This window comes from Vibrio sp. V30_P3S12P165 (genome assembly GCF_009904905.1).
GTDB lineage: Bacteria > Pseudomonadota > Gammaproteobacteria > Enterobacterales > Vibrionaceae > Vibrio > Vibrio fujianensis.
The window spans coordinates 1-115,343 of the sequence record NZ_WXWH01000046.1 but is presented as its reverse complement, the minus strand read 5'-3'; the positions used below and the strand labels follow the sequence as shown (position 1 = coordinate 115,343).

The window sequence follows — 115,343 nt, the reverse complement described above, 5'->3', positions numbered from 1 at the left end:
CTTTGTCTCTAGGTATTGAGACTATGGGTGGCGTGATGACAAAACTGATTGAGAAAAATACCACGATTCCAACCAAAGCGAATCAAGTATTCTCAACTGCTGAAGATAACCAAAGTGCTGTTACCATTCATGTTTTACAAGGTGAGCGTAAGCAAGCTATGTATAACAAGTCTCTGGGTCAGTTTAACCTTGAAGGTATTAACCCAGCGCCTCGTGGTATGCCACAAATTGAGGTGACGTTTGACTTGGACGCTGATGGTATTTTGCATGTGTCAGCGAAAGATAAACAAACGGGTAAAGAGCAAAATATCACCATCCAAGCTTCTGGCGGTTTGAGTGATGAAGAAATCGAAAAAATGGTTCAAGAAGCAGAAGCCAATAAAGAAGCGGACAAGAAGTTCGAAGAGTTAGCGACTGCACGTAACCAAGCGGATCAAATGATTCACGCAACGCGTAAGCAAATTGAAGAAGCCGGTGATGCTCTGCCTACGGATGAAAAAGAGAAAATTGAAGCAGCCATTAGTGAGCTAGAAACTGCGAAGAAAGGTGAAGATAAAGCCGAAATCGACGCAAAAGTTCAAGCCCTAATGACCGCAGCTCAAAAATTGATGGAAATCGCTCAGCAGCAAGCACAGGCACAAGGTGCGAATGCTGAACAGCAAGCAGCACAAGACGACGTCGTTGATGCTGAGTTTGAAGAAGTTAAAGACGATAAGAAATAATTTTTCTTAATCTCCGTTCGCTTTGGTAGCTAACGGGAGTCTTACGGTCTTGCTTGCGGGCGTTTGGGGTAACTCTTACGCCCGTAAGTTTGTCATTATCTTTGTGTCTATAAAGATAAAGGACAAGCCTAAAACCTTTATCTATATCGATACAACCACCAAGCGGTCAGTCCGTTTGCAGTAACAATTGGTGACTTAAAACATGTCAAAACGTGATTTTTACGAAGTATTAGGCGTTAGCCGTGATGCCTCAGAGCGCGATATTAAAAAGGCCTATAAGCGCCTAGCGATGAAATACCACCCAGACCGTAATCCGGGTGATGCCAGTGCTGCGGATAAGTTTAAAGAAGTAAAAGAAGCGTATGAGATTCTGACTGATCCGCAGAAAAAAGCCGCTTATGATCAATACGGGCACCGAGCTTTTGAACAAGGTGCTGGTGGTTTTGGTGGCGGTGGCTTCAGTGGTGGCGGTGCTGATTTTGGCGATATCTTTGGTGATGTGTTTGGTGATATTTTTGGTGGTGGACGCCGCGGTGGTTCGCCTCGGCCTCAACGCGGATCTGACTTGCGCTACAACATGGAATTAACTTTGGAAGAGGCAGTTCGAGGTTGTAGCAAAGAAATTGAAGTTCCAACATTGGTTCATTGTGATAGTTGCGATGGCTCTGGAGCGAAAAAAGGCAGTACGCCGGAAACCTGTCCGACCTGTCATGGTCATGGTCAAGTTCAAATGCGGCAAGGTTTCTTTGCCGTTCAGCAAACCTGCCCAACTTGTCATGGCAAAGGTAAGATCATCAAAGATCCATGCAATGTTTGTCATGGCCAAGGTCGAAAACAGAAAAGTAAAACTTTGAATGTTAAAATCCCCGCAGGAGTGGATACTGGCGATCGCATTCGTTTAGCCAATGAAGGTGAAGCCGGGGAAATGGGTGCACCAGCCGGTGATTTATATGTGCAAGTGCATGTAAAAGAACACCATATCTTTGAACGGGACGGTAATAATTTGTACTGTGAAGTCCCGGTGAGTTTTGCTATGGCCGCTTTGGGTGGTGAAGTTGAAGTCCCCACGTTGGATGGCCGTGTGAATCTTAAAGTTCCTGAAGAAACGCAAACCGGACGTATGTTCCGTATGCGTGGTAAAGGGGTGAAAAGTGTGCGCGGAGGGGCAATTGGTGATTTGATTGTGAAACTAGTGGTTGAAACCCCCGTTAAACTCAGCGCTCGTCAAAAAGAATTGCTCAGGGAATTGGAAGATTCTTGTGGAGGAGAGGCCGCCAATAAGCACAAGCCAAAGTCTGAAGGTTTTTTCAATGGAGTGAAGAAGTTTTTTGATGATCTAACCAGTTAATCTGATCCCTTATTTGCTCAAAAAGCCCTAGTTTGCTTACGTCAACTAGGGCTTTTTATGTTTAAAACCGCTACCAGCAAGAGGTTGGTTGTCGCTCTCCGGTACTTTTTAATTCAAGCTTTGAATAGCGTTTTCCTTGACATTCATCGGTATCTTGTCCTTTGGAAGCGAGAGGGGTGGCTGAAATCGTATAGCTTGCGTGGCTGATCTCAATCGCCAAGGCGTAGCGTTCCGGATCAGAATCGCATACGGTACATTTCCCTCCCGACAAAAGACCATGACTGGAATACCCCAAGTCATAATGCTCTTCTAAATAGAGCTGTATTTTTGCCATATCGGCTATTGCTTGAGTACGGTGAGCCTCTTTGACATATTGGGTATATGCTGGGTAGGCAATACCAGCAAGAATGCCAACGATGGCGACGGCTATCATTAATTCGACCAACGTCATACCTTGAGCGAACCTATCTGATCTGTTGCATTTATTTGTTCGAATCATGTCCATTCGTTCCATTAATCTATCTTTTCCTATTGTTAGTAGCTGTTAGCATCAAAGCAAGTTGATTCAGTTATGTCTCACTGTTTGCAAAGGATTTTGAGAAATGGTTCGCGGCTTCACCTTATTAGAACTACTGATAACGGTCAGTGTACTGGCCGTTATGCTTACGTTTTCCGCACCGAATTTTACCAATATAAATCAGCAGACCAAGATGGTTACGCTAGCTGATGAGTTACACGGTTTTTTTATTCAAGCAAAATCGGAAGCGGTGTTTCGCGGGCAAGATTTATGGGTTCATATTGAAGGGATGCCATCTACCACTGGAGAGTGGCGGTTGATACTCTCTTCTTCTTCGGTTTTACCTCCAGCAAACTCACCGAAGATCATTGCGGTATTATCGGGTGAGCGTTATCGAAACCTGTTTATAGACAACACCGATTCGATTAATTCAGTGAAATTTGACTATGTTATGGGTAATCCGGTTCAGGCTGGCAGTCTCACATTGAAAAAGCATTTTCAAGATAGTGATGGCATTAAAGTCATTATTCATAATCGAGCAGGGCGTATCAAAGTGTGTAGTCTCTCTGGGGAAAACTATGGCTTTACTAAGTGTTAAACCAAAGCAGTCAGGAAGCAGTTTGATTGAATTTATGATTGCAGGGCTGGTGGGGGCGATCGCTTTAGGAATGATAGGAAGTCTGTTTTTATCCAATCAACGAGCCTCGCTACAACGCAGTAAAGAGATTATGCTGCTACAACAAATGAGTGTGGTGCTACACCAGATGAAAAGTGATGTACTGCGCGCAGGGTACGATCATTGGGATACCCATTCACTGAAACTTTCTGGTGCGGTTGGCCTTTTTATTACAGAACCGGAACTCGTGGGGTATGCCTATCAACATCCGGCAGCGGTTAGCGCTAGTGTCAGTAATACGGTGTATCGTTTAGATAAAAATAACCTGAAATATTGTCAAAAAAGTAGTACAGCCCCCTTGCCTGCAACTTCAGCGGCAACCGGGTGCTTTAATTTGTTTGATCCCAAGCAGATTAAAGTGACTCAATTTTCGGTGCAACATGATCTTGTCGCAGGAGAAAGTACTCAAAGTGGCATGCTTTCAATCGTTTTAGCTGCCTCTTTGGTGAAAGCACCATCGGTGTCTCAACAGATGAGTTTACGTTTGATGCAGAGGAATTGGCAATGAACAGTCGCTTTCAGCAGGGGGTTGCCACCTTACTGATTACCTCGGTACTACTTGCGGTGGCTTTAGTACTTACTTTAGGTTCATATAAAACGCTGTTTTATCAAATTAAGCGAGCTCAGAATGAAGTGAAAGCTCGTCAACAATATTGGGTGGCTGAAGGTGGGCTAGAGTGCATTTTTAGCTTAACCAAACTGACGCAATCTTTACCTGATGCTAGTCAATATAGCGAGTGTAATGCATTAGGCCCAATAACATTTAGCTATACACAGCCAACGTTTAAGCAGCAACGCGTGACAGCACAATACGGTTTTAGTCATGTTCATAAAACTCTGACTTATCCGGCTGCCGCTTCTGGTGTATTGAGAGCCACCTCAAACTTGTATTTTTCTGGTGGCTTATCCATGTTGGCGGATCCCGGAGCCCATTTAGAGGGCGATAAGTGGGCTTGTACTATGTTGCGGTATAGTCGGGATTTTGTCGTGCACGGTACGGTACAAAATAAAGGATTAAGTGACGCTCATCCGCCTTATGCTGGTTTTCCCCGAGGTCAATATTGTGATTCAGATTATCTCACCAGTACCAGTGCTAATTACGCGATGCCCAGTAACTTAAAAAAAGATTTTATTAAAGATGTCAATCAGACCCCCTTTGAGGATTTATTTGGTGAAATGCGACAAGATTGGTTCAAAATCATGTCCGATAGCCACTTTAGTAAAATCTCAGCGAGCAATTTAGTTGATAGCAGTGGCAAAATGCTATTTACCCAACAAAGCTTGCCCTCTTCAGCGGTGGTTCCTGACTGTGGGAGTAAAATTAAGAACAAGATTATTGCCGGGCAAGACCTCATTTGGGTTTATGGCAGTTGTCATTTGGGAGAAAGTGATTTAACGGCTATTGGTCAGGCGATCAATTCAGCGAGTGGCTTAGATGGCATTATTTTAGTCGTGCATAATGGACTGCTCTCGACCCATGGCGCTTTAACGTTTAAAGGAATGATCTACCACTTTATTTCGAATGCCACCGACGGAACGCCAGAGTTTATCCCCACCAGTACACTATGGAACAGCTTTAATCCAACGCAAGCCGATCTATTAAAAGCGTCGACCGCATCATTGGCGAATATTTCGTTGAATAATACGGCTTATTTTCAAAATGGCGCTTTTTATCCCACGGGGGGATATGTGATGGATGCGCCTGACACTTATGCCGTATTTAACTCTGCGATGGATTTTTTGTTTAACCGAGACGCAATTGATACGCCACTGCGTAAGATTCGTCAGTTTAAATGGGTACAGGGATCGTGGTATGCGCAATAAACAGTTTGGATTTAGCTTAATTGAAGTGATGATTTCATTTGTTTTGATTGGCGTTGGAGCCTTGGGGCTAGTTAAACTACAAGCCTATATTGAGCAAAGAGCGGATTTTGCAATGCACAGTATTCAGGCGCTTAATCTCGCAGAGCAAAAACTAGAATGGTTTCGTACCCGTGGTGCATTAAGTGTCTCCTCCGCACTTACTGTGGCTAACTATACCGATGATCTAGTCACTGGGGAAGATAGTAGTCACCCTATTTATACGCTTCATTGGGATGTTCCTTCCGTGACATTATCCGGCTCGCTGAAAACCATCGTGATACAAGCTTCTTGGTTTGATCGCCATGGCCAAGTTCAACAAATTGAATTGAAAACCATGCTTTCTCAATACAGTGAATTTGATTAGTTTTTTCGTTTATAAGGCGGTTAAAGTCATCGTTAAATGCAGCCGATGTAAATTTTTGTGGCCCAGTTATCGGTTTGTACCAGATATTGAGATGAGCTGTGTTTTGTTTGTTGCTATATTATGTCGTTAATTTGAAATGTGTCTCTGGATGTTTCTGTTCAATTGAAATTTTATGCTTATCTATAGGTTATTTTATAGAATATATCCATGCGTGATCTGCTATAAATCGTCTCAATGATAGGCAAATAAGAGACAATCATCATTCAAAGCCAACAAAGCATCCATAATAAGGCTCACAATCACAACATCTATTAGGATTTATTCATGAGTAACCAAGCCGTAAATTTATCACCATCAGGTAAATCTAGCCGGATTGATGGTTTTTTAAATATTATCGAGCGGGTCGGGAATAAAATTCCCGACCCTGCTATTTTATTCTTTTGGGCATTGATCATCGTCTGGCTCTCTTCTGCTTTACTCTCCCATATTGATTTTGATCTGATAAACCCTAGAACGGGAGAAGCACTGAAAGTCACCAATCTATTGACAGGAACAGCGCTGGCAAGTTTTTTGGCCAATATGGTTAGTACGTTTACCAGCTTTGCCCCATTAGGTATTGTTCTTGTGGCCATGCTTGGTGTTGGGGTGGCTGATTCATCTGGTTTTATTACCACCGGATTGAAAAAAATGCTCAACGTTACCCCAGCCAGATTATTGACTCCAATGTTGATCTTAGTTGCCATTGTCTCTCATACTGCCGCGGATGCTGGATATGTATTGGTGATTCCATTGGGAGGGATCATATTCCATGCTGCAGGCCGACACCCTTTAGCTGGTATTGCCGCTGCATTTGCCGGAGTATCGGGTGGTTTCTCTGCTAATTTTATTCCCTCAGGGATTGATCCACTTTTAGCTGGTTTTACTCAAACCTCAGCACAAATTCTTGATCAAACCTATCAAGTGAATCCTTTAGCAAATATCTTTTTTACTGGGTTATCTTCTATTCTGATTGTCGCAATTGGTTGGTATGTCACAGAAAAAATTATTGAACCACGACTGAATCAGGTACCTGTCGATGAGGATGCAGAAACGGCTCCTGATTTAGGATCGTTTTCTGCTATTGAATCAAAAGCTTTTCGTTATGCTGGTGGTGCGATGTTACTAGGAATTGCGCTACTGGTGGCCGCATTGTGGCCAGAGACATCGGCATTACGTTCACGAGAAGGCGAGTTGACCGCTTTTTCTGCGCCCATTATGAAATCAATTGTGCCGCTGATTTTTATACTCTTTATTATTCCAGGTGTTGTTTATGGACGAGTCACTGGGAATTTTCGTACCAGTAATGATGTTATTAAAGCCATGTCCTCGACCATGTCGACGATGGGCGCGTACATTGTGATGGCTTTCTTCTGTGCGCAATTTTTATCTGCGTTTAGTCATTCGAATATCGGAACCATGCTCGCTTTATATGGGGCTGAAGGGCTAAAAGCGTTAAACCTTCCTGGGCAAGCAACGATCGTTGGGATGATTTTATTAACAGCGATAGTGAACCTATTAGTTGGGTCTGCATCAGCTAAATGGGCATTGATTGGACCGATTCTCGTTCCGATGTTGATGGCGGTAGGTATTTCACCTGAGCTGTCTCAAGCGGCCTACCGTGTGGGTGATTCAGTTTCGAATATTATCTCACCTCTGATGGTGTTCTTCCCTCTGGTGGTTGTTTATTGCCAGCGTTATGTGAAAGGGACGGGTATTGGTACATTGGCCTCATTGATGATGCCATACTCGATAGCGATGCTAGTTGGTTGGTCTATTTTCCTACTTGTGTACTGGGCATTAGGTATACCACTGGGGATTCAGGCTCCGTATACCTATTCGCTGTAAATAAACATAAAGAGCCCGTAGATACGGGCTTTTTATGGCAAGGATAACGAAGAGATATCCATCCACTTGGATCAACTGCAGTTTTTGGTGGCGTTCGTTCACCACCGATCACAGTATGTCTATGCACACGAACTGACTCTTTTGCCTCTGAGCTGCCATCCCTCGTTATTAGATATATACCCTTCCTACTTGCCGCCTACCTGTAACGCCAAGTTGTTTGGGTATCGCCTCACTTTTATCACCTTAACCAATCAATCTGCTCGCGGTATAATCTCGCTAAACCAATCATGAGGTACGTATGATAGAAATAACAGAGCCTTTTACTCAACAAGATGAAATCTTTATGCGCAGAGCGTTGCAGTTAGCAGCGCAGGCCGAGTCAGAAGGAGAGGTACCTGTTGGTGCTGTATTAGTTAAAAATGGGGAAATTATTGCCGAAGGTTGGAACCGCTCGATTAGCCATCACGATGCGACAGGGCACGCCGAAATTCAAGTCATTCGTCAAGCCGGAAAGGTTTTACAAAATTATCGCTTAGCGGAGACAACCTTATATGTCACGTTAGAACCTTGCCCGATGTGCGCTGGAGCGCTATTACATAGCCGAGTGAAGCGAATTGTCTATGGTGCGCCTGATTTAAAAGCAGGTGCGGCTGGTACGGTGCTCGACCTTTTTGCCAGCCAAGCGGCGTACCATTATGCCACTATTGAAAAAGGGTTATTGGAAGATGAATGCCGTGACCAACTGCAGGCCTTTTTCAAACGGCGAAGAAAAGAGATTAAAGCCAACAAACAGCAACAAACAGATCGGGAAAAAACTAAATCGAGTGGGTAAGCAAACACCTATGTTATAGATGTTTGCTTTTGACGTTAATCGATTAATTGAACAAATGCTCGATGGCGAGCTAATACTTTTTTCTTTGTATTGGCCAGCATGCGTCGACGACGGTTAGCTGATACCGCTTTATTAAAGAGCTTTGATTGACGTTTACGTCGTAGCATAAAACGCCTCCTACTGCAGATATAAGAACAACCTTACTTAGACATCTCTGTCTTTTATCATGTAATACCAAGGTGAATGGTTTGACGTTGTGTCTGTAAGGAACCAAAAATAAAAGTTTATCAACCTTTTGTTACCGTTGATTTTCACTGGTTTTTTATTTTTTACAAGCGACAAGGGTCACACTATGGTTCAACATCTCATTTGAATAGATATGATTTCGAACGATAAAAATCAAGGGAGTAGAGCGTGATTTTTGACCGTTATGGCGCTGAAATTTACTTTCAGAGCGACATCCGCGGTTGATTTCTCGCAGGCTTTAGTCCTGACCAGTTTCAGGGCTTTGGGCCTCGTTATTTGTTTGATCAGCTTGAGCCTCACTATCTATCGACTCTTCTGTAACCGTAATGACCAGTAAATCTTCCGTTCCGGTCTCTAATTCAGTATTAGGATGCGGTTCCAGATGGCCAATAATACTTTGATAGTAGCGACGAATATTTTCTACATAAGTACGAGCTTCATCGCCACGCGCATAGCCGTAGCGCGTTTGAGTGAAATATTTTTTTTGACGTAAGAGGGGTAGGCGATCTTTGACATCGGCCCAAGCATCCGGAGAACCACCTTGTTGTTTGGTTAATCGGCGTGCATCCATCATGTGCCCATAGCCAACATTATAGGAAGCGAGCGCAAACCAAATCTTTTCATGCTGCGGTATACTATCTGGGATTCTCGCAACCATTCGTCGTAAGTATTCAACACCACCGCGAACCGATTGCTCAGGATTGAGTCGATTGGTTACCCCGACACTGCGTGCTGTGGGTAGTGTGAGCATCATCATTCCTCTCACTCCTGTTGGTGATTTGGCGCTTGGGTTCCAATGTGATTCTTGATAGGCCACGGCAGCAATCAATCGCCAGTCAAATTCTTCTGAGTATTTTTGAAATAAGGGTATCCATTTAGGTAGACGAGTGTCTAAAGCTCGAATAAACGCTCGAGTATCAACGTAATCGAAATTACCCACATGACCGATATACTTCTCCTCTAGTGAAGCGAGTGCACCAGATTGCTTTAATGTACCAAAAAACTCAATCACTAATGCATAGAGACTTTCATCATCAGAGCGACGCATAAACCAAGAAATAGGCTGATCTTCCGTCATTTCAAAAGCGGTCGCAATATCTGGATAAATGCGCTGTGATAGCGATATCTCCACTGAGTCAGCCATGGTAAAGAGTAACTCACCTTTAGAGACTTGTTTGAGAAGCTCACTGACATCGGCATTATTGTCGATTTGATATTTAAAATCAGGCTGTGATGCTTTAATCGCCGCTAAGGTACTGGTGAAGTGAGTATCATTGACAATTTTAAAAATGGGTTGCTGACTATTTTGTGCCAGCAGTTCATCTTGTTTGGCTAATAATTGGTTAATGTTGCGAGGACGCCATTGGCCGGGTTTATATACCACTTGCTGAGACACATAGTAGTAAGCAGGCCCGGCGCGGTACTCTTTTAAACGAGATTCCGATTGGCTTAATCCTGCTGCGATAATATCAATCTCACCATTGTTAAGGGCGGGGAAGAGGCTAGAAAGCCGGTAGGCCGGTTTCATTTCTAACCGAACCCCTAATTCACGGGCAAACTCACGCGCCAGTTCATAATCAAGCCCTGATGGGCCTTCAGGGCCAATATAGTAAGATAATTGATTATTGAGCGTGCCAACCCGGAGAACACCGCGAGCGCGAATTTGCTCCAATTCACTTTGAGGATCAGAGTCAATTTGACAACCCGCCATCAAGAGTGTGAGGCAAATAAGCCATAAGTTGCGACCAAAAGACGCGCCAGGGAATACAGTCATTAATTCGAGATCTCTTACATCAATTACTGCCTTTATACCAAACCCCAGCGTCAAGGCAAAGTTTAGACGTTATTCTTTGCGTGATGAACAGATGAGAGTGTTTGAAATGTGCCATCATGCAAATTTAACAAAAAATGACGCAAACGGTTGCTTTTGGTGTTACGTCACAAAAAGAAATCCTTTATAATGCCCACGCAATGACGAGGTGACACTGGCATAGGTTTTATTAAACACCACTAACGTATTGTAATTAATTGAATTTATGCCAATTTCATCTTAATCACTTGTATATAGAGACCTAAGCACATGAGAATTTTGCGTGGCTCCCCGGCGCTTTCTGAGTTTCGAGTTCAAAAATTGCTTGAAACATGTCGTGAACAAACCCTACCAGTGACTGGCATCTATGCTGAGTTTATGCATTTTGCTGATCTAAAAGCAGAGTTAGAGGCTTCTGATCTGAGTAAACTAGAGAAGCTCCTAACTTACGGTCCCACTATTCAAGAGCATCAACCGCAAGGTTTGCTTCTGCTGGTTACTCCTCGTCCTGGGACGATCTCACCTTGGTCTTCTAAAGCAACTGATATTGCCCACAATTGTGGTTTAACTCAAGTCAAACGGCTTGAGCGAGGAACCGCTTATTATATTACCAGTGAAGAGCCTTTGTCGGAGTCGCAACGGACAAAACTCGCTGCGCTTATTCATGACCGAATGATGGAAACGGTATTTACCGAACTGGATGCCGCAGCGGCTCTATTTCGTGTGGCTGAACCCGCCCCCATGTCTCAAGTCGATATTTTGACGGGAGGCCGCACTGCACTTGAAGAAGCAAACGTTTTCCTTGGGCTGGCGTTAGCGGAAGATGAAATAGATTATCTGGTTGAAAGCTTTATTAAGTTAGGGCGTAATCCTAATGATATTGAGCTAATGATGTTTGCTCAGGCTAATTCAGAGCATTGCCGCCATAAAATTTTTAATGCCGATTGGACCATCGACGGGGTTGAGCAGCCCAAATCACTGTTCAAGATGATTAAAAATACCTTCGAAGTGACGCCAGATCATGTGCTGTCTGCTTATAAAGATAACGCAGCAGTGATGACGGGTTCAAAAGTGGGTCGCTTTTTCCCGGATCCCAATTCTCGTCAGTATGGTTATCATCATGAAGATGCACATATCTTAATGAAGGTTGAAACCCATAACCATCCAACCGCTATTTCACCTTGGCCGGGAGCGGCTACTGGATCTGGTGGTGAAATTCGTGACGAAGGCGCAACCGGCATTGGTGGTAAGCCGAAAGCTGGGTTGGTGGGTTTTACCGTTTCTAACTTACGTATTCCTGGGTTTGTTCAACCATGGGAGAGTGATTTTGGTAAGCCAAGCCGAATTGTTTCGGCATTAGACATTATGCTAGAAGGCCCTTTGGGGGGCGCAGCATTTAATAACGAATTTGGTCGTCCGAACTTATTAGGGTACTTCCGTACTTATGAAGAGAAAGTCACCTCGCATGCCGGGGAAGAGGTGCGAGGTTATCATAAGCCGATCATGATCGCAGGGGGGATGGGAAATATTCGAGCGGAGCATGTACAGAAAAAAACGATCCCCGTCGGTGCTAAATTAATTGTATTAGGTGGCCCTGCGATGAATATCGGCCTTGGTGGTGGTGCTGCCTCATCCATGGCTTCCGGTCAATCAGCAGAAGATCTCGATTTTGCTTCAGTTCAACGTGAAAACCCAGAAATGGAGCGTCGTTGCCAAGAGGTGATCGACCGCTGCTGGCAAATGGGCGAGGCTAACCCTATCGCCTTTATCCATGATGTCGGTGCTGGTGGCATTTCAAATGCACTGCCTGAATTAGTTAATGATGGCGATCGTGGTGGAGTCTTCCAATTGCGTGATGTACCGAATGATGAACCCGGCATGAGCCCACTGGAAATCTGGTGTAATGAGTCACAAGAGCGCTATGTGATGGCGGTGTCTCCTGAAAATATGCCGGTGTTTGATGCGATATGCCGACGTGAACGTGCTCCTTATGCCGTGGTCGGTGAGGCCACTGAAACGCGTCATTTGACGCTGGAAGATAGCCATTTTGATAACACGCCGATTGATATGCCCATGGATATTTTATTGGGTAAACCACCGAAAATGTACCGTGATGCGGTAACTCAGAAGGTCATCAGTCCTGCACTTGATCGCCGTGGTATTGAAGTAAATGAAGCACTGGATCGCGTACTGCGTTTACCTGCCGTAGCGGAAAAAACCTTCTTGATTACCATTGGTGACCGTTCGGTAACCGGTTTGGTTGCTCGGGACCAAATGGTCGGGCCATGGCAAATTCCTGTGGCAAACTGCGCGGTAACCGCAGCCAGTTTTGATACTTATCATGGTGAAGCCATGTCGATGGGTGAACGCACTCCCGTTGCTTTGCTCGATTTTGCCGCTTCGGCACGTTTAGCGGTCGGAGAATCACTCACCAATATTGCGGCGACCGATATCGGGGATATTAAACACATTAAACTCTCGGCTAACTGGATGTCGCCAGCGGGTCACCCCGGTGAAGATGCTGGTCTTTATCAAGCGGTTAAAGCGGTAGGCGAAGAGCTGTGTCCTGCGCTGGGGTTAACCATCCCGGTTGGTAAAGATTCCATGTCGATGAAGACCAAGTGGCAAGAACATGGTGAGCCAAAAGAGGTGACCTCACCCCTTTCATTGATCATCACCGCTTTTGCTCGTGTTGACGATGTGCGCAATACCGTGACACCGCAATTGAGAACTGATCAAGGTGACAGTTGCTTGCTGCTGATTGACTTAGGTCATGGTCAAAATCGCCTTGGGGCAACTGCATTAGCGCAAGTTTATAAGCAACTGGGTGATAAACCTGCTGATGTGGATAATGCTGAGCAGCTCAAAGGATTTTTTGATGCGATGCAAACCCTCGTTCGTACCCAGCAATTGCTGGCTTATCATGATAAAGGGGATGGCGGTTTAGTGGTGACGCTAGCCGAAATGGCCTTTGCAGGGCATTGCGGCATCACCGCCAATATTGAAACCTTGGGTGATGATGCGATTGCGGCGTTATTCAATGAGGAGCTAGGCGCGGTTATCCAAGTCAAAAATGATGGACTGGATGATGTGCTTTCTGTTCTGGCTGGGCATGGATTAGCCGACTGCTCACACGTGATTGGTGCCGTTGAATGTTCTGATAAGTTTGTGATTAACCAAGGTACTCAAACCTTGATTGAGCGTTCTCGAACTGAATTACGGACCATCTGGGCAGAAACGACGCATAAGATGCAAGCGCTGCGTGATAACCCTGCTTGTGCTGAGCAAGAATTTGTCGCTAAACAAGAGAATAATGACCCCGGTTTGAATGTCTCGCTCTCTTTTGATGTGAAGCAAGACATTGCAGCACCTTATATTGCGCAAGGGATAAAACCTAAAATGGCCATTTTGCGTGAGCAAGGGGTTAACTCTCATGTTGAAATGGCGGCGGCCTTTGATCGCGCTGGCTTCCATGCCATAGATGTACATATGAGTGATATTTTAACAGGCCAAGCGGTATTGGATGAGTATCAAGGTCTGGTGGCTTGTGGTGGCTTCTCTTATGGCGACGTGCTAGGGGCCGGTGAAGGCTGGGCAAAATCGGTGTTGTTCAATACACAAGCGCGTGATCAGTTTGAAGGGTTCTTTAATCGTCAAGATACTTTCTCACTCGGGGTGTGTAATGGGTGTCAGATGCTCTCTAACTTAAAAGAGTTAATTCCCGGTGCCGATTTATGGCCACGGTTTGTGCGTAATGAATCAGAACGGTTTGAAGCTCGCTTTAGCTTAGTGGAAGTACAAAAATCCAATTCATTATTCTTTGCGGATATGGCGGGCTCTCGCATGCCGATTGCGGTTTCTCATGGTGAAGGTCGAGTGGAAGTTCGTGATGATGCGCATTTAGTCGCTATTGAACAGTCAGGTACGATTGCGATACGTTTTGTCGATAATTTCGGTCAGCCAACCCAGCAGTATCCGAATAATCCGAACGGTTCACCGAATGCGATTACTGGCTTAACCACTCAAGATGGTCGCGTCACGATTATGATGCCACACCCAGAGCGAGTGTTCCGCACTGTTGCCAACTCATGGCACCCCGATAATTGGGGGGAAAATGGTGCTTGGATGCGAATGTTCCAAAATGCCCGTAAATATTTAGGGTAATGAATGAGGGCCTAGGTTTCTAGGCCTTTTCTTTTGTTAGCGAAATTGTCCAGCGTCAGGTAAAAATTCAAAGCCAGCACTGGCTAAACGCGCTTCGAGTTTTGTGCGGTCAATATCAAAATAAGCCACAAGCTTATCCAAATCTCCCTCAAATTCATCACGCAATTTCATGTTGACAATACTCATCAACATAATGGGATCCATACTGGCAAAGTTATTGAGATTCATTTTTAGTCCTCAAAATCAGAAATCAGTAGGTTTGCCGCTGCGAATGCGGCTTTTTCTCGGGTCTCTTTCGGTAAAGAGGTATCGGCTGCAACTTCATTGAGTGCTCGAATAGCGCAGGAAATGGCTTGTGGGATATAGGCTTGATCGCCACTGCCAATCTGTGCGTAGAGTTCGCGCACTAAGTCACAACAAGCATAAACTTGCATGGTTTGTTCCTATTTTTATCAATGATAACTGTTCTCGATAATACACAGAGAGCAACAGAAACACAAAACTCTCACCTTGCGTTGGCGCAACGTAATGACAGGATGGGTGAATTAATCAACCGCTCACGTGGATGACGGCTGAGATCATTGGACGTTGAGGTTTTGATTCAATTAGGATGAGCGGGCTATAAGCCGCCTATGTTCTTTTATCGAGAGGAAAATAGGGTAAATGGTTAAAGATAAATAAAAAGGCTGCGACAAAGCAGCCTTTAGAAGTAACCACAAGGAAATTAAACCAATTGTGCTTGAATAAAGCTGACAATATTGGCCATCGGCACGGCGGATTTTTCACCACTACGACGATGTTTATATTCAAAGTTACCTTCATCCATACTGCGATCACCAATAATGATCGTGTGAGGAATACCAATTAGCTCCATATCTGAGAACATCACACCTGGGCGTTCTTTACGATCGTCAAACAGAACATCAATACCGGCTGCAGTTAGTTCAGCGTATAATTTTTCTGCTGCTGCTTGAACGCGTTCAGATTTGTGCATATTCATTGGTACGATGGCCACTTGGAAAGGAGCAATGGCGTCAGGCCAGATGATGCCGTATTTATCGTTGTTTTGTTCGATAGCCGAAGCCACCACACGTGAGACACCAATACCGTAACATCCCATCTCTAAAATCGTGTGTTTACCATTGGAGTCGAGTACACCACAGTTCATTTTCTCAGAATAGTTGGTACCCAGTTGGAAGATATGACCGACTTCGATACCTCGCTTAAGCTGTAAAGTTCCTTTTCCACATGGGCTCGGATCGCCTTCCACGACATTACGCAAATCTTTCACTTTATCTAGCTCAACATCACGGCCCCAGTTGATACCAAAGTAGTGTTTTCCATCAATGTTTGCGCCAGCAGCAAAATCACTCATCACCGCGACACTACGATCGACGATAAAGGGTAATTCAAGGCCAACAGGACCAAGCGAACCAGGGCCAGCACCAATCAGAGCACGGATTTCTTCTTCATTTGCCATTTCAAGCGGTGAAGCCACTTCAGGAAGATTTTCTGCTTTAATTTCGTTCAGTTCATGATCGCCACGAATGATCAGGGCAATAATAGGTGCTTCAATGTCATCAGACGCTTTCACAAACAGCGTTTTAACGGTTTTTTCGATAGGCAGGCCGTGTTGCTCAACCAATTCTGCTATGGTTTTTGCATTCGGCGTGTCAACCAGTGTCATCGTTTGAGTTGGCGCAGCACGTTCAACTGCTGGGGCAACGGCTTCTGCTTTTTCAATGTTTGCTGCGTAATCTGACTCGGTCGAAAAGGCAATAATATCTTCGCCGCTTTCTGCCAGTACGTGGAATTCATGTGAACCATTACCACCGATAGCGCCGGTATCGGCTAATACTGGACGGTAATCAAGCCCCATGCGATCAAATGCTTTACAGTAAGCTTGGTGCATGGCTTGGTAAGATTTTTCTAATCCGGCTTTGTCGATGTCGAAGCTGTAAGCATCCATCATACAAAATTCACGAGCACGCATGACACCAAAACGAGGGCGGCGTTCATCACGAAATTTAGTCTGGATCTGATATAAGTTGAGAGGTAGCTGTTTATAAGAGCTCACCTCATTACGCACCAAGTTAGTGATTACTTCCTCAGCCGTCGGGCTAAGTACAAACGGACGAACATGGCGGTCAGTAAAGCGAAGTAGCTCGGGGCCCATTTTTTCAGAGCGACCAGTTTCTTCCCATAGTTCAAAGGGTTGAACTACGGGCATCAGGGTTTCAATAGCACCGGCATTGTCGATCTCTTGGCGAACAATATTTTCGACTTTACGCAAGACGCGCAGACCTGTAGGTAGCCAAGTATAAAGACCTGAAGCTAGCTTACGGATCATACCTGCACGTAGCATGAGCTGATGGCTCACAACTTCTGCGTCGTTTGGAGTCTCCTTCAGAGTAGAAAGAAGATATTTACTGGTACGCATTTAGGTATCCGTTCATTAAAAGTTTAAAGGGTTACCACCGTGTGGGTGATAAAAAATACATGAGTCGCTAATAATATCAGTCAAACGCTCATGTCAAAAGCGTTCTATGGCTGTGACTGTCACTAACTGCTCATTAACGGTGAATTTTACGTTAAGGTCGTACAAATTTACCGCATATTCTCGTGGATCAGGACGATTTTTCTTATAAGCCGGGCGGGGATCTTGAGCTAACACTTCGGCAATCACCGATTGTTGAACTTGTCCTTGCGGTAACTTTTGTAGCGTTGTCAGGGCTGATGAGCTAAATCGCACTTCGCTACGGTTTGGTTCATCTTCTGCGTAACCGCCTGTTGCATCTGGGATTGAATCGGAATAGGGCAGATAGGGCTTAATATCGATAATGGGTGTGCCGTTAACCAGATCGACACTACCGAGTTGTAAGTATATTTGCTCGCCCTCTTTTTCTACCCCTTGTAGCGTAACGGCGGACATGCCAATTCCATTAGGACGAAAGGTGGAGCGAGAAGCCAGTACGCCGATGCGTTCATTGCCACCTAAACGAGGGGGGCGCACGGTGGGTTTCCAGCCTGCAGAAAGATTTTTATCAAATAAGAACAGTAACCAGAGGTGGCTAAATTGTTCAATCCCTCTGATGGCTTCAAAGCAATTTAGCTCGCCAAGTAATTTGACTCGAGCTGTCGCACTGGGAACCAGACGAGGCTGGCGCGGAACGGCAAATTTTTCTTGGTAAGGACTTTCTATTATTGCGATGGGGTCAAGGTTGTACATTATCGTGATATTCGGCAAAAAACAGAGCCAACAAAATATCACAGTCTTAAGCATAAATCGCTTGCAAAATATATGATAATGATTCCTAATTGTGTTGTTATAACATAACATCTTTTTGGAGGGGTAACTATGAAACAAGGGATTCATCCCGAATATCGGCCTGTAGTATTCCACGATACAAGCGTTGATCACTATTTTGTGATTGGTTCGACCTTGAAAACGGATAAGACAATCGAATTTGAAGGAGAAATCTATCCTTATTTTACGATTGAAGTGTCATCACAGTCACATCCATTTTACACCGGCAAACAGAGAGTCATTCAAAAAGAAGGACGCGTTGCCAACTTCAATCGTCGATTTTCTCGTTTTAGTGAATAAGGAAAAAAAGTGAAAGTATTAAGTTCGTTAAAGAGTGCAAAATTACGTCATCCGGATTGTCAAATTGTCAAAAGACGGGGGCGCTTGTACGTGATTTGTAAAACTAATCCGCGTTTTAAAGCGGTGCAGCGATAGAGGGGCATGCGGATAAAATCGCCGTATTATTATCCGCTGAGCACTAAAGGGAAGGACATGTCGTGCTTCCCTAGTTCATTTAGCGTCGTTTGGTTAGCCACCGGTCGAGATGGTTGGCAAACTCACGTCGTTCAGTTTGCGAAAGTGCACTGGGCCCGCCTGTTTGAATACCACTTGAGCGCATGGTATCGAGAAAGTCACGTATATTTAAACGTGCTTTGATGGTTTCTGTCGTGAAAAGCTCACCCCTTGGGCTTAACGCGAGCGCCCCTTTACTGATCACTTCATCGGCCAATGGAATATCTGATGTAATGACCAGATCATGGGGCGCAACACGCTTAACTATTTCATTATCGGCAATATCGAATCCTGCTGGTACTTGTAGCACAAAGATATTGGCGCGTTTCGGTAAAGGAATAAGATGGTTTGCCACAAAAGTACATTCCACACCAGTGCGCTCTGCCGCTCGAATTAATGTTTCTCGAATCACTTTCGGGCAAGCATCGGCATCAACCCAAATTCTCATACGGATTCCTTATTCAGTAAGGCGATTTCCAGCTTTTCCACACGGGTAATGAGCGCGAGAACGGTTTGTTCTAGTTCTTGAATTCGTTGTTGAGCGTCATTTTTGGGGGTGGCAATTTCTATTTTGGGGACTCGCTGACTATTTTTCCAGCTTTTGATGGCTGCAATTATCGCTGGCATTGGAACACTCGAAGATAACCGTGCTTTCACTAAGGCGACGGTGGGTTGTTTCCCTTGCTGCTGTAACTGAGTCAGTACCGTGGTTAACTCATGAGTGGCGTCTTGGGTGAGCATAATGGCTCCTTATATTTGATCCTCGCTCATCTTACTGATAAATCGTGGTTAGCAAAAGAGGGATTGTCATGTAAGAGATCGCTCACAAAGCCTGTGAGAGAAGAGCGTTTTTTGACGAGTTTTTATGGGATTTTATCATTAACCTATTGAATTTATTTATTTTTAATTGATGGTTGTGATGTGGGGTGAGTATTAATCTCTTGTTTGGGGGATTGTAAAAGAAGCGAAAAGAGGTAGATTATGTCTTGTCGATAGGAACATGACAGGGAATGGGAAAGATTCACGGAAGAGCACTTCAGGATGAATACGGCAAGCAAGGATCGTTGCTGTCAGGAACGATGGACAAATAAGGATATGACCATTAACAAGAGGTTAATGGGCATGGATAGCTAGGATCCTCGGGATGAGGTAGGGATACCATCAGGATGATGGAAGGACACCGCTCAAGGAACAAGTGATGAAAGCTGATCGGGATAGATTGGCAAAACGGATTGTAAGGACACCGCCAAGGTGGCGAAGCAGAGGATTGGGTTGCTGGATTCAACCACTATTAAGGATGATGCAGGGAGCAACCATTTAGTGGCAGGATCGCTACGAGTAAGACTTAAGCCCCGATACGTTCGTGTCGGGGCTTTTCTTAGTCTTTTCTAAGAGCGTGCTCTGTTTGAAACGCTCATCAAGTAAATAAATAGAATAATAACTTGATGTGGTGAAAACCTTGTTAAGATCAATACAACACCGTCAGCATTGGTTTACCTTCTCGCTCACCTTTTCAGGTTAACCTTGAAGCGGTGAGTGAGTTCTAAAATATCTGCAAACAAAGGATTGTCAGTGACGATAGTGACACGTAGAACATTAATTGTTCCCTATACCGATGCGTTTGAATCTGACTTTTTAATGCTCAACTGCTGTGTGAAAAATCGCGCGCAAATGAATGGCCCGAAGACGGTAGCATCGGCTCGGCAGCTCTTTCAGCGTATTTTACATGATGAGCATTTATATGCCATGGCCGTGTTAGATAACTATAACCGAGAGTATATGGGGCATATGTATATTGAAATCTATGATGAGTATGCCGAACTCGGTTTTTTATTTGATAAGTCTTATTGGGGACAAGGGCTAGCCAGTGAAGCATTGAGCGCTTTTTTCCCCAATATCTGTCAACGATTAAACTTGAGACAGGTGATGTCAATAGTGAATGCTGAACATGCTTCAGCGATTGCCATCTTACATAAGTTGGGCTTTCAGCATCAACATACTCAGGAAGAGATGTTTGGTCATTTCCATCAGTATCAATGGTTAACCCCAGAACAAGAATGATGAGCTAGGCTATATTCTATACGGTGGAAGCTGAATGTTTACCGGACGAAAACCAGCCATTATAAGCTCTCCTTGGTAGTAATCGTCCCCCAGTGCCGAAAATTCAAAATAATAGATCGTATACCAGCGCCAGCCTTTATCTGGCGCTTTCCATTTGTGTTGGCCGAAAGAGACACTCAGCAGTTGTAATTCTAGGTTGGAACAGTGACGAGTAATGTGCCGTTTGGCTATCTCAGCTTGGCGGCGTTGTTGCCAAAATGCAAAGCAGATCAGGCTGAGTAAAAGGATATAAATGAGGTTACTCGTCATGAATGCTTTTTCCTTAGTTTATGAGGATTGTTTTGTTGAACGTTGTAACTGGAGCAGCGCTTTGGCTAATTCAGGTGATGGGCTGGTATGCAGCAAAGGCAATAACACCATGCGTAGTTCCGGTAACATGACTAAATCGGCAAAGAGCCGGTTAAACAGCGTTTGATTCTCCGTTTGTACTAAGCGAAGTAAAAAACGTTGAGCGCGGCCACTCTCTCTCAGTGTTGACCAAGCTCGTCCAGCAAGACCAATTAATACCTCTTGATGGCAATAATCAGGTGTGGCGAGGATAGCATCGGTCAATTTAGCTAAATAATTTGGTGTTGCACCTGAAAGGGCACGTACTAAGGCTGAGAGCAAAAAGAGATCCGTTTGTGAGCTGGACATTTGCTGGTTGGCCATCTCGTACAGTTTACTGGCAATGTTATCGGGAATGTTGACATGTTCAAGCACCCCAAGCAGAGCATACAGTGGTGAGCTGGGGAGGTGGTCAAGGGCTTTGCGAATGAATACACTATTATTTTGTTGTCTTAAACGAGCGCCGATGTCACTGATGCCTTGCAGACCGACGGTTTGCCAATTTTCCCAGCCAAGCCCTCCGGAAAAATAGTGTTGCGCATGTTCATAATATTGGCTAGTGGGCAAATGAAGTTGGGCTCGAATTTGGCTATGTAACACGGCCATTTTTTCTTCGGTTGGTTGAAACGTGTAGGGGTTATTGGCTAATTTTTGCTGCTGTTCTTCAGTGAGCGTTTGTTGTAAGCGAGAGCCCATCGCTTCGATCACATACTGGATAAACTGATTTATCTCAGCTTGAATGAGTAATCCTCGCTCATCGAGTGGAAATTTCGTGAACCAGATCCACGGTTGCTGATGCTCATTCCAATACACAATGGCTAAATGAGCTTGACGTTGTAAAGGGTAAGGATAGGGCTGCTGGCCTTGTTCAATTTTTTGAAATTGTTTTGCTTCGATTGGCTGAATTCTCCGGCCAAGATCAAACACAAGGTATTGGCAGCCACTTTGCTTAAGCAGCGTCGTAAGGGGATGGATAGGTTGCATAGAGATTAATTTGATCCTAACTTTTTGTCATGAATAGATGGTATCATCTGCCGCTAATTCAAGGCTAGCGATGTAAAACTTCATGACTCATCTAATTCCTTTCTCCGCTTTATTAACCGCATTGGAAAAAGAGCTTAAAGCGGCGGCTCTCTGGCAACATCAGAAACCAAAGGTGCACTATTTACAGAGTAAAGAACCCTTTTCATTGGACATTTTACATCCTCATGAGTGGTTACAATGGATTTTTTTACCGCGTATGCAGCAGTTATTGGCAGATAACGCCCCATTACCGCAAGGCTTTTTACTCACTCCCTATTTTGTTGAAGTGTGGCAAGAACAACCACAATATCAAGCCATATTAAATGTATTACATCAGATAGATAAGGCAGTGGCATCATGCTAGAGATCATTTATCAAGATGATTACTTGGTGGCGGTTAATAAACCCGCTGGAATGTTAGTGCATCGCTCTTGGTTGGATAAACATGAAACACAATTTGTCATGCAGATGTTGCGTGATCAAATCGGTCAGCATGTCTATCCTCTGCATCGTCTAGATAGACCAACATCGGGTGTGTTGGTTTTTGCTTTATCGAGTGAAACCGCGGCCATGATGATGCCGATGTTTGCTGAGCATAAAATGGAAAAAACTTACCATGCTCTTGTTCGGGGCTGGATTGAACAAGGTGGAGTATTAGATTACCCGTTGAAACAAGAACTGGATAAAATCGCTGATAAATTTGCTAAGCAGGATAAAGCGCCTCAGTCAGCGATTACTGCCTATCAGCCGATTGCTAAAGTAGAAGTGCCGTATTCAACAGGGGCTTTTCCAACCACGCGCTACTGTCTCATGGAACTAAAACCACAAACTGGGCGTAAACATCAGTTACGTCGCCATATGGCACATTTGCGCCATCCGATTGTCGGGGATACCACGCATGGAGATGGAAAACATAATCGTTTGTATCGACAGCAATATCAAATTCAACGTTTGATGTTGCATGCGAGTGAACTCAGCTTTATTCATCCTTATACTGAGCAACCGTTAATACTCACAGCCTCTTTTGATGAGCATTGGCAACGACTGTTTAGTTTATTTGCTTGGCAAAATCCAATACAAAAAGGCCTTCTCGAATAAGAAGGCCTGAGTATTATTTCGCTAAATAGGCTTCAATGGCCCTTTGAATACCGGGGCCATCCAAGCCTAATTCCGTATGCAGCTCTTCTTGGGTGCCTTGGGCGATAAATTGATCGGGCAAACCGAGGTGAAGTACTGGTTTGACGAGTTTTTGACTCATTAAAAACTCAACCACACCGGTTCCTGCTCCACCTGCGATGACATTTTCTTCTAGGGTAACCAAAACATCGTGAGAGTTTGCTAACTCTATAATCAAGGATTCATCAAGTGGTTTAACAAATCGCATATCGGCTACAGTGGCATTTAGTTCGGCAGCGGCGTCTAATGCATAAGGAAGTAGTGTGCCAAAGCTAAGGATGGCGACTTTTTCACCATGACGCATGATTCGCCCTTTACCTAATTCTAATGCGGAAAAGGTTTGATCAATCGAGACGCCCATACCATGACCTCGAGGATAACGCACTGCGCTAGGGCCTTGGTGTAAATGGCCGGTATAGAGCATTTGCCGACACTCATTTTCGTCAGCAGGCACCATGATCAACATATTTGGAATACAGCGCATAAAGCTGAGATCAAACGCTCCTTGGTGAGTTTGACCATCAGCACCGACTAAACCTGCACGATCAATGGCAAACATGATAGGTAAGTTCATGATGGCGACATCATGAATGAGCTGATCATAAGCGCGTTGTAAGAAGGTGGAGTAAATAGCGACAATCGGATGGTGTCCCCCGATCGCCATACCCGTTGCGAGTGTGACCGCATGTTGCTCAGCAATCGCGACATCAAAATATTTTTGTGGATATTCTTTGGAAAAACGAACCATGCCCGAGCCTTCTCGCATGGCTGGGGTTATCGCCATCAACTTAGGATCTTGTGCCGCCATATCACATAGAAAATCACCAAAAATTTTTGAAAAAGTAGGTTGATTATTTGTGCTTTTTGGCAAGCTAGTGTGGCGTAAATCAAATTTAGGCACTCCATGATAACCAATAGGATCTTTCTCTGCTGGCTCATAACCTTTGCCTTTTTTGGTCATGACGTGTAAAAACTGAGGGCCTTTAAGGTCACGCATATTTTTAATGGTTTTGATCAACTCAAGGACGTCGTGTCCGTCGATAGGGCCAATGTAGTTAAAGCCCAATTCTTCAAATAAAGTACCGGGCACAACCATTCCTTTTAAGTGTTCTTCAGTACGGCGAACAAGTTCTTTAATTGGCGGGATACCCGACAAGACTTTTTTGCCACCTTCACGAATCGAAGTGTAAAGGCTGCCTGATAAAACTTGGGCAAGATGGTTGTTGAGCGCACCAACATTTTCAGAGATAGACATTTCATTATCATTGAGAATAACGAGCATATCGGGATTGACGTCACCGGCATGATTCATGGCTTCAAACGCCATTCCGGCCGTAATCGCACCATCACCAATAACGCTCACCACCTTACGATTATTGCCTTCTTTTTCTGCGCAGATCGCCATTCCAAGAGCGGCACTGATTGAGGTTGAAGAGTGCCCAACCGATAAGGTGTCATACTCACTCTCCTCCCGCCAGGGGAAAGGGTGGAGCCCATCCTTTTGACGAATAGTCGACATTTGCTCGCGTCGCCCGGTGAGGATTTTATGTGGATAAGCTTGGTGTCCAACATCCCAAATTAAGTGATCAAAAGGTGTTTGATAAACATAATGCAATGCGACGGTGAGTTCAACGGTGCCTAAGCCCGAAGCAAGATGACCACTTGAACGACTGACGGAGTTGAGTAAATAGGTGCGTAGTTCCTCACACAGTTTTGGGAGAACTTCTTTTGGCAGACTTCGTAACTCATCAGGAGTATTTGCGAGAGCCAGTGTCGGATATTTTGAGATATCAAGAGTCATAGTTATGCGCGCTTATAGTGTTAGTTTTTGCGCTCGATGACGTATCGGGCGAACGCTTCAAGGTGCTCGGTATTATAAGGAATTGTCCGTAACGCTTCGAGCGCTTCTTCAAACAGAGCCTGAGCTTTATTGATGGCACCTTGTAATCCCAGTAAAGCAGGATAGGTACTTTTATTCAATTGTTGATCGGAGCCTTGCGGTTTCCCTAGTGTTTGTGTATCACTGATGATATCTAAAATATCATCTTGTACTTGAAAGGCGAGGCCAATTGCAGCAGCATAGCGATCTAACTGCGGTAAGACCTCTAATCCGGCTTGACCTGCAGCCAATGCTCCCATTTGGACCGCACAGCGCATTAAGGCTCCAGTTTTATGATGATGAATCGCTTCTAGATTTTGTAAACTGATATGCTGATTTTCTGCCGCTAAATCTAATGCTTGACCCAAACACATGCCTTGTGCTCCGGATGCTTGAGCCAGAATTTGAATCATTTTAATACGATGACTTTCGGCTAAAGTCGCAAGAGGCCCTTCAGATAAAATGGTAAAAGCCAATGTTTGTAATGCGTCACCAGTTAAAATTGCCGTCGATTCATCGAATTTAATATGACAAGTGGCTTGACCTCGACGCAGTTCATCATCATCCATGGCGGGTAAGTCGTCATGAATCAGTGAATAAGCATGGATGCATTCCACGGCGCAAGCGGGGGTATCTAAATCGGATAATTCACGACCTAGCATCTGTCCAGTGATATACACCAGATAAGGTCTGGCCCGCTTACCTCCGAGCAATAGGCCATAACGCATCGCTTCGATCAAAGGAAGATGTTGGTAGGGTAAACGATTTAACCATTTATCCAGTTGCTGGTTGTTTCTCTGCTGAAGAGAAGAAAGCGCCTCAATCATAGAACACTCATCAAATTTTAGTTATTCAGGCAAGTCAGTAAAATCAGTCAGTGGTGCATCGTCACTGTTACGGAGCAAAATACTTACCCGCTGTTCTGCTTCGTCGAGCTTTGTCTGGCCACTACGGGCAAGTGCAATACCGCGCTCAAATTTTTTTAGGGCTTCATCTAATGCAATGTCACCACTTTCTAGCTGTTCAACGAGATTATCTAGCTCTTCAATGGTCGCCTCGAAGGACATATTTTCAGGTTTTTTACTCGCCATAATCATTTTGTCTTAGAAAAGATGCACGAAAGTTACCCTAGGGCGTGGAAATGGTCAAATTTAACCAAGTAAATCGGTAGAAGTGGCGCACTTTTTCTTTTTAAAACCGTTTTTGTCCACAGTAAGCGATTGAGTATATCGATCCCATTTGGGTATTGTCACCACTGTACGATCACACGTAAAAAAGAAAAATAGGTAAAAAATGATGGAATTGTTATGCTCACTTGGGGATAACAGACTTTAAGTATAAACTTACCGATAATTTAGTTAAAGATTTTACTCCTTCGCCGATAAAGAGAGTAATCAGAAAAACGCGAATGACAAGCATGAGGAGCGCTTCGTGGATTTAGCAACGCTGATAGGCCTGATTGGTGGCTTAGCTTTCGTCGTTATGGCAATGTTTGTGGGTGGCAGCCTGATCATGTTCGTTGATGTCACTTCGATCCTGATTGTTATTGGGGGAACAACGTTTGTTGTCTTAATCAAATTTACGGCTGGGCAGTTTTTTGGTGCAGCTAAAATTGCCGCTAAAGCCTTTATGTTTAAAATTGAAGATCCAGAAGAACTGATCGCCAAAATTGTGGAAATGGCAGATGCTGCTCGTAAAGGTGGATTTTTAGCGTTGGAAGAAATGGAAATTTCCAATTCATTTATGCAAAAAGGGATCGATTTATTGGTCGATGGGCATGATGCTGATGTGGTTCGTGCGGCATTACAAAAAGATATTATGCTCACCGATGAACGACATGAAATGGGAACAGGCGTGTTTCGCGCATTTGGTGATGTTGCCCCAGCAATGGGCATGATCGGGACCTTGATTGGCTTGGTTGCCATGCTTTCTAACATGGATGATCCCAAATCAATTGGTCCGTCAATGGCGGTGGCTTTATTAACTACATTATATGGCGCGATCATGGCCAATATGATCTTCTTTCCTATCTCTGATAAGTTGGCCTTACGTCGTGGACAAGAAACATTAAACCGTCGGCTTATTATGGATGGTGTGCTGGCGATTCAAGACGGTCAAAACCCGCGGGTCATTGATGGTTATTTGAAAAATTACTTAAATGAAAGTAAACGCTCGCTTGATGTCGATAACGAATAAGCGGAGTGAATAATGGATGAGCAAAAATGTAAATGTCCACCACCTGGCGCTCCTGCGTGGTTAGGAACCTTTGCTGATTTGATGTCACTGCTACTGTGCTTTTTCGTACTACTGCTTTCTTTTTCTGAAATGGATGTACTGAAATTTAAGCAAATTGCTGGCTCAATGAAGTTTGCATTTGGGGTACAAAACCGATTGGAAGTGAAAGATATCCCGAAAGGTACCAGTGTTATTGCGCAAGAGTTTCGTCCAGGCCGGCCAGAACCCACACCGATCGATATCATTATGCAACAAACGATTGATATTACTCAGCAAACCTTAGAGTTTCACGAGGGGGATTCTGATCGTGCTGGCGGAACACAGCGGGATTACGGTCAATTAACGGGCGGCGAAACACCGGAAACTTCTACCCAAAGTAACCAAGATAGTGATTTGGACCAGCAACAACAGCAAGCGCAGCAGTCTCAAGAAGTAATGGCTGAAGAGTTAGAAATTATTTCTGAAAATATCAAAAAAGCCTTACAAAGAGAAATTGAGCAAGGAGCGGTCGAAGTAGAAAATCTCGGTCAGCAAATTGTCATCCGCATTCGTGAACGTGGGGCATTCCCTGAAGGATCTGCGTTTTTACAGCCTAAATTTCGTCCTTTAGTCCGGCAGATTGCGGAGTTAGTCAAAGATGTACCTGGCATTGTGCAAGTCTCCGGCCATACAGATAATCAACGTTTAGAATCAGAACTCTATCGCTCTAATTGGGACTTGTCTGCCCAGCGGGCTGTTTCTGTTGCGCAAGAAATGGAAAACGTACAAGGGTTTGATCATATGCGATTAAAAGTTCAAGGCTTAGCAGATACAGCTCCGGTTGGCCCTAATGATACTGAAGCTCAGCGTTCTCGTAATCGCCGAGTGGAAATTAGCATTATGCAAGGTAAGCCTTTGTACAGTGAAGAAGTTCCTTCGCTTCCTCAATCGTAAGTGTTGTGCGACCCCTTTTATTGGTTGCGGGCAAGCTGAGTGGCTTGCCTGTTTTCTATTCTTTTCTCTCTAAGCCTAGATCGTGTATAATCCGCCCCCTTTAGTAACGCCAGTGATGGAGTGTGTCCAGACACTGCGCGCTAATGTTGTCCAAATCCTGATTGCGAATCACCCTATGAAATTTATCGTTAAGCCCCATCCTGAAATTTTTGTTAAAAGTGAATCTGTCCGTAAGCGTTTTACTAAGATTCTTGAAACTAATATTCGCAACATTATTAAGCGGCGAACCGAAGGGGTGGTCGTGCTGAATCGTCGCGACCATATTGAAGTCACAGCGAATAACGATGATTTCTACGCACAAACGTTGGAGGTATTAACCACCACGCCGGGCATCCAACAAGTTTTAGAGGTCAAACAGTCACACTTTAAAGATATACATGATATTTATTTACAAGTCTTAGCACAAAGCGGTCATCTGATTGAAAATAAAACCTTTGTTGTGCGAGCAAAGCGTCGAGGAGAGCATGATTTTTCTTCGATCGAGCTTGAGCGTTATGTCGGTGGTGGTTTAAACCAAGCTGTGGAATCGGCCAAGGTTAAGCTAAAAAAACCAGAGGTTACCATTCAGATAGAAGTGGCTGATGATTTACTCAATCAAGTGATTACTCGTTATAAAGGACTGGGGGGATTTCCTCTGGGCACTCAAGAAGATGTATTGAGTCTCATCTCTGGTGGATTTGATTCCGGTGTCTCTAGTTATCTTCACATCAAACGAGGCTCTAAAGTCCATTACTGTTTCTTTAATCTAGGTGGGCCTGCCCATGAAGTTGGAGTAAAACAGGTGGCGCACTATTTATGGAATAAATATGGCTCCTCTGCCAAAGTGCGTTTTATATCGGTTGATTTTGAACCAGTTGTGGCGGAGATTTTAGAAAAGATCGAGGATGGCCAGATGGGAGTCATCCTTAAGCGAATGTTTATGCGTGCCGCCGGGATGATTGCTGAAAAACTGGGAATTCAAGCGCTGGTCACGGGGGAAGCATTAGGACAGGTATCAAGCCAAACGTTGACCAACCTACGTCATATTGATGGGGTGACAGATACTCTGATTTTACGTCCGCTCATTAACTGGGATAAAGGCGATATTATTGATCTGGCGCGTGAGATCGGGACAGAAGATTTCGCGAAAACCATGCCAGAATATTGTGGTGTGATTTCCAAAAGCCCAACCGTTAAGGCAGTAAAAGCTAAATTAGAACAAGAAGAAGCGAAGTTCGACTTTTCTATTCTTGAGCAAGTGGTTTATAACGCTCGTCAAATGGATATCCGTGATATTGAGAAAGAAAGTCAGCAACAAGCGTTGGAAGTAGAGCAAGTTGACGCTGTACAAAACGATGCGGTTGTACTCGATATTCGGAGTCCGGATGAAGAAGAAGACAAACCATTACGTATCGATGGTGTGGTAGTAAAGCACTTGCCTTTTTATAAACTGGCGACACAGTTTGGTGATCTTGATCAAACTAAGACTTATTTATTGTATTGCGAACGAGGTGTGATGAGTCGATTACAAGCGTTGTATTTACAAGAACAAGGTTTTCATAATGTAAAAGTTTATCGTCCGTAACGTCGTTTAACTCTAAGGCCTAGCCAAATGGTTAGGCTGAGTTATTCTCTATCTCTTCTTACACTGACTTTTCTTTCCCACATAAAAAAACACCGCTTTAAAGCGGTGCTAAATATTTGACAGACAGGTCAAAAATAAATACAGGAAGTATATGTTTTGTGGCAGGGGATAACTGCACAAAACAGGATGGTAGAAACTACCTAACTCGAATTCCGAGTTTGCAAACACAACATCGTAACAACAAAGCCTATTGATTCTCGAGAGAATCAAGCCGTTCAGGCTTGCGCTACGGGGTGAAATATAGATTTTCTCTGGCTGGTTAGCAATGGACAATTTATAATGTTTCAGATTAAAAAAACTAATCTACTATAGAGGGTTACCATGTCCAGAAGATTACCCCCGCTAAACTCGTTAAAAGTGTTTGAAGCGGCCGCGCGTCACTTGAGCTTTACTCGTGCAGCCGAAGAACTTTTTGTGACTCAGGCTGCTGTTAGCCATCAAATCAAAGCGTTGGAAGAGTTCCTTGGCTTAAAACTTTTTCGACGCCGTAATCGTTCTTTGTTACTAACTGAAGAAGGGCAAAGCTATTTTCTCGATATTAAAGATATTTTTGGCTCACTTGCGGAAGCAACGGATAAGTTATTAGAACGCAGTGAAAAAGGGGCTTTAACCATAAGTTTACCGCCTAGCTTTGCCATTCAATGGCTGGTGCCTCGTTTAGCTGATTTTAATCAACAAGAGCCAGATATTGATGTTCGAATCAAAGCGGTGGACATGGAAGAAGGGTCGTTAACTGATGACGTTGATGTCGCTATTTACTACGGGCGCGGTAATTGGCCTGGGCTGCGTGCTGATAAACTTTACCAGGAATTTTTAATACCACTTTGTTCCCCCGCTTTATTATTGGGCAGTAAACCATTAGCGACTTTGAGCGATTTAGCACAGCATACTTTACTGCATGACACCTCTCGTAAAGACTGGAAACAGTTTGCTAAAGAAAATGGTTTGGAGTCCGTGAATGTCAATCATGGGCCTATCTTTAGTCATTCAACGATGGTATTACAAGCCGCGGTGCATGGACAAGGTGTCGCCTTGGGTAATAATGTGCTTGCTCAGCCAGAATTAGAATCAGGGCGGTTGGTTGCCCCTTTTGATCAAGTGCTCATGACTAAAAATGCCTTTTATGTCGTTTGTCATGAAAAACAGGCGGATATGGGACGTATCGCAACCTTTCGTGACTGGATGCTTAATAAAGCACGCCGTGAGCAAGAAGTGATCTTAGAAGAAGTGACGACTTCTCGTGAGTGAGATTGTCTTTTCCGAGCGTTTATCATTGAGTGATTCGCTCAGTTTATTAGCGAGGTTTATGATGAGGAGTCAGTCTTTACTTATCATTGGTGGTTTTTTTTCTGGTGTAGCGGTCGCTTTGGGTGCTTTTGCCGCTCATGCACTGAAGGCGCAACTTTCGACCCATTTATTATCGGTGTTTCAAACGGGAGTGAATTATCAATTTATTCATGGTGCTGCTTTATTGATGTGTGGCGTTTTATTGCAATTGCCTTTGCACGATAAAGCTCGAAAACATTTTAGCCGAGCAGCAATTTGCTTTATTATCGGCATCCTTTGCTTTAGCGGTAGCCTTTATGCGTTAGCCTTGACGGGCGCAAAGTGGTTTGGTCCGATTACCCCATTGGGTGGGGTGTTGTTTTTATTTGGCTGGGGAATCTTTATCCTAGCTGCTATGAATATGAAAGAGGTGAAGCGGTGAAACACGTAATGCTCTACTGCCGTGCTGGTTTTGAAAAAGAGTGTGCTGGTGAAATTCAGGATAAAGCGAGCCAACTGGCAGTCTATGGCTTTCCTCGTTTAAAACATAACACTGGGTATGTTCTGTTTGAATGTTATCAAGCGGAAGATGCCGATAAATTGATTAAGCAGATCGACTTTCAGGCGCTTATTTTTGCGCGACAAATGTTTGCAGTGGTTGCTGAGTTTGTCGATTTGCCAAAAGATGACCGAATTTCTCCTATTGTTTCACAGCTGTCAGCCATTGAGTCGCTACCTCGGTGCGGGGATATTCGGATTGAAACGCCAGACACTAATGAAGCGAAAGCGTTATTGAAATTCTGCCGAAAATTTACGGTTCCTTTGCGTCAAGCCTTACGTGGAAAAGGATTTTTATTGGCTAAAGATAACGCTAAGAAACCCGTATTCCATGTCTGTTTTATCGCTCCTGGGCACTGTTACATGGGCTATTCTGACAGCCAGAATAATTCGCCTTTTTTTATGGGGATCCCGCGCTTAAAGTTTCCTGCTGATGCACCAAGTCGTTCAACCTTAAAATTGGAAGAAGCGTTCCACGTTTTTATTCCCAAAGAGGAGTGGGATACCCGTTTAGCATCAGGGATGTGGGCGGTCGATCTCGGCGCGTGTCCGGGAGGATGGACTTATCAATTGGTGAAACGGTCTATGTTTGTTCATGCGGTCGATAACGGTATGATGGCTGATAGCTTGATGGAAACTGGCCAAGTAAAACATCATATGCAAGATGGCTTTAAATTTGAGCCCCCTCGAAAAAATGTCACTTGGTTAGTCTGTGATATGATTGAAAAGCCTTCCCGCGTTGCCCAATTAATGGGGGAGTGGCTTATTAGTGGTTGGGCCAAAGAGGCAATATTTAATCTTAAATTGCCGATGAAAGGCCGCTATGATGAAGTCTTAGAAGATATTGAAAACTTAAAGTTATTTCTTAAAGAGCATCAAGTAAAGTTTAGGTTGCAGGCTAAGCATCTGTATCATGATAGAGAAGAGATCACCGTACACGTGCAAACGTTATCGAATATCACCCCTTACTAATTCTTGTTGTCGAGCTTACGTGTTCAGGGTTGAAAACGAATATCTTGCAAGTTAAATCCTAGCTCAATATCGGTTTTGAGCTGGGCAACTTGCTTGCATATTCTGGCCATTTCTATTTGTTCATCCAGCTTTTTTCGATATTTATCTGCGAGTTGGTCGCTGGCATAAGCCTCTTCAATGGTTGCAAATTGTTGTAGAATAGCCCTAGCGGCTTTAGGGCCAATCCCGGTAACGCCAGGTACTTGGCTCGAACTTATCCCAGTTAATCCCCAGAAATCTGCCAGTTGAGTTGGCCGCACACCAAATTCGTTGTCAATAAATGGAACGTCAAGCCAACGTTGTTGAAAGTAGTCTCGAATTTGTAATGTAGGTGACAGGAGTTGGCAATAGCCTTTATCGGTGGAAATGATAGTCACTTTTTCTTGATGACGAGCGACTTTGCAGGCGAGCGTCGCCACTAAATCATCAGCTTCGTCCCCATCAGAGAGTAATGAGTCAATCCCTAACTCCCACCAGGCTTGTTGAATGGTGTCTAAACCTTCTTGCAGTGGTGTTGGCATCGGCTTGCGCCCTTGTTTATAGGTTGGTAGCAACTGGGCTCGCCATCCCCTGTCTTGTAAGTGGTGATCAAAGACAGCGATGATATGGGTCGGTGTTGATTCATCAATGATACGCTGCAGTGTTCGGCACGTGGTCGTTGCTGTTCGCATGATATCCGTGGGATCGGGTTGCGCTGAGTGCACGCGACGAATGAGGTTTAACGCATCAATTATCACAAGATGGAGAGACATAATCACAAACAATAAGGGCTGATAAGCCCTTATTGTAATGAAATAAAATGAGATGACTATCCCTGTTGTTTTATTTGCCGGTGTCAGCGCTTAAGTGGTAATACGATAACAAGGTTCATAAGCGGTGCCCCCAGGTAATTTCATTCGATGTTGCTGTACAAAATCAGCAAGCAATTTATCCATTTTCTTCATTAGCATCGGATCGCCATGCAGTTCAAATGGCCCTTTACGCTCTATTTCACGAATCCCTTCCGCTTTAACGTTACCCGCTACTATACCGGAGAAAGCTTGGCGTAAATTTGCCGCCAGTACTTCAGGGCGTTGGTTGAGATGTAAGTCTAAGCTTGCCATATTGTCATGGCTTGGTTCAAAAGGTAGTTGAAATTCAGGTTCAATTTTAAGCGACCAGTTAAAACTATAAGCATCATCATGATCTCGACGGTGTTGTCGCACCAAGGGCATTGCTTCTTTCATAATACGCGCAGCTTGAGCGGGATCATCAATCACAATGGTATAGTGTTTTCTTGCCTCTTCTCCGAGCGTGGCCGCAATAAATTGATCAATAGATTGAAAGTAAGCTTCACTCTCTTTGGCACCAGTGAGAACGATAGGCATCGGCTGCTCAGTATTTTCTGGGTGCATCATTATGCCTAAAATATATAGCAGTTCTTCCGCGGTGCCTGGACCACCTGGGAAAATAATAATACCGTGTGCCATGCGTGCGAACGCTTCTAAACGTTTTTCAATATCCGGCATAATGATCAATTCATTTACGATTGGATTCGGTGGTTCAGCAGCGATAATGGAAGGCTCCGTTAAGCCTAAGTAACGTTGTTGACGGTAATGCTGTTTTGCATGACCGATTGCTGCGCCCTTCATCGGTCCTTCCATCGCTCCTGGGCCACAGCCAGTACAGATATTGAGTTCACGTAGCCCAAGTTCATGGCCAACAGCACGTGTATACTGATATTCAGTTTCATTAATGGAATGGCCGCCCCAACAAACAATTAAATTGGGTTCAATACCTGGGATTAATGCACCAGCATTACGCAAAATTCCGAATACAAGATTGGTAATGTGGCTAGCATTGGTGAGATTTAATCGTTGCTGATCCGACAAGTGCATGTTGACATAGACAATATCACGCAGTACAGCAAACAGATGTTCTTGAATGCCTTTAATGATTTGCCCATCTACAAACGCTTGTTCAGGGGGATTGGTTAGCTCAAGCTTAATCCCACGTTCACGACGTAGGACGGTAATATCAAAGTTTTTATACTGATCCAATAACTCTTTTGAGTTATCTGTATGGCTACCGGAGTTTAGTACAGCAAGACTACAATTACGATACAGTTGATAGAGATCACTGGACGCCGTTTTTTTTAGTCGTTCTACTTCAAGCTGAGACAGTAAATCCATACTGCCTGCTGGGCTAACTTGAGTGATCATCGAGACCTCCTTAACTAAGTTACCACAGACATAATCAGGGAATGAAATTGACGTGTTGCATCAAAAAGAAACCTGAATTAGCCGCGCTGTAACCGATGGAAATATTGCTATCAATCTTGTTCGCTTCCTTTGCATTGGGGAATCTTCAACCGCACAAGATGTGAGTTTAGTCACTAACTTTTGTTATCTCATGTCAGCTTTGTATGAAAAGTAGCCGAATTGGTTATTTCCATGCTAATTGATTTGGCCCATATTTTTTGACTTCTTGCAAAGAACGATAAAGACGGTCGAGCACAATTTCAGGGGTATCCGATTCTTTAAATGCAGAGGTTGCACCACTGAGAGTCATGGTAATGTGTTTATCTCTGAACTTAAATGGTAAACGAGCAACGTTGCGCTGTATTTGCTGGATAAGTTGATGGCATTCATTATCGTCGCGCTCTGGTAGCAGAAGAATAAACTCCTCACCTGAAAAACGTGCCAATGTGTCTGTTTTATTTAGTTCTTTATGAATCGTTCTGGCGATGATTTTTAACGCTTTATCACCGGCTAAATAACCAAAACTTTCATTGATCGCTTTAAATTTATCAATATCGAGCACAGCGACACGTAAATGGTGTTGAGAACGAATCCAGCGGCGGTATTCCAGTTCCAGGTGATCATTAAATGCGGTTCGGTTGTACACTTTAGTTAGTGGATCTTGCAGTAAGCGTTGCGCTTGATCTTCTAAGCGACGTCGATAATCTTGAGTTAGTTCAAACAAGGCTTCCGTTTGATTTTTGCTGTAATGCATCCGTTCAATTAATGCTTGCTCTCGTTGTTGAGCTTGATCGAGACGTTCTGATAATGATGTGATTTCTCCGAATAAGCTATTCAATGCTGCTGTTGTCGTGGGCGATTCCAGTTTGTTTAATTCATGCTGTCCACGAGTAACTAACTGGTTTAATTCTTGATTGATTTCTTGCCGGTGAACGTAGTTCTCGGTGCTTTGCTGTAAATTTTGTCCGGCACTTTTTAGGTTTTTGATTAATGCAGTATTCACTTGCTGTAAAAATTTTTCAGAGCTTTTTCGTTCGTATTGAGTACCGTCAATAACCAGCCTTAATACTTGTAAGGCGAGTTCTAACAAAGTGTCGCTATTAACACCAAGCAGTAATTTGGTTCGAATATCAGCCAGTAAATCGCCTGATTCTCCCTCAAAGTCCAGTTCGGTGATTAAATTTTGTAACTCACTGTTTAATTGAGTGAGTAAGGCATGCTCGCTCGTCGAGGGAAATGTTTGACTCAGTGTATGTGAGTTATGAGTCAAAATTTTCACTACCCGTTCATAAAGTCTCAGTAGGTGAATGGCTTGTGTCGTTTGAGCTGCTGGTTGAGCATGGGATTGGTTAAAGAGTTCTCGAAGATCACGTTTTATTTTTACTGGTATCCCGGGAATTTGCAGTAAAATATTACGGCTATGCTTGATCTGTGCATCCAGATTGTCAGTCTGTTGTTCCGTTGCTAACGAGTTCGGTTTCAACATGTGCTCCAGTACGGCTAAAGGAGAGAGAATGAAAACCTGCATTTATTGTTGTATGGCCAAGCGTTATCACGTTACGCAGCTTGATAAGCATAACGTCATGGCCTTTAGAGTAGACAGTGGAGGTAAACTCATCTCTTTTCATTCTACTTTCAAAGCGAAACGCATTTATCTAGCGTGATAACGACTGCCCAAGTTGACTGGATACTGGATATCTCTAGAACACCCATCAACAACACATGAATGAGGTTGTAACCCTGATCCTATTTACTTATTTGTCGATAATAACAAATAATTATCTCGCGTCACCTAGCTTTGCTGATTAACCGTACACTATTTATTCATCTTTTAGGAGTTTTTTGATGTCCTCCTCATTCTTACAAGATGAGTGAACTTTTATTAACCCCTGATTAATCGCTAACTGACAACATTTACGGATATGATTGGAGGCAAAGCTTGCGGCTGGCGCATTATCAATAGCTTTAAAATAGACCCAATGGCTGTTTTTATCTCTTAAGCTCAATCCGCGTGCGACACTCGTCGCCATGAGTAAGATGTCTAATAGTTCTTTATCATTAATGGCGGTATATGATCGTGGCAAGAATGGATAGTCTGCAATGCCAACCCGAATGGTTCGGTTGAGGGGTTGATCGGGCTGGAACTGTTCAATCCAAGTTTGAATTTTATCAAATAACATTTCAGGTGGTTGTGCGCGATCACTATTGGCTTCTATATATAATAAGTTGGCATCAGAAAAATGGTATAGACGAGAAGGATCGGTTAAGTGGGTCTTCAAAAAAGCGCCTAGTGCATGTTCCATTTCGACACCACGACTGTAGCCATATTGCAGGTACATGTTACGTAGCAAGGGAAGATCGATCATGACGAAACGCAGTCGATCATTGAGCGGTTCATGGATCAATTCACCAATATGCCACTGTTCATAATTATGACTGCTGCGTTGTAATGACGAAAGAAGTTGAGTATTGAGCATTCTTAAATTGGGTAATCGTGAACGAGAGTGAGTAAATAAGTTGTTGTTGAGTTCATCAATCTCATCCTGTTGTCGTTGGATGACATAACCTCGGCGCATCAAAAATAAAAACAAAATGATACAGATGATAAACAGTGAAAAGGCAATTTTTTGAAATTTGCTGTATTCCTGCTGAGTTTCCAATAAGGCCTTTTCTTGGCCAACTAGATGCAACGCCTGTTCAGCAAATTCTTTTTGTTGCCGGAAGGCATCTTCGCTAATTTGATTGAGTTTATTTTGACGAATTTGCGCAATAGAATTACTACGCTTGATATTGTCTAATGCTTGGGCGTATTGTCCTTTTTGTTCATAGCCTAATGACAGCAGTCGATAAGCTTGCTCCTGTGTGGTTAAGTCACTTAAAGATTCGGCTACATTGAGTGCCTGTTGAGCATAGTGAATGACGCGTTGGCTATTTTGTTGCGAATAGGCGAGGCCAGCATTGAGCAGAGCAGCTTGACCTTGTAGTTTTGGCATCGGGTGGGTTTGTAATAGATCTTGTGCTAAGAACAAATATTGTTCTGCTAAGGGATAGTTATATAACTGTAAATAAGTAGCGGCTAAGTTTAACCTTACCTCAATCACGTTGGTGATATTGATGTCACTACTTTCATGATCAATCGCATTAAAATAATGCACGAGCGCTAAATTGTATTTACCTTGTTGATAATACACATCACCCATCCGTTTTAGTACCGCAGCTAAAACGGGAGATTTCTCATAATTACCATAAAATTCTGCAGCTTGAGAAAGATGAATCAATGTTTTATCAAAAACTCTTCGTTCATAAAAAAGTTGTGCGAGTAAGGTGTTAGCTTTGGCCAGTTGAGCGCTGGCATCAATTTCAATCGCTTTCCAATAGGCAATCAGCAACTCGGATAGTGCTAGATTATATCGTTCATGCCTAAGATAATGTTCCCCCACGACGATATGATAATCAATCATCGGTTTTTGAGCAGATAACGACTCAATATAAGGTTTTACTTCAAGAAATAAACGGTTCGCTAATTGGACATCGTTGGCTTGTGATGCAATTTCCGCCCTTAGCATGGTGGTTTGATAATCGATCTCTTTAGTTAAGCGGCTACTCTCCTTGAGCGATTCATATCGGGCGATAATGTCTCGCAATTGGGCTCGAGCTGCACTGGCATTGCCATCGAAACGCCACTGTAAACGAACCGTTAATATATCAACACTTAATTCGAGATAAGGTAATTGGTATTGAATCGCGAGCTGTTTGGCATTCTCTAACCATTCAAAAGCGGCTTCTCTATGACCAAGACGAAATTCAGCGTTCGCCAGTATTTTTATTGCCTCAATGCTGCTTCCTGGCGTTCGAATGCGACTGTCGGTTTCATCTCTGCTGATACTGGCGGGATTTTTTTCTGCTTTATCGGCTAATTTTCGCTGTTGAAGATAGTCTTGTGCGAGCGCCTTAGCTTGTATCGGGGAAATGTCAATTAAGCTATAGGCTTCATTTAGCATAGGAGAAGAATAAACGGCTGCGTAAGCCCAGCTAGGTAGACAAAGCAGTAACGTCACCAAACCACGATATATCCAGCGGAAAGATTGCATCCTAAACCGATTCCTTTTATTGGCGAGCCATACGTAAATTATGCGTTGGGGCGGCATGATGGGTAGAGCGGAACGGATTAATGTCCAGACCGCCTCGGCGAGTATATCGAGCTAGAACGGTGAGTTGTTCAGGATGACAGTACCGACAAATATCGGTAAAAATCCGTTCAACGCATTGTTCATGAAACTCATTGTGTTCGCGGAATGAGACGATATAGCGCAGTAAAGCCTCCCGGTGTATCTGTGGCCCTCGATAAGTAATTTCGATACTTCCCCAATCGGGTTGATTGGTAATTAAGCAGTTAGATTTGAGTAAATGACTATGTAGCGTTTCTTCGACAACCTCAGAACTGACCGCATGGCATAATGTATCCGGGTTAAATTGATAATCGGTAATGATTATATCTTGCTCATCAATGCATTCTCCTTGCATGGTTGCAATGGGTTGATGTGTATAGTGAGCGAGAGGGTAAAGTTGTACGCTAACAGTCTCTCCTGCGCATTGAGACAGATCCTGACTTAAACATTCCTGTACCGCTTGCCAAGACGAAAATTGGGTTTGATTTAAGCTATTGAGGTAAAGCTTGAAGGATTTAGACTCAATTAAATTGATACTGGTGGCAGGAATCATCACTTCACCAATAGCGACTTGAGGCAGCCCTTTGTTATTGAGCCATGAAAGCTCATACAGTGTCCAGATATCACACCCAGTGAATGGTAATGACTCACCAAGTTTGAGTTGTTCTCGATTTAAACGACGAGGCACCGGTTGCAGTAAATGGGGATCATACCGATGGGTATAATCGGTTTTTTTGCCTAGCGTCAGTCCTGCTAGCTCTTTTGCTTCAGAATATTTGCTCATCATTTATCGTCAATTCGATTAGAATATGAGGAATTTTACGCAATATGACCGCTGGTGTCACTGGCTGTCTGTGCTTTGCAATGGAGAACCGCATGACTAATTTAGTCACCCGAGCCTTATTATCTTTTACACAGCGTTACTCTAACGCCTACTTTCAGCGCTATCAAACTTTACCTTGTAGCCATGACCTCGTGGGGTTAGCTTCCGTGTGTATTCAAGAGCAAGAGGACGATAAGGTTTATTGGCAAGCACAGCAACGAAATAGTATCGCGTCTCTCGCTTCGGTGGAACAAGGGATGGAGTTAACCCTTCATCCTGACATTGATCCTTTTTATGGCACACAATATTGTGCGGATATGCCAGCTTTGTGGCGAGATCAAGCATTAACACTAGTACAAGTCTGGAATGAAGATGATTATGTCAGGCTACAAGAAAATATACTTGGTCATCTTGTCATGCAACGACGCCTTAAACAAAAACCAACCGTTTTTATCGCGACAACCGATGATGATATGACGGTAATTTCCATTTGTAACTTAACCGGGAACGTCATTCGAGAAACGTTAGGTCGTAAGCATAGAGAGGTGCTTTGTATGGATGTGGTGGACTTTTTAAATCAACTTAAACCCGCGGTGTAACTTTTATGGCTTATGTAGTAGAGCTAGAATTTGAATGCTTTGATAATACGACTATCAGTGCGGTCGATAAAGCGGTTAATGGGTTAATGGAAGCATTGCGTTTCAATGGCCAAGTACTTGGTCGTGAATTTCCATTAGTACTCGGTGAAGGGGAGTTTTTCCTTCGAGCGGTGTGTCCTGAACAAGACAGTTTGCATCCTAAATACCATTCAGATTTTGTTAAAGTCTCTCTAGAACGTTTGTCTGAGGCATGTTTACTTGCTCCGAAAGTCCGCTTATTAGGAAGGGATATTAATTCAGAGCAAGCTGCGGATTCCGTATCACCTAGTTGGCAAGTGCTTTATACCACGTATCTGCATACTTGTTCTCCATTGCGTAGCGGTGAAACATTATTACCTATTCCTTTATATCGCCATCCAGCGACATTTAACGGCGATCATAAAGCGGTCATAAAATGGCAAACCGAGTGGCAGGCATGTGATGAAATTCAAATGGCTGGTGGTTGTAAAGCGGAACACGCTGCATTGGATGAGCTGTGTGAAATACAGAGTGACTTATTTCGTCGTGGCTGGGATTTGCGAGGAAGAATTGAGTATTTAACCAAAATTCCGACCTATTATTACCAATATCGAGTCGGAGGGACGAGTTTAGCGGCTGAAAAAGCCCGTCCTTGCCCTAAATGTGGTGGTATGTGGTTACTTAAAGAACCCTTGCATGACATTTTCCATTTTAAGTGCGATCAATGTCGTATCGTGTCGAATATTTCGTGGGATTATCTGAAAAACTAAAACAGGTTAGTTGCCTCATTCATTAAATGAGGCGAGATAAAAAGGAAATAATCGCTACTTGACGTTGCAGTGATATCGGTTGCGTTCGGTTGGCCAAACTATATTGTGTCGGGCTTGACGACATTGTGTCTGGCTTCACTTAGTTACCGTCGGCCTGCAACGCCAAGTTGTTCGGGTTTATCTTATTACTGTTTTTTGAGGCGTCGTTGAGTTTACCAGCCTTTTACTGAACCACCATGGAAGATGGTTGACGCTGCGTTTGCGACTTCATCGGTTTGGTATGCCTTGAGGAAGTTCTGTACATTTTCAGCGTTGACGTTATCTTGCCGTGCAACTAGCAAGTTGACATAAGGTGACTCTTTGTCTTCGACAAAAATCCCATCTTTTTCGGGAGTCAAGTTGATAGAGCTGGCGTAAGTGGTATTGATAATGGCCAATGTTACATCATCCAGTGCGCGAGGCAGTTGTGCCGCATCAAGTTCCATAATGCGCACACCTTGGGGATTTTCGATGATGTCACGGACCGTGGCCAATAGACCAACGTTCTCACGTAGCGTGATTAACCCCTGCTGTTCAAGTAACAGGAGTGATCGGCCAAGATTGGTTGGGTCATTCGGTACCGCAATACGGGCTCCTTGTTCTATTTCATCGATGCTTTTGATCTGTTTTGAATAGCCAGCGATAGGATAGACAAAAGTATTACCAACAATGGCCAATTTATAGCCACGGTCAGCGATTTGTTTGTCGAGGTAAGGTTTGTGCTGGAATGCATTGATATCAATTGAACCATCATCTAATGCCGCATTAGGGGTAACGTAGTCTGTGAAGGTAACCAGTTCGACATTCAGGTTATATTTTTCTTTGGCAATGTTGGCGGCAACCTCTGCAACTTGAGCTTCGGCACCGGCAATGACCCCAACTTTGACGCTATTGACATCGACATTTTTTTCACCACAGCCAGACAAAACCAGCGCTGATGCAGCTACTGTAGCAGCCAATAGCCCTTTTAAGTTCAACTTCATATCTATTCTCCTTGTTATAAAACGATATTTTACTTATTTGTGATCAACGCGGCGCACGAGAAAATCACCGATGGATTGAATGATTTGTACTAAAACGATCAGCATAACCACCGTCACGGCCATAATCGTGACATCATAACGGTGGAACCCGTAACGGATTGCCACATCGCCTAAACCGCCACCGCCAACCGTACCAGCCATAGCGGAATAGCTGACCAGGGTAACTAAGGTAATGGTCACTGAATTTAAGATCGTTGGCATCGCTTCAGGTAGAAGTACTTTACGGATAATCTGCATTGGTGTTGCCCCCATCGCTTGGGCTGCTTCAACCAAACCGCTGGGCACTTCGATAAGAGCGCCTTCAATCAAACGCGCAACAAAAGGGATTGCGCCGATGGTTAAAGGGACGATCGCCGCAGTCGTGCCAATAAAGGTTCCGACTAATAGTTTCGTCACCGGGATAATCGCAACCATTAAGACTAAAAATGGTACCGAGCGGCCAATGTTGACGATAGCACCTAATATTTTGTTGAGTCGTATATTTTCTAATAACCCTCCTTTTTTAGTGAGGTGCAAAACGACGCCAAGTGGAATGCCGATAGCAAAGCCAATTAAGCCAGCAACGGCGACCATATATATGGTTTGCCAGGTTGCCGTTAACAGTAAGTCGCTGTTTAAGCTCAGCCACGCACTAATGGCATTCAGCCAGTCTACAATAATATTAAAGGACATAACCGAGCACCTCGACTTTTACGTTGTTGTCTCTGAGATATTGAATTGCGGCGCTATCATTTTGTTCGTCACCAAAGATTTCTGCCACCATCATGCCAAATTTTACCCCGCCAGCGTAGTCAAGATCGGAGCTGAGGATGCTTACATCGATATTAAACTTGCGAGAAATCTGTGACATCAGGGGAGCATCGACGGTTGAGCCAGTAAATTCGAGACGAACCAAAGGGTAACTGCCCGTGACTCGTTGTGGTTGTAAACGCGCTTGGTAATCGTCTGGAATAGACAGATCCAATGTCGAACGAATAAACTGATGCGCTAAGGTGGTTTTGGGGTAAGCAAAAATATCACCGACACTACCTTTTTCTACTAATTGTCCATCGCCGATGATGGCGACCTCGTGACAAATGTTTTTAACTACATCCATTTCATGGGTAATCAGCAAAATCGTAATATTTAATTGTCGGTTGATCTCTTTTAGAAGCTCAAGAATGGATTGCGTTGTTGCCGGATCAAGCGCACTGGTTGCTTCATCACAAAGTAAAACTTTAGGATCAGACGCTAAAGCGCGCGCAATTGCAACGCGTTGCTTTTGCCCACCACTTAAATTGGCTGGATAAGTATCTCGCTTTTCTGCTAAGTCTACTAAGGTCAATAATTCTGTCACTTTACGAGCAATATGTGTCGAGGGATGACCGGCTAACTCAAGGGGTAGCGCGATATTTTCAAACACCGTTCGGGAAGAAAGCAGGTTAAAGTGCTGAAAAATCATCCCAATATTGCGCCTTGCTTGGCTGAGCTGTTTGTTGTTCAGTGTCGTTAAATCGACACCATCGACAATGACACTACCACTGGTTGGTTTTTCCAACATATTGACGCAACGTATCAAGGTGCTTTTGCCTGCGCCTGATGAGCCGATAACACCAAAGATAGTGCCTTGTGCAATATGGAGATTAATGTCTACCAAGGCGTGAATTTCTTGATTACCTTGATAGAACACTTTATTTACTTGATTAATTTGAATCATAAAACCATGCCGCGTTCTTTCACTCTTGTCGATTGATGCTATGAGTTCTGTGATTTTAAGTCAATAGATATTTTTACGTCTAGACGGCTAAAACTTTTTTATGCTGTTAAGTATCGAACAAGAGGGGCTTGATTTTACTGGTAGACTTTCAACCTAGCATATTGGTGCTAGTTGAGTATAATTCTTGGAAAATCGTCACTAGAGAGTAATGTTTTGGCTAAACCCGCTGTGTTTTTAGACCGTGATGGGGTGATTAACCTCGATACGGGGTATGTGCATGATGAGCACGATTTCCATTTTATTGATGGTGTTTTTGATGCGACTCAACAATTGAAAGAGATGGGCTATCTATTAGTGCTGGTGACTAATCAGTCTGGGATCGCTCGAGGTCTCTTCAGTGAAGATCGCTTCTTATCCCTCACTCAGTGGATGGATTGGAACTTTGTTGATAATGGGGTTGAATTTGATGGTGTCTACTACTGTCCACATCATGCTGAACAGGGGATTGGAGACTATAAGCAAGATTGCGACTGCCGTAAACCAAAGCCGGGCATGTTTTTTTCAGCGCGTGATTTTTTGAAAATTGATATGGCGAGGTCGGTGATGGTGGGTGATAAAGTCGAAGACATGATGGCCGCAGAGGCTGCTGGGGTAGGACAGAAAATTTTAGTGCGCACCGGTAAACCGATTACTTCACAAGGTGAAACTTTAGCCAATGCGGTTCTCGATAGCATTGCGAATGTACCCGCCTATCTTCGCTCTTTATCTTCGGCTATCTGAACGCTATGAGTAAAAAACTGACGATCCTTGATATAGCAAAACTCTCCGGTGTCGGAAAATCGACCGTATCGCGAGTTCTCACCAATGATCCGAAAGTGAGGCCAGAGACGCGCGCGCGGGTTGAGCAAGTGATCGCTGAATCTGGCTATGTGCCGTCAAAATCGGCCCAATCTATGCGTGGTGGAAGCCAAAAAGTGGTTGGCGTTATTATTTCTCGTCTTGATTCGCCGTCTGAGAACCGTGCGGTCAGTCGTATGTTGCAAGTGCTTTATCAGCATGGCTATGATGTGGTCATTATGGAAAGCCAGTTTGACAGACAAAAAACGTTAGCTCACCTGCAAGTGTTGGCAAAGCGTAATGTTGATGGGGTAATTGTTTTTGGCTTTACTGATATCGATTTATCGACATTAGCGAGTTGGAATAAACGCGCTGTGCTTGTTGCAATGGACTGTGAATTTGTTTCTTCTATCAATTACGATAACCAAGGTATTATTAATCAAGCGTTGAGTTATCTCCAACAAAAAAATCTATCGCAAATCGCCTTTATTGGCGTTAATCCTCGAGATAAAACCACGGGGTTAATGCGTCTACAGGCTTATCTCGACTGGTGTGAGGCGAACGGCAAGTTGCCTAATTATCAAACCGGTGAGCTAGATCATGAAAGTGCCTATCAATTGGTCGACCACGTTTTATATCAAGACACTCAGGCGATTGTCTGTGCCAGTGATACCTTGGCATTAGGTGTTATCAAGCGCTTACAAGAGCGGCAACGTGATGATATTGCTGTGACTGGTGTTGGTGGTAATGAGCTTCTTTCTTTTCTCTTTCCGAATGTATATAGCGTTGATCCTGGCTACCATCAGGCAGGTGAAAAAGCGGCTAACTTACTGATTCATCAGTTATCAAACGATAGCACTGAGTGCGTTCATATCACACAACGACCAGCATCCACCTTGTGAGTAGCGCTCCCATTTCTTCTCTTTGACGTTTCGTTTTCGAATGATGGACTTTTTATGCATTGTAGCCATTTTTTTTCAATATGGCTTTTGTGTTTATTGGTGCTATCTAGGTTGCGTCAGGAAGCGGTTCTTGAGATAAACCCCGAACCATTTGTGATCCATTTCAATTTATGGGACTGTTCCCATTTTATCTTAATATCGAATATGTCAGTATCTGACCATTCGAATGGGATTGTTCCCATTAAAATATCAACTATGATAAATGAAAAACAAATGGGGTGGATGGGATATGGCTAAGATAGCGAAACAAGACGTCACTCGTCTGATTGAGCTGATTGGTGGCAACGAAAATATTGCGAGTGTCAGTCACTGCTTAACACGTTTACGGTTTGTACTGAATGATACCGCGAAGGCTGATAGTAAACAGATTGAAACGCTAAGTATGGTGAAGGGGTGTTTTACCAATGCTGGGCAGTTTCAGGTCGTGATTGGTACTGAAGTCGATCAAGTTTATAAAATTTTATTATCGTTAACGGGGAAATCAGAAACATCGAAAGATGATGCGAAACTCGCCGCTCGGCAGAATATGAATGTGCTTGAGAGAGGAATATCTCATTTAGCTGAAATTTTTGTCCCACTATTGCCAGCGATCATTACCGGGGGGCTTATTCTGGGCTTTCGTAATGTGATTGGTGACATTAAAATGTTTGACGGTCAAACCTTGACCGAGATTAGCCAGTTTTGGGCGAGTGTGCATGCCTTTTTATGGTTGATTGGCGAAGCCATCTTTTTCTTCCTTCCTGTTGGGGTGTGCTGGTCAACGGTAAAAAAACTGGGTGGGACACCGATCCTCGGGATCACGCTTGGGGTGACTTTGGTTTCCCCCCAATTGATGAATGCTTACTTAATCGGCACGCAGGTGCCAGAGGTGTGGGACTTTGGTTGGTTTGCGATTGAGAAAGTTGGCTATCAAGCTCAGGTCATTCCGGCTATTTTAGCTGGTGTTGTGCTCGCGTTTATTGAAACGAATTTAAAACGCATTATTCCTTCTTATCTCTATCTTGTGGTGGTTCCTTTCCTTTCTATTATTCTGGCTGTGATTTTAGCCCATGCCTTTATTGGCCCATTTGGACGTGTGATTGGTGACGGGGTGGCTTACGCGGCTAAAGCAGCGATGACGGGTGATTTTGCGGTACTTGGTTCCATGGTTTTTGGCTTTTTGTATGCGCCATTAGTGATCACCGGTATTCACCACACCACCAATGCCGTAGATTTACAACTGATGCAAGATCTCGGCGGGACACCCATTTGGCCGCTAATTGCGTTGTCAAATATTGCGCAAGCATCTGCTGTGATGGGAATCATCATCATTAGTAAAAAACAGGGTGAGCGAGATATTTCTATCCCCGCGGCTATTTCAGCTTATCTGGGCGTTACAGAGCCAGCAATGTACGGGATTAACCTAAAATATAAGTTTCCTATGCTGAGTGCGATGATCGGCAGTGCATTAGCGGCGGCAATTTGTGGCAGCGCTGGTGTCATGGCAAATGGTATTGGTGTGGGAGGGCTTCCAGGAATTCTTTCTATCCAGCCACAATACTGGGTTACCTATCTGCTGGCGATGTTGGTTGCCATTGTTGTGCCTGTAGTGTTGACCTTACTGATGTATAAACGTGCGCAATTAAAAGATGATTTAGCACCAGCAAGCGAGTAATTCTATTTTAGAGTGGTCGATTACCACTCTTTTTTCTCCATTTTTAGTCAGTGAGTAGAGAGCAGATGAGAGCAGTTAATAGCGATAATGAATGGTGGAAAACGGCCACGATTTATCAAATTTATCCGAAAAGTTTTTGTGATAGTGGTGCAAAAGGAACGGGCGATCTACAAGGGATTATTAGCAAGTTAGATTACTTAAAGCTGTTGGGGATCGATGCGATTTGGCTTACCCCCATTTATCCTTCACCGATGATTGATAATGGATATGATATTGCCGACTATTATGGCATTAATCCAGACTTTGGTTCGATGGCAGATTTTGAACAACTGCTCAATGAAGCCCATCAGCGCGATATTCGTATCATTATGGATATTGTGGTTAACCATACGTCAACCAAACACGCTTGGTTTCAGTCGGCTATTGGTGATAAAGCAAGCCCTTACCGAGATTATTATATTTGGCATCCCCCTGTTAATGGTCAGGTTCCCAATAATTGGCAATCGAAGTTTGGTGGCAGTGCTTGGGCTTTGGATGAAAAAACACATGAGTATTATCTACATCTTTTTGCTCCAGAACAGGCGGATTTAAATTGGGAAAACCCTCAAGTACGTCAAGAAGTTAAAGATATTATTCATTTCTGGGCTCAAAAAGGCGTTGATGGCTTTCGGCTTGATGTCATTAATCTCATTTCTAAACAGCAAGATTTCCCTAATGATGAACAAGGAGATGGTCGACGATTTTATACCGATGGCCCAAAAGTTCATGACTATTTGCAAGAAATCAGCCGTGATGTCTTTCAACGCTATGGTAGTGTAACGGTCGGCGAGATGTCATCGACCACGTTAGAGCATTGTCAGCAATATTCAGCATTAGATGGTAAAGAGCTTTCGATGGTATTTAATTTCCACCATTTAAAAGTGGACTACCCAAATGGTGAAAAATGGGCCAAAGCGCCATTTGATTTTTTGCAATTGAAGCAGATTTTTAACCACTGGCAAACTGGGCTTAATGGCCAAGGCTGGGGAGCTTTATTCTGGTGTAATCACGATCAACCTAGAGTGGTGAGTCGTTTAGGCGATGATCAGCAGTATCGTGTTGAATCGGCAAAAATGTTAGCGGCATCCATTCATATGATGCAGGGAACTCCCTATGTTTATCAAGGGGAGGAATTGGGCATGACGAATCCTGGTTATACTTCCATTGAGCAGTATCGCGATGTGGAAAGCACCAATATGTATGACATTATGGTTAATCAGAAAGGTGTCAATAAAGAGGACATGTTGGCTATTTTAGCCGATAAGTCACGCGATAACTCACGAACACCGATGCAATGGAATAGCGCTGTATATGCTGGGTTTAGTCAGGCGACACCGTGGTTATCCGTGGCTGAAAACTATCAGCAGATCAATGCAGAGCAAGCCTTAGCGGATAACAGTTCTGTCTTTTATTTTTACCAACGTTTAATTCAATTGCGTAAAAAGGTTCCCGTGATCACACAGGGAGATTATCTTGATTTGTTGCCGGATCATCCAGCCATTTTTGCTTATCAAAGACGGGATGATAAACAGACTCTATTTTGCCTCAATAACTTTTATAGTGGAGAGGAGGAGTGTGTTTTACCTGAATGGGTGCAATTAGAGAATGCGCGTTATTTATTGGGAAATTACCGGTTACCAACAGATCAACCAGTGCACGCTCATCAAATACTGCGTCCTTATGAAACACGAATTATTTTGGTTGAGCATTAAATAGGGTCTGTTGACCGATCTACGGCGTTATTGGCTTCAAGGCGGAATCGGCTTGAAGCCTTTTTATTTGTGAGTGAGAAGTCATTCACTGATTGATTGGAGGGTAATAAAAAAGCCCACTCAATGAGTGGGCTTTCTCTAATATGGTGGAGGGGGACGGATTCGAACCATCGAAGGCGGAGCCGGCAGATTTACAGTCTGCTCCCTTTAGCCACTCGGGAACCCCTCCAAGGGGTTTTAACGGGCAGTCATACTACCACGTACTTAACTGAGGTTTTCCCAACACATCAATCAAGGGTTTCTCTAATGAGAGAATATGGTGGAGGGGGACGGATTCGAACCATCGAAGGCGGAGCCGGCAGATTTACAGTCTGCTCCCTTTAGCCACTCGGGAACCCCTCCAGGGGTTTTTAACGGGCAGTCATACTACCGCGTACTTAACTGAGGTTTTCCCAACACATCAATCAAGGGTTTCTCTAATGAGAGAGTATGGTGGAGGGGGACGGATTCGAACCATCGAAGGCGGAGCCGGCAGATTTACAGTCTGCTCCCTTTAGCCACTCGGGAACCCCTCCAGGGGTTTTTAACGGGCAGTCATACTACCACGTACTTAACTGAGGTTTTCCCAACACATCAATCAAGGGTTTCTCTAATGAGAGAATATGGTGGAGGGGGACGGATTCGAACCATCGAAGGCGGAGCCGGCAGATTTACAGTCTGCTCCCTTTAGCCACTCGGGAACCCCTCCAGGGGTTTTNGAAGGCGGAGCCGGCAGATTTACAGTCTGCTCCCTTTAGCCACTCGGGAACCCCTCCAGGGGTTTTTAACGGGCAGTCATACTACCACGTACTTAACTGAGGTTTTCCCAACACATCAATCAAGGGTTTCTCTAATGAGAGAATATGGTGGAGGGGGACGGATTCGAACCATCGAAGGCGGAGCCGGCAGATTTACAGTCTGCTCCCTTTAGCCACTCGGGAACCCCTCCAGGGGTTTTAACGGATAGTCATTGACCATCACGTAAGTTAATCGACGTTTTCCCAACGCATCAATTAGCTGCGGAGCGCATATTATCAAACTCGCTCTTACTGTAAACCCTTTTTTTATGATTTTGAACTGAATGCTGGCTTTTTGGGCAGAAGTTATTAACTACGCTACGATTATGCGGGTAAAATGACAGCTATCCATATGATTTTCTCTGAGATCTTTACGTTACTTGACGTTTATTTACAAGATAACCAGTTACAATAAAGCAAGTTTCTTATTGTTTGACCTTAACCATGAAAAAATTATCATTTCTTGTTCGTTACCTATACACGTTCTTGGCTATTTTTATTTTCTTTCCCTTGGCGGCAAAGGAAGTTAAAAGTGTCCCTGTGGTCATTGAAAGCGTACAGATGCACCAAGTGTCACAGCATTTATCTCTGGTGGGCAAACTCCAAGCCGAACAATCGGTTGATATTGCTTCTGAAGTTTCAGGAAGAGTGGATTTTATCGCTGTAGCAACCAATCAAATCGTTAAAAAAGATCAACTTTTGGTCAAGTTAAATGACCATAAAGCTCAAGCAGCATTAGCGGAAGCACAGGCTTATTTGGTTGATGAACAACGTAAGTTGGCTGAATTTGAACGTTTGGTTAAACGCAGTGCCATTACTCAAACGGAACTAGATGCTCAAAAGGCCAGTGTCGATATTGCTCAAGCAAGGCTAGATGCAGCCAAGGCAAAATTGGCAGATTTACATATTACCGCGCCTTTTGATGGTACGATTGGATTTGTTGATTTTAGCCGTGGTCAGTTGGTCAATGTCGGTAGTGAATTACTGACATTAGATAATTTATCGCTGATGCGCTTGGATCTTTCGATTCCAGAGCGTTATTTGTCTAGTTTGTCACTTGGTATGTCGGTATCAGGTCAAACGTCGGCTTGGCCTGATCAAACCTTTCACGGTACTTTGATTGCGATCAATTCACGCATTAATCAAGACACCCTCAATTTACCGGTTAGAGTTCACTTTGATAATAAAGAGGGAAAGCTAAAACCGGGAATGTTGCTTTCGGCTCGGATCGATTTTCCCGCCATCAGCGCTCCGATTATTCCAGTACAGGCTTTGGAGTATTCCGGCACGAAACGTTATGTATACGTCCTTGGTGACGATCAACGAGTCATCCGAACCGAGGTATTCTTAGGGGCGCGGATCGAAAATCAAGTCGTGATAGAAAAAGGGTTATCGATTGGGCAGCGTATTGTTGTGCAAGGTATTGTCAATATGCGCGATGGATTATCTGTTACCGAGGTGACCCAAGAGGGGTATCCTGTGGTAAGGGGTGAGCAATAATGTTGTTATCAGATTTTTCGGTTAAGCGACCTGTTGCTGCGTTAGTCCTGAGCTTGTTGCTGTGCGTATTCGGTTTTGTTTCTTTTTCTAAATTGGCGGTTCGAGAAATGCCAGATATTGAAAATCCTGTGGTTTCAATATCAACGCGGTATAGCGGGGCTTCGGCTACCATTATCGAAAGTCAGATCACTTCAATTCTGGAAGACCAATTAGCCGGAATTAGTGGTATTGATGAAATCAGTTCTATAACCCGTAATGGTATGTCACGGATTACCGTCACTTTTGATTTAGGCTACGATTTAAATACAGGCGTCAGTGATATTCGTGATGCGGTCGCCAGAGCGCAACGTTCTTTACCAGAAGAAGCGGATGACCCACTGGTATTTAAAAATAATGGTTCTGGTCAGGCTTCGGTCTACATCAATTTAAGTTCTTCTACGATGGATCGAACTCAGCTTACCGATTATATCGAGCGTGTATTGGTTGATCGCTTTAGTTTGATCAGCGGTGTCAGCTCAGTGGATGTTTCTGGTGGGCTCTATAAAGTGATGTATGTACGTCTTAAGCCTGAACAAATGGCTGGGCGAGGTATCACGACCACTGATATTTCTAATGCTTTACGGCGAGAAAATATAGAAAGCCCCGGTGGGCAAGTTCGAAATGATTCGACGGTGATGTCGGTACGTACCGCGAGAAGTTATCAAACACCGGAAGACTTTCAATATTTAGTCATCAAACAAGCCAGCGATCGTTCCCCGATTTATTTACAAGACGTTGCGGATGTTTTTATTGGTGCAGAAAACGAAAATTCGACCTTTAAAAGTGATGGCGTGGTAAATGTGAGCATGGGAGTAGTGCCACAATCGGATGCTAACCCACTTGATGTTGCACAGCGTGTTCACAAAGAAGTGGATCGTATTCAACAATTTTTACCCGATGGAACGCGGCTCGCCATTGACTATGACTCGACCGTTTTTATTGAACGTTCAATTGATGAAGTGTACAGCACTTTATTCATTACTGGTGGATTAGTAGTGTTGGTACTGTATATCTTTATTGGACAAGCCAGAGCAACTTTGATCCCCGCCGTTACTGTACCGGTATCTCTGATTTCATCCTTTATTGCTGCGTATTATTTTGGCTTTTCCATTAATCTCATTACCTTAATGGCTTTGATTTTATCAATTGGGTTAGTGGTCGATGATGCGATTGTGGTGATGGAAAATATTTACCACCATATTGAACAAGGCGAAAAACCGCTACTGGCAGCCTATAAAGGGACTCGAGAAGTTGGATTCGCGGTGGTGGCCACGACCTTAGTATTAGTTATGGTTTTTTTACCCATCTCATTTATGGATGGTATGGTGGGGTTATTGTTTACTGAGTTTTCTGTTTTGCTCTCAATGGCGGTTATTTTTTCATCATTAATCGCATTGACATTAACGCCAGTCTTAAGCAGTAAGATCTTAAAAAGTGGTACAAAACCAGCGCGTTTCACTTTGTTGGTCGATCGTTTGTTTAGTCGGTTAGAGTCGGGGTATCGCTTTGCTCTGAAAGGTGCACTTCGTTGGAAATGGGTGGCACCTATCGTTATTCTCGCGTGTGTCAGTGGGAGCTATGCCTTAAATAATATGGTTCCGGCACAGTTGACCCCTTCAGAAGATAGAGGGGTTATTTTTGCTTTTGTCCGTGGTGCAGACGCAACCAGTTATAATCGAATGGCAGCCAATATGGATCTGGTCGAGTCGCGTTTATTGCCTTTACTAGGGCAAGGTTTCTTGAAGTCATTTAGTATCCAATCGCCCGCTTTTGGTGGCAATGCTGGGGATCAAACCGGCTTAGTGATCATGATCTTAGATGATTGGAATGAAAGAGAGATAACCGCACAACAAGCGCTTGGGCAAATTCGGCAAGCGTTAGACGGTATCCCGGATGTGCGTGTATTTCCATTTATGCCCGGTTTTCGTGGAGGGTCGAGTGAACCCGTTCAATTTGTGTTAGGCGGCGCAGATTATACTGAGTTACAAAAATGGGCAGAGCAGTTGCAGCAAGAAGCAACCAACTCCGGCATGATGACTGGAGTCGACAGTAATTATTCGGAAAAAACGCCTGAATTAGTGGTGTCGGTTGATCGACAACGAGCTGCACAGTTGGGCATTAGCGTGCAAGAATTATCCGAAACATTGGAAGTGATGTTAGGAGGGAAAAAAGTCACCACATTTGTTGAGCGGGGTGAAGAGTATGATGTCTACTTACGTGGCGATGAAAATAGCTTTAATAATGTCGCCGATCTTAGCCAAATTTATATGAGAACCTCATCTGGAGATTTAGTCACGCTTGACACGATCACTCAGATTGAAGAGGTTGCATCACCCATTCGGCTTTCCCATTATAATAAGCAAAAAGCAATCACCATTACGGCTAACTTAGTCGAAGGGTATACGTTAGGCCAAGCTTTGGACTTTCTAGATCAAAAAGCGATAAAGCTATTGCCCAGTGATATTACCGTTAGTTATTCAGGCGAATCGAAAGATTTTAAAGAGAATCAATCGAGTGTTGTGGTGGTTTTTGCATTAGCACTGCTTGTTGCCTATCTGGTATTGGCTGCCCAGTTTGAAAGTTTTATCAATCCTCTGGTGGTGATGTTTACCGTACCAATGGGCGTGTTTGGTGGTTTCATCGGATTGTTTGTCATGGAGCAGGGGCTGAATATCTATAGTCAGATTGGCATGATTATGCTGATTGGTATGGTGACCAAAAACGGCATTCTCATCGTTGAGTTTGCCAACCAACTGCGAGATCGTGGTTATGAATTCGAACAGGCTATTATTGATGCGTCTGCACGCCGTTTAAGGCCAATTTTGATGACCGCATTCACCACCTTAGCTGGTTCTGTTCCACTGATTCTTTCCACGGGGGCTGGGTATGAAAGTCGAGTATCGGTGGGGACGGTGATTTTCTTCGGTATGGGGTTTGCTTCGTTTGTGACCCTGTTTGTGGTGCCCGCCATGTATCGGCTACTGTCTCAAGCGACTCGTTCTCCTGGTTATGTAGAATCTGAACTTAACAAAGCGTTAAGCCATGATGTGAAAGGTAGAGCGAGCCATTAATGGCTGATAATGATAAATCTTGAGCCGACCATGTTCGTCGGCTTAAGATCTGCTAGAGGGCTTCGAATTAAGGTTGGTAAGTCACTTTATAGCGAGTGGGTTTATGATTCATTGCCAATACAATATTAAGAATCAATGCCCCAAAAATCGAAAGCAGGATCGTAATCGGTGAGACAAGCAATAATGAGCTGGCCAAAATGATCCCATCAATGGCCATTTGTGTTTTACCGACAGAAATAGCATATCGATCTTGAATATATAGGCAAAGCACATTAAACCCGCCCAGGCTTGCACGGTGGCGGAAAAGAATCAGCATACCCAAGCCCATCAGCAAACCTCCTGCCAAAGCACAATAAAAGGGATTTACAGTGTTGAGTGAAATAAATAGCGATAAGTGATCGGCGAAGAGAGAGACCAAAGCACCACATATCACACTATTTAAAGCAAATCGACGGCCAAAACGACGCCAAGCCAACAGATAAAATGGGCTATTGGCGATAAAGTAAAGAACGCCGAATGACCAAGGTAGCAAATGGGTCAAGAGCAATGCGAGCCCGGCGGTTCCTCCAGTAAGCAGCTCTCCAGCTTGAAGAAAAAAAACGCCTTGAGCGACTAAAAAGGTGCCAGTTAACATCGCGATAATATCTTCTTTATGGGTATGTTTTTCCATATTGACCAATATGTTCCCTATTTTTTCAGTTTGAGTATAGTGGCTGGTGGTCTTTCCTTGTCCGACTTGAACGAGGACGATGATCAGCCAAAATGTATAAATAAGTCGTAGTCGGTTGGTGAGAAGGGAAATCGACTTATTCGGTCTATTTAGACCAGTAATCCGGTATACTAATGAAAACTCATTATTTTCGGTAGCAAGCGGAACAAAATTAAGGTACACCTATGTCACTGGCGCTTTACAGCGTGTAAAGCGTAAAATTGACACTTCGACAAGTGGTGCGCTTTTCCCAAGCGATAAGATGAAAAAACTTGTCCGTCATTATGAAAAAACTGCATGATATTTTGTGTGATTTGGGCTTTATGCTAAAGAACAAATTAGGTAGAATACGCCCCATTAGGGTGACGAAAACGTTTGCGTTTGGGTCATTGTGTGGTTTTTAGCTAATTTCAGATAAATCTGAGTCAGGAGATACAGATGCTTAAGCGTGATATGAATATCGCTGATTACGATGCGGAGCTATTCGCAGCAATTCAAGAAGAAACCCTTCGCCAAGAAGAACACATCGAGCTTATTGCTTCAGAAAACTACACTAGCCCACGGGTTATGGAAGCGCAAGGTTCTCAATTAACCAACAAATACGCAGAAGGTTACCCCGGTAAACGCTATTATGGTGGCTGTGAATACGTTGATAAAGCAGAAGCATTAGCGATTGATCGCGCTTGTCAGCTATTTGGCTGTGAATATGCGAACGTTCAGCCGCACTCAGGTTCACAGGCAAACAGTGCCGTGTATATGGCACTGCTTAACCCAGGCGACACGGTTCTGGGGATGAGTTTAGCGCACGGTGGTCATTTAACTCACGGCTCCCCGGTAAACTTCTCTGGCAAGCTTTACAACATTATTCCTTATGGCATTGATGAGAGCGGTCAGATTAACTATGACGAAATGGAAGCCCTTGCGATTGAGCATAAACCTAAAATGATCATTGGTGGTTTCTCTGCTTACTCACAAATCGTTGATTGGAAACGGATGCGTGAAATTGCGGATAAAATTGATGCGTATTTATTTGTCGACATGGCTCACATTGCTGGTTTGGTGGCTGCAGGGGTTTATCCAACACCAGTACCCTATGCACATGTTGTCACCACAACAACGCACAAAACGTTAGCGGGGCCGCGCGGTGGTTTGATTTTGTCAAACGCAGGCGAAGAGTTGTATAAAAAACTCAACTCAGCGGTATTCCCTGGTGGTCAAGGTGGCCCTCTAATGCACGTAATCGCGGCTAAAGCGGTGGCATTTAAAGAAGCGATGGAGCCTGAATTTAAAGCTTATCAAACTCGTGTGGTACAAAATGCTAAAGCGATGGTGAGCCAGTTCCAAGCTCGTGGTTATAAAATTGTATCCAATGGTACTGAAAACCATCTATTTTTGGTCGATCTGATTGATAAAGATATTACCGGTAAAGATGCTGACGCTGCGCTAGGTGCCGCGAATATTACCGTCAATAAAAACTCGGTACCTAACGATCCTCGTAGCCCATTTGTTACGTCTGGTATCCGTGTTGGTAGCCCAGCGATTACTCGCCGTGGTTTTACGGAGCAAGATGCGAAAGATTTGGCGAACTGGATGTGTGATGTCTTAGATAACATCAACGATCCTGCCGTCATTGAAGCGACGAAACAGAAAGTCTTAGCGATTTGTAAGCGCTTACCTGTGTACGCATAACGGCTAGTGGTTTTATTGGAAAATAAGGCCCGCATTGGCGGGCCTTATTTATAGACGAATGAGTCAATCATTGGCGATACTATTTTGAAATGCTTAGCAAGGTGCCTGACTTGCATTGAAAAAGATAGTACTTACTACTTTCGCTAAATTTACCTAACCCTTCACCATCACAATAATCAATGTTGATATCTCGCATGGTGTTTAATGTCTTTTCACTTTGTAGAGCAAACTTAGAGCCATCGGCGCAGACAATACGTACTCGACCATCATCACTGACCGAATAGATATTCACTTCGGTATTACACAGCTCAAAAGAGGCTTCACGAAAATTATCTTGTTGGGTATTAGAGCTACACCCAGCAGTCACTGCTACGGCTAGTAAAGCAAGAAAGCCGACTTTATTCATTAGCATGATCCTTATTGTCTAGATAGCGATGTTCTGTTTGCCCAAGCTAATCATTATTATTGATGTATTTGTTTAGTTTAATAAAAAAGTCGACATTTTGTCGACTTTTCTGCTATTCAGATGAATCTATTTAACTTCCATGCCTTTCGCTTGCAAATCAGCATGGTAGGAAGAGCGTACAAATGGCCCGCAAGCAGCATGGGTAAAGCCAAGCTCAAGGGCGATTTCTTTTAGCTCATCAAACTCTTCAGGTGGGACGTAGCGTTCAACCGGTAAGTGGTGGCGACTGGGGGCTAGATATTGGCCTAGCGTTAACATGGTGACACCGTGTGCACGCAAGTCTTTGAGTACTTCAATGATCTCTTCTTTGGTTTCCCCAAGCCCCATCATTAAGCCTGATTTAGTTGGGACATCTGGGTGTCTTTCTTTAAATTTTTTCAACAGTTCAAGTGACCACTTGTAGTTTGCTCCGGGGCGAGCTTTACGATACAAACGAGGGGCGGTTTCAAGGTTATGGTTAAAAACATCGGGTGGATTATCATTGAGTTTATCTAAAGCGATATCCATGCGACCCCGAAAATCGGGTACTAGTGTTTCTATTCGAATGCCTGGGTTGAGTGCTCGGATCTCCCGGTTACAATCGGCAAAATGCTGGGCTCCTCCATCACGTAAATCATCACGATCAACGGAGGTGATCACCACATATTTGAGTTTCATGTCATGGATGGTTTGGGCCAGTTTTTGGGGTTCTTCACTATCGGGCGCGATGGGGCGGCCATGGGCAACATCACAGAAGGGGCAGCGACGAGTACAAATCGCGCCAAGAATCATAAAGGTTGCAGTGCCGTGATTGAAACATTCTGCGAGGTTTGGGCAAGAAGCTTCTTCACACACGGAGTGAAGATTATTCTTACGCATTGCTGCTTTGATATCTTGGATACGTTGGCTATCCGCCGGTAATTTAATTTTCATCCATGCCGGTTTACGTAAAACTTCATGCTGCTCGGTGGGCATTGTCTTAACTGGAATTAAGGCCATTTTATCGGCGTCACGGTACTTAACGCCTCTTTCCATTTGAATTGGTTTGCTCATGCTATTTTACCTGTCAAAGGTGCTTCAGTGCTAAATTCGACTTGTTGATAACCGAATATACGGACAAGCTCTTGGATCATATTTTGTTCAACATCCTCAATACGATGAGGGCCAGCTATGTCAGAAACCTGTGTCATTTCCATTCCTTGATAACCACAGGGGTTAATCCGTAAGAAAGGAGATAGGTCCATATTGACATTGAGGGCTAAGCCATGAAATGAACAGCCTTTACGAATACGTAAACCGAGAGAACAAATTTTTTTCTCTGCGACATACACACCGGGAGCGTCAGCTCGAGCATGCGCGTCAATGTGGTAGGTATTTAGCGTATCAATGACTAAGTGTTCAATATGGTTAACCAGATCTCGTACGCCTAGATGTTTGCGTCTTAGATTAATAAGGACATAAGCGACAAGTTGGCCAGGCCCATGATAGGTGACTTGGCCGCCGCGATCACTTTGTACAATCGGAATATCGCCAGGATTGAGAAGGTGCTCAGGTTTTCCGGCTTGGCCTTGGGTGAACACTGGATTATGTTCAACGAACCAAACTTCATCGCGAGTTGTTGCATCTCGCTGATTGGTGAACTGGTGCATCGCTTGCCAAACGGGAAAGTAATCTTGCCGTCCCAATTGTCTGATAACAAGTTGATTGTCCATTGCGATTGCCCATTCATAATATATAAAGTTTTTTGATTATAAACCTGTTAGGTCATTTGAACTACTCATCTGGCTGGCTTTTTTAACATTATATTCTGTAGGGTTATTTTAACTTTATGATAAATAAGAAAAAGCAGCCTTAGGCTGCTTTAAAAAATAATTGATTTTATTTAAAAATAATTGATAGCAATGTTTTATAGTACCATGCGCACGATGTCGATATTGCCGAGCTCTTGATAGAGTGTCTCAACTTGTTCGATAGAGGTGGCTGTAATGGTAACAGAGACAGAATGATAATTTCCTTTGCCACTGGGTTTGATTCGTGGGCTATAATCACCTGGAGCATGGCGTTGAATCACTTCAAGGACCAACTCTGGTAGCTCAGGTTTCGCATGACCCATTACTTTATAGGTAAAGGAGCAAGGAAACTCTAGTAGATCTTTCAGTTTTGCATCAGAGTTTATTGTCATCATCGTAGAGACTCCAAGTTTGGCATCAAATTAAATGGTGGCGAATAGTACAGTTAATCAATCAAGAACTCAAGTTTAGGCAAGAGAGATGAACGGAGGGGATTTACTGCTAACCGTTCATCTATCATTGACACTTGTTTAGAAAAGCCCTTTAAATAGCAACACAATATAATCCCAAAGACGGCTAAATAAGCCGCCTTCTTTGACGTCTTCTAGGGCTATTAATGAGTATTGAGCGACATCCTTTCCTTGTAATTGATAGTAAAGCGTACCTACGACGTCGCCTTTATTAATTGGGGCTTTTAATTCTTTTTCAAGCACAAAGCTAGCGCTTAAATCTTTTGCTTGCCCACGAGGAAGAGTCACATAAGTATCTTCGTTTACACCGAGTGATACGGTCGATTTATCGCCCATCCAAATGGTTTCATCGACAAAGGTTTCGCCTGCTTTATGTGGTGCAACGGTTTCAAAGAAGCGGAAGCCATAACTGAGCAGTTTTTTACTTTCTGCTTTGCGCGCATTGATATCTTTAGTGCCCATAACGACTGCAATTAAACGCATTTTTCCTTCGGTGGCAGAGCTGACAAGGCTATAGCCTGCATTAGAAGTATGACCGGTTTTGATGCCGTCCACATTCATGCTTTTATCCCATAGCAACCCGTTACGGTTGTATTGAGTAATGCCATTATAAGTGAATTTTTGTTCAGAATAGAGCGCGTATTCATTGGGCACGTCTCGAATTAGAGCTTGGCCTAATAGTGCCATATCATAAGGAGTAGAGTAGAGGTTATCGTGATCTAATCCATGTACGTTAGCAAAATGAGTATTGCTCATTTTCAGTGATTCTGCCCAAGCGTTCATTAAATCAACAAAGGCATCTTCTGATCCAGCAATATGTTCTGCCATCGCAACACACGCATCATTGCCGGACTGAATAATAATCCCTTTATTCAAATCGCTAACTTTAACGGTTGTGCCCACTTCAATGAACATTTTCGATGAGTCTGGGTAATTTTTAGCCCAAGCATTGCGGCTAATCACAACATCATCATTGAGTGAAATATTACCTCGCTTTAGCTCTTGACCAATCACATAACTGGTCATCATTTTGGTTAAGCTGGCTGGCGATAATTTTGTGTTCATCTCTTTTTCAGCCAGAACTTTTCCTGAATGATAATCCATCAAAACGTAGCCTTTCGCTGCAATTTGTGGTGCATCAGGAATAACAACCGGTGATGCGAACACGGCAGTCGCAGAGAGCGCAATAGAAGACGCCAAAATAATGTGTAAAGTATTTTTTTTCATAGTGAATGCAAAACTGATTGGTTAGTTGTCCAGTATCCTAACAGAAACCGCTAGATAAATCAGGCCAGCATGGCGGTGATTCTCGTGTTGAACGGTGACTATTGCGTGAGATTTTTCCGAATAAAGGCGGTTTGATAACCGAGTGATTTTACTCGTTCTAAGGTTTGTTGCGTCAAGTTATAGTCAGTAAATGGACCTAAAAATATTCGATAGTGTTGATTTTCATGATCCACAAAGCTTGGCACGCTTAGCGTTTGACCTATTTTTTCTGCTAAAGTTCGTATATTTTGCTCGTGTTGAGAGGCGGCAACCTGAATGACGTAATCATGTTGTTGAGATTTTAGCGGTGTTAAAGCGGGTTTTTGTTTATTGATGACGCTAATTTCAACCTGAGCGGTCCCCGTTTGTAAAACGCCTAATTTATAGGCAGCGGCATAGCTTAAATCTATAATTCGACCATCATGGAACGGCCCGCGATCATTCACGCGAACAATGGTGCTTTTACCATTCTCAACATTCGTAACTTTGACATAAGACGGTAGCGGCAAGGTTTTATGTGCGGCACTCATGGAGTACATGTCATAAATTTCGCCATTAGAGGTTAAATGGCCATGGAATTTTTTGCCATACCAAGAGGCTTGCCCTGTTTCAACAAATCCTTCTGTGTCTCGGATGATTTGGTAGTTTTTTCCTCGCAATGTGTAATCTCGATTCCCTCCCAAACTATATGGTTCATATTGTGGTGTCGCATCCTCAATATGCTCGAGTGAAAGTGGTACATTTGGGGCGATATCATCATTTATTGAATAGCGTCCATTTGATGAGGAGCTACTGCAGCCCGAAAGGAAGGTCAAGGCGCTTAGCGTTAACAGCAGAGTCAGTAATTTCATCAGTATCAGTTTGCCTTCGAAAATGCTTTTCGGTGGGTATGAATAGACATCAAAATACCGAATCCGGCCATCAGTGTCACCATTGATGTGCCACCATAACTAATCAGAGGGAGTGGAACCCCCACCACAGGCAAGATCCCACTGACCATACCAATATTAACGAATACATATACAAAAAAGCTGAGCACAATACTTCCCGCCATCATCCGGCCAAAGGCTGTTTGTGCGTTGCTGGCAAGATATAAGCCTCGTCCAATAACGAATAGATAGACTGAGAGTAGGGCAAGCGTTCCGATCATTCCCCACTCTTCGGCAATGACGGCGAAAATAAAATCAGTATGGCGTTCAGGTAAAAACTCAAGGTTAGATTGGGTGCCGTGCAACCAGCCTTTTCCGGAAATTCCTCCAGATCCGATTGCTATTTTACTTTGGATAATATGGTAGCCAGCTCCCAATGGATCGGACTCTGGATTAAATAGAGTTCGAACACGAGTTTTTTGGTATTCATGCATCAAGAAAAACCATAATACTGGGACAAATGCACCGACTCCAATGCTGGCGGCTGCAATGATTTTCCAACTGATTCCAGCTAAGAAAATGACAAAAATCCCAGAGGCGGCAATGAGAATCGCGGTGCCCAAATCCGGCTGTTTAGCAATTAAAATAGTGGGAACGAATACCATGAATAGCGAGACCGTTAAGGTCTTTAGATCGGCCGGAATAGGACGGTTACCAATATAGCGTGCCACCATCAGTGGAACCGCCAATTTTAGTAATTCAGACGGTTGAAAGCGTACGAATCCTAAGTTTAGCCAACGTTGAGCGCCTTTTGATATTTCACCAAAAAATAACACTCCCAGCAGTAATAAGGCTCCAACAAAAAAGAGCAGTGGAGCTAGACGTTCATAGTTACGAGGAGAGATTTGAGCTAGCCCAACCATGATTAACAGTGCCATCCCCATCCGCATGGCTTGACGATCCATCATGGCAAGGCTTTGGCCACTGGCGCTGTACATGACAACAAGCCCAAATAACATTAAAACTAATAAGCCAAGTAAGAGTGGAAGATCAATGTGTAGTTTCTCAAAAAAAGCACGATTTCGGCCAGTGGCAGGATCCATCTTCATTGTTTGCCCTCTTTTTCTGCCAAGATTACGTGATCGAAAATTTGTCTAACAGGGGGGCCACCATTACTTGATCCCCCTCCTGCATTTTCTAGTACAAGGGTAACGACCAATTCGGGGTTCTCGATAGGGGCAAACCCTGTAAATAGTGCATGGTCACGTAGGTGTTCTGAGAGTTCTTCGGCGTTGTACTCTTGGCCCTCTGCCAAACCGAACACTTGAGCTGTACCTGATTTACCGGCACTTTTGTATTTTAATCCTTTGAATGCTCGGCGCGCGGTACCGCGTTTCCCGTGGTTGACTAAATACATGCCTTCTATTGCCATGTCCCAGTATTTTTCTGGAACTTCATTAATCGCTGGATAGGTGACATATTCAGTTTCTTTTTGGGTTGAAAAAGGTTCACCATTATTGATGGTTGAGCGTAGCAAGTGAGGCGCAATGACTTTTCCCTTATTGGCAACTACCGAGGTGGCTTTGGCTAACTGCATCGGTGTTGCTGTCCAATAGCCTTGACCAATACCCACTGGAATGGTATCGCCTTGGTACCAAGGTGTTTTATGACGTGCCATTTTCCACTCACGGGTTGGCATATTGGCTTTGCTTTCTTCATAGATATCGATACCAGTATAATCCCCAAAACCAAAGCGCATCATCCAGTTTGATAAGCTATCGATTCCCATATCATAGGCAATTTGGTAGAAGAATGTATCGACCGACTCTTCTAATGCTTTGATAATATCGACTCTACCATGCCCCCAACGTAACCAATCTCGAAATGGGCGAGTGTTGGAGTTGGGAATTCGCCAGTATCCGGGGTCATTCCGTGTGGTATTGGGGGTTATAATTTTATCGTTCAGTGCTGCGACGGCAATAAACGGTTTGACGGTTGAGCCGGGGGGGTAAATACCGATAGTGGCTCGATTGACGAGCGGACGATTAATATTATTGAGCAGTTGATTGTAATCGTGTGACGAGATGCCGTGCACAAAGGCATTGGGATCATAGCTTGGACTAGAGACCATCGCTAACACTCCATTGTCTTTAGGATCAAGTACAATGGCAGAGCCTCGTCGTCCATCTAACAGTTTATGAACAAATAACTGTAACTTGATATCGAGGTTGAGAACAATATCCTTACCCGGAGTTGGTGGAACATATTTTAGGGTTCGGATGATCCGACCGCGGCTGTTTACTTCAACTTCTTGATAACCAGCCGTCCCATGCAGTAAATCTTCGTAATAGCGTTCAATACCCAGTTTACCAATATCTCGAGTGGCTTGATAATTGGCCGCTTTATCTTCTCGTTCTAGTCGCTCTAAATCTCGGTCATTGATACGTGAAACATAACCAATAACGTGAGTGAGTACCTCGCCATATGGATAAAAACGTTTAAGGCTCGCGCTGACCGAGACCCCCGGAAACTTATGTTGTTGAACAGAAAACTTAGCGACTTCTTCTTGAGTTAATTGAGTGAGCAGCGGAATCGCGTTGAATCGGCGTGTTCGTTGGCGATCTTTTTCAAACGCGGTGATTCGATCTTCCGGGATGGTGAGTATTTCTTGTAAGCGAGCAAGCGTATCTTCCATATCTGTCACTTGCTCGGGAATAATTTCCAAGTTAAAAACAGGTCGGTTTTCTGCCAGTAAGTGACCGTGGCGGTCATAAATTAAACCGCGATTTGGTGCTATAGGTACCACTTTTATACGATTATCGTTAGAGCGTGTTTTATAGTCTTGATACTGTTTGACCTGAATCGTGTATAGGTTAGTAATCAAGATGCCTATGGCGACGATAATCCCAATAAAAGCGACGATTGCTCGATGGCGGAACAATCGAGCTTCGGCTTGGTAATCTCTAATTGGACTGCGCTTACGTCTCATCGCTCTTTATTCTCTATGATAAGGATGATTCGCGGTGATACTCCATGCCCGATATAGGCTTTCAGCCATCACGACCCGAACAAGAGGATGAGGTAAGGTTAAAGGAGACAGTGACCAGCTTTGATCCGCTGCCGCTTTACAAGCTGGCGCTAAACCTTCAGGCCCCCCAATCAGGATAGAGACATCACGCCCGTCTAATTTCCAGCTTTCTAATTGCTCTGCTAGTTGTTCGGTGTCCCAACGTTTACCGGGAATATCTAAGGTGATAATCCGATTACCTTTAGGAACGGCGGCCAACATAGCTTGTCCTTCCTTTTGTAAAATACGAGCGATGTCAGCATTTTTTCCTCGTTTCCCTGCAGATATTTCGATTAATTCTAGTGGCATATCATGAGGAAAGCGACGGCGATACTCTTGAAACCCCTCTTCGATCCATGTAGGCATCTTAGTCCCAACCGCGATCAATTGAAGTTTCACTCTTAACCCCAAAGCTTTTCTAGCTGGTATAAGGCACGAGGCTCCTCTTGCATGACATGTAACATAGTGCTTCCCATGTCTAACACGACCCATTCACCTTCATTTTCTCCATCCACCCCAAGTGGTTGCATGCCAATTTTTTTTACTTCATTGGCTACATGTTCTGCAATTGAGGCAACATGGCGTTTTGATGTTCCGGTACAGATGATCATGTAGTCGGTGATACTTGATTTGCCTTGTACATCAAGGGTAACAATATCAACAGCTTTCATGTCATCAGCTTTATTAGCCAGAAAATGGGTCAAATCGTTGCGTAGCAAGGGGGTATCCTCTGAATCTTGATATTTGGTTATTAAAAAGCGCAACAGTATACCACGGTTTTAGTTTGGTAAAGATAAGTTTGCTTCGGGTAAACAGAATTCTAAACTCAGTTGTTGTAATAATGGCCAAATGGATTGGCTATATTGGGTTTTCGCTTGTTGTTCGATACAGGTCAGCAATTGTAATAAATGGCGTAAGTGATGACCGGATAAGCGCTGTAAAGCGGCAGAATACAGTGGACGTTTATTTTGCCAAATACGGTATTGTTCAAAGACTCTAGCGATCGGTTGAGTCTTTATCGCTTGGCGCATGTGTAGCAGTTGAAATATTTCTTTTTGAATGGTGCGAATTAAAATGATCGCTTCAATATCTTCCGATGCCAGTTGACGTAGAATCCGCTGTGCTCGGTTTGCTTTACCTTCTAATAAGGCGTCCACCCAATGAAAGGCCGTAAAATGATTATGGCGACTGAGTGATTCTTCTAAGCGAACTAAGGTCAAGCGACCATCAGGGTAGAGTAAGGTTAGCTTTTCTAAACTTTGTGCCAAGGCAAGCAGATTACCTTCGTGCCATTGAGCGAGCATTTGGACGGCTTCAACGTCTGGCTGTAACCCTAACATTTTACAACGGGTCATCACAAACTGAGGCAAGCGAGATAAGTCAGGCGTCAAGCAGTTCACCCAACAACCTAGGTTGCTGAGGGTTTTAAACCAGTGACTTGTTTCTTGTGCTTTGGTGAGCTTATTGCCGACCACAACCAGCAGAATATCTTGATTCAAGTGTTGCGCTAATGTGCTGAGTGTTTTCCCAGTTGCGGCATTCATGCCACTGTCAGGAATATCAATTTCAATTAATTGCCGACTGGAAAAAAGGCTCATTGACTGGCAGCGATCATAGACTTCATTCCAATCAAGGTTACTATCGGCGGTAAATTGGTATTTTTCTTCGAAACCTAGTTCTCTGGCTTTATGTTCTATCGCTACTCGTGCTTCTTGAATCAGTAATGGCTCATTGCCTAGCACGAGATAGAGAGGGGCTAGGCTCCGACTTAAGGTCTCAGGAAGTTTATCGGCGTACACTTTCATACTGACACTCGATTATTTGGATCTGATAGCATTTGAATGATCCATTTTTGGCTCGCTATTTATGGAGTCTTCAGAGGTGGAAAGTGTCTCGGCTTTGTCAATATCTCCAGTTTGAATGGCAATTTTAAGCCGTGCCATCTGACGAATAATTTGGCTGGCAGCCAGCTTACGCATTTCATCAACGATCAATTCCCTTTCTACCGATTTCGCTAATGCGGTTAACGGGTTATCTAAGTAACTACGAGTGACGCTAGTGGAAAAGGTTTTTATTCCCAGTTCGGGAATTGTAACCCGGTATGAGGCGATAAATGTCAGCTCTTTTTCTGCTGCTCGAGTGTTTTGATAAAGAGACAGCGTTCGTTCACTGGTACTTTCATTGACTAAGTGCAAATTAGGGACGTCTGCGGAAGGTGCGACTAATTCGATTTCATTCATGCGTAGCTGATCTTTCACAATCCGTGTGAAAGTACTGAATTGATCGTAACTAGTCAAAGACATGGTATTGAGTTTTTCTGGGATATCATAATCCCCACGTAATTGAAACCCACAACCCGACAGGAGCAGCGTCGTTAGAAGTAATAGTAATGTTGGTATTGACGAAAATTTAAAACACATGGGGCGATGATTCTCATGAGTGAATTTACTTATCTTAACTTACCCGTTGGGATAGGCTGAGATAAGTAAACAGGGTATGCATACCCTGTTTACAGACCATCATTAGCCTAATTAGTTCGCGACAAGGTTGAGTAACTTACCGGGGACATAGATGACTTTGCGGATGGTTAAACCGTCGGTAAACTTCTTAACATTTTCATCCTGTAAACCTAATGCTTCAACTTGTTCCTTGCTGGCATCGGCGGCAACCGTCAATTTTCCACGTAATTTACCATTTACTTGCAGAACAATCAGTTTTTGATCTTCAACTAATGCGGCTTCGTCGTAAGTTGGCCAGGTTGCTTGGTCAATGTCCACTTCGCCGAGCGCTTGCCACATTTCAAAACAGATGTGTGGCGCGATAGGGTAAAGCATTACGGTGATTGCTTTAGCAGCTTCATCGATAATGGCTCGATCTTGTTCAGACTCTTGTGGGGCTTTAGTGAGTTTATTCATCAGCTCCATAATCGCAGCAATCGCTGTATTAAATGTTTGACGACGAGCAATATCATCAGTCACTTTAGCAATGGTTTTATGCACATCACGACGCAGTGCTTTTTGGTCGGCATTTAATGCATCGCTTTGTACCGCAACCGCAGCACCTTTCGCAGTATGTTCAGCGACGAGCTTCCATACTCGTCTTAGGAAGCGGTTCGCCCCTTCAACACCAGACTCTTGCCACTCCAATGTCATATCGGCAGGCGAAGCAAACATCATAAATAGGCGTACCGTATCAGCGCCATATTTATCGACCATCTCTTGCGGGTCAATGCCGTTATTTTTTGACTTAGACATTTTGATCATGCCTGAGTGTTCAACGGGGCGACCTTGATTATCCACCGCTGAAATAATGCGACCTTTTCCGTCACGCTCCACTTTGACCTCAGTCGGGGAAATCCACTCTTTGGTGCCTTTCTCATTGCTATAATAGAAAGCGTCAGCCAGCACCATGCCTTGGCAAAGAAGCTGTTTGAACGGTTCGTCTGAGGTGACATAACCAGCATCACGCAATAGTTTATGGAAAAAGCGTGAGTAGAGTAGATGCATACAAGCGTGTTCAATACCACCGATGTATTGATCAACCGGTAGCCAGTAGTTGGCTTTGGCTGGGTCTAAAATATCATCCGCTTGTGGTGAGCAGTAACGTGCATAATACCAAGACGATTCCATAAAGGTATCAAAGGTATCGGTTTCACGTAGGGCGGGTTGACCATTAAATGTCGTTTCAGCCCAAGTTGTATCCGCTTTTATCGGACTGGTTACACCATCCATGGTGACATCTTCAGGTAAGATAACGGGTAACTGATCGGCAGGAACAGGATGAACTTGACCATCTTCAGTGGTGACCATTGGGATAGGGGCTCCCCAATAACGCTGACGAGAAACGCCCCAGTCACGTAGACGGAAGTTAACGGTCTTTTTACCTTTACCTAGCGTTTCGAGTTTTGCTGAAATGGCATCAAAAGCCGCTTGGAAAGTTAGCCCGTCGAATTCACCAGAATCAAATAGTACGCCTTTTTCTGTATAAGCTTGCTGGCTAATATCTAACTCGCTGCCATCTTCAGGTTTAATGACGGGAATGATATCTAAGCCGTATTTGGTGGCAAATTCGTAATCGCGTTGGTCGTGTGCCGGAACCGCCATTACCGCCCCAGTCCCATAGTGCATTAGTACGAAGTTGGCGACATAGATAGGCACTTCACGGCCATTTAAAGGATGGATAGCCGTCAGGCCGGTCGCCATGCCTTTTTTCTCCATTGTCGCGAGTTCGGCTTCGGCAACTTTGGTGTTTTTACACTCATCAATAAATGCTGCCAGTTTAGGGTTATTCGCCGCCGCCTGTATTGCCAAAGGATGACCCGCAGCAATACCGACATAGGTAACGCCCATTAAGGTATCTGGACGGGTGGTATAGACTTCCAAATCCTGATCTTGGCCTTTAACTTGGAAGCTCAGTTCTACCCCTTCAGAGCGTCCGATCCAGTTGCGCTGCATGGTTTTAACCATTTCAGGCCAGCCGTCAAGGTTATCTAAATCATCGAGCAATTCTTGCGCGTAGGCGGTGATCTTAATAAACCATTGCGGGATCTCTTTTTGCTCAACAGGCGTATCACAACGCCAGCAGCAGCCGTCTTCTACTTGTTCGTTAGCGAGTACGGTTTGGTCATTAGGACACCAGTTTACTGATGAGGTTTTTTTATAAACCAGACCTTTTTCGTACAGTTTGGTGAAAAACTCTTGTTCCCAGCGATAGTATTCAGGACGGCAAGTCGCGAATTCACGGCTCCAGTCATAACCTAAACCCAGTAATTTGAGTTGGTTTTTCATGTATTCAATATTTTCATACGTCCAAGGTGCTGGTGCCGTTTTATTTTTAACGGCCGCATTTTCGGCGGGCAAGCCAAACGCATCCCAACCAATCGGTTGCATGACGTTTTTACCTTGTAAACGTTGGAAGCGAGAGATCACATCACCGATCGTGTAGTTACGCACATGCCCCATGTGCAGTCGACCACTTGGATAAGGAAACATAGAAAGACAGTAGAATTTTTCTTTATTTGGGTCTTCACTTACCACAAAGGTTTGGTTGTTATCCCAGTGCTGTTGAACTTTCTGTTCAATATCTTGCGGGTTATATTGTTCTTGCATCGATGACATCCGGTTATCTTGGAATTTGTGAGTTCGGTTCGAACAGGTACTTATAGATCAACATAGAATACCTAAAGCAGCCCAGCACAACAATAGCCAATCGGTTTTGATGGAGGTGACTTATGCGAAAAGAGACAGCAGGCTATGAGGCGTTATTGGAAGACGTGGTTGAAACCCTCAAACAAAGCCCACAAGAAGTAGACCGTATTATCGAAACATCCGGCAAAGTGGTTGCCGCCGCTAATGATTTAACCAAAGACGAATTAGCGTTAATTTCAGCGTATGTAAAAGCCGATTTAAAAGCTTTTGCTGCAGAGTATGAGCAAAGTAAAAACGGGCCATTTTATTTAATGATAGCGAATACCCTATGGCAAGGGTTGTTGGACATCACGGATAAAACTAAAGTGGAATGGGTGGAACTATTTCAAGATTTGCAACATCAAGGCCTTTATCATTCTGGTGAGATGATTGGTTTGGGGGTGTTAGTTTGCGAAAATTGTGCTCATAAAGTGGAGTATAATCATCCAACGGAAATTATGCCCTGCAGGCATTGTGGTAACACTCAATTTAGTCGTCAGCCTTTACAGCCATGAGTAAGGTCACCCCTTGAATTTATCATTCTAGGGGCGATGGATTGAGCGGCGACGATTCATCCCAAGGCTGATTGCCAAACTTAATCCACACCACATATAGAGCGGCCAGCTTCCCCATTGATGATAAGGAGTTTGTCCTCGAGTGGGGGTGATTTTTGCTTTGAGGACGCCAGTTTCAAATTGCGCCAGTTGGTGGGTGATTTTACCGTATTGATCGGTGATGGCCGTGACCCCATTATTGGTCGAACGTATTAAGGGCCTACCCAACTCTAAAGCTCGCATTCGAGCAATTTCCATGTGTTGCAGTGGCCCATTCGAGCGCCCAAACCAAGCGTCATTAGAGAGTGTGAGTAAAAAATCGGTTTGCTCGGTGACGTTGGCTCTTAGCTGTTCGTTGAAAATAATTTCGTAACAGAGGGCTGGGGCAAAGGCGAATCCCTTAGCGATGATATTGGGTTGAATATAATCCCCTCGGCTAAACGAAGACATCGGGAGATTAAACAGCGGCGCAAGAGGTCTTAGCCATGCTTCGAAGGGCACAAACTCACCAAATGGCAGCAAGTGATGTTTGTGATAGCGTTGAGTGACATCGTAGCGATATTCTGCATGTTCTGTCTCACCTAACGCTAAAATACTATTAAAATAATGCCCCTGCTGATCATGGTTTAAGATGCCGGTGATGACTGCGCTCTGGTTCATTTGTGCAGCGGAATCTAAGTTGCTAAGAAATGAACCAATTTCTCCTTCAAAAGCCGGGATGGCGGCTTCTGGCCAAATAATAATATCAGCATCCCAATTTTCACGACTCAGATCGGTATATTTCATAATGGTTGGCCAACGTTGGTTGGGATGCCACTTGAGTGATTGTGGAACATTACCTTGAACGATAGCCACTGTGATGGTTCTTTCCGGTTCAGGCGTGACCCAGGAGTGCTTCTGAAGGGCTAAAGCGCTCACAAAGAATATCAAAGGGAGCAACAAAGCTAGCCATGAGCGATTCAGAAATGAATAACTCAGAGAACTTGCACTTATAATGACAACCCAAGTAATCAGCTCCACCCCTCCGATCGGGGCAAAATAAGCCAATGGACTATCTATTTGACTATAGCCGAGCCATAACCAAGGAAAGCCGGTCATTATCCAGCCTCGAAGCCAATCGCAGAGTAACCAAAGGACAGGAGCGGTGAGTAAAAACTTAACCCAATGAGTGCGAGGGAAAAAGCGATTCAGTGTCCAACTAAAGAGCGCACTATAGATGGATAAATACCCGACCAGCAGTAACATCAGAGAGAAGCTGGCGATTTTGGGTAATCCGCCAAATGTATCGATACTAATGTGTACCCAACTGATCCCAAAGCCAAATTGCCCTAAGCCCCAACAATAACCAATCAGCGCTGCTTGTTTTGCTGAACGATGATGAAGCAGTATTAGTAAGAGGCATGGGCTAAGAATAGCGAGTGGCCAGACTTGATAAGGTGCAAAAGCTAAGGTGGTGAGTGCGCCGATAGATAAGGCCATCAGAGGCCGTATTAGGCGATGAATACAATTTTTCATCAACGGTAACTTTCTTAAGTAATCAGCTCAGCCAGAAGTTTGGCTGAGCAAGGTGGGCACTTTTTTACTCTTCCTGAGTTTCCGGTAGCGTTTCAAAATCAGGAATTGTCACTTGCAACTGAACCACTCGACGGCTATCTGCAGCGGTCACTTTAAAGCTGTAATGGCCAATTTCAATGACTTCACCACGAGAAGGTAAGTGACCGAATGCGGTCATGACTAAACCACCGACAGTATCGACTTCTTCATCACTGAATTGTGTACCAAAGGTATCATTAAACGACTCAATGGTAGTCAGGGCTTTGACCGCATAAGTATGCTTACTTAATTTGCGAATATCGAGTTGTTCTTCATCATCAAATTCGTCTTCAATATCACCAACGATTTCTTCTAGAATATCCTCAATAGTCACAAGGCCAGAGACGCCGCCAAATTCATCGACGACAATCGCCATATGGTAACGTTCCTCGCGGAACTCTTTCAGTAGACGATCAACGCGTTTACTTTCTGGAACCACCACTGCGGGTCGAATGACTTGTTCGATGTCAAACGGTGCGCTATTTGAGCCTAAGTATTTGAGTAAGTCCTTCGCTAATAGAATGCCTTCGACATGATCTTTATCTTCACTAATCACTGGGTAGCGAGAGTGCTGGGCATCTGTGATTAAAGCGACCAGAGAGTCCAAGTTGTCGTTACGTTCAACGGTCACCATTTGTGAGCGAGGAATCATAATATCTCGAACTCGCATCTCTGCAATTTCCATCACTCCCTCAAGCATATCTCGAGTGTCATGGTCGATGAGGTCATTCACTTCAGAGTCTCGGATCACATCCACTAACTCTTGGCGATCTTTGGGCTCACCCTGAAAGAGTTGACCTAGGCGTTCAAAAAAGGACTTTCTACTCGGACCTTCAGATTTTTCTTTTTTTCCTTCAGTAGAATGGGGCGAATTATCGTCGTTCATTGTGTCTCTTATTGATAACGCTATCAGATGTGTGATAGCTCACATTAAGCCGATGGGGACGTCAGTGATCCAATCCACCGCTTAGTTTTTCTCCGCTAAATAAGGGTCGTTAAACCCCATTTTTTGCATGATTTCGGTTTCAAGCGCTTCCATTTCATCAGCATCTTGATCATCGATATGGTCATAACCTAGCAGATGAAGGCTACCATGTACAACCATATGCGCCCAGTGGGCCATTAATGGTTTTTCTTGTTCAATGGCTTCTTGTTCGACAACGGGTTGACAAATTACCAAATCCCCTAAGAGATCGAGCTCGACCTCTGGTGGTGCCTCAAAAGGGAAAGAGAGCACATTGGTTGGTTTATCTTTGCCGCGATAGTCTAAATTTAGCTGATGACTCTCTGCTTGGTCAACGATTCGAATCGTCACCTCTGCTTGGTGCTGGAAAGGCGTGATTGCCGCGGTAAGCCAGTTTGAAAAATCCTCAAAACTCGGTAAGTTTTGTTCATTTTCAACTGCAATTTGTAAATCCAATTCAATACTCATGATTGATTTGATTCCTCAGGCGTTGATTGGGGCGAGGTGGGACTGGTTTTTTCCAATTTAGCGTCTCGCTCTTCACGTCGGCGTTGTTCATAAGCTTTACGTTCTTTTTGATCTTGTGCTTCCCATTTTTCATAGGCGTTAACAATACGTGCCACAACGGGATGGCGAACCACATCGTCTGATTGAAAAAAGTTAAAGCTAATTTCATCAACTTCGCTGAGCACTTCAATCGCATGACGTAGTCCTGAACGCGCCCCTCTGGGTAAGTCAATTTGGGTGACATCGCCAGTAATAACTGCACGAGAATTAAAGCCAATTCGGGTGAGGAACATTTTCATTTGTTCCACGGTTGTATTTTGGCTTTCATCAAGGATGATAAAGGCATCATTGAGTGTACGACCACGCATATAAGCCAGCGGAGCAACTTCAATGACATTGCGTTCAATGAGTTTTTCTACGCGCTCAAATCCCAACATTTCAAATAGCGCGTCATACAACGGACGTAAATAAGGATCGACTTTTTGGCTGAGATCTCCAGGTAAAAAACCTAATTTCTCTCCAGCCTCAACGGCAGGGCGAGTGAGTAGAATGCGGCGGATTTCTTGCCTTTCTAGCGCATCAACGGCTGCAGCGACGGCTAAATAGGTTTTTCCTGTTCCGGCTGGGCCAATACCAAAACTGATATCGTGGGTGACCATGTTGACTAAATATTGAGCTTGATTTGGTGTGCGAGGTTTGATTACCCCTTTTTTAGTCTTGATCAACACCTCTTTACCATGAGTGATAGCGGATGCCTGATGTTGCTCTAAAACCCCAGCCTCTTTAATCGCAAGGTGCAGCTGCTCAGGGTCAATATCAGGAATTTGGCCACGAACCGGCGCAGTATCAACATAAAGAGTTTTGAGGAGATCTATCGCAGCAGAAGCTGTGTGAGCTTTACCAACAACGGTAAACAGATTACTACGGTGATTGATCTCCACCCCTAATCGACGCTCTAGCTGTTTGATATTATCGTCGAAAGGGCCACATAAACTGGCTAGGCGGTGGTTATCAGAAGGTTCAAGATTAATTTCTAAGGTTACGACTTTATTGCTCAAATTGGCCTCTCAATCAGTCATTGAATGGTGCCCGATGATGACGGGCATACAATGACACTATGTGCTAGTTTGGTGGTAAAATCAGCTGCGCTGATTTTAGTAACTAAGCGTGAGTACTCCTTTCTCCGAGCGAGATCCCTGTGATCTTAAAGTTGCCACTAAGCTCAATCGCCCCAATCACATGGTCAGTGCTATGTTCATGGGGCATGCTTATCACCTATCGGCAACGCCAAGTGATTTTGGCATTAAAGTTCATCAAGGTTTATGGGGTGAAAGTAGCCACACCTAGCTCATCTTCACGACGAGTTTTAGCCATCATTTGTGATGGAGAAATCAGGACGCGAAGGTTCATTTCTTGTTCGGTACGCACCAGTTCCCCACGTAAGGAATTTGGGAACACATCGACAATTTTTACATCAACAAACTGGCCGATAAGTTCAGCTGGCCCTTCAAAGTTAACGACGCGGTTATTTTCAGTACGACCACGCAATTCCATCAGGCTTTTCTTTGATGGACCTTCAACTAAGATGCGCTGTTCAGTGCCCAGCATTAGGCGCGAGTAACGCATCGCTTGACTGTTGATCTGTTGCTGTAATTCGTACAGTCGTGCTTTTTTGGTCTCTTCAGACAGGTCGCATGGGTAGTCTGCGGCCGGAGTTCCTGGTCGAGGAGAAAAAATAAAGCTAAAGCTCATGTCAAAATCAACCTCACGAATGAGCTTCATAGTGTCTTGGAAATCTTTATCCGATTCACCAGGGAAGCCGACGATAAAGTCGGAGCTGATTTGAATATCAGGACGAGCTTTACGTAGTTTACGAATGATCGATTTATACTCAATCGCGGTATGTGGGCGTTTCATCATGGTTAAGATGCGATCACTGCCACTTTGTACTGGAAGATGTAGGAAGCTGACGAGCTCTGGTGTATCTTCATAGACGGCGATGATGTCATCTGTAAACTCTAATGGATGACTGGTCGTAAAGCGAATGCGGTCAATACCATCAATTGAGGCGACTAAACGTAGTAATTCAGCGAATGAACAAATGGTGCCATCGTGCATGGGGCCACGATAGGCATTGACGTTTTGTCCGAGCAGGTTCACTTCACGAACCCCTTGTTCTGCTAGTTGGGCAATTTCATACAACACGTCATCCATTGGACGGCTAACTTCCTCACCACGCGTATAAGGCACAACGCAGTATGTACAGTATTTAGAGCAGCCTTCCATGATCGAAACAAAGGCGGTTGGCCCTTCTGCACGAGGTTCTGGCAAACTGTCAAATTTTTCAATTTCAGGAAAAGAAATATCCATCACTGGGGCTTCGGTCGATTGAGATTGTCTGATCATTTCAGGCAAACGGTGTAGGGTCTGCGGCCCAAAAATAACATCCACAAAAGGTGCACGCTCACGGATATGATCCCCTTCTTGGGTCGCGACGCAGCCACCTACGCCAATCACTACATTTGGCTTTTTATCTTTTAATGTTTTCCAGCGGCCAAGCTGGTGGAAAACTTTTTCTTGCGCTTTTTCACGGATCGAACAGGTATTTAGTAGTAGGACGTCTGCTTCCTCTGGCTCTTCCGTTAACTCATAGCCATTTGCTGCATTAAGCAGATCGGCCATTTTGGATGAATCGTATTCGTTCATCTGGCAGCCCCAGGTTTTTATTAGCAGTTTCTTACTCATCTCACTTTCGCTCGTTCAATAATTCGTTCAAATAGGAATCCGCCATCTCAGCGGTAGCGGCGTATTGTACTGCTTTCGTTTGTGACTGACTAGTGATAGACAAAAATCTCTGCTAACCATTTGTCAGTACTTAGTTTTTTCCTTACTAACAGCAAGGTTTTTAGTGAAATATATTCGCAAAAAAAGCCTTAACACGTACAATGGGTTACAAGTAAAATTAACCTAAAGTGGCGAAGATGAACCCGTTTGATGTGATTGTAATTGGTGGGGGAATGGTAGGTGCAGCAGCAGCATTAGGCCTTGCTAAACAGGGGCGACGAGTTGCTCTGGTTGAAGGGGAGGCTCCAGTGCTGTTCTGTCCAGAGCAGCCGATGGATGTTCGAATTTCAGCTATTTCGCACACCTCCGTTGCGTTACTCGATACGTTGGGAGCATGGGAAGGGGTGAAGCAAAAACGAGTTTGTCCTTACCGCCGCTTAGAAACGTGGGAACATTCAGCGTGTCGAACTCGTTTTACTAGTGAAAGTTTAGGTTTAGCCCAATTAGGGTTTATGGTTGAAAATCGAGTGATCCAATTAGCCATTTGGGAACAGTTTAGCCATTGTCCTGAGTTGACCGTTTTTTGTCCAGATAAACTGAGTAATATCCAGTATCAAGCAACCGGTGCACACCTAGTTACCTTACAGTCGGGCACAACGCTGGCAGGCGAGTGGATTATAGGTGCGGACGGAGCCAACTCTCAGGTTCGTTCATTTGCCCACATCGGAGTGACCGCGTGGGATTATCGTCAACATTGCATGTTGATTAATGTGCAGACAGAAAAACCGCAACAAGATATTACCTGGCAACAGTTTTTTCCTTCAGGCCCTCGCTCATTTTTACCGCTGCAAGGCCAGCAAGCTTCATTAGTTTGGTATGATTCGCCGAGACGAATCAAGCAGCTTATGAACTTGAGTGATCAGCAGTTAGGTGATGAAATAGTCAGTCATTTTCCTTCTGAACTGGGCAAGATCTCCGTGATTCAACGAGGGGCGTTTCCATTAACTCGTCGTCATGCCCAGCGTTATGTTAAGCAAAGATGTGTTCTTATTGGGGATGCAGCTCATACGATTAATCCTTTGGCGGGGCAAGGGGTTAATTTAGGTTTCAAAGATGTTGCCGCTTTATTGGCTGTGACACAAGGAGAGCAAAAGCTGACAGAGGAACGGTTTCAATGTTACGAACGCAAACGTCGTTCGGATAACTTATTAATGCAAACGAGCATGGATCTATTTTATAAAACCTTCAGCAATCATTCGCTTCCATTAAAACTGATACGCAATATGGTGTTAAAAGGAGCGGAGCATTCAGGGCCGATTAAAACACAGATTTTACGGTATGCGCTTGGACTTTAGGTTGGGTTTAAATAACTAATGGTAACAATCTCAAAATAAAAAACGCTGCCGGGTAAGGGCAGCGTTCCAGTCAAGATATCGTATTGAATTACTTGGTTACACGAAGTACAGGTGTTTCACCTACGGTTACCGAGCCAGACAATTTGCTAAGCTCTTTAATTTCATCCATGTTAGAAATAACAACAGGAGTCAATGTCGATTTCGCTTTCTCTTCGAGTAGAGCAAGATCGAATTCGATGATGGTGTCGCCGACTTTTACCGCTTGACCTTCTTCAGCAATACGTTTGAAACCTTCGCCTTTTAGCTCTACGGTATCGATACCGAAGTGAACAAATAACTCAACGCCATCATCCGATTCAATAGAGAAAGCATGGTTAGTTTCAAAGATTTTACCGATAGTACCATTTACAGGGGCAACCATTTTGTTACCTGCTGGTTTAATCGCAATACCATCACCAACGATTTTCTCGGCAAACACGACATCTGGCACGTCTTCAATGTTTACAATTTCACCAGAGAGAGGTGCAATAATGTCGATTGCACCTGCGTCAGCGCTGTCGTCAGAGACTAGCTTCTTAAGTTTGTCAAACAGACCCATTGTGTCATGCTCCTAACGTTTAAATTTATTTTATTGAAGTATAGTATACCAATCCCAAACAATAGACGACTATTTTTATATCCTTCAAGGAGTTTGCTCATCATCACCTATTGTAGGGGAGATTTTTCTTATTGGCACTTCTCTGCGATGAATTTTTCAACGCAAGCTTCAATTTCTGCCGCAGTTGGTAGAGATAATGCTTTCTGTGCCATTGCTTTTACTTCGGCAAAGTTCGAGTTACGGATGACTTTCTTCACTTTAGGGATAGAAATGCCACTCATAGAAAACTCGTCTAAGCCCATACCTAACAATAACAGCGTTGCACGCTCATCGCCAGCAAGCTCACCACACATACCGGTCCATTTGCCCTCTGCATGGGAGGCATCAATCACTTGTTTGATGACCGTTAATACTGCCGGTGACAGTGGATTATAGAGGTGAGAAATCATTTCGTTACCGCGATCAACCGCGAGTGTGTACTGCGTTAAATCGTTGGTACCGATAGAAAAGAAAGACACTTCTTTTGCTAAATGATGAGCAATCGCTGCAGCAGCAGGGGTTTCTACCATCACACCAATTTCGATGTTTTCATCAAACGCTAACCCTTCGCGACGAAGTTCCGCTTTATATTCTTCAATCGCTTCTTTTAGGGCTCGAATTTCTTCAACTGATATGATCATCGGAAACATGATACGCAATTTACCGTGTGCGGATGCTCGTAAAACACCACGTAATTGGTCACGTAAAATTTCACGGCGATCTAAACTGATACGGACTGCGCGCCAGCCTAAGAAGGGGTTCATTTCTTTTGGCAGGTCCATGTATGGAAGATCTTTATCGCCGCCAATATCCATGGTACGAATAATAACAGATTGCCCATCCATCGCTTCAGCGACTTCTTTATAGGCTTGATATTGTTCTTCTTCGGTAGGCAGAGCATCGCGATCCATAAATAGGAATTCGGTACGATAAAGGCCGACACCTTCGCCACCATTACGGATGATACCGTCACAGTCTTTCACGGTGCCAATATTACCGCACACTTCTACACGATGGCCGTCAAGCGTTTCCGCGGGTAAATCTTTCAGCTTTGCCAACTCTTCTTTTTCCGCTAGGAAAGCTTGTTGAACTTGTTTTGCCTGCTCAAGCTCAGCTTCTGTTGGGTTGACAAAAATTTGGTTATTGATCGCATCTAGAACTAACGTGTCACCATTTTTTACTTGTTTGGTGATGTTGTTAGTACCAACAATGGCTGGCAGCTCTAAGGAGCGAGCCATAATTGATGTATGTGAGGTGCGCCCCCCAATATCACAGGCAAAGCCAAGCACGTAATCAAGGTTGATTTGTGCCGTTTCAGATGGCGTTAGATCGTAAGCAACCAGAATGACTTTTTCGTCGATATCACTAATAGATACAATATGAATACCAAGTGCATTTTTTACAAAACGAGAACCAATATCACGGATATCAGTTGCGCGTTCTTTTAGGTATTCATCATCAAGAGATTCAAGCGCGGTTGCTTGTTCTTCGATCACTGTGTAAATAGCGTTATCAGCAGAAAGTTTGTCGTTTTTGATGAGCGCTAAAATTTCTTCTTCTAGCTCTTCATCTTCAAGCAACATGATGTGGCCTTCAAAGATGGCTTCTTTTTCTTCACCAAAAGTTTCCAGCGCTTTTTGTTTGATTACTTCAAGCTGAGCCGCTGATTTTTTACGAGCGTCATAGAAGCGTTGAATTTCTGAATCAACTTGAGCGTCTGAAATGGTGTTTGTGTTTAGGACAATTTCATCTTCTTGAAGTAGTAATGCTTTACCTATAGCAATACCAGGAGATGCTAGGATGCCTGAAATCATAGCCTTACCTTAAATTGGTCAACTGTAAACGGGAGAAAATGGACGTTAGTGCTAACGATAATATGTAGCCTATTCTCGGACATATTTCCAATAAAGCCATTTTGTTGAAGACAAAATGGCTTGGATTTTCCAATAGGAAATGCTTATTAGTGAAGCTGATCCATGAGTGCAACTAGGTGGTCAACCGCTTCTTTAGCTTGAGGACCCTCTGCAGAAATAGTCACAACAGTACCTTTTACTAGGCCTAGCGTTTGAAGTTTGAATAGGCTTTTGGCACTCGCACTTTTACCGTTTGAACTTACGGTGATGTCTGCATCAAAAGCTTTTGCTTCTTTAACAAATTGTGCTGCTGGACGAGTGTGAAGGCCGTTTTCTGCCGTGATTTCTACTTGCTTCTCGTACATGTTTTATACCCCAATTAATTTAGTTTTTGTAAGTTGTTAACTTGCATAAGCTTAACCTTAACCGATCATTTCTGCTAGCGCAGTCAACGTATTTTCGTGTTAGAGCTTATCCTCGTCTAAAACAATCAACAGTTTTTATTCGTCAAAGCGAATGGTAACCCTTGATTCTAATCTAGTTGGCTTCTTTATTTTGAAGCTAAAAATAAAACACCCCGATATTACCAAAGGTGGGGCAAGGATCAACAAAAAAGCCCCAGTACGGGGCATTTTTAAACGAAAATTTGATTTCACCACATATTATTGTTGGTTTTCTTTTTCAGTGAAAATACCCGAAAATAGCGCAGTGCTAAGGTAACGTTCAGCCGAACTTGGTAGAAGAGCAACGATGGTTTTTCCTTCAAATTCAGGAAGTTCTGCAAGTCTATTAGCCGCAACGACCGCCGCGCCTGAAGAAATGCCAGCTAAGATACCTTCTTCTTCCATAAGGCGACGAGCCATGTCAATGGCTTGATCGGATGTGACCGTTTCAACCCGATCTATCAGTGTTAAGTCGAGGTTGCCGGGAATAAACCCGGCACCAATCCCTTGAATTTTATGTGGTGCCGGTTTGATTTCTTCACCAGCTAAAGCTTGAGTAATGACAGGAGATTCGGCGGGTTCTACGGCAACCGATACAATGGCTTTTCCTTTTTCGCCTTTTATATAGCGGCTGGTTCCAGTGAGTGTACCGCCAGTACCAACTCCGGCGACAAATACATCAACTTGGCCATCGGTGGCATCCCAAATTTCAGGCCCAGTGGTTTTTTCATGGATCGCGGGGTTGGCTGGGTTATCGAATTGTTGCAGCAGTAAGTATTTATCAGGGTTGCTTGCTACAATTTCTTCCGCTTTGGCAATCGCCCCTTTCATCCCTTTTGCCGCTTCGGTGAGTTCAAGGTTGGCACCGAGCGCTTTTAATAACTTGCGACGTTCTAGGCTCATCGACTCTGGCATGGTTAACGTTAATTGATAGCCACGTGCTGCAGCAACAAAGGCAAGAGCGATGCCAGTATTACCACTGGTAGGTTCAACCAGCTCTATGCCTGCTTTTAGTTTACCTTGCTTTTCTGCCTCCCATATCATGTTTGCACCAATACGGCATTTCACGCTAAAGCTTGGGTTGCGGGCTTCAATTTTTACCAATACGTTACCTTTGCTCACCTTATTTAAACGAACAAGTGGTGTATTACCAATAGTTAGTGAGTTGTCTTCGTAAATTTTGCTCATGGTGATATTCCTTCATTACGCAGATTTAGCGTGTGGTGCGTTGAGATAATTAGTCAATACCGTCTCAGAATAGAGTTTGCTGAAAGAAGGTAAAAGGACTAAAAAGTTATAACTTATTAAAGATTTAACGGTATTGAGCCGTTACCGCTTATATTCGGCTTTAAATTCATGCACCCACATTACCGTCGCGCCACAGACGGCGACAGGCATAATAAAAAGGTTAACAATGGGAACAGCAGTAAGCATTGAGATGATCATACCAAACCCATAGGCTTTGCTTTGTTTTTGTTTCAAACTGTTTCGCATGGTATTGAAATCGATTTTGTGGTTATCAAAGGGGTAGTCACAATATTGGATCGAGAGTATCCATGCGGTAAAAATAAACCATAGTAGTGGGCCTATGGTTTGTCCTAATGCAGGGATCAGCAGTAACAGAAATAACCCGATGGCTTTCGGGAGCATATAGGCCATTTTTCGGCATTCTCTTAGCAAAATTCGTGGGGTATCTTTAATCAAGGCCCAAATACTCATCTCACTGGCGGCTACACCAGTAATTTTTTGTTCGACTTTTTCGGCGAGCAAACCGTTGAAAGGAGCGGCAATAAAATTAGCTAATGTACTGAAAAAATAGGAAAACGTGGCCAAGATAGTCAAGGCTAGCACAGGCCAGAGTAAATAACTCAGCCAAGATAAAAAATCCGGTAGCCCGTCGAGCCATTGATTAATCCAACCATCGAGATGAGTCAATAAATAATACATGGCTCCACCCACGAGCAGTAGATTCGCCACAAGGGGCAATAGCACAAACCGCCGAATACCGGGTGAAAAAGCGAGTTTGAAACCTTCAGTGAAATAGCCAAAACCTGAATGTTGTGATGTGATAGGCATAGTCAATCCCCTGATAAACGAAATCGCATATTAACGTATATCTTCAACGTAACGGAGCGATCCGCGAAGAAAAATTAGCGTATCGACGCAACTTCTAACATTAAGTTGTTCTAAAGTAGGGGGGAATTTTGGTAAAGTAGCCCACTAAACTGATATATCTACCTTGGTAAACGTGCGTCATAGGCGTTAGAGCTCAGAACATCAACACCGAGAAACTGAGAGTTTAAAATGCAGGAATTGCGATTCGTACTCATAATTGTTGGCGCGCTAGCGATAGCCGCTTTGCTATTTCATGGTCTTTGGACTAGTAAAAAAGAAGGGAAGTCTAAGTTTGGTGATAAACCTCTTAGTCGCATTGCGGTTGAACGACATGACGATATGGCCTCCGAATCCGCGCAGGATGATGTTGTTCCTAAAGAAAGAAAAGAACCTGATTTTGGCTTATCTGGTCATGATATTGATCCTTTGATCGCTGATTATGAGTTAGATATCCCTGTCACTCCTGTGCGTCTTTCTGATGACGTTGATGAGCAAATAACTTTAGCACAAACCGAACCAGATCCTAATTTAGACAACTCTTCTTCCAGCGAATTTGGGCCTGTTGAAACGGCGGCTGTCGAGCAGCCAAAGGAAGAAGAGCTACAAGTGGTTGTCCTCAACGTTCATTGCGCTGGCTCAGAACCATTTATTGGAACCAAGTTATTTGAGAGTTTGCAACAAAACGGTTTATTGTATGGCGAAATGGACATTTATCATCGTCATGCTGATTTATCTGGCACAGGAAAGGTTTTGTTCAGCGTTGCGAATATGATGCAGCCAGGAACACTCAAGCATGATGACCCTGCTGAATTTGCGACCAAAGGTATTTCCTTTTTTATGACGCTGCCTTGCTTTGGTGATCCTGAGCAAAACTTTAAGTTAATGCTCAAAACGGCTCAGCAAATTGCGGATGATTTGGGGGCCAATGTATTGGATGATGCACGAAATCTGATGACGCCTGATCGTCTATCTGGCTACCGTAAACAGATCCAAGCGTTTAAAGCCAAACAGGTTTAACTGATTACTAGTCAATCAAAGGCTCCTAGTCGGAGCCTTTTTTCTTGATTCGAGAGAATAACGATGCAACACGTAGAGCAAAGATTACAAGAGTTACGGCAAATTCTGCACGAGCATGCCATACGTTATTACGTAGAAGATGCACCAACCATTCCTGATGCGGAATACGATAGACTCATGCGAGAGCTATTAGAGCTTGAAGCTCAACACCCGCAATGGGTGACGGCAGACTCACCCAGTCAACGAGTGGGCGGTGCACCGCTATTAGGGTTTGAGCCCGTTGTGCACGAGCTTCCGATGCTATCGCTTGATAACGCCTTTGAAGATGCGGAATTAGACAGTTTTTATCGTCGTATGGGTGAGCGTGTGGCCGGAGCGAAACAGGCTTCATTTTGTTGTGAGCCTAAGTTAGATGGGCTGGCTGTAAGCTTACTTTATGTCGATGGTGTATTGGTACAAGCTGCCACTCGTGGTGATGGTACAACAGGTGAAAACATTACTGAAAATGTTCGAACCATCAAATCGATTCCCTTAAAATTGCGCGGTACTGGTTGGCCAAAACGGATAGAAGTCCGTGGTGAAGTTTTTATGCCGAAAGCGGGGTTTGAGCAAATGAACGCGCAAGCATTGAAAAAAGGTCAAAAAGTTTTTGTTAACCCGCGCAATGCAGCAGCAGGAAGTTTACGTCAGCTAGACTCTCGTATTACCGCAACCAGACCATTGGCTTTTTATGCGTATAGTGTTGGGGTTGTTGAGGGAGGAGCGTTAGCGGACAGCCACTATGAGCGTTTTTTACAACTAAAACAATGGGGATTACCCATCAGCCCCGAAGCAAAACGGGTTGAGAATTTAGCCCAAGTCAAACAATACTATCAAGATATCGTGGAACGACGCAGTGAATTACCTTATGAAATTGATGGTGTGGTGATCAAGGTTGATGATGTTCTTTTGCAAGAGCGGTTAGGATTTGTTGCGCGAGCGCCTCGCTGGGCAATTGCCTATAAGTTCCCCGCTCAAGAAGAGATGACCAGGCTGAATGAGGTAGAGTTTCAAGTCGGAAGGACAGGAGCGATCACGCCAGTGGCAAAACTTGAGCCGATATTTGTCGGTGGTGTGACCGTGAGTAATGCCACTTTGCATAATGCCGATGAAATTGAGCGATTAGGGGTCATGGTTGGCGATACGGTGATTATTCGTCGTGCAGGCGATGTGATTCCACAAATCGTTGCGGTAGTGCTCGAGTTAAGGACTGATGAAGCGAGAGCAATATCTTTTCCCACGCATTGTCCCGTTTGCCATTCTGATATTGAACGAGTGGAAGGTGAAGCCGTTGCCCGCTGTACTGGTGGGTTAGTTTGCCGCGCACAACGTAAAGAATCATTGAAGCATTTTGTCTCGCGTAAAGCGATGGATGTTGATGGGCTCGGTGATAAAGTTATTGAGCAGTTAGTCGAACGCGATATAGTATTGACGCCCGCTGATCTATTTAAACTCCGAGCAGGCGAGTTAACTGTTCTGGAGCGGATGGGGCCTAAATCTGCACAAAATATTACTCAGGCGCTAGAAAAAGCAAAACAAACCACATTGCCTCGTTTTTTATATGCGCTTGGCATTCGTGAAGTGGGGGAAGCGACAGCGATGAACCTTGCCCAGCATTTCTACAACTTAGAAGCCATTATGCACGCTTCAGTCGATCAATTAATTAAAGTGCAAGATGTTGGCATGGTAGTAGCTAGCCATATTCGAGCGTTCTTTAGTCAAGAAAATAATCAACGGGTGGTTGAGGAGCTACTTGCATTAGGGGTTCATTGGCCAATCATCGAGCCGAAAAGTGATGGACAACCACAGCCACTAGCCGGAAAGACAGTCGTATTAACGGGATCGTTATCACAACTATCACGCAGTGAAGCCAAGGCGGCGTTGCAATCGTTGGGGGCGAAAGTGACAGGCAGCGTTTCTAAAAATACTGATATTCTATTTGCAGGAGAAGCTGCCGGTTCAAAACTACTGAAAGCGCAAGAGTTAGGGATTGAAATCTTAGCGGAACAAGATTTAATCAATCTGATCCAATAACGATAATTTCATAGTAATAGAAACCCTCAGTTGCTCTACTGAGGGTTTTTTATGTTTTTAAAATAACTTAGTTGTTCATGGGCAATTTGTCTGAAATTAACAATTCATGCTTGAGTTTTTTGTCACCTTGTTTTTTCTATCGATGCGAGCGACTTCAATTAATTCATTTTCAATTGAACTTAAATGATTGATATTTAATGTAATTATTTTAATTTTGTCTGGTTGTCTAAATAATTAGATCTTGATCACTTACTGGTCCAAAGTTTGCCGTCGGTCATATTTTTTTAGTTAAAAATTAAGTTCTGATTGATGTTTTATCTGCGGCGGTTAGTCTTAAGGCATGGATACACCAAGGTGTATACAAACAGCGATGAGACTCTTTAAGGGGTGCTCATACAGCAAAAGTTTTCTCCCTTCGGCGGCCAACTTTGGGGAGAAAAATAAAACAGCTATCTTTATTTTTAGGAGTTTTCCATGGACAAAATGTTTAAACGTACTCTATTAGGTGCGGCCATTGCAATGGCAGCGGTTGGTAGTTCTGCAAATGCCGCGGTTGAGTTGAATGGCAAAGCGGTACAGTTTTATGGTCAAGCGGCGGGGTTTGTAACCATTGCATCACCAGATAAAGGTGATGATAAAGTGTCAGCAACAATCGAATCGCGTGTTGGTTTCCGCGGAGTCGTTGAGTTCGAAGATTTTGGCCCAGATTTGCTTTGGCAGATTGAAGGCGGGGATGCTAATAATAGCGATAAATCAGGTCAGTTAGGTGCTCGTGACACTTATCTCGGTTTAGGTTTTGATGGTGTCGGCTCAATTAAATATGGTCGTCAACTTGTTGCTGCATATAATTATGTTGACTGGCCACACTCTAACCCAGGTTTGGGAAATGTATTTGACTGGAATAACGATATTCGTGTAAAAGATCAGGCAAACTATCAAGACCGTGCAGATAATGTTATTCGTTTTGATTCCGAGACTTTTGGCGGCTTTAATTACCAAGTGACATTGAGTGGTATGGAAGAAACAGTTGATGGTTTAATTATCAACGTAGCTGGCTCATACCAAGCTGGTCCGGTAAACCTTCATGCTGGTATGTATCACCAAGATACTTATGAAAATAAAACCAAAGGCGGTCTTAAATACTATTTAGTCGGTGCTACTGCTGGGTTTGACAACTTTACTCTAACCGGTGCACTTAAATTTATGGAAAATGATCTGAATGATGGTGAGCAAATGGCTTACTCGGTGACAGGTCAATATGTTAACAACTCTTGGGTTTATAAATTAGGCGTATCTGGTACAAATGATGCGAAACTAGACGGTAATAAACAAGCCGATACTAAAGATTTAGCAGTGAACGCTCGTTTGGGTTACTTACTGCCAAGCACTTATTTGTTCATGGATTTACGAAACTACAAAATGAACAATGCTGACGGCTTTGACAATAACCTCTTGATCGGTGCAGAATACTACTTCTAATAAGTATGTAAGAACTGGTTAACAATATTGTCATTTTTCGAGCACCTTTGTTTGGGTGCTCGATTTATTTGGGAGAATTAAAATGCGATTTCGAACTTGTGCTTTGTTTCTAATCAGTATGCTTTGCTCTGGTGTTGCCGCTGCAGCTGTACAGGTTAATTTATCTAAAGATGTCGAGCTATTGGCTGTAAACGGTGAGGCTATAGGATTAAGATTGATCAAAAAAAACACACTGAAATTAGATGATGGTTTAAATCAGTCTGTTGTTCGGGTTTCTAAGCTAGTTCGTCAGATGAATGGTGAGTTTGAAAAGTTTAATTCTGATCCGGTCATTATTACGTTTAAAGCTCAAGATCAAAGTATCCATTTATCTCCTAAAGAGGATATTTCTACCTCGGTTGATGCTGAAGCATTTAACCAACATCCTCATTTTATTATACAATCTTCAGTCAGTGGGCTTAAAGTTGAACAAGAATTATTACCTCGTGGCCCAGGAATTACTCGTGATTATGAAAAAGAAATTATACGCTTCAATTCTCAACGTAATATCTCGTTGAAGAAGCAATCGATTGAGTCTCAGTTTTCTGAACAACAGCATAGTAAGAACGACATTATGCCCATTAGTGAATTTTCAGATGGCTCGCACACACTAAAAGAGCAATTTCTTACATTATCTGAAGAAGAACGCAAAGCGTTTCTGTCTTGGGCAATAAGTCAATAATGGGAATAAAATGCAAATTCGTGATGTGGCAAAAATTACCGGGTTAAGTGCTAAATCAATTCGATTCTATGAATTTAAAGGGTTGATTGCGGCTGCTGAGCGAGGCAGTAATGGCTATCGGTATTATTCGGAACATCACTTAGCGCAACTGCGCTTAATCGCTAGCGCTAGGCAAGTTGGGTTTAGTTTAGATGAGTGCGCCTCTTTATTACAACTTGCACAAAAAGAAGATCGAACCAGTGCGGAAATTAAGAAAAAAACGCAGCGTAAAGTGCAAGATATCGAGAGTAAAATAGCACAACTTGAGCAGATTAAAGCACAATTGCAATCTTGGATCAGTGAATGTCCCGGTGATAGTGGGCCAGCATGCCCTATTTTAGATAATCTCTATCACTATCCTGCGGCGCAAAAATCTTGTGGCATGAAAAAAAGTTAAGGTAATCGGTACGACGATAACAATCCTTGATTAAAAAAGAAGAAGAGTAACGTTGTAACGGCTCTTCTTCTTTTTGGTTATAATCTGAAATGTGATATGGCTATTGTTGTGCGCCAGATGCGCGGTAGGGTTTGATTTTTAGAGTAATTCCATCAAGGGCAATAATTTCCGCCATATTACCGGCATGAATATCCTCTTCACTGATGGCTGACCATGTACTATCGGCGAGCTGTATTCGTGTGACGATACCAGCTTTTACCTCATCCGTTATTGGTATTCGTTGGCCAATTAGCTGTTTCTCTTTTTGATTTAAAACGCGTTGACTGTCGCTAATGCGATCTGTTTTAAACTGACGACGCCACCATAACCAAGTGGTTATTAATGAGAAACTCGCAAATGTCATCCATTGCAACTGCCAACCGATGGGAATAAATAGCATTAATAGGCCAACCAGTAATCCGGAGAGCCCTAGCCAAAGAAAGTAACCCGCGGTGCCAAGCAATTCGATAGTGAGCAACGCTAAACCCAATGCTAACCAGTGCCAATAGTTGAATTGTGTTAACCAGTCAATCAAGCTTGATTTCCTTTATCTGCTGAATGCTGAAACATCTCTGCGATGCCAGCGATTGATCCCATGAGGCCTGTGGCTTCCAGCGGTAGCATAATAATTTTTCCATTTTCTGCTTGGCCAATTGATTTTAGCGCTTCGGTATACCCTTGAGCAATAAAGTAATTAACCGCTTGCATGTCTCCTTTAGCAATCGCTTCAGAGACCATTGAGGTCGCTTTTGCTTCAGCTTCTGCTGCGCGTTCACGAGCTTCAGCTTGTAGAATCGCGGCTTGCTTTTCCCCTTCGGCCTTTAATATTTCCGATTGTTTTTGTCCTTCGGCGCGTAAGATTTGTGCTTGACGAATTCCTTCCGCTTCTAAGACTTCGGCGCGTTTATTTCGCTCAGCTTTCATTTGCGCATTCATTGCCGCCGTTAGATCGGCGGGGGGTTGTACATCTTTGATTTCAATTCGAGTGATCTTGATGCCCCATGGATTGGTGGCTTGATCAATGATGGATAATAATTTGGTATTAATCATATCCCGTTGACTGAGCATTTCGTCCAGTTCCATTGAGCCGAGTACAGTACGCATGTTAGTTAATGTTAAATTACGGATAGCGTGCTCTAAATCGGTCACTTCATAAGCGGCTCGTGCCGCATCGATGACTTGCACAAAGCAGACCGCATCAATGACGACGCTGGCATTATCTTTACTGATCACTTCTTGAGCGGGAATGTCGAGTACCCTTTCCATCATATTAATTTTTTGGCCGATGCGGTCGACAAATGGAATGATAATATTTAAGCCGGGTTTTAATGTATGGGTATAACGGCCAAAGCGTTCGACCGTCCAGTGTTTACCTTGAGGGACGGTTTTTACTGCAGAAATGATAAAGACAACAGCGACGACGACAAATACGCCGATCGTAATAAGGGAGTCTATAGCCATGACGTATCCTTGTGGAGTGAAATAAAATACTAATATAATTGAATATCAATTGTGCAGTAGAGTTGAGTCGCTGGCAAGCCAACTTAGCGATAATTGATCAGCTTCGTATAAAATCAGGCGGCCCAGCCTTTGATTTTAGTGGTGGGGATCACTTTTGGCTCTTTTGATGTTGCTGGGGGGGTGTTATCTCGACATTTCTCTCCTTGTCGTTAACGCCCCCAATCGGATAGTCTGTCTATGTTCATGGGGGACTCGCTCACTGGCTGCCTACCTGCAATTCCAAGTGGTTTGGGTATCGAGTTGCATGCTTAATAAAGCAATGAGTATAACTGGCGACGATAACGACTAGCGATCGGGTTACTTTGCCCCAATGCATTTAATATATCCATGAATGTTTTTTTCATATCGCCGTCTAACGTATTCAGATCGCGGTTTAGAAAACGCCATAACAAAGCAAGGGCTTCTTCATCACGTTGTACTTGGTGATATTGACTGGCAAGCTCATTGGCAATTTTTGCATTGCTTGGTTGTTCGGTCAATGCTGTCTCAAGTGCTTGAATTTCTGGGCTATCAGCTGCTTGTTCGTACAGTTCCACTTGGGCGATTAACCGTTTGTAATAGCTATCTTGATATTCCAAAGGGATAGCCGATAAACGTTCTTTTGCTTCATCGAATCGTCGATTTGCCAATAAACAGTCGGCTAGAGCCAGTTTGATTTCGCCCTTATTTTGCCATTGTTCATCAAGTGCCATGAGCAGAGGTAAGGCTTGCGCATATTGCTGTTCGCTGACCAGTTTTAGTGCTTGTTGTGCCGTACGCTCTTCTTGACTCGGCAAGTGGCGGGCTAACATCTCTTTAATGGTTTCGATTGACTGTAACCCACTCAACCCATCAACTGGCTGTCCGTTGACAAATAGAGCTAAAGTTGGCAATGCCTGAATGCCAAATTGAGCGGCAATCTGTTGCTCTTCTTGACAGTTTAAAGTTGCCAACTGGAATGCGCCTTCATACTGTTGAGCAAGTTGTTGTAATTGTGGAACAAGTTGGGCGCTTTCGTCACTCATTGGGGCCCAGAAATAAAATAAAATAGGTTGATTCACCGAGTCTGCTAATACGTCGCGGAAATTGTGTTGAGTAACATCGATACTATGAGCTGAATGCATGGTGATTCCTTATGGCTATGTATATAAACCAAACATGGGGGAGCGCGCGATAAATCTCAAGGTGTGACATAAGATTGTTAGCGTTTTCTAGGGGCAATAGACCTTAAGTATTAGAGCACCCATCAAAGCCATGAATAGGTTTTGATGGGTGCTAAGTAGCAGTAAGCAAAGGTTAAAAAAGAATTAGCAGTGCCAAAGTAATTATGACACCGAGCCAATTCCATTGATTTAATGTCATTGGGCGATACTCAATGTCTTTGTGAATGTACTGGTGACTATGGCGAAAAAACATGACGAATTAATGACAAAATACCATTTATGCTGATTTATTGAGCAATTTGTCAAGAGTTCTGCCTGGTAATACTCGTTTGAGAATCGCAAACAATTTGGTCGGAAAGGTGATTCGATACCTAAGTTTAGGTCGCTTGGCTTCTAAAGCATGGAGTAATGGAGCAAGGCAAGCGTGTGCTGGAAGTGCAAATGGATGATTGGACTTTTCATTCGCGAGACGTGAAATTTGCTGTTGATAGGCTTGATGATGAATAGATGAATCGATGTTAATCCAGTTGGTCAAGGCTTGTAATGCGTTGGCTCTAAATTGAGTATTAATCGGCCCAGGTTCTAGTAAGCTAATGTGGATGTTTGAACCGGCCAACTCTAGGCGTAATGTGTCAGTCCAGCCTTCTATGGCAAATTTTGAGGCGTTATAAGCGCCTCGATACTTCATGGCTGCAAAGCCTAAAATAGAGCTATTTTGAATAATTCGGCCATAACCTTGTTGACGAAAATGGGGCAGTAATAGTGTGGTTAATGTATGCCATCCAAAAAAATTACTTTCAAATTGAGCCCGTAATGCTTCGGTGGGTAAATCTTCCAAGGCTCCTGGTTGACCATATGCTCCATTATTAAATAGGGCGTAGAGTTGATGGTTCGAGAGGGTTAATGCCATTTTGACAGCAGATTTAATACTTCTTTCATCAGCTAAATCTAACTGAATGCAGGTAAGCCCTAGTGCTTGTAAGCGTTGAACATCATGATGATCACGGCAAGATGCAATGACGTGATAACCTCGCTGCTTAAGCTCTAACGCGGCCATATAACCAATACCTGATGAGCAGCCGGTAATAAGAATTGATCGGGTCATAACCTATCCATTAATGATGATGTTGAAGAAGCTGTTTGAGAGCGGGCTCAAGTCGTGAATACGTGAATTGAAAACCGAGTTCGGTCAATTTTTTCGGTTTGGATCGGATGCTGTCAAAAAGCAGAATGCTTGCTTCGCCCATCAGTAAGCGTATAGCCCATTTAGGGGTGAACAATAGATGAGGACGTTTCAGTGTCGACGCTAAGCATCGGCTGAATACTCGGTTTGTGACAGGATGTGGCGCACAGAGATTAAAAGCGCCGTGAGCATGTTCTGTCTCTAATAAGTAAGTGATGGCTCTGACCATATCGATAATATGAATCCAAGGCATGTATTGATCGCCTTTGCCTATTGGTCCACCTAGCCCATAACGGTAGGGAAGCAGCATTTTCATTAGCGCTCCGCCGTCTGTTGAAAGGACGATTCCGGTTCTCAATAGACAGACTCGTGTTCTTTCGGTTTGTGCTCTTCGAGCAATTTGTTCCCACTTTGCACAGATTTGATGTGGAAATTGTGACGAGTGTACTTGGCGGCTCTCATCGAAAGGATGAGCTTGTTGATCGCCATAATAACCCACGGCAGAGCCGCTGATAAAAACAGAAGGGGGAGCGGTACTGGCGTGAATTAATGCAACTAATTTTTCTGTGATAGACCAGCGGCTTTGGCAGATACGTTGTTTTTGTGATTCGGTCCAGCGTTTATCAGCAATAGGCTCTCCCGCTAAATTAATGACCGCATGATAACCATCTAAATTACTCAGCATATCAAGGTTGTTAATAAAAGAGAGGCTTTGCGCATGAACATGGATCAGTTGCTGTTTGGCTCGATCAATGTCTCGGCTTAGAATCACTAAATCATGGATCATGAGATGTTTTACCAACTCTCGTCCGATAAGCCCTGTAGCGCCTGTTATCAGTATCTTCATAAAGCTCTCCTTGCACAGTGGTGAGTACCATGGCTATTGGGTAATCATCAGCTTATGTGTATCCTTTCATGGGTTCAAGTTTTTACCATTGATTTATCGCTTTCTCCATGTGAAGCGATAACTGGGGTGGCGGTGTTGGCCATGATGATGACGTGAACACTGCAAGTACGTACAATGGTTTGATTATCGATTAAGAGGTAGCAGATGAAATTATTTATTGCGTCAGATCTTCATGGTTCATTACCTGCAACAGAAAAAACCATTCAAGCATTTACTCAATCGAGGGCGAATACGTTAATTTTATTGGGTGATTTACTCAATCATGGCCCAAGAAATCGCGTCCCGACTGGCTATAACCCACCAGCGGTAGCAGAATGCTTAAACCAATATGCACAACAGATTATTGCGGTGAGAGGAAACTGTGACAGTGAAGTTGATCAAATGCTGTTCGATTTCCCGATGATGAGCGATTTTGCTTGGGTGTTACTGGAATCTGGTCGTCGATTATTTCTAACCCATGGGCATCTTTATCAAAAAGACAATCGCCCTCAACTTCAGCATGGCGACGTGTTTGTCCAAGGCCATACTCATATTGCTCTTGCTGAATTACAAACGGGAGTCTACCAGTTTAATCCCGGATCCGTTACTTTTCCGCGCCAAGAAGGCATTGCTAGCTATGGTCTGTTGGAAGGAGAACATTTGACGGTATACAGCTTTCAGCAAGACGTTTTGGCACAAATCCATTTGATCTAAACGTCAGAGGGGCGCGAAGTCCCCTTTGACATCAATTATCCATTGCCAAATAGCACCGTTGAACCATGGCTTAAGCTAGTAAGCAGTAAGGTTTTATCGTTAACTACATCAATGCGCCGACTCTGTTGAGCATCAACTTTAAATAATTGGGTAATCAGTTGTAGCTGCTCTGGGGTAAACTCTTTTGTATAAGCCGAAGACATATCCTTAAATTCCGTAGGAGAAATAAGCAGATAATTACTGCTAATATTCCATTGTCCCGATTCGGAAATATTAATAACATTTTCTGCAATGGTTTGTTCAGCAGAGTACAGTTTCACGGTCGATACTCGTAAATAGCTACCATTCGGTAAATATTTGACATTTGATACCACATCGACCCGATGCAGTGGCCCAACGGCATTGTTGGGTAATTTGTGCTCGATTAATGTGACCAGTTTTGATTGCCATTCACGAGAACAGAGAATTTTCTCGAGTTTAATTTCACTGTGTTGATAAAGCCACAGGCTTGCTATTGCTGAAATTAAAAAGAGTAGGGCGGCGACTTTTTTCATCATGCGTATATCCCTCACTGGCAAACCTTCTCTGTGTCGTTGGTATTGGCAAAAATTCTTAATGTGATGTTTTTCCCTGAAAATCGTGTGGTATGGATATAATTCAACATCAATTGGTTGTTTTCTCCGCCAGTCGCAATCACTTGTTTTAGATTGAGAAAGAGCTCTTCACCATGAATGGTGCGATATTTTTTTACACAGGTTTCAATCGAAGGCAACCAAGATGAAAGATCAGGATGATTCACTGGTGCACTGATGGTTACCTCATCAATAACGGCTAATCGGCGAAATTTCGATGCAGGGGGAGCGGTGAGTAAATAAGTTATCAACGGTAAAAGAAGCGCACTGATGAGTAAAATCGTTGTGGTTACATCAAAGCGGAATTTTTTGCGGGCCGTTTTTGTGTCTGAGCCACCGGCGTGATGAGTGACTTTGGGTTCATCCACTCTCGATGATATCGTGCTTGGTTCTGTTAATGTCTCGGCGGTTTTAGATTTTTCTTTGTTGGGTTCAGATACGAGACAGTCAACATGAGCAATCAATTGGTAGCCGCGTTTAGGCACCGTTTTGATAAACTGTGGTGCTTTCGTTGAATCCTTCAGCATTTTGCGTAGCGTCGAAATTGCTTGGGTCAAACTAGAATCGTCGACTTCAAAGCCTTGTTCTCGCCATACATAGTTATGTAGTTCATGACGAGTAATCACGTTATTAGGATGTTGAACCAGCATAAATAGGATGCGACTTTCGTTGCTGCCGAGGCGAATTTCTTCCTCACCCATTTCCGTATCAACTAATAAGTTGCTGGTTGGATCGAAAATAAAACGGTTGGCAAGAATGAATTTAGTGTCGAATTTACTCATGAGATCTTCTTTTTTAATCGGTATTTCCGGACAACGGCAGAGCATTGTTCGGTTTTACCTACTTAGTATTAGGGTCTCTTGGAACTGTAAATGAGATCGAACAGCGAATCAGTCATATCCCTATAGCAAATTCACGACTGTAAAACAGTTTAGAATTACTCTAACTTTTGATTCTATTTACATACCTTGTCAGTAATAACAGCGTTCGTACGGTCTTTAGACCGATAGACTTAGCAGAGCATAATCAAAAAAAATAAAAAAACAGTGTTTTTATGGTTTTTGACCTTGAATTTACATTCATGAGCCACATGTTAATAGCAAATCGATGTTCTTCCTACCCTTTTCAGCTTTATTGATAGGGTTTGATATGATGTAACGGAGCAAAAATGAGCGAAACAGTAACCAACAATAAAGAAACGCGTGGTTTTCAATCAGAAGTAAAACAACTACTGCATTTGATGATTCACTCTTTGTATTCGAATAAAGAAATTTTTCTACGAGAGCTGATTTCCAATGCTTCAGACGCAGCCGATAAGCTACGCTTTCAAGCTTTATCAAATCCAGATCTCTATCAAGGTGATGCCGATCTAGGCGTGAAACTTTCTTTTGATAAAGACGCGAATACTTTAACGATATCTGATAATGGTATTGGCATGAGTCGTGAGGATGTGATTGAGCACCTAGGGACGATTGCAAAATCAGGTACAGCTGAATTTTTCTCAAAGCTTTCTCAAGAACAATCAAAAGATTCTCAGTTAATTGGACAATTTGGTGTTGGTTTCTATTCCGCATTTATTGTCGCTGATGCGGTCACCGTACGCAGCCGAGCTGCTGGATTACCTGCTGATCAAGCCGTTCAGTGGTATTCTGAAGGTGAGGGAGAGTACAGCGTTGAAACAGTAGAAAAAAATACTCGCGGTACAGATATCGTATTGCACCTCCGCGAAGAAGGAAAAGAATTCTTATCGGAGTGGCGTTTACGAGATGTCATTTCTAAATATTCAGATCACATTGGTATTCCTGTTTATATTCAAACGCCTGAGCGTGATGATGAAGGAAAAGAAACCGGTGAGTTTAAATGGGAGCAAATTAACAAAGCCCAAGCGTTATGGACTCGTGCGAAATCAGAAATCAGCGATGATGAATATAACGCGTTTTATAAACATGTTTCTCATGACTTTACGGATCCGCTAGTTTGGAGTCATAACAAAGTTGAAGGGAAAAATGATTATACGAGCTTGCTATATATTCCAGCCAAAGCACCATGGGATTTATACAACCGAGAGCATAAGCATGGCTTAAAATTGTATGTTCAACGCGTTTTTATTATGGATGATGCAGAACAATTTATGCCATCGTATTTACGTTTTGTTCGTGGTTTGATTGACTCCAATGACTTACCACTCAATGTATCGCGTGAGATTTTGCAAGATAATAAAGTTACTCAGTCTTTGCGTAATGCATGTACTAAGCGTGTCTTAACCATGTTAGAACGTTTGGCGAATAATGATAGCGATAAATACCAAACTTTCTGGAAAGAATTTGGCCTGGTGATGAAAGAAGGCCCAGCTGAAGACTTTGCTAATCGTGAAAAAATTGCTGGGTTGTTACGCTTTACCTCGACTCATACTGACAGCTCAGAGCAAACGATCAGTCTAGCTTCCTATGTAGAGCGAATGAAAGAAGGGCAGGAAGTTATTTATTATCTCACTGCTGATAGTTACCTTGCAGCGAAAAATAGCCCACATTTGGAGCAATTTAAGTCAAAAGGGATTGAAGTTCTGTTGATGTCTGATCGCATTGATGAGTGGCTGATGAATTATTTAACCGAGTTTGACGGTAAATCGTTCCAGTCTATCACGAAAGCGGGCCTCGATTTAAGTAAGTTTGAGGATGAAGCAGAGAAAGAGAAGCACAAGGAAACAGAGCAAGAGTTCCAGTCAGTCGTTGAGCGAGTTAAAGCCTATCTTGGCACACGAGTGAAGGATGTTCGAACCACATTTAAATTAGCGTCAACCCCTGCTGTGGTTGTGACCGATGATGGTGAAATGGGGACACAAATGGCCAAGTTACTTGCTGCGGCAGGACAAGCGGTGCCTGATGTGAAATATATTTTTGAGATTAACCCAGAACATGCGATGGTGAAACATATGGCTGATGAGGCCGATGAACAAGCCTTTGGTCGTTGGGTGGAAGTGTTATTGGGCCAGGCAATGTTGGCCGAGCGTGGTTCGATGGAAGATCCAACTCAATTTGTCACCGCTATCAATCAGCTACTGACTAAAGTGGAATAATGATCATTAACGCAAGCCAATGTGATGTTGGCTTGCGTTTTTTCTAACCGTTTCTGCGTAAAGGGGCTTAGGAAATCTTAATGTAAATAACGGCTTTGTTCGGTATTCTTTCGTCTTAGATTCCGTTTTTGACCGTTTTTTATGATAGAATTAGTCTCTTGAATAGTCAGATTTGTCAGTTCGATTTTTCATGCTTTTTGCTTAAGCAAATTCAAATTTGTCTCCTTATACCGAAACTTATCGTCGTACTATCATCGTACTGTGAGCTTCGGTATAACATTATTTTCTTAAAGAGGATTAAACATGCGCATCATTCTTCTAGGTGCTCCGGGTGCAGGTAAAGGCACACAAGCTCAATTCATTATGGAGAAATATGGTATACCACAAATCTCTACTGGTGATATGTTACGTGCTGCTATCAAAGCGGGTACTGAGCTTGGTAAACAAGCAAAGTCAGTGATTGATGCGGGTCAATTAGTCTCTGATGAAATCATCTTGGGCCTCATCAAAGAGCGCATTGCTCAACCAGACTGCGAGAAGGGTTTTTTGCTTGATGGTTTTCCTCGTACCATTCCTCAAGCGGATGGTTTGAAAGAGATGGGAATTGAGGTTGATTATGTGATTGAGTTCGATGTTGCCGATGATGTGATTGTTGAGCGTATGGCTGGACGCCGTGCGCATCTTGCTTCTGGTCGTACTTACCATGTTATTTACAACCCACCTAAAGTTGCTGGTAAAGATGATATTACCGGTGAAGATTTGGTTGTACGTGATGATGATAAAGAAGAGACAGTACGAGCTCGTTTAGGGGTTTATCATGAACAAACCGCTCCGCTTATTGCCTACTACGGTAAAGAAGCGGCAGCAGGTAACACGCAATATTTAAAATTTGATGGGACAAAACAAGTTGCTGAAGTCAGTGCTGATATCGAAAAAGCACTCGCATAAAATGGCTCGTTTGCCCAATATAACCGAGCGAGGCGGCCTTTAGGGTCGCCTTTTTTACTCTTTTTGTCGTGATGTACAAAGGTAAACATGGAATGGACGTTATGCATAATGGTAAGCAATTAGGCGTTTTACTGGCAAACCTAGGAACACCACAAGAGGCAACGCCAAAAGCCGTTAAACAATTTTTAAGTCAATTCTTACATGATAAGCGTGTTGTGGACTTAAGCCGTTGGTTATGGTGTCCCTTATTACATGGCATTATTCTTCCAACGCGCGCTCCGAAAGTGGCTAAGCTTTATCAGTCCATTTGGATGGAGGAGGGATCGCCACTGATGGTGTATGCCAAACGTCAGCAAGAAAAACTGCAAAAGCAGCTTTCTATTCCGGTTGAACTCGCGATGACCTATGGTGAACCAAGCCTAGCTCGTGGCGTGCAGGCTTTATGTCAACAAGGTGTTTCTTCGATAATTGTATTACCGCTTTATCCCCAGTACTCAGCAACCACAACTGCTGCTGTGTTTGATGGTTTAGCCAAGGTGATGAAGCAACAAGTGGTTGTTCCGGAACTGACGTTTATTCAAGATTATCATGATCATCCCCTCTACATCCGAGCGTTAGCAGAAAAAGTCCGTGATGCTTGGCAACAGAATGGTCGAGGCGATAAATTGATCTGCTCTTATCATGGTATTCCTAAGCGTTATGCTGATAATGGCGATATTTATCCGATACATTGCCAACAAACCACTCGTTTATTGGCGCAAGAACTCGGATTAACGGATCAACAGATCATGATGACCTATCAATCTCAATTTGGCAAAGAAGAGTGGTTGCAGCCCTATACTGATAAAATGATGGAGCAATTGCCTCAACAAGGAATAAAACGCATCGACATTATTTGTCCGGCTTTTTCAGTTGATTGTTTGGAAACACTGGAAGAAATAGCAGGTGAAAATAAGCATCTTTTTCTTCAGTCAGGAGGAGAAGCTTTTAACTATATCGAGTGTCTAAACGATTCGGATGCTCATATTCAGATGATGGCGGCTTTAATCCATCAACGATGTGGATAATGGCCGTCGAAAGAGTTTTACCATAGAAATGGTTTTACTATAGAAATAGTTTTACTATATAAATAGTTCAAAAGCCTTATCCAAGAGGCTTTTGAACCATTTGACAGTCTGTGGTTTATGCTTCGGCAGGTGCTAATTCAACCTCGACATTGCCTTGACATATTTTAGTCAACATTGGTGCGATTAAGAAGGTAATCAGTGTGATTCCTGCGGTGGTATAGCCAATTTTTCCAAATACATCGCCATAGATAGCAAGTGATTCATGTGCACTGGTAATCTGATCGGGAACAGAGGTTAAACTCGCAACCCATCCAGCAATAACGGCAGCCGTTGCTGAAGTAAGAAACCACATTCCCATCGCAAAGCCCATCATACGCTGTGGAACCAATTGTGCCACCATGGCTAAACCAAGCCCTGAAACCAGTAACTCACCAACGGATTGGAAGGCATAGCTCAGAACTAACCAGTCTGCACTGATGATGCCTTGATGATTCGCAAATCCGGTTCCCCACGATAGAACTAAAAATGAGAGTGCGCAAAATCCCATGCCTATTGCAAATTTAAATGGCATAGCGAGGCGTTCGCCTAATTTACCATAAAGCATTGCCAATACTGGGCTGGCGATCATAATCCAAAAAGGGTTTAACGCTTGAAATTGCTCTGGTTCAAAATGAAAACCGAACAAATTTGGATCAACATTGTGAATAGCAAAAAAGTTCAGTGACGTTGGCATTTGAAAGTAAAGTACAAAGAACACCACGCCTTGTAACATCAGAACAAAGGCGACCAACATTTTTTGTCGTTCAATCCCAGTCATTGAAAATGTTTCTTTAAAGTAAAAGGTCACGATCATTAGCCCTGCAATGACTAAAATCGCATGTGCTAGGAACAAGTTTTGTAATAAATAACTACAGAAAAAACTCATCATTATGGAACCGATGACCACCAAGCTTAAGCGCGTTTTATTCACCGATTGGAGATCAGCGGGTGAACCGACGTTTTTAAGCATCTTTTGACACAGAATAAAGTTAACAACGGTAATCGCTAAACCGATCGCACTGACGCCAAAAGCCATCCCATAACCGGCTCGTTCAGCAACCATCGGAGTTAGAATCATAGAGAAGAAAGAACCGAGGTTAATTGCCATGTAATACATGGTAAAGGCACCATCCAATCGAGGATCGTTATCGTCATATACTTTGGCAAGTAGGCTTGATGGATTGGCTTTAAATAGCCCGTTTCCGACCGTAATAAATCCCATCGCGATATAGATGAGCGTTTCCCCACCTAGGTGCGCTTTTGTCGTTGAAAGCCCTAAAAGTAGGTAGCCAAACATGAGAATAATTGCGCCTAAAGTGATCGCGCGTTTGGTGCCAATAATTTTATCACCAATCCAACCTCCGGCTGCGACAAAGCCGAAAACCAATGCAGAAAAAGCACCGAATAATACGAAAGAGTTGGATTCATTCATGCCTAAGATTTTAACCATGTAGACGGTTAAAATTGCTTGCATACCATAGAAGCCAAAACGCTCCCAAAGCTCAATAGAAAAAATCAGATAGAACGGTTTTGGTTGCTTGAATATATTCAAGTCGGATGACATATGGGGCTTCCTGTTGTGATTGCTCAATAACTTGCGGATGATTCTCTTACGCGATAAAGGAAAGAAATGGACTGCAAGGAGAGAGGTTATTCATGTATTATTTATTTTTATCCTGAACTCGATCTGAACCTGTCGTATAACAATTTAGTATCAGTGAGTTATCAGTGTGAACAATGAACCAATACGTATACCGCTAAGTTTATATGTCTGCAATATGCAGATTTGCTGGATTTTAGCTCTATTTTTCTTATCTTTATGAAATAAATAATTTTTTAAGGTGATTTTGATTGCGTCAAGAGAGCGAAAACTAACATTTCATATTTGATCGTATTTTTAGAATGGATAGTGGGGTTATTGATTGATTCATGTGATGGCGACCGGTACTGCCTGGAAAATTTACCATTTTTGATTGTGTTGTGTTCTGATGAGAAGGTTTAGGTAAACAAAACTAAAATAGGTTGGCTAGAAAATGAAATGCTGGTACTTGGTTTATTGTAAGCGAGGCGAACAAACAAGAGCAAAGGCTCATCTTGAGAATCAAGGCGTTGAGTGCTATTACCCACAAATTAAGGTGGAAAAAATTATTCGAAATAAAAGAAAAATCGTGATTGAGCCGTTATTTCCCTCATATGTTTTTGTGTGCTTTGATTATGAGCAAGGGCCGACCTTTACCACAGTTCGTTCAACTCGAGGTGTGGTTGATTTTATTCGTTTTGGCCCTGAACCTAAAGCGCTACCCAATGAATTGGTTCACGAGCTAAAGCAACTGGATCATTTAGCAAAAGAGTATTGCAAACAAGAAATGCCTTCTGCCGGACAAGCGATAGAAGTAAAAAGCGGGCAATTTTGTGGAATGAAAGCGTTATATCAAGAGCCTGATGGCGATACCCGTTCTATTATGCTGGTAAAAATGATTAACCAACCGGTTATGATGAGTATTGATAATAAGCATCTAGCGCTTAAATATCCTCAATAGTTAAGCGCTATCGGCTATACCCTTCCTACTTGAAGCTGCCGGGGGGAGTACACTCGTTCACCCTTATCGCCTCACTTGCCGTCTACCTGCAACGCCAAGTTGTTTGGATATAGGTTGGTTAGCTCCAATCACATCGTTTCGTTATGATTGGAGCTTCACTCACTTGCTGCTGATTATAAGCCGTTTGGACATCGCGCCTTTATGGCTGGCTTGGTAATTCAGTAAGCTTCGTTATGAACGGCTTTGACGGCTCGACCTGATGGGTCAATGCAGTTTTTAAATGACTCGTCCCATTCAACGGCTTTTGCAGATGAACAGGCTACAGAAGGCCCTCCTGGCACACAACGAGCTGCGGACTCCAAAGGAAATAACTCTTCAAAAATCTCCCGATAAACATACCCTTCTTTTGTGGTTGGTGTGTTGTAGGGGAAACGGAATTTTGCGGTTGCCATTTGCTGATCGCTAATTTTTGCCTCTGCCGTTGCTTTTAAGGTATCAATCCAGTTATAGCCAACCCCATCTGAGAACTGTTCTTTCTGACGCCAAGCGATAGAATCAGGAAGATAGTGTTGGAAACATTCTCGTAAAATATGTTTTTCCATTTTACCGTTGCCACACATTTTATCTGCTGGGTTGAGCCTCATGGCGACATCAATAAACTCTTTATCTAAGAAGGGGACTCGTCCTTCGACCCCCCAAGCCGCTAGAGATTTATTAGCTCGTGCGCAGTCAAATAAGTTGAGTGCTAATAACTTACGAACCGTTTCCTCGTGAAACTCTTGAGCATTCGGCGCTTTATGGAAGTAAAGGTAACCGCCGAAAATTTCATCAGCACCTTCACCAGAAAGTACCATTTTAATTCCCATTGCTTTGATTTTACGACCTAGTAAAAACATCGGTGTTGAAGCTCGGATGGTCGTCACATCATAGGTTTCAATGTGATAAATCACATCGCGAATGGCATCAAGGCCTTCTTGAATGGTGTAAGTCATCTCGTGGTGAACTGTACCAATTTTTTCAGCAACTTCACGTGCTGCTTTTAAGTCGGGAGCACCTTCTAAGCCAATGGCAAAGGAGTGAAGTTGTGGCCACCAAGCTTCAGATTGTTCATCGTCTTCAATGCGCATGGCGGCAAAGCGTTTAGCAATAGCAGAGGTGATCGATGAGTCGAGCCCTCCTGATAGTAACACCCCATAAGGCACATCCGTCATTAATTGACGTTTAACCGCCGCTTCTAAAGCTTGAGTGAGTTCTTCTTTATTACTGATATTGTCTTGTACTGAGCGGTATTCATTCCAGTCTCGAACGTAATAACGGTGAGGTTCAGGGTCAGTCGAGCTAAAATAGCAACCAGGAGGAAATTCACTAATAGATTTACACACAGGGACTAATGCTTTCATTTCAGAAGCGACATAGTAGTTTCCATGTTCGTCATGGCCTTGGTAAAGTGGAATGATTCCAATATGATCTCGGCCAATAAGGAAGACATCTTTTTCTTGGTCATACAAAGCAAAGGCAAAAATACCATTCAGCTCCTCTAATAGCTCAGCACCTTTATCTTGGTACAAGGCAAGGATAACTTCACAGTCAGAGTCAGTTTGAAAATCGTAGGTATCTTGGTAGCGAGCGCGAATTTCTTTGTGGTTATAAATTTCACCGTTAACCGCTAAAATAAGATTGCGATCTGGGCTATAAATGGGTTGAGCTCCACTATTGAGCCCGACAATCGCTAAACGTTCATGAGCAAGAATCGCTCGCTCTGATGCGTAAATTCCTGACCAATCAGGGCCGCGGTGACGAAGTTTTTTAGACATTTCTAATGCGACTGAGCGTAATGCACTGGCATCGCTTTTAATATCTAAAATACCAAAGATTGAACACATACAACTTCCTTAAATGAAACACGTTTTAAGCAGATGAGTACAATTTGCCACTTTGGTTAAAAAAGGCAACCAATCTTTGATTGAAAATTTAAATTATAGCCAATGTGATGGATAATATTTAATATTTTTATTGTTTTATTAAATATATTCTACTTTGTGGCGAAGTGGTGTGCATCTGGCTAACGAGATCCATCTCGTTAGCCGTAAATTAAGGCCATTAATGGCGAGTCAATGTCGGTTGTAAATGTTCGCATACGTGGCGAGCAAAGCCAGTTCCAGCCTCACTATAGATATTAAAAGCCGCATGCGCACCTTCTTGAAGTAAGATGTCCATTTGATCTGAGTACTCGGCGATCGCGGCAATTTGTCCAGTAAACTGACGTTTATTTAATTCAGCGAGCGCAATTTGATTGGCTTGATGGTGGGGCATGGCTAAAAGTATGAGTTTCACCTTGCCTGTATGTAAAATACGCGCCCAAAAATCAGGATCAGTCGCATCACCACTAATGACATTCCGTCCTTCATTTTGATGTTGTTTTGCCGCCTCTTCACGTAGCTCAACCCCTAAGCAGATATCACCATAACGTGAATAAAACTCATCATACGCGCCAGTTCCGATCCTTCCCATGCCAAGAATGATGACTTGAGCCTCACCAGGATTAATTACCGAATCTCTTAGATTCAGCGTTTCCGGTTGAGGATCGCTAAACCATGATGATGAGTGTTGATATACCTCATTCCCTTTACGGCTCAGTGGTGCAGCAATGAGAAACGAAAGTGATACAGCGATAGCCAAAGCAACCAGGATATCTCCTGGTAACCAGCCCAGTTTAAAGGCTAAACCGCCAACAATCAGACCAAACTCACTAAAGTTAAAAAGCGAGAGCGAAGTAAGCAGTGAGGTACGAACCCGAAAATGAAATTGATTGAGAACCCAAAAGTATAGTGCTCCTTTTAATGGAAGCAGGATCATGAGCAATAAAGCCAATAACAAGCCGGTTAACGTTGGTTTTTCTGCCAGGCCTATATTTAAGAAAAAACAGACTAGGAATAATTCTTTGAGATTAAAAAGCGCTTTAGATAGCTCAGAGGCTTTACTGTGCTTGGCAAGTAACATGCCTAGGATTAACGCCCCTAGATCCGGTTTCATACCAACGAGTTGAAAGCCGCCTGCACCGATCACTAAAGCAAGAAAAATACCCAATAGAACCAAAAGCTCACCATGCCCGGCGTTATCGAGTAGACGGAAGAACAAGGGTCGTAATAGTGGTAGGGCAAACAAGCTAATGGCATACCACTCTGGTAACTTACCTGTTGATGCGGTCAAAAAGATAACAGCAAAAATATCTTGCATGACTAAAATACCAATGGCGAGGGTGCCATAGGTTGAGTTCATTTCTCCCTTTTCTTGCAAAGATTTGACAGCAAAAACGGTACTAGAAAAAGAGAGGGCAAAACCAAGCAATAATAAACTCGTAAAAGGGAGCTCATTAAGGCTGGTCAGCCCGAGATATTTAAAGCCGATTAGCGCGAGGGTAAATATGCTGGTTGCGAGAACATTATGAATTGTTGCACCAGCCCAAATTTCTTTTTCAAGCAAAGACTTAATATCGAGCTTTAACCCGATGGTGAATAGCATCAGGGTGACCCCGAGGTCTGCTAATGTCGCTAACGTTTCGTTTGACTCGAAACCATAGAGATTCAGGCCAAAACCTGCAATAAGGAAACCAACGAGAGGAGGAAGATGACACTTTTGTGCAATATAACCAACGATGAAAGCGGCACTGATAAACACTAAATCCATGAGATTTCTTTATAGGTTGGGTAATAAAAAGGCTGTATTGCTTGAAATCAATACAGCCTCAACATTATAGAACACTTTGCTTATCAGTCTTCAAGTAATTTTTGTAGCAAGACCCCGTTTAGCATCGCGCGTTTTATTGTAGCAAAAGCACCAATGGTCGGGTGCTTATCCATTTGTGAGGCAACGATAGGAAGATGTTGATGGAATTTCTTGAGAGATTGGTTTTCCACATTGCGTAAGATGGCTGGAAAGATAATATCTTGGGCTGCGGTGATTTTTCCCGCGACGACTATCTTTTGTGGGTTAAATAAATTAATGGTGATCGCGATGGCTTTTCCTAACTGATTTCCGACTTGTACCAAAGCTTGTTTGGCTAACTCGTCACCTTGTAGGGCATGTTGACAAATATCATCAATGGTGATTTCTCCAAGTGAGGATAAGCTTGATTCATAACCTTGAACTAAACGCTTTTTCACTCGTTCGATGATGGCTGGATTGGTCGCAACCGTTTCTAAACAGCCAAAATTACCGCATTGACACCGTTCACCCAATGGATCGATCTGAATATGGCCTATTTCGCCTACATTTCGGTTAGAGCCTAAGAACACCTGCCCGTTTACAATGATTCCAGCACCGGTACCGCGGTGAACACTGACTAAGATCGAGTCTTGACAGTCTTTGCTGGCTCCAAAATAATGCTCTGCCAATGCCATGCCTCGGACATCATTACCGATAAAACATTCCACATTAAAATGTTCACGCACAATGTCGCCCAATGCTAGCGCATCAATCTCAATATTGGGCATATATTCCACTACTCCGAGTTCAGGGTTGACTAGCCCGGGCAGTGAAATACCAATAGCAATTAATTGGTTTATTTGATCTTTTTGTTGTGAGATGAACGCCTTAATGTGGTTAATTAACCCTTCTATCAACTGCGGTTGATGAGCGTAATGAAAATCATGGGCCGAGGAGACCAGTTCTTCTCCTCCGAGGTTATACAAGCTGAGTTGAATATAATCTCGGCCAAGTCTAACCGCGATGGAGTGAAAAGGTGTGACCTCTGTTGTTAAAGAGATGGCGCGACGTCCACCAGTTGATGCTTGTTGAGCCACCTCTTTGATTAGGCCTCGTTCAAGGAGTTGGCGGGTTATTTTTGTCACACTTGCAGGCGCAAGTTGACTTACATCGGCAACTTGGATCCGTGAAATCGGGCCTTGTTGGTCGATTAAGCGGTAAACTGCTGCACTATTGAGCTGTTTAACTAGATCTACGTTACCTATTTGTCCGCCATTCATGATTATTTTTGCTCGTATTGTCCGTTAACTACCGTCGCTTTTACATTAAAATCTCGATCAAAAATGGTTAGATTCGCGATATAACCTTTCTTCACTCGACCTAATATTTTTTCCACTCCAATCGCCTTGGCTGGATACAAGGTTGCCATTTTGAGAGCTTCATCTAAAGCGATACCGACATGCTCAACCGAATTCTGAACCGCTTCTATCATCGTCAAGGCCGAGCCGCCAAGAGTGCCATTTTCATCGACACATTTGCCGTTGCGATAATATACTTTCTTACCGACAAAAATAAAGTAATCCATCTCTGCGCCTGCAGGAGCTGTGGCATCGGTCACTAATATGAGTTTCTCACCTTTAATTTTATGAGCAATTCGAATGTTAGCGTAATCAACATGGAACCCATCGGCAATCACACCCGTGTAGACTTCAGGCGTGTCATAAATTGCCCCAACAACACCGGGTTCACGCCCTGCCATTGGGGTCATGGCATTAAATAAATGCGTTGCAAACGTAATGCCGGCATCAAATCCTTTGCGTGCTTCCAAGTAAGTTGCATTGGTATGGCCGATAGAGACAACAATGCCCGCCGCGACCAGTTTTTCAATATGACGAGGATCATTATTTTCCGGTGCTAGTGTCACTTTAGTGACGACATCATTATTTTGACAGATAAAATCAATCATCTCGTCGTCAGCTTGACGAATGTAATCAACGCAATGAATGCCTTTTTTCATTACATTTAAATAAGGGCCTTCTAGATGAAGTCCTAATGATTGATGTGGATATTGGTTTTGATATTCACGCTGCGCCTGAATGGCTTGACGCATATTTTCATCTGAGGAGGTTATCAAGGTGGGAAGAAAGCTAGTACAGCCTGATTTTAAGTTTGCTTGGTGCATGGTATGAATGGTGTTTGCACTAATCTGATCGTTAAACATCACACCACCACACCCGTTGAGTTGCAAGTCGATAAACCCAGGGCTGAGATTCGCCCCTTGTAGATCGATGATGTGAACGTCTTGCGGTAATTGAGTCAGAGGGCAAACAGTTTGAATTCGGTCGCCATCTATAATGACAGCGTGTTGAGAAAGCACATCGCTGCCAGTATATATTTTACAGTTGGTTAGTGCGTACATAATCAGCTAATCCTTATCTGTTGAATAGGGTCAATCAGTTGGGCGACACGAATTCAGCTTTTCAGTGCCTCATCGGCTGAGTTTGCTGACTTCAAGTAAGTCGCGAAATATCTTTATAGTCATCATACTCGGAACAAAAATGGATAAAATAAGTATGAAATACATTGCTATATAAGGTGCTAGGTCTAATGAGCAAGCATAAAACTTTAATCACCATACCTCTGGTATGGTTCCTTTTTACTCGATAACTGCGGTTATCATAGCGTCAAAGTTATGTTTTTTTATATGGTAAAATAAGTTTTATGATCTCGCTAGCAAAATCCTTCACTTCCCCCTTTTTCTGGTGATTATGATCACAATTGATGAGGTTTTAATTTGCGGAGCAAAATTAATAACATAAACTGAATATGACTAAATTGGGTGACTAAAATAAGTCTCCAATTTTATACCAAAATCCTATAGGGGGACATTAAGGTGAACATTCTTGGTTATTTTCAAAAAGTAGGTAAGGCCCTAATGGTGCCGGTTGCTACTTTACCCGCAGCCGCGATTTTAATGGGGCTCGGATATATGATCGACCCAAATGGTTGGGGAGCAAACTCTGCATTGGCCGGTTTTTTGATCAAAGCGGGTGCGTCGATTATTGATAACATGTCGTGGCTATTTGCTGTTGGTGTTGCATACGGTATGTCCAAAGATAAAGATGGGGCAGCGGCTCTTGCCGGATTAGTGTGTATGTATGTCGTGACTACACTATTATCACCGGGAGCGGTTGCTCAGATTCAAGGCATTGATCTATCAGAAGTACCGGCGGCATTTGGCAAAATTCAAAACCAATTTGTCGGTATCTTGGTGGGTATTATTTCTGCTGAAATCTATAATCGCTATTCTAGCGTTGAGTTGCATAAAGCATTATCCTTTTTCTCAGGTAAACGTTTAGTACCGATTTTGACTTCTTTTATCGGCATTATTTTATCTTTTGTATTGATGTATATCTGGCCAACAGTCTATGGCGGTTTGGTTAATTTTGGTGAATCTATTCAAGGGCTTGGTGCGACTGGAGCGGGTATTTATGCCTTCTTTAACCGTTTACTGATTCCTGTTGGGTTGCACCACGCATTAAATTCCGTATTCTGGTTTGATGTTGCTGGAATTAACGATATTCCTAACTTCTTGGGGGGGGCTAAATCTATCGCCGAAGGTGTTGCTACACCAGGCATTACTGGGATGTATCAGGCTGGTTTCTTCCCAATTATGATGTTTGGTTTACCTGGTGCTGCGTTAGCCATTTACCATACGTCCACGGCTAAAAACAAAGAGAAAGTAGCAGGTATTATGCTCGCTGCGGGCTTTGCTTCATTCTTTACCGGGGTGACTGAACCGCTAGAGTTTTCTTTCATGTTCCTAGCGCCGGTCTTGTATGTTTTACATGCACTTTTAACGGGGATTTCGGTCTTTATCGCAGCATCAATGCAGTGGATTGCAGGTTTCGGTTTCTCAGCCGGTGCTGTCGATATGTTCTTATCTTCACGTAACCCGCTTGCGATCCAATGGTATATGCTCATTGTCCAAGGTTTAGTGTTCTTCGTTATTTACTACGTCGTGTTCCGTACCGTAATTGTGAAATTTGGTCTGAAAACTCCGGGCCGTGAAGATGATGACGAGTCAGCTACGGTGACAAAAGGTTCACAAGAAACCTCTGAGCTAGCGAAACAGTACTTAGAAGTTTTAGGTGGGCATAGTAACTTGTCGAATATTGATGCATGCATTACTCGTTTACGCTTAACTGTGAATGATATGTCTATCATTGATGAAAAAGCGTTGAAAGATCTCGGTGCAATGGGCGTTGTGAAACTAGGGGCGAACAACTTACAGGTTATCCTTGGTCCATTGGCTGAAATTATTGCAGGTCAAATGAAAAATATTCAATCTAATGATAATCACGAGTTGAAATAAGTAGAGGGGTTTCCTTTATTACCAAGCAAAGGCCTTCGCGTTATGCGAAGGCCTTTGCATAACACGTGAATATTTAAAAAACAAAATGTTGTTCCTTTTTACTTGAATCCGTAGCGGTGCCAGTGACTTTATTGAGGCTTACTCATGTCTCGCTTACTGGCTAGGCCAAGCGGTTTGTGGAGCGTAGTTTGCTTCATTCCTTGGATTGTTGAGATAAATTCCACCTTTTGAACGCACTGATTTAGCAATTATTCTGAGTAAAACCGTAGTTTCTATTGTGAATTGAACTGGAATTGTGGATCATTAGTGGTAATCCGTCTGCGCTACTGGGCTTTCTTGCCTGATGATGCAGAATATTTTTCTGACAATACTAATAAATTTTGAGGTGCTATAGATGAGTGAAGCTGAGGCTCGTCCATCGAACTTCATTCGCCAAATCATTGATAAAGATTTAGCGGATGGTAAACACACTAGCGTGCATACTCGTTTCCCGCCAGAGCCGAATGGTTATTTGCATATTGGACACGCGAAGTCAATCTGTTTGAATTTTGGTATTGCTCAAGATTATCAGGGCCAGTGCAACCTACGTTTTGATGACACCAACCCTGAAAAAGAAGATCTCGAATACGTTGAATCGATCAAGAAAGATGTCAATTGGCTCGGTTTTGAGTGGTCAGGTGACGTTTGTTATTCCTCTGACTATTTTGATCAACTGTATCAATATGCTATTGAGCTGATCAATAAAGGGTTAGCTTACGTTGAAGAGCTTACTCCAGATCAGATCCGTGAATACCGTGGTACGTTGACCGCGCCAGGCAAAAACAGTCCTTATCGTGATCGTCCCGTGGAAGAGAACTTAGCGCTATTTGAAAAAATGCGTGCGGGAGAGTTTGAAGAAGGCACAGTGTGTTTACGTGCAAAAATTGATATGTCATCTTCTTTTATGGTGATGCGGGATCCCGTTTTATACCGTGTTCGTTTTGCTGAGCATCATCAAACGGGCAATAAGTGGTGTATTTATCCTATGTATGATTTTACGCACTGTATTTCAGATGCGTTAGAAGGCATTACTCATTCATTATGTACTTTAGAGTTCCAAGATAACCGTCGTTTATATGATTGGGTGCTCGACAATATTACCATTGATTGCCATCCTCGCCAGTACGAGTTTAGCCGTTTGAATCTAGAATACACGGTCATGTCTAAGCGTAAACTCAATCAGCTGGTGGCAGAGAAATTAGTGGAAGGATGGGATGACCCGCGTATGCCTACCATTTCTGGTTTACGTCGCCGCGGTTTTACTCCAGCCTCGATTCGTGAGTTTTGTAAGCGAATTGGTGTGACTAAACAAGACAATATGATTGAATTTAGTGCACTTGAATCTTGTATTCGTGATGACCTCAACGAACATGCCCCTCGTGCTATGGCGGTGCTTGACCCGGTCAAAGTCATTATTGAAAACTTTACTGCTGATCGCGTAGAAGTATTGCAATTAGCAAACCATCCGAATAAGCCTGAAATGGGCGAGCGTGAGGTTCCTTTTACGCGCGAAGTGTGGATTGAACGTGACGATTTTCGTGAAGAAGCTAACAAAAAATATAAGCGCTTAGTTTTGGGTAAAGAAGTTCGTTTACGTGGCGCTTATATCATTAAAGCTGAGCGTATAGAAAAAGATCAACAAGGTAACATCACTGCGATTTATTGTACTTATGATCCTGATACGTTAGGGAAAAACCCAGCCGACGGACGTAAAGTCAAAGGGGTTATTCACTGGGTATCGGCCGATAAAGGATTACCGGCAGAGTTCCGTTTATATGACCGTTTGTTTACCGTGCCTAATCCGGCTGCGGCTGATAACTTTGCTGAAACCATTAACCCGGATTCACTGGTGAAGTTACAAGGATTTATCGAGCCTAGTCTCGCGAATGCTGAGCCAGAGTTTGGTTATCAATTTGAGCGTATGGGGTATTTCTGCGCGGACAGTAAAGTATCAAAACCTGATGCATTGGTTTTCAACCGTACGGTCGGTTTGCGTGATACTTGGGCGAAAATTGAGCACGAATAATTAACTTGTTAGTTGTTTCTTTGGTCAATAAAAGCCAGCCCGGTCAGGTTGGCTTTTATTTTAAGGGATGAACGAATAGCACGAACGTTGCATGAGAACTGATTTAAGTCGCCTTTATTGAGAGTGAAAATCAAAATCAGCGTATAATTTGTGTGAGATTCCTGCGATTATTGTGGGTAAGGCACACTTTTTAGCTCTTAGCCTATAGTTTTACCCGATTAATCCGATATATTTAACAGATCGTTGTATTCATTTTATTTTAAAGCATCTAGCTGAGCCTTTTATGTGTCAATTTTTTAAGCGATTACTGTTACCTTTGGTAATGGTCGCCGTGACTCAGACTTCTATCGTTAGTGCAGAAGGGATTCGTCTGATCGGTCCCAGCGGTGAGGTTCAATCAGCACCACAGTTTAGTCGTGAGATTGTGCGAAGCACCGCTCCACAGGCTGAACCATCACAATTTTTCGGCCCAACGTCTGAGCAAGAAACATTATGGTCAATTGCCTCTCAATTAAGACCATCTGCTGACGTATCCGTACAACAAACCTTGTTGGCTATTTACCGGTTAAATCCTCAAGCTTTCGAAGCACAAAATATTCATAGCTTATTACCGGGAAGTACTTTACGCATCCCTTCATTAGAACAGGTTCGTAAAGCGTCAACACAAGAAGCCGTAAGGATTATGGAGGCACATCAAGCGCGCCTCTCATCAACAGTAGAGCCTTCCAGTCCCACCGCTCGAGTTGAGTCTCCGGCCATTGAATCGCCGGTAGTTGAAGCCCCCGTTGCTGAGACGGCTTTGCCTGATAACGTGAAAGCTCCCGAAGAGCCAGCAACGCAAACACCTAGTGCCCCTGCGGTTGAAGCAACAACCGATGGGGCTATTGCGCAAGCAGAGTTACTTGCATTAGAAGAGAAAAATCACAGGTTAAGACTGTTAATTGCACAAATGCAGTCTGAAGTGGCTGATTTAAAGCAGGAACTAGGCGATGAAACCCGTATTCGTTCGGAAGTTGAACGAATTTTACAAGAAGAGCGAATAAAAAAAGAAGAAGCCGAACGGATTGGCCCATCAACGTTTGATCAGTTATTAGCTAACAATTGGTTTGTCGCGTCACTTGCCTTGATACCAGGGTTGCTGATTGCTTTGCTGATTGTCATGCTAATGAGACGTCGCTCAAGCTCTAGCGATAACCAGATACAACCAACACCGATTCGAGAACCAGAACCTAGCCAAACCATGACGCCAATTCCGGCTGAGGATGCTGAAATCGATGAGTTATCTGATGAACTTCTGTTAGATGATGATCTGTTTGGGGATACGGAAAGTAGTGAAGCTCTATTCACCGAAGAGGATGAAAATAAAGAAGAAGATATTTTCGCCGACCTTGATGAAAGCGATTTAGACTTCAACTTAGAAAGTGAAGAAGGAGACGATCCCTTTGCTAGTATTGATGATGACGGAGACTTAGATCCTAATTTTACCGATATTGTTGATAAAGACAGCGATGATGCAGAACAAGCGAACGAACAATCGGTTGATTTGGATGAAGAAATATCACAACAAGATCAAACAGAATTGGAACTTTCTGATGAGCCAGCATTATCTCAAGACGATATGGATGCGCTTCTTGCGAGTGATGAGTTGGCGAGTGATACCATCGATCAGTCTTTACTTGATGATTTACTGGCTGGCGAGGACGATATTGACGATGCCGAACTTGATTTTGATAGTCTATTAGAGAATGACGCTTCGACAGATTCTGAGCTGCCTACATTAGATGATGTTGAGGTTACTTCAGACCAAGAGATTGAAGATTTACTCAATCAGGTTGAATCGCAAGCTACAGATAGTTCTGTCCCAGATGCTGTTGATGCCCCTTCGGATCGAGCGCAATCGAACGAGGATTTAGCTGATGATGTGCCGTTTGACTCAAACAGTACTGATTTATTAGATGAGTGGTTAGATGATGAGTCTGATGATGAAAAGCTGTCTGATGAAGATCTTGATAGTACCGTTGATCAGTTATTAGATGAATTATTGGGCGAAGAGCCTGATGATCAAGGTAATGAATTTGATCGTGAAAGTCCGACATTATTGGATGAGTGGATTGATGAGGTCGATGCGACATCAACCGGTGAAGAGTTTGATCTTGAAAAAGACGCTTTGAGCGATAAATCGATTGATGATGGTACCGAGTTTCTTGATGAGCTTCGCGAGATTGAACAACAATCAGATAACAGTACCGCATTTGATAGTGAACATTTTATCGATGATTTGCTAAAGAGTGCTCCTGAACAAGACCCTTTACTGGATGAAGTTGATTTGACCAGCGAACCTTCTGAACCAGAATCAGAATCAGAATCAGAATCAGAATCAGAGGATGAGTTTGATTTTAATCCTCAAATTGAAGGAAGTGAAACGGCCTTATCGAGTAACGTAGAACCGGCTGCTAATGAATTTGGTATACCTCAAGATGATGATTGGCTGGTTGAGGATGAGATTGATCCAGTTACTGAAATCGAACCAGCTGCTCAAGAGACTGATAGCGATGCCGAGCATGAATTAGCGCCAGAATCTGCCACGTTAGATGAGCCAACAGCAGCCAGTGAAGCCACAACGCCAGACGAAACAACGTCAGACCAGACAACGGCAGACCAAACCACAGAAAGTCAAATAGCCGAAAGTGAGCTAGCGGAGCAAGCCGCAGAGCCAGACGCTGAGGTTGAGCCCGAATCCGAACCGTTGGTTTTGGATGACAACGAGTTACCAGAGTACAGCGAAGCGGACGCTTTGGCTGATAGCGATGCCGAGCATGAATTAGCGCCAGAATCTGCCGCGTTAGATGAGCCAACAGCAGCCAGTGAAGCCACAACGCCAGA

The 115,343-nt window shown here is 43.4% G+C and carries 103 protein-coding genes and 5 tRNA genes (1 of these 108 running past the window's edge); 45 read left to right on the top strand and 63 right to left on the bottom strand.

Annotated elements, in window-relative coordinates; genetic code table 11:
- Both dnaK and dnaJ read left to right on the top strand, forming a co-directional pair.
- Positions 1 to 722, top strand: partial view of a molecular chaperone DnaK gene (dnaK, locus tag CAG57_RS10145; RefSeq protein WP_099611982.1) — the final stretch only. 1,183 nt of this gene lie to the left of the window's left edge; 722 of the gene's 1,905 nt are visible here — the last part of the coding sequence; the start codon falls outside the window, past its left edge; the stop codon is at positions 720 to 722.
- A 202-nt stretch (positions 723 to 924) separates the two neighbouring features.
- On the top strand, positions 925 to 2,070 hold the full coding sequence (gene dnaJ / locus CAG57_RS10140) for a molecular chaperone DnaJ (protein WP_099611983.1): 1,146 nt from the start codon (positions 925 to 927) through the stop codon (positions 2,068 to 2,070).
- 70 nt (positions 2,071 to 2,140) lie between these two features.
- Here dnaJ and CAG57_RS10135 read toward each other — a convergent pair whose 3' ends face one another.
- The gene (locus CAG57_RS10135) at positions 2,141 to 2,575 is read right to left on the bottom strand and encodes a type IV pilin protein (protein ID WP_272924570.1); all 435 of its coding nucleotides are present in this window, start codon (positions 2,573 to 2,575) and stop codon (positions 2,141 to 2,143) included.
- Positions 2,576 to 2,672: 97 nt separating this feature from the next.
- Between CAG57_RS10135 and CAG57_RS10130 the strand changes: the two genes are divergently transcribed.
- The 6 genes from CAG57_RS10130 (at position 2,673) to tadA (ending at position 8,206) form a co-directional block, all read left to right on the top strand.
- Complete coding sequence (locus tag CAG57_RS10130) at positions 2,673 to 3,185, top strand: GspH/FimT family pseudopilin (protein ID WP_161427167.1); 513 nt, start codon at positions 2,673 to 2,675, stop codon at positions 3,183 to 3,185.
- The gene (locus CAG57_RS10125; protein WP_161427166.1) at positions 3,166 to 3,771 is read left to right on the top strand and encodes a pilus assembly protein PilW; all 606 of its coding nucleotides are present in this window, start codon (positions 3,166 to 3,168) and stop codon (positions 3,769 to 3,771) included. The genes CAG57_RS10130 and CAG57_RS10125 overlap by 20 nt, the downstream gene beginning before the upstream one ends.
- The gene (locus CAG57_RS10120; protein WP_161427165.1) at positions 3,768 to 5,087 is read left to right on the top strand and encodes a hypothetical protein; all 1,320 of its coding nucleotides are present in this window, start codon (positions 3,768 to 3,770) and stop codon (positions 5,085 to 5,087) included. The genes CAG57_RS10125 and CAG57_RS10120 overlap by 4 nt, the downstream gene beginning before the upstream one ends.
- The gene (locus CAG57_RS10115; RefSeq protein WP_161427164.1) at positions 5,077 to 5,490 is read left to right on the top strand and encodes a type IV pilus modification PilV family protein; all 414 of its coding nucleotides are present in this window, start codon (positions 5,077 to 5,079) and stop codon (positions 5,488 to 5,490) included. Before CAG57_RS10120 ends, CAG57_RS10115 begins: the two co-directional genes overlap by 11 nt.
- A gap of 324 nt (positions 5,491 to 5,814) precedes the next feature.
- On the top strand, positions 5,815 to 7,374 hold the full coding sequence (locus tag CAG57_RS10110) for an AbgT family transporter (protein ID WP_161427989.1): 1,560 nt from the start codon (positions 5,815 to 5,817) through the stop codon (positions 7,372 to 7,374).
- Between the two features lie 298 nt (positions 7,375 to 7,672).
- Entirely contained in the window at positions 7,673 to 8,206 is a 534-nt protein-coding gene (gene tadA, locus CAG57_RS10105) for a tRNA adenosine(34) deaminase TadA (RefSeq protein WP_161427990.1), read from the top strand.
- A gap of 35 nt (positions 8,207 to 8,241) precedes the next feature.
- Here tadA and CAG57_RS16220 read toward each other — a convergent pair whose 3' ends face one another.
- A complete protein-coding gene (locus CAG57_RS16220; protein WP_272870130.1) occupies positions 8,242 to 8,373 on the bottom strand; it encodes a hypothetical protein in 132 nt (43 codons plus the stop codon).
- 317 nt (positions 8,374 to 8,690) lie between these two features.
- On the bottom strand, positions 8,691 to 10,226 hold the full coding sequence (gene mltF, locus CAG57_RS10100; protein ID WP_099611989.1) for a membrane-bound lytic murein transglycosylase MltF: 1,536 nt from the start codon (positions 10,224 to 10,226) through the stop codon (positions 8,691 to 8,693).
- Between the two features lie 306 nt (positions 10,227 to 10,532).
- Here mltF and purL point away from each other — a divergent pair, with 306 nt between their 5' ends.
- Positions 10,533 to 14,426: a phosphoribosylformylglycinamidine synthase gene (gene purL, locus CAG57_RS10095; RefSeq protein WP_161427991.1), complete on the top strand. Its 3,894-nt coding sequence runs from the start codon at positions 10,533 to 10,535 to the stop codon at positions 14,424 to 14,426.
- Between the two features lie 36 nt (positions 14,427 to 14,462).
- Here purL and CAG57_RS10090 read toward each other — a convergent pair whose 3' ends face one another.
- The 4 genes from CAG57_RS10090 to tsaA all read right to left on the bottom strand — a co-directional run bounded on the left by CAG57_RS10090 (position 14,463) and on the right by tsaA (position 17,655).
- Positions 14,463 to 14,654 (bottom strand): DUF4250 domain-containing protein, encoded by a 192-nt coding sequence (locus CAG57_RS10090; RefSeq protein WP_161427992.1) that lies wholly within the window; start codon positions 14,652 to 14,654, stop codon positions 14,463 to 14,465.
- 2 nt (positions 14,655 to 14,656) lie between these two features.
- Positions 14,657 to 14,860, bottom strand: coding sequence for a YaeP family protein (locus tag CAG57_RS10085; protein WP_099611991.1), 204 nt, complete (start codon positions 14,858 to 14,860; stop codon positions 14,657 to 14,659).
- 290 nt (positions 14,861 to 15,150) lie between these two features.
- Positions 15,151 to 16,866 (bottom strand): proline--tRNA ligase, encoded by a 1,716-nt coding sequence (locus tag CAG57_RS10080; protein WP_161427993.1) that lies wholly within the window; start codon positions 16,864 to 16,866, stop codon positions 15,151 to 15,153.
- A 93-nt stretch (positions 16,867 to 16,959) separates the two neighbouring features.
- On the bottom strand, positions 16,960 to 17,655 hold the full coding sequence (tsaA, locus tag CAG57_RS10075) for a tRNA (N6-threonylcarbamoyladenosine(37)-N6)-methyltransferase TrmO (RefSeq protein ID WP_161427994.1): 696 nt from the start codon (positions 17,653 to 17,655) through the stop codon (positions 16,960 to 16,962).
- A 129-nt stretch (positions 17,656 to 17,784) separates the two neighbouring features.
- Here tsaA and CAG57_RS10070 point away from each other — a divergent pair, with 129 nt between their 5' ends.
- Complete coding sequence (locus CAG57_RS10070) at positions 17,785 to 18,033, top strand: type B 50S ribosomal protein L31 (RefSeq protein ID WP_099611994.1); 249 nt, start codon at positions 17,785 to 17,787, stop codon at positions 18,031 to 18,033.
- Positions 18,034 to 18,042: 9 nt separating this feature from the next.
- A complete protein-coding gene (gene ykgO, locus CAG57_RS10065) occupies positions 18,043 to 18,168 on the top strand; it encodes a type B 50S ribosomal protein L36 (protein WP_040904587.1) in 126 nt (41 codons plus the stop codon).
- Positions 18,169 to 18,247: 79 nt separating this feature from the next.
- Here ykgO and CAG57_RS10060 read toward each other — a convergent pair whose 3' ends face one another.
- Both CAG57_RS10060 and CAG57_RS10055 read right to left on the bottom strand, forming a co-directional pair.
- Positions 18,248 to 18,694, bottom strand: coding sequence for a YaiI/YqxD family protein (locus CAG57_RS10060; protein ID WP_099611995.1), 447 nt, complete (start codon positions 18,692 to 18,694; stop codon positions 18,248 to 18,250).
- The gene (locus tag CAG57_RS10055; RefSeq protein WP_099611996.1) at positions 18,691 to 18,987 is read right to left on the bottom strand and encodes a hypothetical protein; all 297 of its coding nucleotides are present in this window, start codon (positions 18,985 to 18,987) and stop codon (positions 18,691 to 18,693) included. Before CAG57_RS10055 ends, CAG57_RS10060 begins: the two co-directional genes overlap by 4 nt.
- A gap of 831 nt (positions 18,988 to 19,818) precedes the next feature.
- Here CAG57_RS10055 and CAG57_RS10050 point away from each other — a divergent pair.
- A complete protein-coding gene (locus CAG57_RS10050) occupies positions 19,819 to 20,307 on the top strand; it encodes a GNAT family N-acetyltransferase (protein WP_161427345.1) in 489 nt (162 codons plus the stop codon).
- A gap of 9 nt (positions 20,308 to 20,316) precedes the next feature.
- Here CAG57_RS10050 and CAG57_RS10045 read toward each other — a convergent pair whose 3' ends face one another.
- Both CAG57_RS10045 and CAG57_RS10040 read right to left on the bottom strand, forming a co-directional pair.
- Entirely contained in the window at positions 20,317 to 20,616 is a 300-nt protein-coding gene (locus tag CAG57_RS10045; RefSeq protein WP_099611997.1) for a DUF3301 domain-containing protein, read from the bottom strand.
- Positions 20,617 to 20,634: 18 nt separating this feature from the next.
- Positions 20,635 to 21,678: a DUF3549 family protein gene (locus CAG57_RS10040; protein WP_099611998.1), complete on the bottom strand. Its 1,044-nt coding sequence runs from the start codon at positions 21,676 to 21,678 to the stop codon at positions 20,635 to 20,637.
- Between the two features lie 82 nt (positions 21,679 to 21,760).
- Here CAG57_RS10040 and CAG57_RS10035 point away from each other — a divergent pair, with 82 nt between their 5' ends.
- Positions 21,761 to 22,081: a YqcC family protein gene (locus CAG57_RS10035; protein ID WP_099611999.1), complete on the top strand. Its 321-nt coding sequence runs from the start codon at positions 21,761 to 21,763 to the stop codon at positions 22,079 to 22,081.
- Positions 22,075 to 22,815 (top strand): tRNA pseudouridine(65) synthase TruC, encoded by a 741-nt coding sequence (gene truC, locus CAG57_RS10030; protein ID WP_099612000.1) that lies wholly within the window; start codon positions 22,075 to 22,077, stop codon positions 22,813 to 22,815. Before CAG57_RS10035 ends, truC begins: the two co-directional genes overlap by 7 nt.
- Before the next feature lie 13 nt (positions 22,816 to 22,828).
- Here the strand turns inward: truC and dxs are convergent, their stop codons facing one another.
- Genes dxs through xseB form a run of 3 tightly spaced genes read right to left on the bottom strand, consistent with a single transcriptional unit; the run spans position 22,829 to position 25,863 of the window.
- Positions 22,829 to 24,694 (bottom strand): 1-deoxy-D-xylulose-5-phosphate synthase, encoded by a 1,866-nt coding sequence (gene dxs / locus CAG57_RS10025; RefSeq protein ID WP_161427346.1) that lies wholly within the window; start codon positions 24,692 to 24,694, stop codon positions 22,829 to 22,831.
- Positions 24,695 to 24,714: 20 nt separating this feature from the next.
- Positions 24,715 to 25,599, bottom strand: coding sequence for a (2E,6E)-farnesyl diphosphate synthase (gene ispA, locus CAG57_RS10020; protein WP_099612002.1), 885 nt, complete (start codon positions 25,597 to 25,599; stop codon positions 24,715 to 24,717).
- A gap of 21 nt (positions 25,600 to 25,620) precedes the next feature.
- Positions 25,621 to 25,863 (bottom strand): exodeoxyribonuclease VII small subunit, encoded by a 243-nt coding sequence (gene xseB, locus CAG57_RS10015; RefSeq protein ID WP_099612003.1) that lies wholly within the window; start codon positions 25,861 to 25,863, stop codon positions 25,621 to 25,623.
- 340 nt (positions 25,864 to 26,203) lie between these two features.
- On the opposite strand from xseB, the gene pomA reads away from it, so the two are divergent.
- The 6 genes from pomA (at position 26,204) to rlmM (ending at position 32,420) form a co-directional block, all read left to right on the top strand.
- Entirely contained in the window at positions 26,204 to 26,968 is a 765-nt protein-coding gene (gene pomA / locus CAG57_RS10010) for a flagellar motor protein PomA (protein ID WP_161430897.1), read from the top strand.
- A gap of 12 nt (positions 26,969 to 26,980) precedes the next feature.
- A complete protein-coding gene (locus tag CAG57_RS10005; RefSeq protein ID WP_202597781.1) occupies positions 26,981 to 27,940 on the top strand; it encodes a flagellar motor protein MotB in 960 nt (319 codons plus the stop codon).
- Between the two features lie 175 nt (positions 27,941 to 28,115).
- Positions 28,116 to 29,564 carry a tRNA uracil 4-sulfurtransferase ThiI gene (thiI, locus tag CAG57_RS10000; RefSeq protein ID WP_161426922.1) on the top strand — a complete coding sequence of 483 codons (1,449 nt, stop codon included), beginning with the start codon at positions 28,116 to 28,118 and terminating at the stop codon, positions 29,562 to 29,564.
- A 381-nt stretch (positions 29,565 to 29,945) separates the two neighbouring features.
- Complete coding sequence (locus CAG57_RS09995; RefSeq protein ID WP_099612007.1) at positions 29,946 to 30,872, top strand: transcriptional regulator GcvA; 927 nt, start codon at positions 29,946 to 29,948, stop codon at positions 30,870 to 30,872.
- Between the two features lie 61 nt (positions 30,873 to 30,933).
- Complete coding sequence (locus CAG57_RS09990) at positions 30,934 to 31,332, top strand: DUF423 domain-containing protein (RefSeq protein WP_161428104.1); 399 nt, start codon at positions 30,934 to 30,936, stop codon at positions 31,330 to 31,332.
- Positions 31,329 to 32,420 (top strand): 23S rRNA (cytidine(2498)-2'-O)-methyltransferase RlmM, encoded by a 1,092-nt coding sequence (rlmM, locus tag CAG57_RS09985; RefSeq protein WP_099612008.1) that lies wholly within the window; start codon positions 31,329 to 31,331, stop codon positions 32,418 to 32,420. The genes CAG57_RS09990 and rlmM overlap by 4 nt, the downstream gene beginning before the upstream one ends.
- 23 nt (positions 32,421 to 32,443) lie before the next feature.
- Here rlmM and xni read toward each other — a convergent pair whose 3' ends face one another.
- The 5 genes from xni to queF form a co-directional block, all read right to left on the bottom strand.
- Positions 32,444 to 33,211, bottom strand: coding sequence for a flap endonuclease Xni (xni, locus tag CAG57_RS09980; RefSeq protein ID WP_099612009.1), 768 nt, complete (start codon positions 33,209 to 33,211; stop codon positions 32,444 to 32,446).
- A 90-nt stretch (positions 33,212 to 33,301) separates the two neighbouring features.
- Positions 33,302 to 34,660: a nucleotide 5'-monophosphate nucleosidase PpnN gene (gene ppnN, locus CAG57_RS09975; RefSeq protein WP_161428098.1), complete on the bottom strand. Its 1,359-nt coding sequence runs from the start codon at positions 34,658 to 34,660 to the stop codon at positions 33,302 to 33,304.
- Positions 34,661 to 34,883: 223 nt separating this feature from the next.
- Positions 34,884 to 36,227, bottom strand: a complete 1,344-nt coding sequence (locus tag CAG57_RS09970; protein ID WP_237666063.1) for a GGDEF domain-containing protein — start codon at positions 36,225 to 36,227, stop codon at positions 34,884 to 34,886.
- 292 nt (positions 36,228 to 36,519) lie between these two features.
- A complete protein-coding gene (locus tag CAG57_RS09965; RefSeq protein ID WP_099612010.1) occupies positions 36,520 to 38,790 on the bottom strand; it encodes a tetratricopeptide repeat protein in 2,271 nt (756 codons plus the stop codon).
- Between the two features lie 16 nt (positions 38,791 to 38,806).
- Positions 38,807 to 39,652, bottom strand: a complete 846-nt coding sequence (queF, locus tag CAG57_RS09960) for an NADPH-dependent 7-cyano-7-deazaguanine reductase QueF (protein ID WP_161428106.1) — start codon at positions 39,650 to 39,652, stop codon at positions 38,807 to 38,809.
- Between the two features lie 92 nt (positions 39,653 to 39,744).
- Here queF and syd point away from each other — a divergent pair, with 92 nt between their 5' ends.
- Complete coding sequence (gene syd, locus CAG57_RS09955; RefSeq protein ID WP_099612011.1) at positions 39,745 to 40,290, top strand: SecY-interacting protein; 546 nt, start codon at positions 39,745 to 39,747, stop codon at positions 40,288 to 40,290.
- Between the two features lie 5 nt (positions 40,291 to 40,295).
- Positions 40,296 to 41,078: a Zn-ribbon-containing protein gene (locus tag CAG57_RS09950; protein ID WP_099612012.1), complete on the top strand. Its 783-nt coding sequence runs from the start codon at positions 40,296 to 40,298 to the stop codon at positions 41,076 to 41,078.
- Positions 41,079 to 41,290: 212 nt separating this feature from the next.
- Here CAG57_RS09950 and CAG57_RS09945 read toward each other — a convergent pair whose 3' ends face one another.
- The 3 genes from CAG57_RS09945 to metN are packed head-to-tail and all read right to left on the bottom strand — an operon-like array spanning position 41,291 to position 43,856.
- A complete protein-coding gene (locus CAG57_RS09945) occupies positions 41,291 to 42,100 on the bottom strand; it encodes a MetQ/NlpA family lipoprotein (RefSeq protein ID WP_161428099.1) in 810 nt (269 codons plus the stop codon).
- A gap of 33 nt (positions 42,101 to 42,133) precedes the next feature.
- On the bottom strand, positions 42,134 to 42,832 hold the full coding sequence (locus CAG57_RS09940) for a methionine ABC transporter permease (RefSeq protein ID WP_161428100.1): 699 nt from the start codon (positions 42,830 to 42,832) through the stop codon (positions 42,134 to 42,136).
- Positions 42,822 to 43,856, bottom strand: a complete 1,035-nt coding sequence (gene metN, locus CAG57_RS09935) for a methionine ABC transporter ATP-binding protein MetN (protein WP_161428101.1) — start codon at positions 43,854 to 43,856, stop codon at positions 42,822 to 42,824. Before metN ends, CAG57_RS09940 begins: the two co-directional genes overlap by 11 nt.
- Before the next feature lie 213 nt (positions 43,857 to 44,069).
- Between metN and gmhB the strand changes: the two genes are divergently transcribed.
- From gmhB to treC, 4 genes are all read left to right on the top strand, one after another.
- A complete protein-coding gene (gmhB, locus tag CAG57_RS09930) occupies positions 44,070 to 44,636 on the top strand; it encodes a D-glycero-beta-D-manno-heptose 1,7-bisphosphate 7-phosphatase (RefSeq protein ID WP_161428107.1) in 567 nt (188 codons plus the stop codon).
- A 5-nt stretch (positions 44,637 to 44,641) separates the two neighbouring features.
- On the top strand, positions 44,642 to 45,595 hold the full coding sequence (gene treR / locus CAG57_RS09925; RefSeq protein WP_161428102.1) for a trehalose operon repressor TreR: 954 nt from the start codon (positions 44,642 to 44,644) through the stop codon (positions 45,593 to 45,595).
- Between the two features lie 289 nt (positions 45,596 to 45,884).
- Positions 45,885 to 47,309, top strand: coding sequence for a PTS trehalose transporter subunit IIBC (gene treB / locus CAG57_RS09920; RefSeq protein WP_161428103.1), 1,425 nt, complete (start codon positions 45,885 to 45,887; stop codon positions 47,307 to 47,309).
- A gap of 65 nt (positions 47,310 to 47,374) precedes the next feature.
- Positions 47,375 to 49,060, top strand: a complete 1,686-nt coding sequence (gene treC, locus CAG57_RS09915; protein WP_099612016.1) for an alpha,alpha-phosphotrehalase — start codon at positions 47,375 to 47,377, stop codon at positions 49,058 to 49,060.
- A 144-nt stretch (positions 49,061 to 49,204) separates the two neighbouring features.
- Here treC and CAG57_RS09910 read toward each other — a convergent pair.
- The 5 genes from CAG57_RS09910 to CAG57_RS09890 form a co-directional block, all read right to left on the bottom strand.
- Positions 49,205 to 49,289 (bottom strand) — tRNA-Tyr (locus CAG57_RS09910).
- A gap of 88 nt (positions 49,290 to 49,377) precedes the next feature.
- Positions 49,378 to 49,462 (bottom strand) — tRNA-Tyr (locus CAG57_RS09905).
- A gap of 88 nt (positions 49,463 to 49,550) precedes the next feature.
- Positions 49,551 to 49,635 (bottom strand) — tRNA-Tyr (locus CAG57_RS09900).
- Positions 49,636 to 49,723: 88 nt separating this feature from the next.
- Positions 49,724 to 49,808: transfer RNA gene (locus CAG57_RS09895), tRNA-Tyr, on the bottom strand.
- A 155-nt stretch (positions 49,809 to 49,963) separates the two neighbouring features.
- Positions 49,964 to 50,048: transfer RNA gene (locus CAG57_RS09890), tRNA-Tyr, on the bottom strand.
- Positions 50,049 to 50,340: 292 nt separating this feature from the next.
- Here CAG57_RS09890 and CAG57_RS09885 point away from each other — a divergent pair.
- Both CAG57_RS09885 and vexH read left to right on the top strand, forming a co-directional pair.
- Entirely contained in the window at positions 50,341 to 51,396 is a 1,056-nt protein-coding gene (locus CAG57_RS09885) for an efflux RND transporter periplasmic adaptor subunit (RefSeq protein WP_161428016.1), read from the top strand.
- A complete protein-coding gene (gene vexH, locus CAG57_RS09880; RefSeq protein WP_161428015.1) occupies positions 51,396 to 54,506 on the top strand; it encodes a vibriobactin export RND transporter permease subunit VexH in 3,111 nt (1,036 codons plus the stop codon). Before CAG57_RS09885 ends, vexH begins: the two co-directional genes overlap by 1 nt.
- Positions 54,507 to 54,573: 67 nt before the next feature.
- Here vexH and CAG57_RS09875 read toward each other — a convergent pair whose 3' ends face one another.
- On the bottom strand, positions 54,574 to 55,176 hold the full coding sequence (locus CAG57_RS09875; RefSeq protein ID WP_099612065.1) for a YitT family protein: 603 nt from the start codon (positions 55,174 to 55,176) through the stop codon (positions 54,574 to 54,576).
- A 477-nt stretch (positions 55,177 to 55,653) separates the two neighbouring features.
- On the opposite strand from CAG57_RS09875, the gene glyA reads away from it, so the two are divergent.
- Positions 55,654 to 56,904: a serine hydroxymethyltransferase gene (gene glyA / locus CAG57_RS09870; protein ID WP_161428014.1), complete on the top strand. Its 1,251-nt coding sequence runs from the start codon at positions 55,654 to 55,656 to the stop codon at positions 56,902 to 56,904.
- Positions 56,905 to 56,983: 79 nt separating this feature from the next.
- Here the strand turns inward: glyA and CAG57_RS09865 are convergent, their stop codons facing one another.
- The 13 genes from CAG57_RS09865 to leuS all read right to left on the bottom strand — a co-directional run bounded on the left by CAG57_RS09865 (position 56,984) and on the right by leuS (position 69,919).
- Positions 56,984 to 57,310: a hypothetical protein gene (locus CAG57_RS09865; protein ID WP_099612067.1), complete on the bottom strand. Its 327-nt coding sequence runs from the start codon at positions 57,308 to 57,310 to the stop codon at positions 56,984 to 56,986.
- Between the two features lie 126 nt (positions 57,311 to 57,436).
- On the bottom strand, positions 57,437 to 58,402 hold the full coding sequence (lipA, locus tag CAG57_RS09860; RefSeq protein WP_099612068.1) for a lipoyl synthase: 966 nt from the start codon (positions 58,400 to 58,402) through the stop codon (positions 57,437 to 57,439).
- On the bottom strand, positions 58,399 to 59,061 hold the full coding sequence (lipB, locus tag CAG57_RS09855; RefSeq protein WP_099612069.1) for a lipoyl(octanoyl) transferase LipB: 663 nt from the start codon (positions 59,059 to 59,061) through the stop codon (positions 58,399 to 58,401). The genes lipA and lipB overlap by 4 nt, the downstream gene beginning before the upstream one ends.
- Positions 59,062 to 59,255: 194 nt before the next feature.
- A complete protein-coding gene (gene ybeD / locus CAG57_RS09850) occupies positions 59,256 to 59,534 on the bottom strand; it encodes a DUF493 family protein YbeD (protein ID WP_099612070.1) in 279 nt (92 codons plus the stop codon).
- 135 nt (positions 59,535 to 59,669) lie between these two features.
- Positions 59,670 to 60,836 carry a serine hydrolase gene (locus CAG57_RS09845; protein WP_161428162.1) on the bottom strand — a complete coding sequence of 389 codons (1,167 nt, stop codon included), beginning with the start codon at positions 60,834 to 60,836 and terminating at the stop codon, positions 59,670 to 59,672.
- Between the two features lie 98 nt (positions 60,837 to 60,934).
- Positions 60,935 to 61,726, bottom strand: coding sequence for a septal ring lytic transglycosylase RlpA family protein (locus CAG57_RS09840; RefSeq protein ID WP_099612071.1), 792 nt, complete (start codon positions 61,724 to 61,726; stop codon positions 60,935 to 60,937).
- A 5-nt stretch (positions 61,727 to 61,731) separates the two neighbouring features.
- Positions 61,732 to 62,853, bottom strand: coding sequence for a rod shape-determining protein RodA (gene rodA, locus CAG57_RS09835; protein ID WP_099612072.1), 1,122 nt, complete (start codon positions 62,851 to 62,853; stop codon positions 61,732 to 61,734).
- Positions 62,850 to 64,733 carry a penicillin-binding protein 2 gene (mrdA, locus tag CAG57_RS09830; protein ID WP_161428163.1) on the bottom strand — a complete coding sequence of 628 codons (1,884 nt, stop codon included), beginning with the start codon at positions 64,731 to 64,733 and terminating at the stop codon, positions 62,850 to 62,852. The genes rodA and mrdA overlap by 4 nt, the downstream gene beginning before the upstream one ends.
- 6 nt (positions 64,734 to 64,739) lie before the next feature.
- Positions 64,740 to 65,210, bottom strand: a complete 471-nt coding sequence (gene rlmH / locus CAG57_RS09825; protein ID WP_099612073.1) for a 23S rRNA (pseudouridine(1915)-N(3))-methyltransferase RlmH — start codon at positions 65,208 to 65,210, stop codon at positions 64,740 to 64,742.
- A gap of 2 nt (positions 65,211 to 65,212) precedes the next feature.
- Entirely contained in the window at positions 65,213 to 65,530 is a 318-nt protein-coding gene (gene rsfS / locus CAG57_RS09820; RefSeq protein ID WP_099612074.1) for a ribosome silencing factor, read from the bottom strand.
- Between the two features lie 60 nt (positions 65,531 to 65,590).
- On the bottom strand, positions 65,591 to 66,616 hold the full coding sequence (gene holA, locus CAG57_RS09815) for a DNA polymerase III subunit delta (RefSeq protein WP_161428164.1): 1,026 nt from the start codon (positions 66,614 to 66,616) through the stop codon (positions 65,591 to 65,593).
- Positions 66,617 to 66,628: 12 nt separating this feature from the next.
- The gene (locus tag CAG57_RS09810) at positions 66,629 to 67,231 is read right to left on the bottom strand and encodes an LPS-assembly lipoprotein LptE (RefSeq protein ID WP_099612076.1); all 603 of its coding nucleotides are present in this window, start codon (positions 67,229 to 67,231) and stop codon (positions 66,629 to 66,631) included.
- A gap of 111 nt (positions 67,232 to 67,342) precedes the next feature.
- Positions 67,343 to 69,919 carry a leucine--tRNA ligase gene (leuS, locus tag CAG57_RS09805; RefSeq protein ID WP_161428171.1) on the bottom strand — a complete coding sequence of 859 codons (2,577 nt, stop codon included), beginning with the start codon at positions 69,917 to 69,919 and terminating at the stop codon, positions 67,343 to 67,345.
- 122 nt (positions 69,920 to 70,041) lie between these two features.
- On the opposite strand from leuS, the gene CAG57_RS09800 reads away from it, so the two are divergent.
- Positions 70,042 to 70,512: a zinc ribbon-containing protein gene (locus CAG57_RS09800; protein ID WP_099612077.1), complete on the top strand. Its 471-nt coding sequence runs from the start codon at positions 70,042 to 70,044 to the stop codon at positions 70,510 to 70,512.
- A 27-nt stretch (positions 70,513 to 70,539) separates the two neighbouring features.
- Here CAG57_RS09800 and lnt read toward each other — a convergent pair whose 3' ends face one another.
- The 4 genes from lnt to CAG57_RS09780 all read right to left on the bottom strand — a co-directional run bounded on the left by lnt (position 70,540) and on the right by CAG57_RS09780 (position 74,673).
- Positions 70,540 to 72,066, bottom strand: a complete 1,527-nt coding sequence (gene lnt, locus CAG57_RS09795; protein ID WP_161428165.1) for an apolipoprotein N-acyltransferase — start codon at positions 72,064 to 72,066, stop codon at positions 70,540 to 70,542.
- Between the two features lie 64 nt (positions 72,067 to 72,130).
- Positions 72,131 to 73,030, bottom strand: a complete 900-nt coding sequence (corC, locus tag CAG57_RS09790) for a CNNM family magnesium/cobalt transport protein CorC (protein WP_099612079.1) — start codon at positions 73,028 to 73,030, stop codon at positions 72,131 to 72,133.
- Between the two features lie 81 nt (positions 73,031 to 73,111).
- Positions 73,112 to 73,576 carry an rRNA maturation RNase YbeY gene (gene ybeY, locus CAG57_RS09785; protein ID WP_161428166.1) on the bottom strand — a complete coding sequence of 155 codons (465 nt, stop codon included), beginning with the start codon at positions 73,574 to 73,576 and terminating at the stop codon, positions 73,112 to 73,114.
- Positions 73,573 to 74,673, bottom strand: a complete 1,101-nt coding sequence (locus tag CAG57_RS09780; RefSeq protein WP_161428167.1) for a PhoH family protein — start codon at positions 74,671 to 74,673, stop codon at positions 73,573 to 73,575. The genes ybeY and CAG57_RS09780 overlap by 4 nt, the downstream gene beginning before the upstream one ends.
- Positions 74,674 to 74,782: 109 nt before the next feature.
- Between CAG57_RS09780 and CAG57_RS09775 the strand changes: the two genes are divergently transcribed.
- Complete coding sequence (locus CAG57_RS09775; RefSeq protein WP_157928705.1) at positions 74,783 to 74,962, top strand: hypothetical protein; 180 nt, start codon at positions 74,783 to 74,785, stop codon at positions 74,960 to 74,962.
- Here the strand turns inward: CAG57_RS09775 and miaB are convergent.
- Positions 74,936 to 76,360, bottom strand: a complete 1,425-nt coding sequence (gene miaB, locus CAG57_RS09770; protein WP_099612082.1) for a tRNA (N6-isopentenyl adenosine(37)-C2)-methylthiotransferase MiaB — start codon at positions 76,358 to 76,360, stop codon at positions 74,936 to 74,938. The two genes, CAG57_RS09775 and miaB, sit on opposite strands and share 27 nt — an antisense overlap.
- 236 nt (positions 76,361 to 76,596) lie before the next feature.
- Between miaB and CAG57_RS09765 the strand changes: the two genes are divergently transcribed.
- Positions 76,597 to 77,754 (top strand): 2-octaprenyl-3-methyl-6-methoxy-1,4-benzoquinol hydroxylase, encoded by a 1,158-nt coding sequence (locus CAG57_RS09765; protein WP_099612083.1) that lies wholly within the window; start codon positions 76,597 to 76,599, stop codon positions 77,752 to 77,754.
- A gap of 88 nt (positions 77,755 to 77,842) precedes the next feature.
- On the opposite strand, the gene crr is transcribed toward CAG57_RS09765, so the two are convergent.
- The 5 genes from crr to cysZ all read right to left on the bottom strand — a co-directional run bounded on the left by crr (position 77,843) and on the right by cysZ (position 82,763).
- Positions 77,843 to 78,352 carry a PTS glucose transporter subunit IIA gene (gene crr, locus CAG57_RS09760; protein WP_099612084.1) on the bottom strand — a complete coding sequence of 170 codons (510 nt, stop codon included), beginning with the start codon at positions 78,350 to 78,352 and terminating at the stop codon, positions 77,843 to 77,845.
- A gap of 128 nt (positions 78,353 to 78,480) precedes the next feature.
- Positions 78,481 to 80,205 carry a phosphoenolpyruvate-protein phosphotransferase PtsI gene (gene ptsI, locus CAG57_RS09755; RefSeq protein WP_161428168.1) on the bottom strand — a complete coding sequence of 575 codons (1,725 nt, stop codon included), beginning with the start codon at positions 80,203 to 80,205 and terminating at the stop codon, positions 78,481 to 78,483.
- Positions 80,206 to 80,351: 146 nt separating this feature from the next.
- Positions 80,352 to 80,609: an HPr family phosphocarrier protein gene (locus CAG57_RS09750; RefSeq protein ID WP_099612086.1), complete on the bottom strand. Its 258-nt coding sequence runs from the start codon at positions 80,607 to 80,609 to the stop codon at positions 80,352 to 80,354.
- A 297-nt stretch (positions 80,610 to 80,906) separates the two neighbouring features.
- Complete coding sequence (cysK, locus tag CAG57_RS09745; protein WP_161428169.1) at positions 80,907 to 81,875, bottom strand: cysteine synthase A; 969 nt, start codon at positions 81,873 to 81,875, stop codon at positions 80,907 to 80,909.
- Positions 81,876 to 82,016: 141 nt separating this feature from the next.
- Positions 82,017 to 82,763, bottom strand: coding sequence for a sulfate transporter CysZ (cysZ, locus tag CAG57_RS09740; protein WP_099612087.1), 747 nt, complete (start codon positions 82,761 to 82,763; stop codon positions 82,017 to 82,019).
- A gap of 228 nt (positions 82,764 to 82,991) precedes the next feature.
- Here cysZ and zipA point away from each other — a divergent pair, with 228 nt between their 5' ends.
- From zipA to cueR, 5 genes are all read left to right on the top strand, one after another.
- Entirely contained in the window at positions 82,992 to 83,819 is an 828-nt protein-coding gene (zipA, locus tag CAG57_RS09735) for a cell division protein ZipA (RefSeq protein WP_099612088.1), read from the top strand.
- A 63-nt stretch (positions 83,820 to 83,882) separates the two neighbouring features.
- Complete coding sequence (gene ligA, locus CAG57_RS09730) at positions 83,883 to 85,892, top strand: NAD-dependent DNA ligase LigA (protein ID WP_161433910.1); 2,010 nt, start codon at positions 83,883 to 83,885, stop codon at positions 85,890 to 85,892.
- 474 nt (positions 85,893 to 86,366) lie between these two features.
- Positions 86,367 to 87,371: a porin gene (locus CAG57_RS09725; RefSeq protein WP_161428213.1), complete on the top strand. Its 1,005-nt coding sequence runs from the start codon at positions 86,367 to 86,369 to the stop codon at positions 87,369 to 87,371.
- Positions 87,372 to 87,453: 82 nt separating this feature from the next.
- Positions 87,454 to 88,092: a YccT family protein gene (locus CAG57_RS09720; RefSeq protein WP_161428212.1), complete on the top strand. Its 639-nt coding sequence runs from the start codon at positions 87,454 to 87,456 to the stop codon at positions 88,090 to 88,092.
- Between the two features lie 10 nt (positions 88,093 to 88,102).
- Positions 88,103 to 88,528, top strand: coding sequence for a Cu(I)-responsive transcriptional regulator (gene cueR, locus CAG57_RS09715; RefSeq protein ID WP_161428211.1), 426 nt, complete (start codon positions 88,103 to 88,105; stop codon positions 88,526 to 88,528).
- A gap of 100 nt (positions 88,529 to 88,628) precedes the next feature.
- Here cueR and CAG57_RS09710 read toward each other — a convergent pair whose 3' ends face one another.
- The 5 genes from CAG57_RS09710 to CAG57_RS09690 form a co-directional block, all read right to left on the bottom strand.
- Entirely contained in the window at positions 88,629 to 89,102 is a 474-nt protein-coding gene (locus CAG57_RS09710; protein ID WP_161428210.1) for an NfeD family protein, read from the bottom strand.
- Positions 89,099 to 90,028: an SPFH domain-containing protein gene (locus CAG57_RS09705; RefSeq protein ID WP_161428209.1), complete on the bottom strand. Its 930-nt coding sequence runs from the start codon at positions 90,026 to 90,028 to the stop codon at positions 89,099 to 89,101. Before CAG57_RS09705 ends, CAG57_RS09710 begins: the two co-directional genes overlap by 4 nt.
- 308 nt (positions 90,029 to 90,336) lie before the next feature.
- Positions 90,337 to 91,191 (bottom strand): co-chaperone YbbN, encoded by an 855-nt coding sequence (locus CAG57_RS09700; RefSeq protein WP_161428208.1) that lies wholly within the window; start codon positions 91,189 to 91,191, stop codon positions 90,337 to 90,339.
- 316 nt (positions 91,192 to 91,507) lie between these two features.
- Positions 91,508 to 92,335 carry an SDR family oxidoreductase gene (locus CAG57_RS09695; protein WP_099612094.1) on the bottom strand — a complete coding sequence of 276 codons (828 nt, stop codon included), beginning with the start codon at positions 92,333 to 92,335 and terminating at the stop codon, positions 91,508 to 91,510.
- Between the two features lie 10 nt (positions 92,336 to 92,345).
- Complete coding sequence (locus tag CAG57_RS09690; RefSeq protein ID WP_161428207.1) at positions 92,346 to 93,260, bottom strand: TIGR01777 family oxidoreductase; 915 nt, start codon at positions 93,258 to 93,260, stop codon at positions 92,346 to 92,348.
- Between the two features lie 204 nt (positions 93,261 to 93,464).
- Between CAG57_RS09690 and yfcE the strand changes: the two genes are divergently transcribed.
- A complete protein-coding gene (gene yfcE / locus CAG57_RS09685) occupies positions 93,465 to 94,013 on the top strand; it encodes a phosphodiesterase (RefSeq protein WP_161428206.1) in 549 nt (182 codons plus the stop codon).
- Between the two features lie 35 nt (positions 94,014 to 94,048).
- On the opposite strand, the gene CAG57_RS09680 is transcribed toward yfcE, so the two are convergent.
- A complete protein-coding gene (locus tag CAG57_RS09680; RefSeq protein WP_099612097.1) occupies positions 94,049 to 94,570 on the bottom strand; it encodes a regulatory protein ToxS in 522 nt (173 codons plus the stop codon).
- Positions 94,571 to 94,581: 11 nt separating this feature from the next.
- A complete protein-coding gene (locus tag CAG57_RS09675; RefSeq protein WP_099612098.1) occupies positions 94,582 to 95,427 on the bottom strand; it encodes a winged helix-turn-helix domain-containing protein in 846 nt (281 codons plus the stop codon).
- Positions 95,428 to 95,813: 386 nt separating this feature from the next.
- On the opposite strand from CAG57_RS09675, the gene htpG reads away from it, so the two are divergent.
- The 3 genes from htpG (at position 95,814) to hemH (ending at position 99,736) form a co-directional block, all read left to right on the top strand.
- Positions 95,814 to 97,721 carry a molecular chaperone HtpG gene (gene htpG / locus CAG57_RS09670; protein ID WP_099612099.1) on the top strand — a complete coding sequence of 636 codons (1,908 nt, stop codon included), beginning with the start codon at positions 95,814 to 95,816 and terminating at the stop codon, positions 97,719 to 97,721.
- 303 nt (positions 97,722 to 98,024) lie between these two features.
- Positions 98,025 to 98,669, top strand: coding sequence for an adenylate kinase (gene adk / locus CAG57_RS09665; protein WP_099612100.1), 645 nt, complete (start codon positions 98,025 to 98,027; stop codon positions 98,667 to 98,669).
- 101 nt (positions 98,670 to 98,770) lie between these two features.
- Complete coding sequence (hemH, locus tag CAG57_RS09660) at positions 98,771 to 99,736, top strand: ferrochelatase (RefSeq protein ID WP_099612101.1); 966 nt, start codon at positions 98,771 to 98,773, stop codon at positions 99,734 to 99,736.
- A gap of 115 nt (positions 99,737 to 99,851) precedes the next feature.
- Here hemH and dtpA read toward each other — a convergent pair whose 3' ends face one another.
- Positions 99,852 to 101,429, bottom strand: coding sequence for a dipeptide/tripeptide permease DtpA (gene dtpA / locus CAG57_RS09655; protein WP_337247041.1), 1,578 nt, complete (start codon positions 101,427 to 101,429; stop codon positions 99,852 to 99,854).
- A gap of 379 nt (positions 101,430 to 101,808) precedes the next feature.
- On the opposite strand from dtpA, the gene rfaH reads away from it, so the two are divergent.
- Positions 101,809 to 102,315 carry a transcription/translation regulatory transformer protein RfaH gene (gene rfaH / locus CAG57_RS09650; protein ID WP_161428215.1) on the top strand — a complete coding sequence of 169 codons (507 nt, stop codon included), beginning with the start codon at positions 101,809 to 101,811 and terminating at the stop codon, positions 102,313 to 102,315.
- A gap of 218 nt (positions 102,316 to 102,533) precedes the next feature.
- Here the strand turns inward: rfaH and asnB are convergent, their stop codons facing one another.
- The 4 genes from asnB to nagA form a co-directional block, all read right to left on the bottom strand.
- On the bottom strand, positions 102,534 to 104,198 hold the full coding sequence (gene asnB / locus CAG57_RS09645) for an asparagine synthase B (RefSeq protein WP_161434023.1): 1,665 nt from the start codon (positions 104,196 to 104,198) through the stop codon (positions 102,534 to 102,536).
- A gap of 217 nt (positions 104,199 to 104,415) precedes the next feature.
- Complete coding sequence (locus CAG57_RS09640; RefSeq protein ID WP_161430860.1) at positions 104,416 to 106,002, bottom strand: cation:proton antiporter family protein; 1,587 nt, start codon at positions 106,000 to 106,002, stop codon at positions 104,416 to 104,418.
- An 83-nt stretch (positions 106,003 to 106,085) separates the two neighbouring features.
- Positions 106,086 to 107,300, bottom strand: coding sequence for a DNA-binding transcriptional regulator NagC (nagC, locus tag CAG57_RS09635; RefSeq protein ID WP_099612105.1), 1,215 nt, complete (start codon positions 107,298 to 107,300; stop codon positions 106,086 to 106,088).
- A 2-nt stretch (positions 107,301 to 107,302) separates the two neighbouring features.
- Positions 107,303 to 108,439, bottom strand: a complete 1,137-nt coding sequence (gene nagA, locus CAG57_RS09630) for an N-acetylglucosamine-6-phosphate deacetylase (protein ID WP_099612106.1) — start codon at positions 108,437 to 108,439, stop codon at positions 107,303 to 107,305.
- A gap of 474 nt (positions 108,440 to 108,913) precedes the next feature.
- Here nagA and nagE point away from each other — a divergent pair, with 474 nt between their 5' ends.
- The 3 genes from nagE to CAG57_RS09615 all read left to right on the top strand — a co-directional run.
- Complete coding sequence (gene nagE / locus CAG57_RS09625) at positions 108,914 to 110,395, top strand: N-acetylglucosamine-specific PTS transporter subunit IIBC (protein WP_099612107.1); 1,482 nt, start codon at positions 108,914 to 108,916, stop codon at positions 110,393 to 110,395.
- A gap of 394 nt (positions 110,396 to 110,789) precedes the next feature.
- On the top strand, positions 110,790 to 112,460 hold the full coding sequence (gene glnS, locus CAG57_RS09620) for a glutamine--tRNA ligase (RefSeq protein WP_099612108.1): 1,671 nt from the start codon (positions 110,790 to 110,792) through the stop codon (positions 112,458 to 112,460).
- A 283-nt stretch (positions 112,461 to 112,743) separates the two neighbouring features.
- A partial coding sequence (locus CAG57_RS09615) for a FimV/HubP family polar landmark protein (RefSeq protein WP_337247037.1) occupies positions 112,744 to 115,343 on the top strand: 2,600 nt, incomplete at its 3' end.

Coding starts and splice junctions, on each gene's coding strand:
- CAG57_RS10005 (WP_202597781.1), top strand. CDS start 26,981: ATGGATGAGCAAAAATGTAAATGTCCACCACCTGGCGCTCCTGCGTGG.
- lnt (WP_161428165.1), bottom strand. CDS start 72,066: ATGAAAAATTGTATTCATCGCCTAATACGGCCTCTGATGGCCTTATCT.
- CAG57_RS09765 (WP_099612083.1), top strand. CDS start 76,597: ATGAACCCGTTTGATGTGATTGTAATTGGTGGGGGAATGGTAGGTGCA.
- CAG57_RS10110 (WP_161427989.1), top strand. CDS start 5,815: ATGAGTAACCAAGCCGTAAATTTATCACCATCAGGTAAATCTAGCCGG.
- CAG57_RS10080 (WP_161427993.1), bottom strand. CDS start 16,866: ATGCGTACCAGTAAATATCTTCTTTCTACTCTGAAGGAGACTCCAAAC.
- CAG57_RS16220 (WP_272870130.1), bottom strand. CDS start 8,373: ATGCTACGACGTAAACGTCAATCAAAGCTCTTTAATAAAGCGGTATCA.
- crr (WP_099612084.1), bottom strand. CDS start 78,352: ATGGGTCTGTTTGACAAACTTAAGAAGCTAGTCTCTGACGACAGCGCT.
- glnS (WP_099612108.1), top strand. CDS start 110,790: ATGAGTGAAGCTGAGGCTCGTCCATCGAACTTCATTCGCCAAATCATT.
- hemH (WP_099612101.1), top strand. CDS start 98,771: ATGCATAATGGTAAGCAATTAGGCGTTTTACTGGCAAACCTAGGAACA.
- glyA (WP_161428014.1), top strand. CDS start 55,654: ATGCTTAAGCGTGATATGAATATCGCTGATTACGATGCGGAGCTATTC.
- syd (WP_099612011.1), top strand. CDS start 39,745: ATGACTAATTTAGTCACCCGAGCCTTATTATCTTTTACACAGCGTTAC.
- CAG57_RS10130 (WP_161427167.1), top strand. CDS start 2,673: ATGGTTCGCGGCTTCACCTTATTAGAACTACTGATAACGGTCAGTGTA.
- CAG57_RS09695 (WP_099612094.1), bottom strand. CDS start 92,335: ATGACCCGATCAATTCTTATTACCGGCTGCTCATCAGGTATTGGTTAT.
- CAG57_RS09970 (WP_237666063.1), bottom strand. CDS start 36,227: ATGCAGGTTTTCATTCTCTCTCCTTTAGCCGTACTGGAGCACATGTTG.
- CAG57_RS09945 (WP_161428099.1), bottom strand. CDS start 42,100: ATGAAGTTGAACTTAAAAGGGCTATTGGCTGCTACAGTAGCTGCATCA.
- mrdA (WP_161428163.1), bottom strand. CDS start 64,733: ATGAGACGTAAGCGCAGTCCAATTAGAGATTACCAAGCCGAAGCTCGA.
- holA (WP_161428164.1), bottom strand. CDS start 66,616: ATGAAAGTGTACGCCGATAAACTTCCTGAGACCTTAAGTCGGAGCCTA.
- CAG57_RS10085 (WP_099611991.1), bottom strand. CDS start 14,860: ATGCAAGTTTATGCTTGTTGTGACTTAGTGCGCGAACTCTACGCACAG.
- CAG57_RS09800 (WP_099612077.1), top strand. CDS start 70,042: ATGCGAAAAGAGACAGCAGGCTATGAGGCGTTATTGGAAGACGTGGTT.
- CAG57_RS09875 (WP_099612065.1), bottom strand. CDS start 55,176: ATGGAAAAACATACCCATAAAGAAGATATTATCGCGATGTTAACTGGC.
- ligA (WP_161433910.1), top strand. CDS start 83,883: ATGCAACACGTAGAGCAAAGATTACAAGAGTTACGGCAAATTCTGCAC.
- nagC (WP_099612105.1), bottom strand. CDS start 107,300: ATGAATGGCGGACAAATAGGTAACGTAGATCTAGTTAAACAGCTCAAT.
- CAG57_RS10120 (WP_161427165.1), top strand. CDS start 3,768: ATGAACAGTCGCTTTCAGCAGGGGGTTGCCACCTTACTGATTACCTCG.
- nagA (WP_099612106.1), bottom strand. CDS start 108,439: ATGTACGCACTAACCAACTGTAAAATATATACTGGCAGCGATGTGCTT.
- xseB (WP_099612003.1), bottom strand. CDS start 25,863: ATGGCGAGTAAAAAACCTGAAAATATGTCCTTCGAGGCGACCATTGAA.
- CAG57_RS09725 (WP_161428213.1), top strand. CDS start 86,367: ATGGACAAAATGTTTAAACGTACTCTATTAGGTGCGGCCATTGCAATG.
- miaB (WP_099612082.1), bottom strand. CDS start 76,360: ATGAGTAAGAAACTGCTAATAAAAACCTGGGGCTGCCAGATGAACGAA.
- cysZ (WP_099612087.1), bottom strand. CDS start 82,763: ATGCCTATCACATCACAACATTCAGGTTTTGGCTATTTCACTGAAGGT.
- treC (WP_099612016.1), top strand. CDS start 47,375: ATGAGAGCAGTTAATAGCGATAATGAATGGTGGAAAACGGCCACGATT.
- CAG57_RS09640 (WP_161430860.1), bottom strand. CDS start 106,002: ATGGATTTAGTGTTTATCAGTGCCGCTTTCATCGTTGGTTATATTGCA.
- asnB (WP_161434023.1), bottom strand. CDS start 104,198: ATGTGTTCAATCTTTGGTATTTTAGATATTAAAAGCGATGCCAGTGCA.
- CAG57_RS09840 (WP_099612071.1), bottom strand. CDS start 61,726: ATGAAATTACTGACTCTGCTGTTAACGCTAAGCGCCTTGACCTTCCTT.
- CAG57_RS09705 (WP_161428209.1), bottom strand. CDS start 90,028: ATGGCTATAGACTCCCTTATTACGATCGGCGTATTTGTCGTCGTCGCT.
- ybeY (WP_161428166.1), bottom strand. CDS start 73,576: ATGAGTATTGAATTGGATTTACAAATTGCAGTTGAAAATGAACAAAAC.
- queF (WP_161428106.1), bottom strand. CDS start 39,652: ATGAGCAAATATTCTGAAGCAAAAGAGCTAGCAGGACTGACGCTAGGC.
- lipA (WP_099612068.1), bottom strand. CDS start 58,402: ATGAGCAAACCAATTCAAATGGAAAGAGGCGTTAAGTACCGTGACGCC.
- CAG57_RS10125 (WP_161427166.1), top strand. CDS start 3,166: ATGGCTTTACTAAGTGTTAAACCAAAGCAGTCAGGAAGCAGTTTGATT.
- cueR (WP_161428211.1), top strand. CDS start 88,103: ATGCAAATTCGTGATGTGGCAAAAATTACCGGGTTAAGTGCTAAATCA.
- ptsI (WP_161428168.1), bottom strand. CDS start 80,205: ATGATTTCAGGCATCCTAGCATCTCCTGGTATTGCTATAGGTAAAGCA.
- tadA (WP_161427990.1), top strand. CDS start 7,673: ATGATAGAAATAACAGAGCCTTTTACTCAACAAGATGAAATCTTTATG.
- lipB (WP_099612069.1), bottom strand. CDS start 59,061: ATGGACAATCAACTTGTTATCAGACAATTGGGACGGCAAGATTACTTT.
- CAG57_RS10040 (WP_099611998.1), bottom strand. CDS start 21,678: ATGCAACCTATCCATCCCCTTACGACGCTGCTTAAGCAAAGTGGCTGC.
- CAG57_RS10115 (WP_161427164.1), top strand. CDS start 5,077: ATGCGCAATAAACAGTTTGGATTTAGCTTAATTGAAGTGATGATTTCA.
- rodA (WP_099612072.1), bottom strand. CDS start 62,853: ATGAAGATGGATCCTGCCACTGGCCGAAATCGTGCTTTTTTTGAGAAA.
- ybeD (WP_099612070.1), bottom strand. CDS start 59,534: ATGATGACAATAAACTCTGATGCAAAACTGAAAGATCTACTAGAGTTT.
- CAG57_RS09690 (WP_161428207.1), bottom strand. CDS start 93,260: ATGAAGATACTGATAACAGGCGCTACAGGGCTTATCGGACGAGAGTTG.
- CAG57_RS10035 (WP_099611999.1), top strand. CDS start 21,761: ATGACTCATCTAATTCCTTTCTCCGCTTTATTAACCGCATTGGAAAAA.
- CAG57_RS09700 (WP_161428208.1), bottom strand. CDS start 91,191: ATGCATTCAGCTCATAGTATCGATGTTACTCAACACAATTTCCGCGAC.
- xni (WP_099612009.1), bottom strand. CDS start 33,211: ATGTCTCTCCATCTTGTGATAATTGATGCGTTAAACCTCATTCGTCGC.
- dnaJ (WP_099611983.1), top strand. CDS start 925: ATGTCAAAACGTGATTTTTACGAAGTATTAGGCGTTAGCCGTGATGCC.
- metN (WP_161428101.1), bottom strand. CDS start 43,856: ATGATTCAAATTAATCAAGTAAATAAAGTGTTCTATCAAGGTAATCAA.
- treB (WP_161428103.1), top strand. CDS start 45,885: ATGGCTAAGATAGCGAAACAAGACGTCACTCGTCTGATTGAGCTGATT.
- cysK (WP_161428169.1), bottom strand. CDS start 81,875: ATGAGCAAAATTTACGAAGACAACTCACTAACTATTGGTAATACACCA.
- CAG57_RS10070 (WP_099611994.1), top strand. CDS start 17,785: ATGAAACAAGGGATTCATCCCGAATATCGGCCTGTAGTATTCCACGAT.
- CAG57_RS09965 (WP_099612010.1), bottom strand. CDS start 38,790: ATGCAATCTTTCCGCTGGATATATCGTGGTTTGGTGACGTTACTGCTT.
- CAG57_RS10055 (WP_099611996.1), bottom strand. CDS start 18,987: ATGCTCACCCAAGACGCCACTCATGAGTTAACCACGGTACTGACTCAG.
- CAG57_RS09940 (WP_161428100.1), bottom strand. CDS start 42,832: ATGTCCTTTAATATTATTGTAGACTGGCTGAATGCCATTAGTGCGTGG.
- CAG57_RS09885 (WP_161428016.1), top strand. CDS start 50,341: ATGAAAAAATTATCATTTCTTGTTCGTTACCTATACACGTTCTTGGCT.
- zipA (WP_099612088.1), top strand. CDS start 82,992: ATGCAGGAATTGCGATTCGTACTCATAATTGTTGGCGCGCTAGCGATA.
- corC (WP_099612079.1), bottom strand. CDS start 73,030: ATGAACGACGATAATTCGCCCCATTCTACTGAAGGAAAAAAAGAAAAA.
- rfaH (WP_161428215.1), top strand. CDS start 101,809: ATGAAATGCTGGTACTTGGTTTATTGTAAGCGAGGCGAACAAACAAGA.
- CAG57_RS10045 (WP_099611997.1), bottom strand. CDS start 20,616: ATGACGAGTAACCTCATTTATATCCTTTTACTCAGCCTGATCTGCTTT.
- CAG57_RS10135 (WP_272924570.1), bottom strand. CDS start 2,575: ATGGACATGATTCGAACAAATAAATGCAACAGATCAGATAGGTTCGCT.
- truC (WP_099612000.1), top strand. CDS start 22,075: ATGCTAGAGATCATTTATCAAGATGATTACTTGGTGGCGGTTAATAAA.
- CAG57_RS09865 (WP_099612067.1), bottom strand. CDS start 57,310: ATGAATAAAGTCGGCTTTCTTGCTTTACTAGCCGTAGCAGTGACTGCT.
- htpG (WP_099612099.1), top strand. CDS start 95,814: ATGAGCGAAACAGTAACCAACAATAAAGAAACGCGTGGTTTTCAATCA.
- adk (WP_099612100.1), top strand. CDS start 98,025: ATGCGCATCATTCTTCTAGGTGCTCCGGGTGCAGGTAAAGGCACACAA.
- CAG57_RS09810 (WP_099612076.1), bottom strand. CDS start 67,231: ATGTGTTTTAAATTTTCGTCAATACCAACATTACTATTACTTCTAACG.
- treR (WP_161428102.1), top strand. CDS start 44,642: ATGAGTAAAAAACTGACGATCCTTGATATAGCAAAACTCTCCGGTGTC.
- CAG57_RS09990 (WP_161428104.1), top strand. CDS start 30,934: ATGAGGAGTCAGTCTTTACTTATCATTGGTGGTTTTTTTTCTGGTGTA.
- vexH (WP_161428015.1), top strand. CDS start 51,396: ATGTTGTTATCAGATTTTTCGGTTAAGCGACCTGTTGCTGCGTTAGTC.
- CAG57_RS10060 (WP_099611995.1), bottom strand. CDS start 18,694: ATGAGAATTTGGGTTGATGCCGATGCTTGCCCGAAAGTGATTCGAGAA.
- CAG57_RS09845 (WP_161428162.1), bottom strand. CDS start 60,836: ATGAAAAAAAATACTTTACACATTATTTTGGCGTCTTCTATTGCGCTC.
- leuS (WP_161428171.1), bottom strand. CDS start 69,919: ATGCAAGAACAATATAACCCGCAAGATATTGAACAGAAAGTTCAACAG.
- dxs (WP_161427346.1), bottom strand. CDS start 24,694: ATGACTCTTGATATCTCAAAATATCCGACACTGGCTCTCGCAAATACT.
- tsaA (WP_161427994.1), bottom strand. CDS start 17,655: ATGTACAACCTTGACCCCATCGCAATAATAGAAAGTCCTTACCAAGAA.
- CAG57_RS09675 (WP_099612098.1), bottom strand. CDS start 95,427: ATGAGTAAATTCGACACTAAATTCATTCTTGCCAACCGTTTTATTTTC.
- ppnN (WP_161428098.1), bottom strand. CDS start 34,660: ATGATCACTCAAGTTAGCCCAGCAGGCAGTATGGATTTACTGTCTCAG.
- CAG57_RS09995 (WP_099612007.1), top strand. CDS start 29,946: ATGTCCAGAAGATTACCCCCGCTAAACTCGTTAAAAGTGTTTGAAGCG.
- thiI (WP_161426922.1), top strand. CDS start 28,116: ATGAAATTTATCGTTAAGCCCCATCCTGAAATTTTTGTTAAAAGTGAA.
- CAG57_RS09680 (WP_099612097.1), bottom strand. CDS start 94,570: ATGATGAAAAAAGTCGCCGCCCTACTCTTTTTAATTTCAGCAATAGCA.
- CAG57_RS09950 (WP_099612012.1), top strand. CDS start 40,296: ATGGCTTATGTAGTAGAGCTAGAATTTGAATGCTTTGATAATACGACT.
- yfcE (WP_161428206.1), top strand. CDS start 93,465: ATGAAATTATTTATTGCGTCAGATCTTCATGGTTCATTACCTGCAACA.
- CAG57_RS10090 (WP_161427992.1), bottom strand. CDS start 14,654: ATGAATCTCAATAACTTTGCCAGTATGGATCCCATTATGTTGATGAGT.
- ispA (WP_099612002.1), bottom strand. CDS start 25,599: ATGATTGAGGCGCTTTCTTCTCTTCAGCAGAGAAACAACCAGCAACTG.
- purL (WP_161427991.1), top strand. CDS start 10,533: ATGAGAATTTTGCGTGGCTCCCCGGCGCTTTCTGAGTTTCGAGTTCAA.
- mltF (WP_099611989.1), bottom strand. CDS start 10,226: ATGACTGTATTCCCTGGCGCGTCTTTTGGTCGCAACTTATGGCTTATT.
- CAG57_RS09720 (WP_161428212.1), top strand. CDS start 87,454: ATGCGATTTCGAACTTGTGCTTTGTTTCTAATCAGTATGCTTTGCTCT.
- CAG57_RS09750 (WP_099612086.1), bottom strand. CDS start 80,609: ATGTACGAGAAGCAAGTAGAAATCACGGCAGAAAACGGCCTTCACACT.